Raw genomic sequence first — 115343 nt, forward strand, 5'->3', positions numbered from 1 at the left:
GGTGCCCGTGAGGATCACGTCGCCGGGGAGCAGCGTCATGGCCTCGGTGATGTTGACGATCAGATCCTCGATCGAGTGGATCATCTCGCTGGTGCGGCCCAGTTGCCGCTGCTGCCCGTTGACCGTCAGCTGGACGGTGAGGTCGCCGGGGTCGAGGTCGGTCTCCACCCAGGGGCCGAGCGGGCAGGCGGAGTCGAAGCCCTTGGCCCTGGCCCACTGCTTCTCGCGCTTCTGGACGTCCCGCGCGGTGATGTCGTTGGCGCAGGTGTAGCCGAAGATCACGTCCTTGACGCGCTCGCGCGGGACCTCACGGCACATCCGGCCGATGACGACGGCCAGTTCGGCCTCGTGGTGGAGGTCCTCGGAGAAGGGCGGGTACCGGATGTCGTCCCCGGGTCCGACCACGGAGGTGGACGGCTTGATGAAGGCGAACGGGGCGTCGGGCACCTCGTTGCCGAGTTCGCGTGCGTGCTCGGCGTAGTTGCGGCCGAAGGCCACGACCTTGCTGGGGAGCACGGGCGGCAGGAGCCGGACCTTGCTCAGCGGCACCTTGGTGCCGGAGAGCTGGTGTTCCGTGAACGGGATGCCCTTGATGATGTCGAGGACGAGTTCGTCCGGCTTGTCGCCCTCGACCGCGCCGAAGGCGACGTTCCCGTCGATGGAGAACCTGGCGATGCGCACGGGTTGGTTGGCCCCTTGACTGAGCTGGCTGGAGTCTGACGCTCCAGGCTAACGCGGAAGGGCGCCCCCGGCCGGGGACGCCCTTGACATCCGTGGCCCGCCACCCTGAGCATGCGGCGGCCGGCGCGCGTACCTACTCTGCGGAGGAGGTCACGGGGATCTCCATGAGGATGGTGCGCCTGGGGTTGGCGGTCTGGGCCGGGAGGTCGACGGAGTGCTCCTGCTGCTCCGGGAGCCGCAGTTCGTCGGCGTCCTTGAGGTGCGCCAGCGTCGTGCGCCGCGGGTTGGCGATCTTGTGGAACATCGTCGTCGTCTTCACTGTGGTGGTGAGCCCTGTCCTGTCCGGGCGCCGGGCGGGCCGAGGGGCCCCCGTAAGCGCGTCTTGTCGGATTTGCCATCTCTGTAAAGCGTCAGGCTAGACACGCCATTCCCGGAGTACGCGTGCGGGTCTCATGATCTACGTGTGAGTTTGCTCACGAATCAGCGCTCAAACCGGTCAATCCAGGCCCCCGAACGACCACTATGAAACGGACATTGCCCACCTGAAGCTCCCATTCCGCTCCTGATCATGGCGACTGGGACACCCCTTGCCACCTGACCATTCGCCCCCTTGCGCCCGCATTGTCACGGAACACTTTCTACGTCCGGTGATGCGCCACTCACCCGCTGTCACGGATGTCACAGCCCGGCCAACAAGCCTTGTTGGAGATCCGGCACTGTGCTGGAATTCCACGGACCGCCGCGGGATCGAGCCGGCGCGCAGGGCGCACAGCAGCGCCGAGCGCCGCTGGAAGGGGGAGCCAGCGCCGGTACTCACGACCAATCGGGGGGCGTAATTCAGGGCGCCCCTCAAGACGCCGACACCGTCCTTCCGTTCACGCGGAGGGACGCCTGGTCCAGAGGTTGCGACGCTAGTGCAGGGACGTTTCAAGAGGGATGGCAGTGCTTCGGCCGAGCCGGAGCCGCACGGCGGGACTGGCTCCACGGCCGGCAGCTCCTCGCCCCCGCACGCCCAGAACCCGGGCCCGGCCCCGTCCGGCGACGGCGGTGAGCGCTCCGGGCGCCCCGGCGCGTCCGCGTCGCCGAGCACCCCGACGGTCAAGCCGCCGGCCGGCACCCCAGGCCCCGGATCGCGTGTGGCGCTGCGCAACTGGCGCATCTCCACGCGTCTCGTCGCGCTGCTGACGCTGCCCGTGGTCGCGGCCACCACGCTGGGCACGATCCGCATCGACCAGTCCATGGACGACATCCAGCAGCTCGACAACATGAAGCTGCTGACGGACATGACCAAGCAGGCGACCGAGCTGGCCATCCGGCTCCAGGACGAGCGCGACAAGTCCGCCGGTCCGCTGGCCCACGGCAAGACCGCGGCCGACTTCACCGTCAAGGGCGCCCGCGAGAAGACCGACCTGAGCCTGGACTCGTTCAAGGACGCCTCCGAGGAGATCGACGCCTCCAGCACGGACGGCAACCTCCAGGGCGTCCGCGACAGCCTCGTGGGTCTCCTCAGCGACCTCGGCAACCTCGCGAAGGTCCGTAAGACGGCCTTCGCGGAGCAGAAGAACTCCACCCAGACGGTGGAGGCCTACCACCGCCTCATCACCCACCTGCTCGACCTGTCGCAGGACATGGCGCAGGCCACCAGCAATCCCGAGATGATCCAGCGCACCCGCGCGCTGGCCGCCTTCTCGGCCGCCAAGGAGTACGCCTCCGTCCAGCGCGCCGTCCTCGCGGCCGCGCTGCCGGTCAACGACGACGTCTACGGCACCATCTCCGAGAACGACCGGCAGTACGCCGAGGCCGCGCTGGAGAACCAGGACTCCGAACTCGCGAGCTTCCGCAGCATCTTCGGCGACGAGGGCGCCGAGGAGCTGCTCCAGCCCATCGAGCAGGGCAGCCCGACCATCGAGGACGCCGACACGTACGCCACGCGTGCGCTCAGCTCCCCGACCGGTCTGAGGTCGCTGGACAAGCGGTCGTACCAGGACTGGTTCGACGCCAGCACGACCAAGATCCGGCAGATGAACAACATCGAGACCACGCTGCTCGAGGACATGGAGCAGAAGGCCCGTGAGCTGCGCGCCGAGTCCGAGCGCGAGGCGATCATCTCCGGTGCGCTGATCCTGCTGGTGCTCGGTGTGTCGCTGGTCGGCGCGTTCGTCGTCGCCCGGTCCATGATCCGCTCGCTGCGCCGGCTCCAGGAGACGGCCACCAAGGTCGCCCAGGACCGGCTGCCCGAGCTGGTCAAGCAGCTGTCCGAGTCCGACCCGCAGGACGTCGACACGTCCGTGGAGTCGGTCGGTGTGCACTCCCGGGACGAGATCGGCCAGGTGGCCGCGGCCTTCGACGACGTGCACCGCGAGGCGGTCCGCCTCGCCGCCGAGCAGGCCCTGCTGCGGGGCAACGTCAACGCGATGTTCACCAACCTCTCGCGCCGCTCCCAGGGCCTCATCCAGCGTCAGCTCTCGCTCATCTCCGAACTGGAGTCCCGCGAGGCCGACCCGGACCAGCTGTCCTCGCTGTTCAAGCTCGACCACCTCGCGACCCGCATGCGCCGTAACGGCGAGAACCTCCTGGTCCTCGCCGGTGAGGAGCCCGGCCGCCGCTGGACCCGTCCGGTGCCGCTGGTCGACGTGCTCCGTGCCGCCGCCTCCGAGGTGGAGCAGTACGAGCGGATCGAGCTGTCCTCCGTGCCTACCACCGAAGTGGCCGGCCGGGTCGTCAACGACCTCGTGCACCTCCTCGCCGAGCTGCTCGAGAACGCGACCTCCTTCTCCTCCCCGCAGACCAAGGTCAAGGTCACCGGTCACGCGCTGCCCGACGGCCGCGTCCTGATCGAGATCCACGACACCGGCATCGGCCTCTCCCCCGAGGACCTGGCCGCGATCAACGAGCGGCTCGCGTCGCCGCCCACCGTGGACGTGTCGGTCTCCCGCCGCATGGGCCTCTTCGTGGTCGGCCGGCTGTCGCAACGGCACGGCATCCGCATCCAGCTCCGCCCCTCCGACTCCGGTGGTACGACCGCGCTGGTCATGCTGCCCGTCGACGTCGCCCAGGGCGGCAAGAAGCCGCAGCCCAAGCCCGGCCAGGGCAGCGTGTCCGGCGGTCCGGCCGCCGCGCAGGCCGCCGCCGGTGTCGCCGCGGCCCGCCGTCAGGGCGGCCAGGGCGGTCCGCTCGGCTCCGGTGCGCAGGGCGGCGGTGCTCTCGGCGCCGGCTCCGGCACGGGTGGCAGGCTCGCCGCCGGCCAGGGTCCCCGGGCCGCGCTGCCCGGCCGTGACGGCGGTGGCCGCCCCGGTGCGCCGCGCGGACCGCAGGGTCCGGCCTCGCCCCCGCAGGGCCGCCCGGCTCCGGCCGGCGCCGGCTTCGGCGGCCAGGCCCCGGGTGCGCCGCAGGGTCTCCAGTCGGCCGGTACCGGTACGCCGGGCCAGGGCCAGGGCCAGGACATGTTCGGCGCCGGGCGTCCGCCCGCGCCGCGCCAGAGCGACAACCGAGGCGACCAAGGTGGTCGCGGCCGTGGCCGTCAGCCGCAGCTGCCGCCGCGCGGCGGCCCGCGTGCCGAGCTGCCGGGCGGCGACCCGCAGCCCCGCGGCACCAGCTGGGGCGACGAGAACGCCCAGCCGCCGGTCGCGCGCACCCCGCTGGACGCCCCGCGCGGCCACGACGAGCCGGATGTCGCGCAGACCTCGCGGATGCCGCGCATCGACGACCGTCAGGGTCCCGGCGGCACCGCCGAGATACCGCGGATCGACGAGCGCCAGGGTCCGGCCGGCCCGGCGGACTTCGCGCGCCCCGGCTCGGGCGGCCCGCAGCACACCGGTCAGTACCAGGACATGAGCCAGTTCTCCGGCCTGAACGGCGCCCAGGACACGGGCCAGTTCCCGGCTCCGGGCGCGGGCGGACGGCAGGACGGCTTCGTCCGCAACGACGTCTTCGGCACCCCAGGCGGGCAGAACGCCCCGACGGGTCCGGGCCGGTACACCGCTCCGCAGGCCTACGACAACGGCTCCACCGGTCAGTTCCCGGCCCCCGGCCACGACGGTTCCGGCACCGGCCAGTACGCGCTGCCCGGCCGCCAGGACCCCTCGTCCACGGGCCAGTTCGACCGCCCCCAGAACACGGGCGGCGGCAACGGCTACGGCTCTCCGCAGCAGCCCGTCCCGCCGCGCCCCGCCGTCCGCTCCGAGCCGGAGGCGCTGCCGCCGGCCGGTCCGGGTGACGGCCGTACCCCGCTGTACGACACCCTGGAGACCAACTGGTTCCACGGACAGCAGGCCGACGGAAACGGCAACGGCTCGGCCCCCACGCCGCAGCCACAGCAGCCGCAGGCTCCGGCTGCCCCCCAACGTCCCGCGGCGACCGGGTCCTCCTGGCGCACCTCGCCCAACGACGAACTCGTCCGTCAGGCCGAGCGCGTCCGGCAGCCCGCCGCGGGCGGCGTCACCACTTCCGGCCTGCCGCGCCGGGTGCCCAGGGCGAACCTCGTCCCGGGCACGGCTCAGCAGCAACAGCACCAAACCGGTCCGCAGGTCTCGCGTGCGCCTGACGACGTACGCGGACGGCTGACCAATCTTCGTCGGGGTATCGCGCAAGGTCGTCAGGTCGGCAACGGCCAGACCGGCAGCTTCCCGAACCCCACTCACCAGCAGGAGCGTTAGTTGAGCCAGATGAGCCAGGCGGCACAGAATCTGAACTGGTTGATCACCAACTTCGTGGACAACACCCCCGGGGTGTCCCACACCGTTGTCGTGTCCGCCGACGGGCTCCTGCTCGCCATGTCCGAGGGCTTCCCCCGCGACCGTGCCGACCAGTTGGCGGCCGTCGCGTCGGGCCTCACCTCGCTGACGGCCGGGGCCTCCCGGATCTTCGAGGGCGGCAGCGTGGCACAGACGGTCGTCGAGATGGAGCGGGGTTTCCTCTTCCTCATGTCCGTCTCGGACGGCTCGTCCCTCGCCGTCCTCGCGCACCCCGAATGTGACATCGGCCTCGTCGGCTACGAGATGGCACTCCTGGTCGACCGCGCGGGCGCGGTACTCACGCCCGACCTGCGCGCCGAACTACAGGGCAGTCTGCTCCACTGACCCGCCCAGGTACCACCCGCCTCACGAAATCACCGTCCGGCCGACACAATCCCCCCACCGGCCTCGACGGACGGCACGACTGACCGAGACTTGCTGTCCCGCCCGGAGGATTCATGACCCCGCCCACCGCCTCTCATGATCCGTACGCGGAGCCGTACGGGGACGAGGGCGACCAGCCGCTGGTGCGTCCGTACGCGATGACCGGCGGCCGGACCCGGCCGCGCTACCAGCTCGCCATCGAGGCGCTGATCAGCACCACGGCCGACCCGGCAGCGCTCATGGGGCTGCTCCCCGAGCACCAGCGCATCTGCCACCTCTGCCGTGAGGTGAAGTCGGTCGCGGAGGTCTCGGCGCTCCTGGCCATGCCGCTGGGCGTGGCCAGGATCCTCGTGGCCGACCTCGCCGAGGCCGGACTGGTGGCCATTCACCAGCCGGGCGGCGACGAGAACAACGGTGGCGCACCTGACGTGACGCTGCTCGAAAGGGTGCTCAGTGGACTTCGCAAGCTCTGACGGGGGGCGGGCCACCACCTCCGCGAAGATCGTGGTGGCGGGCGGCTTCGGCGTGGGCAAGACCACGTTCGTGGGCGCCGTCTCCGAGATCAACCCGCTGCGCACGGAGGCCGTGATGACGTCCGCGAGCGCGGGCATCGACGACCTCACCCACACCGGGGACAAGACCACCACCACGGTGGCCATGGACTTCGGACGTATCACGCTCGACCAGGACCTGATCCTCTACCTGTTCGGTACGCCGGGTCAGGACCGCTTCTGGTTCATGTGGGACGACCTGGTGCGCGGTGCCATCGGCGCCGTGGTGCTGGTGGACACCCGCCGCCTGGCCGACTGCTTCCCGGCGGTGGACTACTTCGAGAACTCGGGTCTGCCGTTCGTCGTCGCCCTCAACGGCTTCGACGGTCAGCAGCCGTACCAGCCGGAGGAGGTCCGCGAGGCGCTCCAGATCGGGCCGGACACCCCGATCATCACGACGGACGCCCGGCATCGTTCGGACGCCAAGTCGGCGCTGATCACGCTGGTGGAGCACGCGCTCATGGCTCGTCTGCGGTGAGCGGGGAACAAATCCATCGTGCCGTACGTCAGTTGCCGTAGACGTACCGGAGCCGGCTGTGGCCTTTGACACGGCCGGCCCCGGTGTTCATAACGTTTCGGCAGAGGAATCGGGTGGTACGGCCACGCGTCGCGGTCGCTTGGTACCGCTGCGCGCATGAAGGCCCCGTCATTTGACGGGGCTCGTTCTTTTTGACCGTTTTATCTGGGGCTTACATCACTTCGAACCGGCACTTCTCCATGTTTGGAACTGCGCTGGTCGTCGTGCTGGAATGCCTGAACTGCCCAATGGTCAATGACGTACTCATGGTCGATGGCTGACCGGGCTCTGAGACACTGCGGCACGACGAAGGTGCCGACCGCCGAGAGGTTGTTGGTCGAGTGAGGCGAAGCAAGAAAAGTCCCGAGCCGGCGGCCCGGGGCAACTTCACCCCGCCGCCGCGCGGAGCGGCGCCCGCCCCTGTGCCCGGTGCGGAGCAGTCGGCCGCACCCGCGAAGAGCGGTGGCCGTCTCTCCCCTCGCAACTGGCGGGTGCCCACCAGGCTGAACGCGATCCTGCTCATACCCGTGCTGGTCGGTCTCGTCATGGGCGGCTTCCAGGTGAAGGGCTCGATCGACACCTGGCAGGAGGCCCGCGACGCCGAGAAGGTCGCGAAGATCGTGGCCGCCGCCGGCGAGTACGCCGAGGCGCTGCTGAACGAGCGCGACGTCTCCGCCGAACCCCTGCTGCAGAACAAGAAGGACAGCGAGGTCGTCAAGGACGCCCGCGCCGTGACCGACCAGAAGGCCGCCGCCTTCCACAGCGAGACGTCCGGCATGCCGGACAAGGAAGGCCTCAAGCGCCGCCTCGGCCTGGTGATCGAGAAGGAGCCGAGCATCACGAAGCTCCGCGCGGCCGCCTACACCAAGGCCCTGGACCCGGTGAAGACCGAAGAGGGCTACGTCGAGATCGAGCACCTGCTCATGGAGTTCTCCAACGAACTCGGCCTCGGCACCGGCAACATCACGGCGTACGGCCGTACCGTCTACGCGATCGCGCTCGCCAAGGGCGCCGAGTCCCTCCAGCGCTCGATCGGCATGCACCTGCTGGTCCGGCCGAGCCCCGACGAGACGGTCTTCCGCCAGCAGCTCACCGCCTTCACCTCGTACGCCTACCTGGAGCGGGTGGCCCTACAGGAGTACGTCTCCGGTGGCACCACGCAGGACGCGGCGCGCCTCACCGAGGTCATGACCCAGAAGACCGAGGAAGGCGCGAAGCAGGCCGCCGAGGCCCAGCAGAAGGCCGAGGCCGCGGACCAGGACTTCGTCGCTCCGCCCGCCATGGACAAGATGATCCAGGCGATCGCCAGCGGGCGGTCGCCCGCCCAGCTCGCCGAGCAGGGCGTCACCGCCCAGGCCTGGATGACGGCCGCGACCCTGAAGTTCCAGGGGTACAGCGAGGTCGAGAGCGAACTCATCGACAAGGCCGTGGGCGAGGCGGGGCAGATCGCCTCCGACGCCCAGCGGGACGCGATCATCAACGGCGCGATCGTCATCATCGCCCTGCTGACCGCGTTCATCATCGCCAGTCTCATGGCCCGCCAGATGAGCCAGTCCATGCGCCAGCTGCGCAACGCCGCCTTCGGCATCGCCGAGCAGCGGCTGCCGATGCTGGTCGACCAGCTCTCGCGGACCGATCCCGGCCGGGTCGACACCAGGGTCACGCCGATCCCCATCAACACCACGGACGAGATCGGCGAGGTCGCCCGCGCCTTCGACCAGGTCCACCGTGAGGCCGTCCGGCTCGCCGCCGAGCAGGCCCTGCTGCGGGGCAACATCAACGCGATCTTCACCAACCTGTCGCGCCGCAACCAGTCCCTGATCGAGGGCCAGCTGACCCTGATCACCGAGCTGGAGAACAACGAGGCCGATCCGGACCAGTTGGAGAACCTCTTCCGCCTGGACCACCTCGCGACCCGTATGCGCCGCAACGGCGAGAACCTCCTGGTCCTCGCCGGCGAGGAGCCGGGCCGCCGCTGGGACCAGCCGGTCCCGCTGGTCGACGTGCTGCGCGCCGCCTCCTCCGAGGTGGAGCAGTACGAGCGCGTCGAGCTGTCGGGCGTACCGGAGGCCGAGATCCACGGCCGTGCCGTGACCGACCTCGTGCACCTGCTGGCCGAGCTGCTGGAGAACGCCACCACGTTCTCCTCCCCGCAGACCAAGGTCCGGGTGACCGCGACCCGTCTCCCCGACGGCCGCGTGATGATCGAGATCCACGACAAGGGCATCGGCCTCACCGCCGAGGACTTCGCGGACATCAACCACAAGCTGGCCAACCCGCCGACCGTGGACGCGGCGATCTCCCAGCGCATGGGCCTGTTCGTGGTCGGGCGGCTGTCCGACCGGCACGGCATCCGGGTCCAGCTGCGCCCCTCGGGCGAGCAGGCCGGCACCACGTCGCTGGTCATGCTGCCCGACGCCATCACCCACGGTGGCGGTGGCGAGCACCAGCCCGAGCGCGACGACTTCACCGTCTCCCAGATCATCCCGGAGCAGCGGTTCCAGGGTGAGGACTTCAACCACCAGCCGTTGCGCACGGCGGCCGAGCTGGGCTTCGACGACAGCCAGTACACGGAGGTCCCCGACGACCTGCGTGACCTGGACCCGGTCGGCCGCTCCCTGATGCGGGACGAGCGCCGGGCGGCCCTGGAGTCCCCCGCGCCCGACCGGCCGGGTCGGCAGCAGTCCGCCGAGACGCCCGCGTACGGCGACGGCTTCGACCAGTCGCAGCAGCAGGCCGCGTTCGACGCCTCCCCCAACGGCTTCGCCTCGCCGCAGAACGGCTACGACGGCGGCGCGACCGGGTACGCCGAGCAGCCGAGGGCGTACGACCACCCGCAGACGTCGTACGAGGGACAGCAGCACACGGCGTACGAGGACCCGTACCGCGCCGCCAACGGCGGTGGGCCGCAGGGCGAGGCCTTCCCGGCGAACGGCACGGGGGCGCAGAACGGCGCCTTCGGGCAGCACGGCGGCTACCCCGACAACGCGTATGCGGAAGCTCCGCAGGAGGAGCGGGCGGCGGAACCGCAGGCCGCGCCGGAGGGCTTCCAGCCGTACGAGGAGCAGCCCTACCAGGACGACTGGCCGCAGCAGAACAGCTACCAGAACGGTTATCCGGACCAGTACGCTGCGCAAGCGGAATCCGCGCAGGCCACTGACACCGGTGAGCAGGACAGCGTAGGCTTCGACCGTCCGGGACCGGCCCCCTCCGCGGCCCACGCGTTGACCGACGCGGGACTGCCCCGTCGCGGATCCCACGCGGCGAGCGGTTCGAACGGATCCCGGCCCGCGCCCCAGGAAGCGCCGGCTCCCGCTTCGGACGGCCCCGCCGACTGGCGTTCGGCGAACGACGATCGCTGGCAGCAGGCCGCCCAGCTCAAGAAGCCGAAGGCGGGCGGGGTCACCTCCTCCGGTCTGCCGCGACGGGTGCCGAAGGCCAACCTGATCGAGGGCGCCGCCGAGAGCACCCCCCAGGGAGGCCCCCAGGTCTCCCGCGCCCCGGAGGACGTCCGAGGCAGGTTGAGCAACCTGCGTCGAGGCGTGCAGCGGGGACGCAACGCAGGAAGTGAACCGAACGGTCAGGCCAGGAATCAGCACAGTGGGCCTGACAGCACCTACGACCAGGAGCGTTAGTGTGAGCCCGATGAGCCAGGCGGCACAGAACCTGAACTGGTTGATCACCAACTTCGTGGACAACACCCCGGGGGTGTCCCACACGGTGGTGGTCTCCGCCGACGGACTCCTTCTGGCGATGTCCGAAGGCTTCCCCCGCGACCGTGCCGACCAGCTCGCGGCCGTCGCCTCCGGTCTGACGTCGCTGACGGCAGGCGCCTCCCGGATCTTCGAGGGCGGCAGCGTGAACCAGACGGTTGTGGAGATGGAGCGAGGATTCCTGTTCCTCATGTCCATCTCGGACGGTTCGTCGCTCGCGGTCCTCGCCCATCCCGAGGCGGACATCGGCCTTATCGGGTACGAGATGGCCCTCCTGGTGGACCGAGCAGGTACGGTCCTGACGCCCGATCTTCGCGCGGAGCTCCAAGGGAGCCTTCTCAACTAACAGATGGACGGTGCGTTTTGGCGTCCCGAGGCCGTAGGGTTTCGGGACGCGGCCTCCACGTGATGGATGCCAGGCACAGTCGGAGGAGGAGAGAGAGTGGCAACACCCCCAGCCGGTTCGCATTCGGGTAACTGGTCGTACGGCCCTGCCCAGGGCCAGGGCGACGGTTCTCAGAACCCGAACCGTTACGACTTCCCCTCCGCTCCGAGCCAGCGTCAGCCGTACGCACCCCAGGACCCGCAGGGCCCCGGGCAGTCGCCGTACGACCAGCCGCACCAGCCGCGCATCCAGCCCGTGCAGCCGCATCGCCGCACCCCCGAGCCGTCGCCCGCCGGGGCGTCGCACAACCCCTTGGTGCGTCCGTACGCCATGACCGGCGGCCGGACCCGCCCGCGGTACCAGCTCGCCATCGAGGCGCTGGTGCACACCACCGCGGCTCCGCACCAGATGCAGGGGCAACTGCCCGAGCATCAGCGGATCTGCAACCTCTGCCGGGAGATCAAGTCGGTGGCCGAGATCTCGGCCCTCCTGACGATCCCTCTCGGCGTGGCCAGGATCCTCGTCGCCGACTTGGCGGAGGCGGGACTGGTCGCCATCCATCAGCCCGGCGGCGACGAGAACGCCGGCGGCCAGCCAGACGTGACACTGCTCGAAAGGGTGCTCAGTGGACTTCGCAAGCTCTAGCGGCGGTCCTTCCCGCTCCACCACCTCAGCGAAGATCGTGGTGGCGGGTGGCTTCGGCGTGGGCAAGACCACGTTCGTCGGGGCCGTCTCGGAGATCAACCCGCTGCGTACCGAGGCCGTCATGACGTCTGCTTCGGCGGGCATCGACGACCTCACCCACACCGGAGACAAGACGACCACGACGGTCGCCATGGACTTCGGCCGTATCACGTTGGACCAGGACCTGATCCTGTACCTCTTCGGTACACCCGGCCAGGACCGCTTCTGGTTCATGTGGGACGACCTGGTGCGCGGCGCCATCGGCGCGATCGTCCTGGTGGACACCCGCCGACTCGCCGACTGCTTCCCCGCGGTCGACTACTTCGAGAACTCGGGTCTCCCCTTCGTGATCGCCCTCAACGGCTTCGACGGCAACCAGCCGTACCAGCCGGACGAGGTGCGCGAGGCCCTCCAGATCGGCCCCGACACCCCGATCATCACGACGGACGCCCGCCACCGCGCGGACGCCAAGTCGGCGCTGATCACGCTGGTGGAGCACGCGCTCATGGCGCGCCTGCGGTAGGACCTGACGTGAAACGGCCCCTGTGCCCCTCCTCGAGGGAGGCGCAGGGGCCTTTTCACGCCACCGGGGCGGCGCGGCCCGCGGGTCGGTCAGCTCCCCCTCGCCCCCCGGGGTCCGCGGGCGGTCCGTACGTGCGAAGGCCCCGGCCGCCCAGGGGGCGTCGGGGCCTTCTTCGTGCTCGTGGCGGCTCGGGCGGTCAGCGCCAGCTGTGCGGGGCGCGGAAGCCGCCCTCGCGCTCCAGCCGGCGCCAGCCGGCCTTGGGGCGGCCTCGGTGGACCGGGGCGGGCTCGGGGGAACGGGCGGCGCGGGCCAGCAGGATCGCCGTGAGGGCGGCGACTTCCTCGGGCTCGGCGTGGCCCTTCTCGACGCGGATGTCAGGCGTGGTCATGGGTGTCAGTCTCCGTGAGAGAGGTTTCCGCAAGGGTGGCGCGGAGGATCCGCCTGGTTACTGCGGGGGGTTGCCGTGCTTGCGGGAGGGCAGGTCGGCGTGCTTGGTGTGCAGCATCGCCAGGGACCTGACGAGGATTTCGCGGGTTTCGGCGGGGTCGATGACGTCGTCGACGAGGCCGCGCTCGGCCGCGTAGTAGGGGTGCATCAGCTCGGACTTGTACTCCTTGACCATGCGGGCCCGCATGGCCTCGGAGTCCTCGGCCTCGGCGATCTGGCGGCGGAAGATGACGTTGGCGGCACCTTCGGCGCCCATCACGGCGATCTCGTTGGTGGGCCAGGCGAACGTGAGGTCCGCACCGATGGACTGGCTGTCCATGACGATGTAGGCACCTCCGTACGCCTTGCGCAGGATGAGGGAGATCCGGGGCACGGTCGCGTTGCAGTAGGCGTAGAGGAGCTTGGCGCCGTGGCGGATGATCCCACCGTGCTCCTGATCGACGCCGGGCAGGAAGCCGGGTACGTCCAGAAGAGTGATGATCGGGATGTTGAAGGCGTCGCACATCTGCACGAAGCGGGCGGCCTTCTCGCTGGCCTCGATGTCGAGGACACCGGCGAGGGTCTGCGGCTGGTTGGCGACGATGCCGACGACCTGGCCGTCGAGCCGGGCCAGCGCGCAGATGATGTTGCGCGCCCAGCGCTCGTGGACCTCCAGGTACTCGCCGTCGTCGACGACCTCCTCGATGACCTTGGTCATGTCGTACGGCCGGTTGCCGTCCGCCGGGACGAGGTCGAGCAGGACGTCACCGCGGCGGTCGGCCGGGTCGGAGCACTCGGCGCGCGGCGGGTTCTCGCGGTTGTTCTGCGGGAGGAGGGAGAGGAGGTAGCGCACCTCCGCGATGCAGGTCTCCTCGTCGTCGTAGGCGAAGTGGCAGACGCCCGAGGTCTCGGCGTGCACGTCGGCGCCGCCGAGGCCGTTCTGGGTGATCTCCTCGCCGGTCACGGCCTTGACCACGTCGGGGCCGGTGATGAACATCTGCGAGGTCTCGCGGACCATGAAGACGAAGTCGGTGAGGGCGGGGCTGTAGGCCGCACCGCCCGCGCACGGGCCGAGCATGACGCTGATCTGCGGGATGACGCCCGAGGCCTTGGTGTTGCGCTGGAAGATGCCGCCGTAACCGGCGAGCGCGGAGACGCCCTCCTGGATACGGGCCCCGGCACCGTCGTTCAGCGACACCAGCGGGGCCCCGGCCGCGATGGCCATGTCCATGATCTTGTGGATCTTCGTGGCGTGCGCCTCGCCCAGCGCGCCGCCGAAGATGCGGAAGTCGTGGGCGTAGACGAAGACCGTACGGCCCTCCACCGTGCCCCAACCGGTGATGACACCGTCGCTGTACGGCCTCTTCGCCTCCAGGCCGAAGCCGGTCGCCCGGTGCCGGCGCAGCTGCTCGACCTCCTGGAAGGACCCCGGGTCCAGGAGCAGCTCGATCCGCTCACGGGCGGTCAGCTTGCCCTTGGCGTGCTGCGCCTGGGTCGCCTTCTCGCTCGGCCCGGCCAGCGCCTGCGCACGGATCACGTGCAGCTCGGCTACGCGCCCGCGCGCGTCCGTGGGCTCGGCGGTCGGCTCACCGGTCGTCTCTTCCAAAACGGTCATGTAGTGACCTTACGAAGCCCACCAAGGAAAGTGAGACGTCGACTCCGTACAGTCTCCGGCGTGTTTTCCTGGTAGCCCTGAACAGAACCATGCCGAAATGCAGGCATTCCGACTGCTCAGAGCCCGTTCCGCTTGTGGAGGTCGCACAAAGACGGGCGGTGAGACCAAGCCCACACCGTCGCCCGGTGGGGGCCGTCCAGTGGAGTGACGGACGGGGCGGACCGCCGGGAGGCGGGCTCACGCGATGACCGGGCAGCGTCCGAAACACATCCGTCCAGGAAGTTGAAAGTTGAACGGAATAGGACTACGGTCTGCCTTGTTGGAAACGTTGAACATTCAACATCAACGCTCGTCTCATCGATCCGTTCATCGATCCGTCCCCAAGGAGCACGTCATGGGCATCTTCGGCCGCAGGAACACCACCGAGACCACCGCGACCACCGCCACCACGGTCGGCGTCGTGAACCCGGACCTCGCCGCCCTGACCGGCGACTACACGATCGACCCGGCGCACTCGACCATCGGGTTCGTCGCCCGGCACGCGATGGTCACCAACGTCAAGGGCAAGTTCAACGAGTTCACCGGCTCGCTGCACCTGGACGGCGCCGACCCCGCCCGGTCCACCGCCACGCTCGACGTCACGATGACGAGCGTCGACACCGGGTCCGCCGACCGTGACAACCACCTCAGGACCTCGGACTTCTTCAAGGCCGACGAGTTCCCGACGATGACCTTCCGCTCGACCGGCGCGGAGGCCCTGGGCGGCGACGACTACCGCCTCACCGGCGACCTGACCATCCTCGGCGTCACCAGGCCGCTCACCATCGACCTCGAGTTCAACGGCGCCGCGAAGGACCCGTTCGGCAACGAGCGCGTCGGCTTCGAGGGCAAGGCGGAGATCCTGCGTTCCGACTGGGGCCTGACCTGGAACGCGGCGCTGGAGACCGGCGGCGTCCTCGTCTCCGACAAGATCAAGCTGAACTTCGACATCTCGGCCATCAAGAACGCGTGACGCGTCAGCGCCGCCACGCCCCCGAGCGCGCCCGCCCTCCACTCCCCCCGTAGGGAGGGCGGGCGCTCGGCGTGTCCGGAGCGCCCTGGAGGCGGGACACCGCACCGACGCCCGCGCCGGAGACGGGAGACCGCGACACCACGCGTCGCGTAGGGCCGTCCGCGACGCCGGCGCGCATCGCGCGGGCGGGACGCGACGCGGGCGGGACGCCACGCCGGTTCGGGCACCGCGCGGGCGCGACGCCGCCCGGAATCCCTGACGCCGGGCACGGCTGGACCCGGGTCCGGACACAGGTGCGGGGCCCGCCGGGTGCGCCACGGAGTGCGGAGGTCGGTCGTTCTTCAGGGCGCCCCGCCGACGCGGCCGGGGCTCCCGACCGAGGAGGCGCCATGACCAGGACCGGACCGCAGCACTATCCCGGCGCGCACCGCGACCACTGGTACCAGGACGACTTCGGCGGCGACCGGATGGAGGTCAACGTCGTCGTCCTGCACACCACCGAAGGCCGTTCGCTCCCCGGCTACCAGGGCGGCGCGTCCGCCCCCCACCTGACCGCGGTGCCGGATCTCGCGGCCAAGAGGCTGACGTGGTACCAGCACTTCGACATCGACGTCTCCTCCCGTGCCCTGCGCAACAGGCCCGGCGGCGTGGAGACCAACACGCTGAACGTCTGCCAGGTGGAGCTGGTCGGCACCTGCGACCCCGAGCTGCACACCAAGTGGCGGACGAGCGGCAAGGCCCACGTCCACTGGCCCAAGGCGCCGGAGTGGGCGCTCCTCGGCGTCGCCCGCTTCCTGGCGTGGGCGCACGAGCAGCACGACGTACCGCTGCGCGGCCCCGCGCTGTGGCCGGCGTACCCGAAGTCCTACGGGAACGGGGCCGGGCAGCGGATGAGCGCGGAGCGGTGGAACGCCTTCAAGGGCGTGTGCGGGCACATGCACGTGCCGGAGAACGATCACGGCGACCCGGGGGCCATCGACTTCGACGAACTGATCAGGCTGGCGAAGGCGGCCGTGCGGGGCTGACCGCCGCGCCGTCCGCCGCGGCCGGTGGGGCCGACGGCGTGTCACCCGGAGTCGGCCGACGCCTCCAGGCCGGCGACGACGGCCGCCGCCTGGGCCGTCCGCCGCTGCGGGGTGCGGGCGCGCAGGACGCCGAGCATGGCGAGGTACCGGTCGGTGCCGCCCAGCCGGTCGAAGGCCGCGAGGGCCCGTGGACTGCACTCCAGGGCGGCCGCCAGTTCCGCGGGGACGGTGGCGTCCTGCTGGGAGGCGTACGCCGCCGCCCACCGTCCGTCGGCCCGTGCGGCCGCCACCTCGGCGAGGCCGCCGGGCCGCATCCGGCCCGCCGCGGTCAGCTCCGCCACCCGGCGCACGTTGACCGCCGACCAGAGGCTGCCCGGCCTGCGCGGTGTGATCCGCTGGAGGAACGTCCTCGCGTCGACGCCCTTGCGCTGTCCGGTGATCCAGCCGTGGCACAGGGCCACGTCGTTGACCTCGGCGGCCGTGACGGAGTCGGCCCCGGACCCCTTCTTGGCGACCTCGACCCAGAGGCCGGGGTGGGGCGCCGGGTGGCGGGTGAGCCAGTCGTCCAGCGCGGAGGCGGTCGGGAAGGCGAGGGGGGTGGCGGGATCGGTCACAGAGGCAGCATAGGAGTCGCGCGGGCCGGTTCGGCCCTGGAACGGCACCGGTTCGCCGCCGCCGGGCGGGTGGCCGGGGGTGGCCGAATCACACCCCTTGTGCGAAGGCTTGCGGCGTTCTCATAATCCAGCAACAGATTTGACCTGCTCATGCCAGCACATGGGCACTTCTTTACTGCCCCTTGTCATGCGCGCGTCAACTCCGTGTTCCGGGCACCGCCAACCCTCCCGACTCCGGGTCGACCCCCCACGGAAGGCATCACCGTGCACAAGCTCCTCACCGCACTCAAGAGACTCGCGGCCGTCGGCGCCGCGGCCCTCGCGATCGCCAGCCTTCAGCCCGTCTCGTCCGCCCAGGCCGCTCCCTCGCCCGTCGTCGGCGGAACCCGCGCCGCGCAGAGCGAGTTCCCGTTCATGGTCCGGCTCTCCATGGGGTGCGGCGGCGCCCTGTACACCCAGCAGATCGTGCTGACCGCCGCGCACTGCGTGGGGTCGACCGGCGCCAACACCGGCATCACCGCGACCGCCGGCGTCGTGGACCTCCAGTCCACCACCGGCCGGGTCCAGGTCCGCTCCACGTACGTCTACCGGGCCCCCGGCTACAACGGCAACGGCAAGGACTGGGCGCTCATCAAGCTGGCGCAGCCCATCAACCTGCCGACGCTGAAGATCGCCACGACCACGCAGTACAACACCGGCACCTTCACCGTCGCCGGCTGGGGCTCGGCCACCGAGGGCGGTGCCCAGCAGCGGTACCTGCTCAAGGCCACCGTGCCCTTCGTCAGTGACGCCACCTGCCGCTCCTACAGCGGTTACAGCGGTCTGATCGCGAGCGACGAGATCTGCGCCGGATACGCGGCCGGCGGCGTCGACACCTGCCAGGGCGACTCGGGCGGCCCGATGTTCCGCCGGGACTCCGCCAACGCCTGGATCCAGGTCGGCATCGTCAGCTGGGGCATCGGCTGCGCCCGGCCCAACGCCCCCGGCGTCTACAGCGAGGTCTCCACGTTCGCCTCCGCCATCGCCTCGGCGGCGGCCTCCCTCTGACCCGCTCCCCCACCCGTCGTACGACGTCTCGGGCCCGGCGCGTGCAGCGCCGGGCCCGTGCGCGCGGCTGTCGTCAGAAGCCTCCGCCGAAGTCCCCGCCCCCTCCGCCGCCGCCGAAGTCCCCGCCGCCGCCGAAGTCGCCTCCGCCACCGCCGAAGTCTCCGAAACTGCCGGCGTCGAAGTCCGCTCCGGACACGTCACCGCCCTCGTAGCCGCCGCCGAAGTCGCCGTAGCCGCTGCCGTAGTCGGAGGCGTAGGCGGGCGTGGCCATCATGCCGCCGAGCATCGTGCCGACGAGCAGGCCGGGCAGCAGGCCGCCGCCGAAGTAACCGCCCGCCCAGGGGCCGTAGGCGGGGCCCGCCTCCCAGTAGGGGCGGCGGCCGTAGTCGGTGTCGACCTCGCGGACCATCGGGTCCCGGCCGTCCGCCAGGCGGGTGCGGTCCGCCGCGCAGACCGGGACCTCGCGGGCGGCTCCGCCGGGCGGGGTCCAAGCGGCGTCGGCGACGGAGGGGCCGTGGCGCGGATCGAAGAAGCACGGCGGGCGGCGCTCGGGCAGCGGCTCGCCGGCCCGGCGGGCCGCGAGCCGGGCCAGGGCGAAGCGGCCCTCCTCCACGACCTCGGTGACCGGGCGCACGTCCTCGGGCCTCGTCGCGTCCGCCATCAGCGACTTGGCCCTCTCGTAGGCGTCGAGGGCGTGCTCGTAGTCGCCGCGCATCGCGTCGTCGGCGCCGGGTTCGGACGGGTGGAAGTCGAGCCGGTCCAGTTCCTCGCCGAAGGCGGTGATGTCCTCGTCGACGACGACCCGGAGCCGTTCCAGGGCGGCCCGCTGTTCCTCCGCGTGCCGCCTGCGGTTGCGTCGTACGAGGGTGTACGCGCCGGCGCCGACGACCGCGACCACCGCTCCCGCGGTGATCAGTCCCGCGGTCGAGACCCCGCCACCGGCGTCCGGGGAGCCCCAGCCGCCGGGGGCGGAGCCGCCCATGTTGGCGACGGCCCGGTCGGTGAAGTCGGTCAGCTGGGCCGTGGCGTCGCCGCGGCCCTGGACGCTGGTGACGAGGTTGCGCACGGCGGCCGTCGGCAGGACCGAGGAGTCGGCGCGGGCGTCGAAGCGGTCGCCGAGGCGGATCGCGTAGAGGCCGGTCACGCCGGTGGCGGTGCGCAGGTCGGTGAAGAGGTTCTCCGTCGGGTAGCCGGCCGGGAGGACGGCGACGAAGACGGGTTTGTCGGCGTTCTCGATCTTCTCGCGGAGGGCCCGGGCGTCCGCCGGGGAGAGCTGGGCGGACGCCGCCGGGTCGACGTAGACGGGGCTCTCGCGCAGGGCCGCGGCGATCGTCGACACACTGGTCTCGGCAGCGGCGCGCGGGGCGCCCGCCGACACCAGGGTCAGGGCGGCGAGCGCCAGCGCGAGGAGCAGTCCGGCGAACCCTCGGGCCGTGAGTGCGACCTTCATACTTCGAAGCTACCCCTACACGGGCGAAGTAGGGCAGCGGCGGCTCAGGCCTTGCGGTACGCCTCGATCAGCGCTCGCACCGCCTCTCCGTAGCGTCCGGTCAGCAGCAGGTGGTCGGCGTCCGCGAAGGGGGCGGAGACGGCGGCCGTGACGGACTGGCCGATCCTCTGCTGGACGATCAGCCGGGCCCGGTTCACCAGCGTCCGGCCGGCCTGGTCGGCGCCCGCCCGCTCGGCCGCCGTGGCCGCCGTGGCGAGGGCACGCAGTGTGGCCGTACCGCCGGAGGGGATCTTCGTCAGGGTGGTCAGGCCCCAGCCGTAGGGGAACTGCGGGTCGTACGAGGCGTCGCCGACGTTGATCGGGAGCTGGGCCTCGGACTTCGGCCAGGTCACCGGCAACTGCCCGGTGAACGGGCGCCTGCCGTACAGCACGTCCGCCACCCCGGCGCCCTCCGTGCCCGGCAGCCAGGACGCCACCAGGGCGTCGACGGCGTCGAGCCGGTCGCCGATGATCTGGGGGCGCCCGGAGACGATCAGCACGGCGCACCTCATGGCCGCGCACACGGTGTCGACGGCGGCCTGGTCGGCGGTGGACAGCCGCAGGTCGTGGCCGTTGCCGACGTCGCCGGCGCCCTCCGCGTACGGGGTCTCGCCGACGACGACCACACCGACGTCGTAGCCGGTCGTCGGTGCCGAGGCGTCCTTGGAGTAGGTGAGGTCTCCGCCCGCCCGGCGCATCCCCTCCAGGATGGTGGTGCCGGGGGTGACGGCCCCCGACGCGCCCTGCCAGGTGATGGTCCAGCCTCCGGTCTGGTTGCCGATGTCGTCGGCGTTGGACCCGGCGACGTAGACCTTCTGGTCCTTCTTCAGCGGCAGCAGGCCGCCCGCGTTCTTCAGCAGCACCTGGGACTCGGCGGCGGCGCGCCGGGCGACGGTCCGGTGCGCGGCGGAGCCGATGGCGGCGGCGCCCGAGGTGTCGGCGTACGGCTTCTCGAAGAGGCCGAGGCGGAACTTCTGCGTGAGGATGCGGGAGACGGCGTCGTCGACGCGCCGCTCGCCGACGCGTCCGGCCCGGACCTCGTCGACGAGGGTCGCGCGGAAGTCCTTGTAGGCGTACGGGACCATGATCATGTCGAGGCCCGCGTTGACCGAGGTCCGCACGTCGCTCGCGTAGTCGCCCGGAAGCTGGTCGATCGCCGCCCAGTCGCTGACGACGAACCCCTCGAAGCCCATCCGGTCCTTCAGGACCCCGTCGATCATGTCGGCGCGGGCGTGCATCTTGACCGGGCCCCGTCCGTCGCCGGCGATGTCGAGCGAGGAGTACGAGGGCATCACGGAGCCGACCCCGCGGTCGACGGCGTCCTGGTACGGCGCGAGGTGGACGGCCTCCAACTGCTTGCGGGTGACCTCGGTGACGCCCTGGTCGATGGTGTAGCTCCCGGTGGTGGAGGAGCCGTAGGTGGTGCCGCCGTCGCCGACGAAGTGCTTGGCGGTGGCGAGGACCTTGTCGTCGTCCGCCAGATCGCTGCCGTCGCGGGCGCCCTGGAAGCCCTGGATCACGGTCTCCAGGGACTCTACGAGGGCCGGGTCCTCGCCGAAGGACTCGTAGGAGCGGCCCCAGCGTTCGTCGCGGGTGACGCAGAGGCAGGGCGCGAAGTCCCAGGGGACGCCGGTGGCGCGGACCTCGGCCGCGGTGACCGCGGCCGTCTGCTGGGCGAGCCGGGGGTCGCGGCCGGCGCCGATGCCGATGTTGTGCGGCATGACGGTGGCGCCGACCAGGTTGTTGTGTCCGTGCACCGCGTCGACCCCGTAGATCAGCGGAATCTGGAACCGGGTCGCCTGCGCGCGGAGCTGGAAGGCGTCGATCATCTTCGCCCAGGCGGCGGGGGTGTTGGGCGTGGGGGTCGAGCCGCCGCCGGACAGGAGCGAGCCGAGGTCCCAGGCGGCGATGTCGCCGGGCGCGGTGAGCGCGCCGCGCTCGGCCTGGGTCATCTGGCCGGCCTTCTCCTCCAGGGACATCCGGGAGAGCAGGTCGGCGACCCGCTTGCGCACCGGCAGCCTGGCGTCCAGGTAGGGCAGTCCGTGGGCGTCGATGACGACCTGCGGGGTCTCGGCCGGGGCCTTCGCGCCGGAGACGGTCAGCTTCACCGGGACGGTCTCGGCGTTCTCCGCGGACCGGTCCCTCGTGGTGGGTACGCGGATCGCGCGGCCGGTACCGGAGGGGGTGCCCGCGGGGAAGGTGAGGGTGCCGGTGGCCGGGGTGTAGTCCGCGGCGGAGGCGGTGCCGCCGGTCGTCTCGTACGCGACGGTCACCGGTTCTTCGAGGGGAACGGCGCCGGTGGTGGCGACGGTGAGACGGACGGTCGCGGTGTGTCCCTCGTCGACGGGGACCACGGCGGCGTCCGTGGTGACGGTCGCGGTGCGCGCCTGGTCGGCCCGGCCGTACAGCTCGACGCCGTCCATGGCGAACTCGCCCTTGACGCCCACCGGGAGGGTGAGTGCGTATCCCCAGGTCTCGGTGAGGCCCAGGATCTGGTCGATGCCGCCGACGGGCTGGTAGTCGGTCCGGTAGACGAAGTCGGTGAACGGCAGCTCGATCCGCCGCCAGCCGGTGAAGTCGTCGGTGAAGGACGTCGTCCACAGTTCGGAGGCCTCGCCGTCGGCGCCGCCGTCCTTGATCTCGAAGGCGATCTTCTTGCCGGTGCCGTGGCCCTCCCACCACAGACGCACGCCCTGGTGGGCCGACCAGTCGTGCGGTGGCCGGTCGAAGGCGAAGTCGTGGGTGAAGCCGCCCCAGCCGCTGATGTCGTAGCTGCCGCTGAGGACCTTCTCGCCCTCGGGGGCGTCGGGCCGGGCGGCGAGTCGCAGGGCGGGCGGGTCGTCGGTGTCGCTTCCCCAGGGGAACAGCCCCTCGGCGGGCGGGTTCGCGAAGGGGATCTCGCCCTCGAAGCGGTCGACGGCGACGACGGGCGGGGCCGGGTCGGCGGCGGCGCGGGCCGAGGACAGCGGCAGCAGGGTCGCGAGCAGTGCCGCGGAGGCGAACAGGGCGGTTCTGGGGGCTGAGACGAGCAGGGCGGTTCTTGGCATGGACCTTCCCTCGGCTCTCTGGTTCACTCTGGACGCGCGATTCACTCAGGACTTAGATCACGACGTGAGTTAACTAGCGGCCCGCACACCCGTCAAGACGCCCGTCAGGAAGGGCGAGGCGTCCGAGCGGAGCGCCCGGCACCGCGGCCGGCAGCTTTCGGCCGCGCCCTTGAGAACGGTCGGCGCCTGGGCCGGCGTGCCTCCCGCACAGGCGGCACCACGGTCGGCGTCGGGGCCGCCGGCCTGCCTCCCCGCAGGCGGTCGGCGAGCGCGGTGACCGCCCGGCTGGCCGGCGAACGCGGCCACCGCCCGGCTGGCCGGCGCGCGCGGTGACCGCCCGGCTGGCCGGCGAACGCGGTGACCGCCTGCCTGACCACCTGGACAAGTACCTCCACGCGGCGGACAACACCGCCGTCGACGGCGCCCGAGCCCGGACACGGAGCCGCTCGGGCACCGCCGGCCGGAGGGGGAGCCTGCGGGGCCACGGATGACGCGGCCTACTCGGCCGGGGTCACCCCCGCCCGCAGCAGCCCGTAGGTGTAGGCGTCCTCCAGTGCCTGCCAGGACGCGGCGATCACGTTCTCGGCGACGCCCACCGTGGACCACTCGCCGCCGCCGTCCGTGGTGGCGATGAGGACGCGGGTGGTGGACTGGGTGCCGTGGACCCCTTCGAGGATGCGGACCTTGTAGTCCACCAGCTCCAGCTTGGCCAGCTGCGGGTAGATCTTCTCCAGGGCCACGCGCAGGGCCCGGTCGAGGGCGTTGACCGGGCCGTTGCCCTCCGCGGTGGCCACGATGCGCTCGCCCTTGGCCCACAGTTTGACCGTGGCCTCGTTGGCGTGGGTGCCGTCGGGGCGGTCCTCGACGATGGCCCGCCAGGACTCGACGTCGAAGTACTTCAGCGGGCGGCCCTCGACCTCGGCGCGCAGCAGCAGCTCGAAGCTGGCGTCGGCCGCCTCGTAGGTGTAGCCCTTCAGCTCGCGTTCCTTGACCCGGTCGACGACCCGGCCGACCAGCTCGCGGTCGCCGCCGAGGTCGATGCCGAGTTCCTTGCCCTTCAGCTCGACCGAGGCGCGGCCCGCCATGTCGGAGACCAGCATCCGCATGGTGTTGCCGACCAGCTCGGGATCGATGTGCTGGTACAGGTCCGGGTCGACCTTGATCGCGGAGGCGTGCAGGCCGGCCTTGTGGGCGAAGGCGGAGACACCGACGTACGGCTGGTGCGTGGAGGGCGTGAGGTTGACGACCTCCGCGACGGCGTGCGAGATGCGGGTCATCTCGCGCAGCCGTCCGTCGGGCAGGACCTTCTTGCCGTACTTCAGCTCCAGGGCGGCGACCACCGGGAACAGGTTGGCGTTGCCGACGCGCTCGCCGTAGCCGTTGGCGGTGCACTGCACGTGGGTGGCGCCCGCGTCGACGGCGGCGAGGGTGTTGGCGACCGCGCAGCCGGTGTCGTCCTGGGCGTGGATGCCGAGGCGGGCGCCGGTGTCGGCGAGGACGGTGGAGACGACGGCCTGGATCTGCGCCGGCAGCATGCCGCCGTTGGTGTCGCACAGGACGACGACGTCCGCGCCGGCCTCCGCGGCGGTGCGGACGACGGCCTTGGCGTACTCGGGGTTCGCGCGGTAGCCGTCGAAGAAGTGCTCGCAGTCGACGAACACGCGGCGGCCCTGTCCCTTCAGGAAGGACACGGTGTCGCCGACCATCGCCAGGTTCTCGTCGAGCGTGGTGCGCAGGGCCAGTTCCACGTGCCGGTCGTGCGCCTTGGCCACCAGCGTGATCACGTCGGCTCCGGCGTCGAGGAGCGCCTTGACCTGCGGGTCCTCGGAGGCCTTGGCGCCGGCCCGGCGGGTGGCGCCGAACGCCACGAGCTGGGCGTGCTGGAAGTCGATCTCCTGCCGCGCGCGGGCGAAGAACTCGGTGTCCCGCGGGTTGGCGCCCGGCCAGCCGCCCTCGATGAAGCCGACGCCGAACTCGTCCAGGTGCCGTGCGATCGCGAGCTTGTCGGCGACCGTGAGGTTGATGCCCTCGCGCTGGGCGCCGTCGCGCAGGGTGGTGTCGAAGACGTGGAACGAGTCGTCGGGCTCGCTGGTTTCCGTCATGGTCTCAAGGCTCCTGTTTTGGATCTCGGTCTACCGGAATGACCGGCTCCACCGTCCCCCCATGGTCCCTCGCGCTTGCCTCCCGGCTGAAGGTGGGCCAGGAAAACGAAAAACCCCTCGCGGGTAGCGAGAGGTCTGCGCGCGGGTCGAGGACACGATGGCCGCCCGTACCTGGTCGTACGAGGCGGTCACTGCGGACCGGCGCGCCTGCTGCCAATAATCGTGGCGAACGAGAGCACGGAGGGAGTCTGGCACAGGGTGGCCCGGCGGTCACCGGCTGTCTCAGGATGCGAGCAGCGCGTCCGTCACGAACTCCGTCACATGCCCGATGACCTGCCCGCGGTCGGTGCCGCGCAGCCCGATCGCCACATGGATGGAGAAGCCGTCGAGCAGTGCCCGCAACCGGGCGGCGAACCGGTCGGGGTCGACGGGGCGGAACTCGCCGCGCGAGACGCCCTCCGCCAGCAGCGCCACCAGGTCGCGGTGCCAGGCGCCCTCGATGGCCGCCTGCCGGTCGCGGGCGGCCGCGTCCGCGGCGGCGCTCTGCGAGCGGTTCCAGACCTCCAGCCACAGGGTCCAGTGCGGGTCCCGGTGGCCGTCGGGGACGTACAGGTCGACGTAGGCGTCCAGCCGCTCGCGGACCGTGCCCGGACCGGTCAGCAGCCGGCCGCGCTCGGCGCCGAGGCGGCCCTCGCTCCACTCCAGGGCCTGCAGGAGCAGTTCGTCCTTGGAGCGGAAGTAGTAGAGGAGGTGCCCGCTGCTCATCCCGACCTCGCGCCCGAGCGCCGCCATGGTGAGCTTCTCCAGACCGCGCTCGGCGATCATCTCCATGGCGGCGGCGAGGACGTCCGCGCGGGGCGGGGCGGGTCTGCGCTCGCGTGCCGCACCGGCCATCGCGGCTCCTCCGTGTCCTCTAGATCCTCGGCTGCTGCTGGGTGACGCAGTGGATGCCACCGCCACCGGCAAAGATCGTACGGGCGTCGACCAGTGTCACCGTGCGGTCGGGGAACAGCCGGCGGAAGATGCCCGCGGCGATCTCGTCGCGCGGGTCGTCGAAGCCGCACAGGACGACGCCGCCGTTGCAGAGGTAGTGGTTGACGTAGGAGTAGTCGGCCCAGTGGCCGTCGGCCTCCAGGACGGTGGGCGCCGGGACCTCGACCACCTCCAGGCGGCGCCCGCGTGCGTCGGTCTGCGCCTTGAGCAGACCGACGACCTCCTTCGTCACCTCGTGGTCCGGGTGCGCGGGGTCCGGCTGCCGGTGGGCGACGACCACACCGGGACGGGCGAAGGCGGCGACGATGTCGACGTGGCCGAGGGTGCCGAAGCCGTACGGGGGATAGTCGCCGGTGAGGCCGCGCGGCAGCCAGATCGCCTTGCGGGTGCCGAGCTGGGCGTGGATCTCCGTCTCGACCTCCTCACGGGTCCAGTGCGGGTTGCGCTCCGGGCCGAGCTGCACGGTCTCCGTGAGCAGCACCGTCCCCTCGCCGTCGACATGGATCGCCCCGCCCTCGTTGACCAGCTTCGAGGCGTACGTCTTCGCCCCCGCGAGGTCCGCGACGTGGGCGGCGATCTTCGCGTCGTGCTCCCAGCGGGCCCAGTCCTGGGCGCCCCAGCCGTTGAACGTCCAGTCGACGGCGGCCAGTTCGCGCCCGTTCGTGAGGAAGGTGGGGCCGATGTCGCGCATCCAGGCGTCGTCGAGTTCGCGCTCGACGGTGTCGACGCCCGGTCCGAGGAGGGCTCGTGCGCGCGCCGACTCCCCCGGTCCGCACACCACCGTCACCGGCTCGAAGCGGCGGACCGCGCGGGCCACCGACGCCCAGGCGGCGCGGGAGGCGGCGAGGTCCCCGCCGGTGTCGAAGGTGGGGTTGGGGCCGGGCCACGCCATCCAGGTGCGCTCGTGCGGGGTCCATTCGGCGGGCATCCGGAACCCGTCGGCGGCAGCCTTGCTCATCGGGGAGGTCCTTAGAGGAAGTAGAGGCGGTTGAGGGAGACGGAGTCGGCCGGCTCCGAGCGGAGCGGTTCCCCGTCGAGGGTGACCAGACCGGTGCGCTGGTCGACGTCCACCGCCCCGGTACGGGAGTTGAGCCGCAGGTCGGCGGGGCCGATGCCGCGGGTGCCGCGCACGGCGACCCGGCGTCGGCGGGTCGGCATCCGGTCGTTGCCCTGGTCCAGCGCGGCCTGCGCGACGAAGGCCACCGAGAGGTCGGCGGGGGTGGCGCCGTACGCGCCGAACTGCGGTCCCAGGACGAGGGGTTCGCAGGTGTCGGTGGCCGCGTTGGGGTCGCCGACGACGCCGTACGCCGGGAAGCCGGCCTTGAGGACGAGTTGCGGCTTGGCCCCGAAGTACTCGGGGCGCCACAGCACGATGTCGGCGAGCTTGCCCGCTTCGAGGGAGCCGATCTCGTGCGAGAGCCCGTGCGCGACGGCCGGGTTGATCGTCAGCTTGGCGATGTAGCGCAGGACGCGTTCGTTGTCGTGCTCGTCCGGGGCGCCGAACTCGGCCTTCATCTTCCCGGCCATGGCGAACGTGCGGCGGACGGTCTCGCCGGCCCGGCCCATGCCCTGCGCGTCGGAGGAGGTGATGCCGATCGCGCCCAGGTCGTGCAGCACGTCCTCGGCGCCCATGGTTCCGGCGCGGATGCGGTCGCGGGCCATGGCGGCGTCGCCCGGCAGGTCGGTCTTCAGGTCGTGGACGGAGACGATCATGCCGTAGTGCTCGGCGACCGCGTCCCGGCCGAAGGGCAGGGTGGGGTTGGTGGAGGAACCGATGACGTTCGGCACACCCGCCATCTTCAGCACGTTCGGCACGTGTCCGCCGCCGCAGCCCTCGATGTGGAAGGCGTGGACGGTACGGCCCTCCAGGACGCGCAGGGTGTCCTCGACGGACAGGCACTCGTTCAGACCGTCGCTGTGCAGGGCGACCTGGACGTCGTGCTCCTCCGCCACCCGCAACGCCGTGTCCAGCGCCCGGGTGTGGGCGCCCATGTCCTCGTGGACCTTGAAACCGGACGCGCCGCCCTCGGCGAGCGCCTCGACGAGGGGCGCCGGGGAGGAGGACGAACCCCGGCCCAGGAAGCCGATGTTGACCGGCCACGCGTCGAACGCGTTGAACGCGTGCCGCAGCGCCCACGGCGAGTTGACGCCGACGCCCCACACCGGCCCGAACTCCTGCCCGATGACCGTGGTGACGCCGGAGGCCAGCGAGGCCTCCATGATCCGCGGCGACAGCAGATGGACATGCGTGTCGACGGCACCGGCGGTGGCGATCAGCCCTTCGCCGGACACGATCGAGGTCCCGGTGCCGACGACCACGTCGACCCCGTCGAGGGTGTCGGGGTTCCCGGCCCGCCCGACCGAGTGGATCCGGCCCTCGCGGATGCCGATGGAGACCTTGCGGATGCCCTGCGCGGCGTCGATCACGACGACGTTGCTGATCACGACGTCACAGGTCTCGCGCACGGCGGCGGCCTTCAGGTGCAGTCCGTCGCGGGCGGTCTTGCCGAACCCGGCGAGGAACTCGTCGCCGGGGCGCTGGGAGTCGGACTCGACACGGATCACCAGCCCGGAGTCGCCGAGCCGGAGGCGGTCGCCCGCGCGCGGGCCGTGCGTGGCGGCGTACTCGTAGGGGTTCACAGCCCGGCCCCCTCTGTCTCGCTCCCCGGCCCGGCTCCCTCTGTCTCGGCCCCCGGCCCCACCCCCGCCGTCGTGGCGTCGCCCGTCGCCGCGCCCAGGTATCCGCAGGCGGCGGCCCTGCGCAGGGCCTCCTCCCGGGCTCCCGGCGCGTCCAGCGGGCCGTCGACGAGCCCGGCGAAGCCGATCGCGATCCGGTCGCCGCCGATGGGGAGCAGCCCGACCTCGCCGCGCTCGCCGGGTCCGAAGCGCACGGAGGAGCCGGCGGGGACGGCGAGCCGCATGCCGTAGGCGGCCGAACGGTCGAAGTCGAGGCGGGGGTTGGCCTCGAAGAAGTGGAAGTGGGAGGTGACGGAGACGGGCACGCCCGCCGTGTTGGTGACCGTCAGCCGGACCGCCGCCGCCGGCTCGGTGTGCCGGGGCCCCGGCAGCAGCGCGCCGGGGGCCGCGGCGCCGAGACCGCCTCCGATCGGGTCGGAGACGACCGCGAGCCGGGAGCCGTCCTGGAAGACGGCCTCCACATGCACCTCGGTGACGATGTCGGCGACGCCCGGCAGTACGTCATCGGGGCCGAGGACGGCGCGGGCCCGCTCGATCGCCTCGGCGAGCCGGGCGCCGTCGCGGGCGGCCTCGCACACGGTGTCCGCGATCAGCGCGGTGGCCTCCGGCACGTTCAGCCCGAGGCCGCGGGCGCGGCGGGCACGGGCCAGCTCGGCGGCGCTGAACAGCAGCAGCCGGTCGCGTTCGGTCGGGGTCAGTCTCACGCCACGACACCTCCTCGCATCCTTGCGTTAGAACGTCATTCTAAGTCAGCGTAACCAGGAGAGCGGCGGAAGGATAGACAACGATGAAGAGGGATGCAGACCGCATGGAGTACTGCTCTAAGGCAAACCGACGTGCCCGGCGGTGGACATGCGAAAGGGCCGTCCCGGACACGTGGTCCGGGACGGCCCTGGCGGTGGAGCGGGCGGGTCAGCCGATCGTGTGCATCCAGCCGTGCCGGTCCTCGGCCTTTCCGCGCTGGATGTCGAGGAGTGCCTCGCGCAGCTTGAGGGTGACCGGGCCGGGCTCGCCGCCGGAGTGCCGCCACTCGCCGCCGGCGCGCTTGACGGTGCCGACGGGGGTGATCACCGCGGCCGTGCCGCAGGCGAAGACCTCCGTCAGCGTGCCGTCCGCGGCGTCGCTCTGCCACTGTTCGAGGGAGACGCGGCTCTCCTCGGACGCGAAGCCGAGGTCGCGGGCGACCTGAAGGAGGGAGTCACGGGTGACGCCCTCCAGGATGGAGCCGGTGAGGGTGGGCGTGACGATCTTGTCGCCGTACACGAAGTACAGGTTCATGCCGCCGAGTTCCTCGACCCACCGGTGCTCGACCGCGTCGAGGTAGCAGACCTGGTCGCAGCCCTTGGCGGCGGCCTCGGCCTGGGCGAGCAGGGAGGCCGCGTAGTTGCCGCCCGTCTTGGCGTCGCCCATGCCGCCGGGGACGGCGCGGACGCGGTCCTCGGAGACCCAGATGGAGACCGGCTTCACCCCGCCGGCGAAGTAGGCGCCGGCCGGGGAGGCGATGACGAGGAACAGGTACTCGTTGGCGGGCTTCACACCCAGGCCGACCTCGGTGGCGATCATGAACGGCCGCAGGTACAGGGACTCCTCGCCGCCGTGCGCGGGGACCCAGTCCTTGTCCTGGCGGACCAGCGCGTCGCAGGCCTCGACGAACGTCTCGACCGGCAGCTCGGGCATGGCGAGACGGCGGGCGGAGCGCTGGAAGCGCTTGGCGTTCTGGTCCGGACGGAAGGTGGCCACGGAACCGTCGGGACGGCGGTAGGCCTTGAGGCCCTCGAAGATCTCCTGGGCGTAGTGCAGGACGTTGGTCGCCGGGTCGAGCGGGATCGGCGCGTACGGAACGAGCTGGCCGTCGTGCCAGCCGCGGCCCTCGGTCCACTTGATCGTCACCATGTGGTCGGTGAAGTGGCGGCCGAACCCGGGGCTCGCCAGGATCGCCGAGCGCTCGGCGTCGGAGAGCGGGCTGGCGGAGGGCTTGAGCTCGATCGTGGGCGTCGTCATGAGTGGGTGTCCTTCACCGGTGTTGTAGTGACGGGCCGCTTCCGTTCCTGTACGCCCAGTGCTAGGACGTCCGAGCATTCCCTCATTCCGCGGCTCCGCGTTCGATTATCGCGCGGGTTCGGCGGTGGGAGAAACAGGGCGGAACGCGGCCCGGGGTCGATGGTGACACCCGGCGGGGGACATGCGAAAGCCGCCGGGTGCGGATGCGACCCGGCGGCTTCGAAAGGGTTCGAGGTGGCGCGGGGGTCAGCCGGCTACTCGTACGGCGAGCGCGTCGCCGATCTCGGCGGTCGACCGGGCCGGCTTGCCGGTGCGCTCCGCGAGGTCGGCGGAGACGGCGTCCTCGATGCGGGCGGCCTCGGATTCGTGGCCGAGGTGGCGCAGCAGGAGGGCGACGGACAGGACCGTGGCGGTGGGGTCGGCCTTGCCCTGGCCCGCGATGTCCGGGGCCGAGCCGTGCACCGGCTCGAACATGGACGGGAAGTCGCCGGCGGGGTTGATGTTGCCGCTGGCGGCGACGCCGATGCCGCCGGAGACGGCCGCGGCGAGGTCGGTGATGATGTCGCCGAAGAGGTTGTCGGTGACGATGACGTCGAAGCGCTCGGGCTGGGTGACCAGGTAGATGGTCGCCGCGTCGACGTGCATGTACTCGGTGGTGACCTCGGGGAACTCCTCGGCCACCTTGTTGAAGACATTGGTCCACAGGTGACCGGCGAAGGTCAGCACGTTGTTCTTGTGGATCAGCGCGAGCTTCTTGCGGGGGCGGGCCTGGGCACGGGCGAAGGCGTCCCGCACCACGCGCTCGACGCCGAAGGCCGTGTTCACGGAGACCTCCGTGGCGACCTCGTGCGCGGTGCCCTTGCGGATGGTGCCGCCGTTCCCGGTGTAGGGGCCCTCGGTGCCCTCGCGGACGACCACGAAGTCGATCTGCGGCTCGCCGGCCAGCGGGGTGGCGACACCCGGCAGCAGCTTCGAGGGACGCAGGTTGACATGGTGGTCGAAGGCGAACCGGAGCTTGAGCAGGAAGCCGCGCTCCAGGACGCCGGACGGCACCGACGGGTCGCCGATCGCGCCGAGCAGGATCGCGTCGTGCTTCCTCAGCGCGTCGAGGTCGGCGTCGGTGAGGGTCTCACCGGTGGCGTGGTAGCGCCGGGCGCCGAAGTCGAACTCCTTGGTCTCCAGCTTCACATCCTGCGGGAGGACGGCGGAGAGGACCTTGAGACCCTCGGCCACCACCTCCTGACCGATGCCGTCACCGGGGATCACTGCGAGATTGATGCTGCGAGACATGTGAGCACCCTACTCGCCGTCCCAGGGGATGACATGGACCGTCCGCGATGCGGACACGGACGGGTGGCCGGTCCGGGGTGCGGCGCGGGGTCCGAAGTCCCGTTCGGATCCCGCGCCGCACCCCGTGCGGGTGCGGCTCCCGGACGTGGGGTGTGGCCGACCGCGGGGGTGCGGCCCCCGATCTGTCGGCGTGTGCCCCCGGACTGCGCGGGTGGCCTGACCCGGCTCCCGGCCGACCGCCGGTCAGGGGGCGGCCTGCGGCCCGTCGGCGGGGCCTGGCGGGACCTCAGTGACCGGTCTCGCCGCCGTTGTCACGGCGGTCGAGGGCGCGCTGGAGGGCCGCGGCGGCGTTCTTGCGGTCGGACTCGCTCGTACGGGAGCTGTGGCGGACTCGGCGGCGGACGGTCGTCTCGGCCATGGGAAATCGACTCCATTCGCGGAACCAGGAAGTTCGGCGGGGGTTCGAGACTCCCCCACCGCCTCAAGGGCGTGGGAGGTCCCCCCGGAAGGGCCAAAGAGCGGTGCCGCAGGGGTTGCCTGCACGGGCCCGGCTCACGACCGCCATTCGCTGGGTCGAGCGAGACGTTCGGCTCCTACAAAAGTAAGGGAGGAGCCCGCGCCTGTCTCCACAATTACTCGGACTTCCTACTATCTGAGACGGCGTACCGGGTCACACCCTGCCCACCTGGGCTTTCCTGAGAGATCACAGCCCCGGGACGAGCACGGCCGACGCCCGTGTCGGCCGATCGCACCGACGGTGCGATCGCACTGGCGGCCGGTCGCACCGTCCGGCCGTGGCACCGCCGACCGGTCGCACTGGCGGCCGGTCGCACCGCCGGCCTATCCCGCACCGCCGGCCGATCTCACCGCCGGCCGAACGGGTCGGCGGATCAGTCGATCGCCGCGGCGACCGCCGCCCGGAAGCCGTCCGGGTCCTCCACCCACGGCAGGTGCCCGGCCGTCGGCAGCGTCACCCGGCGCACCCTCGGCAGGGCCCGCTCCAGGGAGTCGACCGCCGAGCGCGGGCGGATGTCCCGTGCCCCGTCCACGATCACCACGGGTACGTCGAGGGACTCGCAGGCGGTGTAGAGCGCGGGCGTGCCCCAGAGGCGCTTGCGCTCCTCGTTGAGGACCTTGCCGCACTCGGTGGCCACCCCGAACCAGGGGTCGGCCATCCGCCCCGCGTGCTCCATGGCCTGGTCGCGGTCCTCGAACTCGACCGACCACTGGAGCACGGCGCGCTCCCGCGCCTCCTGGTCGGTGAAGAGGCGTCGGCCGGTCAACTCCCGCCAGCGGGCGAGCCGTTCGGGATGATCACCGAGCCGGGCCAGGAAGTTCCGCCGGTAGTCGGGATGCCAGTCGGCGTCGGGCCCGATGCCCGTTCCGCTGACGTAGACCAGCGTGCTCACCCGCTCCGGGTGCGCGAGCGCGTACCCCAACGCCAGCTGGGCGCCCCAGGAATGGCCGAGCAGCGCCACGCCCGGCCGGCCGAAGCGGTCCCGTACGGCGTCCAGGTCGGCCACGAACCGCTCGGTCGTCCACGGGCCCTCGCCGCGCTGGGAGCGCCCGCAGCCGCGCTGGTCCCAGCGGATCACGGTGGCCCGGTCGGCGAGTTCGCCGCCGACGGCGTCGAACATGTCCCACAGGCCGGGCCCGCCGTGGCACAGCACCAGCGGCTCGCCCTCGCCCGCCCGCGCCGTCCAGAGCCGTACCCCGTCGTCGGCGGTCACCCTCTCCTCGGTCCACGTCATGGGGCCAGTCTGCCCGCCCGGACACGCCGACGGGCCAGGTCGGTGAGGCCTGGCCCGTCGGCGGTGCGCGGGGTGCGCGCGGGGTGTCAGCCCATGTGCGGGTACGTGTAGTCGGTCGGCGGGACCAGGGTCTCCTTGATGGCGCGGGTCAGGGTCCAGCGCATCAGGTTCTGCGGGGCGCCGGCCTTGTCGTCGGTGCCGGAGGCGCGGCCGCCGCCGAAGGGCTGCTGTCCGACGACGGCACCGGTCGACTTGTCGTTGATGTAGAAGTTGCCGGCCGCGTAGCGCAGCCTCTCCATCGTGTGGGCCGCCGCCGCGCGGTCGTTGGCGATGACCGAACCGGTGAGGGCGTAGTCGGACACCGACTCCATCTGGGTCAGCATCTCGTCGTAGCGGTCGTCCTCGTAGACGTGCACGGCGAGGAACGGGCCGAAGTACTCGGTCGTGAAGACCTCGTTCTCCGGGTCGGTGCACTCGACGACGGTCGGGCGCACGAAGTAGCCGACCGAGTCGTCGTAGCTGCCGCCCGCGACGATCGTGCAGGTCGGGTCCGCCTTCGCACGGTCGATCGCGGCCTTGTTCTTGGCGAAGGCCCGCTCGTCGATGACCGCGCCGAGGAAGTTCGACAGGTCGGTCACGTCACCCATGGTGAGGTAGTCGACCTCGGCGGCGAACTCCTCCTTGAAACCGGAGTTCCAGATCGACGCCGGGATGTACGCGCGCGACGTCGCCGAGCACTTCTGGCCCTGGTACTCGAAGGCGCCGCGGGTGAGGGCGGTCTTCAGCACGGCCGGGTCGGCGCTCGGGTGGGCGACGACGAAGTCCTTGCCGCCGGTCTCGCCGACCAGACGCGGGTAGGAGCGGTACTTCTCGATGTTGGCGCCCACCGTCTTCCACAGGTACTGGAAGGTCTTCGTGGAGCCGGTGAAGTGGATGCCGGCCAGGTCACGGTGGTCGAGGGCGACCTCGGAGACCGCGACGCCGTCGCCGGTGACGAGGTTGATGACGCCCTTGGGCAGTCCGGCCTCCTCCAGGAGCCGCATCAGCAGCACGGCCGCGTGGGTCTGCGTCGGGGACGGCTTCCAGACCACCACGTTGCCCATCAGCGCGGGCGCCGTGGGCAGGTTGCCCGCGATGGCCGTGAAGTTGAACGGCGTGATCGCGTAGACGAAGCCCTCCAGCGGACGGTGGTCCAGCCGGTTCCACACGCCCGGGGAGTTCGCCGGGGGCTGCTCGGCGAGGATCTGGCGGGCGTAGGCGACGTTGAAGCGCCAGAAGTCGACCAGTTCGCAGGGGGTGTCGATCTCGGCCTGCTGCGCGGTCTTCGACTGGCCGAGCATGGTGGAGGCCGCGAGGGTCTCGCGCCAGGGGCCGGCCAGCAGTTCGGCGGCGCGCAGGATGATCGCGGCGCGGTCGTCGAAGGCCATCGCACGCCACGCGGGCGCGGCGGCGAGGGCCGCGTCGATGGCGTCCCGCGCGTCCTGCTGGGTGGCGTTGGCGTAGGTGCCGAGGCGCGCCTTGTGGTTGTGCGGCTGCACGACGTCGAAGCGCTCGCCGCCGCCCATCCGCCGCTCACCGCCGATGGTCATCGGCAGGTCGATCGGGTTGTCGGCCAGCTCCTTGAGCCTGGCCTCCAGCCGGGCGCGCTCGGGCGAGCCGGGGGCGTAGCCGTGCACCGGCTCGTTCACGGGGGTGGGGACCTGGGTCACAGCGTCCATGTGTTCCGTACTCCTTGAGGTGAGCGGTGTGGTTCAGCCCTTGGTGATCATGCTGCGCAGGAAGAACCGCAGGTTCGCCGGCTTCTCCGCCAGGCGGCGCATGAAGTAGCCGTACCAGTCGGTGCCGTAGGCGGTGTAGACGCGCATGCGGTGCCCTTCGGCGGCGAGCCGCAGGTGCTCGTCGCCCCTGATGCCGTAGAGCATCTGGAACTCGTACTCGTCCGGCTTGCGGCCGGCCCTGCGGGCCAGTTCCTGGGCGATGGAGATCAGGCGCGGGTCGTGGGAGCCGATCATCGGGTACCCGTCGCCCTCCATCAGCGTGCGCAGGACGCGGACGTACGCCTTGTCGATCTCGTGCTTGAGCTGGTGGGCGACGGCGGCGGGCTCCTTGTAGGCGCCCTTCACGAGCCGGACGCGGCTGCCGCTCGCGGCGAGGCGGCGGGCGTCCGCCTCGGTGCGGAAGAGGTAGGCCTGGATGACGCAGCCGGTCTGCGGGAAGTCCTTCCGCAGCTCCTCGTGGATGGCGAACATCGAGTCCAGGGTGGTGTGGTCCTCGGCGTCCAGGGTGACCGTGGTGCCGATGGCGGCGGCGGCCTCGACGACGGGCCGGACGTTGGCGAGCGCCAGTTCGTGACCGTCGGCGAGAGCCTGGCCGAACATGGACAGCTTGACCGACATCTCGACCCGCGGGCCCCGCTCCAGTTCCCGGAGGCGGTCGACCAGTTCCAGGTAGGCGTCGCGGGCGGCGGCGGCCTGCTCCGGGGTCGTGATGTCCTCGCCGACGACGTCCATCGTCAGCTCCAGGCCCCTGGCGGTCAGCTCCTCGATGATCGGAACGATGTCGCCCACCGTCTCACCGGGGATGAAGCGGTCCACGACCTGCTTCGTCACCGGGGCCGCCGAGATCAGGCGTCGCATCCGGTCGCTGCGCGACGCGGCGAGAATCACGGGACCCAGCACGGGGCACCTCCACATACCAACCCATACGAGGCCGCTTCCCGACGTTTCGGGAACGGCACGGAGAACCACCGTGAAACCTAAGGATCCCTCCGATCCTCGGCCATCGACAGCTGTCACGCATCCGTGCCGCCGATCTCAGACAGATGTATGAAGCGGTCGGGTCGATGCGGGAGAATGACCGGGTGACGGCGGATTTCAAGGGCGAGTACCAGGAGCTGGTCGACGAGATCTCGGAGCTGCTCGGCGCCCCGGCGACCCTGGAGAACCGCGACTTCGAGCTGATCGCGTTCGGCGCCTACGACAGCGAGGACGAGCTGGACGCCGCGGCGCTGGACCCGGTGCGCACCCGGTCGATCCTCACCCGGCGTTCCACACCGGCGGTGCGGACCTGGTTCGAGGGCTTCGGCATCACGCGGGCCACGGGCCCGGTCCGCATCCCGCCGACCCCTGAGGCCGGCGTCCACCGGGGTCGCGTCTGCCTCCCGGTGCGCCACCGGGGGGTCGTCCTCGGCTACGTCTGGCTGCTGGACGGCGATCCGGGCCCCTCGGACGACCAGCTGGCGGCCGCGATGGAGGTGACGGGCCGGATCGGCGCACTGCTCGCCGACGAGGCCCAGCACGGCGCCGACCTCACCCGCGAGCTGCGCGCGGTCCTGGCCGCCGACCGGGGCTGGCAGCGGGACATGGCGGTGGCGGAGCTGCGCGCCGCGCTCGGCGCCCGCGCGGACGGCCCCCATACGGTGGTGTGTGTGGCGCCCTGGCCGTCGGCCGACCCGGACGACGCGCCGTCGCTGCGCACCCTGCCCGGCGCCGAGGCGCTGTGCACGGTGCCGTGGGGTGTCAGCGGCCAGTGCCTCGCGCTGCTGGTACGGCTGCGCTCGACGGACACCCTGACCCCGGCGGCCTCGGCGGCGGCGCGGCTGCTGGACCGGGCCGGCGGGGCGAGCGCCGCCGGGATCGCGGCCGGCCGGGCCGGCCTCGCGGAGCTGGGGACGGCCTGGCAGGAGGCCTCGGCGGCGGCCCGCGCGGCGCTCGCGGAGCCCCGCCTCGGCCCGACCGCCGAGTGGGCGTCGATCGGGCCCTACCGCCTGCTGGCGTCGCTGCCGCCCGACTCCGCCCACGACCCGGCCGTACGCGCCCTGTTGACCCCGGCCCACCACGAACTGGCCCGCACCGCCGAGGCGTACCTGGACTGCGCGGGCCAGGCCGGCCGCACGGCGGCGGAGCTGGGGATCCACCGGCAGACGCTGTACTACCGGCTGTCGCGGGTGGAGCAGCTGACGGGCCTGGACCTCGACGACGGTGAGGACCGGCTGCTGCTGCACATGACCCTCAAGGCACAGCGGCTCTGAGGCACGGGGGCGTCCGGGGGCGGTGGTTCGCAGGCCCAGCGGTCCCGAGCACAGCGGTCCCGAGCACAGCGGTCCCGAGCACAGCGGCTACGGGACCGCGGGCGTTCCTTCACCCTGGAGGCGGGTGCGAGACCCTCACGCTCGACGGCCCGTCCGGCTGCGGCAAGTCGACCACGGCCACGGCCCTGGCCGTTCTCCGGCCGCGTCGCCCGGACGTGGGTGAAGTGCGCTTTGGCGAAAGGGAGTTGACGAACCTGACGGAGCGTGAACTGCGCCCTCGCATGCAGCCCCGGTTGGTCGAGGGCCAGCAGGCGCGGCCGGCTCGGAGGCGAGTGCGCGGGCGATGCCGGCGCACTGACACTGCCCGCCGGAGAGTTCGTGAGGGGCGGCGCCCGCCGTACGACGGATCCAGGCCGACGCGGTCGAGGAGGGCGCGCACGCGGTCGAGGACAGGGCGCGCACGCGGTCGGGGCCGCGGCGTCGGACCAGCGGCCCTGGACCTTGCCGGCCCCGGACCCGCCGGTCCGCGCGGGGGTCCTGAAGCTGCCGGCCGACCTCCGGGACGACCTGGGCCTCGGCCACCTGTCCGTCCGCCGCGACCGGGCGGTCGTACGGCACTTCGCGGATCGGGTGGTGGAGATGCGCGACGGCCGGGTCAGTCCTTCGCCGCCGCCGCGATGACCTGGCGCAGCCCTTCGGCGAGCTGATCCGCCTCGGGTGCGCTCGTCGGATCGAAGGTCCACTGGGCGATGAGGCCGGTCATCAGGGTGACGTAGAACAGGCCGACGGTGTCCGCGCTCTCGTCGGAGACGTCCTCCTCGCGGCCGCCCATGAGCAGCGGGATCAGGCCGCGGCCGGCCTCCCGCTGGGCCCGCGACAGATGGTCGCGGACCTCGGGCAGCTTGTCGCCCATGACCAGGATCTCCATACTGAGCCGCCACAGCGAGCCGGGCTCCCGCATGGTGCCGATGATGTTCGCCCAGACCGAGCGGAAACGCTCGAGCGAGCCGGGCTCCCCGGCCGGCCCCGCGCCGTCGCCCCCCTCGAAGGCGTCGCCCATCCCCTCGACCAGCGACACATAGGCCTGCGCCAGCAGCGCGTCCTTCGAGCCGTAGTGGTAGCCGATGGAGGCCAGGTTGGTGCCCGACTCCTTGACGACGTCGCGTGCGGTCGTCGCCGCGAACCCCTTGGCCAGCAGGCAGCGCTTGGCGCCTTCGAGCAGATCCTCACGGTGTCCCATGCGGTCAGGGTACCCCTGGATCCATACAGGCGTCCTAGACGAGCGACTTATACGACCGTCCTAGACAAGCGTTTAACACGCCCGTACAGTCACCGGCATGACGAACTCGACGAGCACCTCCCCGGGCGCCGGCGCCGGGCGCCGCGAATGGACCGCCCTCGGCGTGCTGATGCTTCCGCTGCTCCTGGTCTCGATGGACGTCTCGGTCCTCTACTTCGCCATCCCGGCGATCAGCGCCGATCTGGAACCGACCGGCACCCAGCAACTGTGGATCTTCGACATCTACGGCTTCGTCCTGGCGGGCCTGCTCATGACCATGGGCTCGCTGGGCGACCGCATCGGCCACCGCCGACTGCTCCTGATCGGCGCCGCCGCGTTCGGCGCCGCCTCCCTCGCCGCGGCCTACGCCGACAGCGCCGGGACCCTGATCCTGGCCCGCGCCGTCCTCGGCATCGGCGGCGCGACCCTGATGCCGTCCACGATGGCGCTGATCCGCACGATGTTCACCGACGCCGGCCAGCGGGCCAGGGCGATCGCGCTGTGGTCCGGCGTGCTGACGGCGGGCGTCGCTCTCGGCTCGGTGCTGAGCGGCGTGCTGGTCGAGTACTTCTGGTGGGGGTCGGTCTTCCTGGTGAACCTGCCCGCGATGGCCCTGCTGCTGGTCCTCGGCCCGATCCTGCTCCCCGAGTCACGCGACCCGGACCCCGGCCGCTTCGACTGGCCGAGCGTCCCCCTCTCGATGGCCGCCGTCCTCCCCGTCGTCTACGGCCTCAAGGAGATCCCGTCCGAGGGCTGGCACGTGCGCTACGTCCTCTCGGTCACCGTCGGCCTGCTGTTCGCGGCGCTGTTCGTCCACCGCCAGCGCACCTCGGCCTCCCCGATGATCTCCCCGGCCCTGTTCCGCGCCCGTGGCTTCGGCCCCGCCGTGGCCCTGAACCTGGTCTCCGCGTTCGGGATGATGGGCTCGGCCTACTTCACCACCCAGTACATCCAGTCGGTGCTCGACAAGAGCGCGCTGGAGGCGGCCCTGTGGGCCCTGCTCCCGTCGGTGCCGATCGGCGCCGCGGCCCCGCTGGCCACCCTGCTCGTACAGAAGGGCGTGCACCGCGCCCACGTGGTCACGGCCGGCTTCGCGATCGCCGCGAGCGGCTACGGCATGCTGGCCCTGGCCGGCTCGGACGCGATGTGGCTGGTGCTGGCCGCGTGCGGGGTCCTCGCGTCCGGCATCGTGATGGTGATGTCCCAGATCATGGACCTCGCCCTGGGCGCCGCCCCCGTGGAACGGGCGGGCACCGCGTCCTCCCTGATGGAGACCGGCACGGAGTTCGGCGGCGCCCTCGGCATGGCCGTCCTCGGCTCCATCGGCACGGCGGTCTACCGCCACGAGATGCCGTCGTCGGCCCCGGATGCCGCAAGGGAGACGCTGGGCGGGGCGCTGGCGGTCGCCGATCGGGTGCCGGGGCTGGCGACGGTGGCCCGGGAGGCCTTCACGAGCGGGATGAACGGGGCGGCGATCGCCGGGGCGGTGCTGCTGTCGGGGGCGGCGGTCCTGGCGGCGATCAGCCTGCGGCGGTCGCCGGTGCCGGAGCACAGGAAAACCCCGGACGAGCATCTCAGCCCGTCCGGGGGTGCCCCCTCCAGGAGAGCTTGACGACGAGGCCCGTCCGGGGCCGGAGCGGGGTCCGGGGGCAGCAGCCCCCGGGAACCCCGCCCACGTCACACCAGGTTGACCGCGCGCGCGGACGTCGCGCCGATCTCCACGGCGACCTCCGCCAGGACACCGGCGGGGACGGAGTCGTCCACGGTGAGGACGGCCAGCGCCTCCCCACCGACCGCCGCGCGGGCGACCTGCATGCCGGCGATGTTGATCCCCGCCTCGCCGAAGATGCGCCCGACGGTGCCGACGACGCCCGGACGGTCCTCGTACCGCAGGACGACCATGTGGTCGGCGAGCGCGAGGTCCACGTCGTACTCACCGACGGCGACGATCTTCTGAAGGTGCTTGGGACCGGCCAGCGTGCCGGAGACCGACACCTCCTCGCCGCTGCTGAGCGTGCCGCGCACGGTGACCACGTTGCGGTGGTCGGCCGACTCCGAGCTGGTCGTCAGCCGCACCTCGACGCCGCGCTCCTGGGCGAACAGCGGGGCGTTGACGTACGACACCGTCTCGTCGACGACGTCCTCGAAGACACCCTTGAGGGCGGACAGCTCCAGCACCTTCACGTCGTGCTGGGTGATCTCGCCGTACACCTCGACGTCGAGGCGGACGGCCACCTCACCGGCCAGCGCGGTGAAGATGCGGCCGAGGCGCTCCGCGAGGGGCAGGCCCGGCTTGACGTCCTCGGCGATGACGCCGCCCTGCACGTTCACCGCGTCCGGGACCAGCTCACCGGCGAGGGCGAGGCGCACCGAGCGGGCGACGGCGATACCGGCCTTCTCCTGCGCCTCGTCGGTGGAGGCACCGAGGTGCGGGGTGGCGACGACCTGGTCGAACTCGAACAGCGGGGAGTCCGTGCAGGGCTCCTTCGCGTACACGTCGAGCCCGGCGCCGGCGACCCGGCCCTCCTTCAGCGCCGAGTACAGCGCCTCCTCGTCGACGATGCCGCCCCGCGCGGCGTTGACGATCCGCACGCTCGGCTTGACCTTGCGCAGCGCCTCGTCGCCGATCAGACCGACCGTCTCGGGGGTCTTGGGCAGGTGGACGGTGATGAAGTCGGAGACCTCGAGCAGTTCGTCCAGCGACAGCACCTTGACGCCCATCTGCGCGGCGCGCGCGGGCTGCACGTAGGGGTCGTAGGCGACGACCTTCATGCCGAAGCCCGACATGCGCTGCGCGACGAGCGCGCCGATGCGGCCGAGGCCGACGACACCGAGGGTCTTCTCCGCCAGCTCCACGCCGGTGTACTTGCTCCGCTTCCACTCGCCGTTCTTCAGCGCGGCGTTGGCCTGCGGGATGTGGCGGGCGGTGGCGAGGAGGAGACCGCAGGCCAGCTCGGCGGCGGTCACGATGTTGGAGGTGGGGGCGTTGACGACCATCACGCCGGCCTTGGTGGCGGCGGAGACGTCCACGTTGTCCAGGCCGACGCCGGCTCGCGCGACGACCTTCAGTTTGCGCGCGGCGGCGATCGCCTCGGCGTCCACCTTGGTGGCGGAGCGGATCAGGATCGCGTCGACATCGGCGATGGCCGGGAGCAGTTCGGCTCGGTCCGCTCCGTTGCAGTGCCGGATCTCGAAGTCCGGGCCAAGCGCGTCCACGGTCGCGGGCGACAGCTCTTCAGCGATGAGTACGACAGGTTTCGAGCTCACGTGAGTCCTCACAAGTCCAGAGCGTGCGGACGGCCGTCCCGACGGCCGCAGGCGGAGGAGGGGCTAGCCGCGTGGAAGACGCACGACGCTGTGGGCCTGACGCGTATTAGTGCAGCAGTGTAGTGGCGCGGCGAGGAGCGTCTTGCGCCTCTGCGGAAGGATCACCCGTCCGTGGCCGGACGGGTTGGACAACACCATGACACACGGCGTTACCGCGGGTTAACCCGAGAGGGCCGGAGCGGTTCGCTCCGGCCCCCCGGGTGTGAGGCTTACGCCTCTTCGTCGACCCAGCTCATCAGCTTGCGCAGCTGCTTGCCGGTGGTCTCCAGCAGGTGCTCGGAGTCGGCCGTCTTGTACTCGTTGTACTTCTTCAGACCGCCGTGGTACTCGTCCATCCAGTTCTGGGCGAAGGTGCCGTCCTGGATCTCGGCGAGGACCTGCTTCATCTCGGCCTTGGTGGCGTCCGTGATGATGCGCGGACCGGTGACGTAGTCGCCCCACTCGGCGGTCTCGGAGACCGACCAGCGCATCTTCTCCAGACCGCCCTCGTACATGAGGTCCACGATCAGCTTCAGCTCGTGCAGGCACTCGAAGTAGGCGATCTCCGGCTGGTAGCCGGCCTCGACCAGGGTCTCGAAGCCCGCCTTGACCAGCGCCGAGGTGCCGCCGCACAGCACGGCCTGCTCACCGAACAGGTCGGTCTCGGTCTCCTCGGTGAAGGTGGTCTTGATGACACCGGCGCGGGTGCCGCCGATGGCCTTGGCGTACGACAGGGCCAGCGCGAAGGCGTTGCCGGTGGCGTCCTGCTCGACGGCCGCGATCGCGGGGACGCCGCGGCCCTCCTCGTACTGGCGGCGCACCAGGTGGCCCGGGCCCTTCGGGGCGACCAGGGCGACGTCCACGCCGGCCGGGGCCTTGATGAAGCCGAAGCGGACGTTGAAGCCGTGCGCGAAGAACAGGGCGTCGCCGTCGTTCAGGTTCGGGGCGATCGACTCCTCGTAGACCTGGGCCTGGATCGGGTCCGGGATCAGGATCATGATGAGGTCGGCCTCGGCGGCGGCCTCCGCCGGGCTCACCACGCGCAGGCCCTGCTCCTCGGCCTTGGCCTTGGACTTGGAGCCCTCGTGCAGACCGACCCGCACGTCGACACCGGAGTCGCGCAGCGACAGCGCGTGGGCGTGGCCCTGGCTGCCGTAGCCGATGACCGCGACCTTGCGGCCCTGGATGATGGACAGGTCGGCGTCAGCGTCGTAGAACAGCTCGGCCACTTTGGGTTCTCTCCTTGGTGTGCAGGTGTTGCGTCCCACCGTATGACGGCGGGCGGAAGGGAAGTCTCGGGGTCTCGGCATACGGGCGGCCGGTGTCGGCGGCCGCCCGTCTCCGTCGTTACGCCGACCGGTCCAGTGCGCGCAGCGACCGGTCGGTGATCGAACGGGAGCCGCGGCCGATCGCGATCGTGCCGGACTGGACCAGCTCCTTGATGCCGTACGGTTCCAGCATCTTGAGCATGGCGGAGAGCTTGTCGCTGCCGCCGGTGGCCTCGATGGTCACGGCCTCCGGGGAGACGTCCACGGTCTTGGCCCGGAACAGCTGGACGATCTCGACGATCTGCGAGCGGGTCTCGTTGTCGGCGCGCACCTTCACCAGGACGAGTTCGCGCTGAACGGCCGATCCGGGTTCCAGCTCGACGATCTTGAGCACGTTGACGAGCTTGTTGAGCTGCTTGGTGACCTGCTCGAGCGGCAGCTCCTCGATCACGTTCACCACGATGGTGATGCGCGAGATCTCGGGGTGCTCGGTGACGCCGACCGCGAGCGAGTCGATGTTGAAGCCGCGGCGGGAGAACAGGGCGGCGATCCGGGCGAGGATGCCGGGCGTGTTCTCCACCAGGACGGAGAGCGTGTGCTTGGACATGTCTCTTGGGTCTTCCTCGCTCAGTCGTCTTCGTTGTCGCCGAAGTCGGGGCGGACGTCCCGTGCGGCCATGATCTCGTCGTTGGAGGTGCCGGCGGCCACCATCGGCCAGACCATCGCGTCCTCGTGGACGATGAAGTCCACGACGACGGGGCGGTCGTTGACGGAGTTCGCCTCTTCGATGACCTTGTCCAGGTCGGCCGGGTCCTCGCAGCGGATGGCGTAGCAGCCCATGGCCTCCGACAGCTTCACGAAGTCGGGGACGCGGGTGCCGGCGCTCGGCTGCTTGCCGTCCGCGTCCGGGCCGCTGTGCAGCACGGTGTTGGAGTAGCGCTGGTTGTAGAAGAGGGTCTGCCACTGGCGGACCATCCCGAGGGCACCGTTGTTGATGATGGCGACCTTGATCGGGATGTTGTTGAGGGCGCAGGTGGTCAGTTCCTGATTGGTCATCTGGAAGCAGCCGTCGCCGTCGATCGCCCAGACCGTCTTCGAGGGGACGCCGGCCTTGGCGCCCATCGCGGCCGGGACGGCGTAGCCCATCGTGCCGGCGCCGCCGGAGTTCAGCCAGGTGGCGGGCTTGTCGTACTGGATGAAGTGCGCGGCCCACATCTGGTGCTGGCCGACACCGGCCGCGAACACGGTGCCCTCGGGCGCGAGCTGGCCGATGCGCTCGATGACCTGCTGCGGGGAGAGCGAGCCGTCCGCGGGCTGGTCGTAGCCCAGCGGGTAGGTATCGCGCCAGCGGCTCAGGTCCTTCCACCAGGCGCTGTAGTCGCCCGGACCGCTCTCGGCGTGCTCCTTCTGCACGGCCTGCACCAGGTCGGCGAGGACCTCGCGGGCGTCGCCCACGATCGGCACGTCGGCGGCGCGGTTCTTGCCGATCTCCGCCGGGTCGATGTCCGCGTGGACGATCTTGGCGTACGGCGCGAAGCTGTCGAGCTTTCCGGTGACGCGGTCGTCGAAGCGGGCGCCGAGGGCGACGATCAGGTCGGCCTTCTGCAGTCCGGTGACGGCGGCCACCGAGCCGTGCATGCCGGGCATGCCCAGGTGGAGCGGGTGGGTGTCGGGGAACGCGCCCAGCCCCATCAGGGTGGTGGTGACGGGCGCGCCGGTCAGCTCGGCGAGCATCTTCAGCTCGGCGGTCGCCCGGGCCTTGAGGACGCCGCCGCCGACGTAGAGGATCGGCCGCTTGGCGGCGATGATCAGCTTGGCGGCCTCGCGGATCTGCTTGGCGTGCGGCTTGGTCACCGGTCGGTAGCCGGGCAGGTCCATGGTGGGCGGCCAGGAGAAGGTCGTCCGGGCCTGGAGGGCGTCCTTGGCGATGTCGACCAGGACCGGGCCGGGGCGGCCGGTGGAGGCGATGTGGAACGCCTGCGCGATGACCCGCGGGATGTCCTCGGCCTTGGTGACCAGGAAGTTGTGCTTGGTGATCGGCATGGTGATGCCGACGATGTCCGCCTCCTGGAAGGCGTCCGTGCCGATCGCCTTGGAGGCGACCTGGCCGGTGATCGCGACCAGCGGCACCGAGTCCATGTGGGCGTCGGCGATCGGCGTGACCAGGTTGGTGGCGCCGGGGCCGGAGGTGGCCATGCAGACGCCCACCTTGCCGGTGGCCTGCGCGTAGCCGGTGGCGGCGTGGCCCGCGCCCTGCTCGTGGCGGACCAGGACGTGACGGACCCTCGTCGAGTCCATCAGGGGGTCGTAGGCGGGAAGGATCGCACCGCCGGGAATGCCGAATACCGTGTCGGCGCCGACCTCCTCGAGAGAACGGATGAGGGACTGCGCACCCGTCACGTGCTCGACGGACGCGGAGTGTCCTCCGGATCGGGGCCGCGGCTGCGGGTGATGGGCCCCGGTGGCCTGCTCGGTCATCGTCATTCTCTTCTCGATGCTGAGGGTTTTTGCGAGGTTCGTGCGGTGTTCGACTGCTGGTCGGCAGGTGCTGGTGCAACAAAAAACCCCTCGTGCCAGAAGGCAAGCGAGGGGAGCGCGCCGGTGTGGTCGCTGGGATTTCCGGATCGTCCTCCGGTGGTTCCCAGCTCAGCCGACGCGCTGTCCAAGTACGAGAATTCGGGTGCGCATGGCATTGACCCTCCCCCCGGCACGCATCGACTGTCAAGTGGGTGGGACGGGGGTCTCATCATGTGAACGGAGGGCCGTGCCGCCACCAAGGTTCCCGCGCCCCAGAACCGCCGGCACGCCACCGCCGCACACCCCCGCGCCGCCACCGGCGAACGCGGGCTCGACGGGGCCGTGCGGCACCGGACAGCTGCCCCGGCCGAGCGCCCGGCGCAGCCGGTACTCGTCGAGCGGTCCGGCGAACGCCATGCCCTGCCCGTGGGTGCAGCCCATCGCGCGCAGGGCGACGACCTGCTCGGGCAGGTCCACGCCCTCGGCCAGGGACTGGAGCCCGAGATCGCCGGCGATCCGCAGCAGCCCGCTGGTGATCTTGTGCAGTCGCGCGGACTCCACGACCCCTTCGACCAGCCCGCGGTCGAGTTTCAGGATGTCCACGGGCAGCCGGCGCAGTGCCGTTATGGCCATGCCGCCGCCGAAGCCGTCCAGCGCGATGCGGACACCGAGGCGCCTCAGCGCGGCGAGCCGGCGCTCCAGGTCGTCCAGCGACACTCCGGCATCGATGTCGGACAGCTCTATCACCAGCGACCCGGACGGCAGCCCGTGCCGGGTCAGCAGCGCCTCGACGGAGCCCGGCGGCAGCGAACGGTCCAGCAGGCGCCTGGCGCCCACCTGGACCATCACGGGTACGTCCAGTCCGCTCGCGGACCGGTCGGCGGCCTGCTGGACGGCCTGCTCCAGCACCCAGCGGCCCAGCTCGGCGGTCCGGTCGCCCTCGTCCGCCACCCGCAGGAACTCGGCGGGGGTGAACAGCACGCCCTGGGAGGACCGCCACCGGGGCTGGGCCGCGACCGACGACATCCGGCCGTCCTCCAGCCGCACCACGGGCTGGTGCAGCAGCGCGAACTCGCCGTCGTGCAGAGCGGCCCGCAGCCGCGTGGCCAGCTCCGCCTTCCGTACGACGTCCTGCTGCATGTGCGGCTTGTACAGCTCGACCCGGCCCTTGCCGCCCGCCTTGGCCCGGTACATCGCGAGGTCGGCGTTGCGCAGCAGCTCTCCGGCGCCGAACCCGGCCTCGGCGAAGGCGACACCGATGGAGGCGGCCACCCGCACCTCGTTGCCGCCGATCAGATAGGGCTGGGAGAGCGTGATCCGCAGCCGGTCGGCGAGTTCCAGTATGTGACCCTCGCGGGCACCGCGGTCACGCGTGCCGTCGCCGACGATCAGGGCGGCGAACTCGTCGCCGCCGAGCCGGGAGGCGGTGTCCCCCTGCCGGACGGCGTCCTGGAGCCTGCGCGCGGCCTGGACGAGGAGTTCGTCGCCCGCCTGGTGGCCGATGGTGTCGTTGACGGCCTTGAAGCCGTCGAGGTCGATGAAGAGGACCGCGGTGTTGCGCAGGGCGGCGCCCCGGTCGGAGCTGCGGCGGCCGGAGAGCGCCTGCTGCACGCGCCGGGTGAACAGGGCGCGGTTGGGCAGGTCGGTGAGCGGATCGTGCTCGGCGTTGTGCTGGAGCTGCGCCTGGAGGCGCACCCGCTCGGTCACGTCCCGGCTGTTGAAGATCAGGCCGCCGTGGTGCCGGTTCACGGTGGACTCGACATTGAGCCAGCCGCCGTCGCCGGAGCGGAAGCGGCATTCGATCCTGGTGGTGGGCTCCTCCTGGGGGCTGGCGGCGAGGAAACGGCGCACCTCGTGCACCACGCACCCCAGGTCGTCCGGGTGGATGAGATCGGCCAGCTCGGTGCCCACCAGGTCCTCGGCGGAGCGTCCGTAGACACCGGCGGCGGCCGGGGAGACGTAGCGCAGGACGCCGCTGGGGGCCGCGATCATGATGACGTCGCTGGAACCCTGCACCAGGGAGCGGAAGTGGTTCTCCTTCTGGGCCAGTTCCTGGGTGAGGGTGATGTTGTCGAGCAGCATGATGCCCTGGCGCACCACGAGGGCCAGCACGACGGCGCCGCCGGTGAGGAGGACGACACGGTCGACACTGCGGCCGTTGAGGACGTTGTAGAGGATCCCCAGCGTGCAGACGGCGGCGGCGAGATACGGCGTCAGGGCGGCGAGGGAGCCGGTGATGGGGCGGGTGCCCGGATAGCGGCTCGGGTCGGCTCCCGGCGCGGGCGTCCGCAGGGGCGGCTGGGGCGGCCGGACGCCGGCGCGCTGGCGGGGCAGATGCTCGTGCACCACGCGCGTGTGCCCCCCGGCGCCGGCCCGGCGGTGCCGGCCGGCGGCCCAGGGGGCGTAGGCCAGGAGCAGCGAGCCGGCGAACCAGCCGGCGTCGAGGAGCTGGCCGGAACGGTAGTTGTTGTGCAGCAGCGGTGACGTGAACAGGGCGTCGCACATCACGGTCAGCGCGAGGGCGCTGACGGCGGTGTTGACCGCCGTGCGGTTGACCGGCGAGCGCCGGAAGTGCAGCACCAGCACCATGCTGACCAGGGCGATGTCGAGCAGCGGATACGCCAGGGTGAGCGCCGCGTGCGCGACGCCCGGTCCGTCGAGGTCCGCGGTCTGGGCGAGCGCCAGGCTCCAGGAGAGGGTGAGCAGGGAGCCGGCGATGAGCCAGGCGTCGAGCGCGAGGCAGACCCAGCCGGCCCTGGTCACGGGTCGGGCGGCGAGCACCAGCAGTCCCACGATCGCGGGCGGCGCGAAGCAGAGGAAGAACACGTCGGCGTAGCTGGGGCTGGGCACGGGCCGCTGAAGGACGACCTCGTACCACCCCCAGACCAGGTTGCCGAGGGCGGCCATCGCCGACGAGAACGAGAACAGCAGCCAGGCCGGGCGCAGGCTGACGCGGCGGGTGCGCGCGTAGTGGAAGCAGGACACGGAGGCGGCGCCCGCGGCCGCGGAGAGCCCGAAGTCGCCCATGATCAGGGCGACCGTCTCGGAGCCCCAGCCGAGCGCGGAACCGACGGCGTAGGCCGCGCACACCACGGCCAGCAGGAGTTGGTGGACCGTGTTCGATCCCGGGCCGCCCGGCGACGGCGGCTTGGTCGGCGGCGTGCCGGTGCGGGCCTGCGCCCGCGGTGCTCCGTCGAGGAGGGTCGTGGAGGTCGGCGGCGAACTCACCGGGGCCTCCCGGTCCGTGCCGCTCCCGCGTCCCGCCCGCGCCGGTGCGCCGGGTGCGTGCGACCGCGGCGGCCGCCGTGCCCGCGGCGGTGGCGGCCGCCGTGCCGACTTCCGTGACCGGTGGGGCCATCGCTCGCGCGCGTGGCCGTGCAGCAGGGCCGTCCGCGGCGGCTCCGCCGCGTCGGGTCCTTCGTCCATAGGCCGTGCATCGCCCGTCGCCCCCCTCACAGTCTGAAATGTCCAACCCCGGCGCCGAACGGTGCACGGCGCAGCCCCTGTCGGGACGATACACCAGTCTCGTCACTCAGGGACATAGCTTCTCTACGCTCAGTGACGACCAGCGACTATGCCCGTACGGCCCGCGTCCGCGGGACTGCGGAGGGTGCCCGAACCGGGTCGCAAGCGGGCCGCGGCCGTCACGCCTCGTCGGCGGCGCCCGTCGTGAGGATCACGTTGCGCAGGGGTTCCCGGTTCACGAATCGCCCCAACTGGTCGGCCAGCAGACGCTTGGCGCGCGGCAGGAAGGCGGACGTGGGCCCGCCGACGTGCGGACTGATCAGCACGCCCGGCGCCTGCCACAACGGGTGGTCACCCGGCAGCGGTTCGGGGTCGGTGACGTCCAGGGCGGCGGTGAGGCGGCCGCTCTCCACCTCGGTGAGCAGGGCCTTGGTGTCGACGACCGCGCCGCGGCCGACGTTGACCAGCAGCGCCCCGTCCTTCATCCGGGCGAGGAAGGCGCCGTCCACCAACCCGCGACTGGTCTCGGTCAGGGGGGTGGAGAGGATGACGACGTCCGCCTCCGGCAGCAGTGCGGGCAGTTCGGTGAGGGGGTGCACGGGACCGCGCTCCGTGGTGCGCGCGGAGCGTGCGACGCGCACCACCCGCGCGACCTCGAACGGCACGAGCCGGTCCTCGATCGCCGAGCCGATCTCGCCGTAACCGACGATGAGGACGCTCTTGTCGGCGAGCGCCGGGTGGAACTCGCTCTGCCAGTGCCCCTGTTGCTGGGCGCGCACGAACTTCGGGATGCCGCGCAGGGAGGCCAGCGTGAGGGTGAGCGCGAGTTCGGCGGTGCTCGCCTCGTGCACCCCGCGCGCATTGCACAGCCGCACGCCCGGCGGGAGGTCGGCCAGCCGCGCGGTGACGTCGTCGACGCCGGCGGTGAGCGTCTGGACGACGCGGACGTTGCGCATCCGCGCCAGCGGACGCACCTTCACCGGCTGCCGCTTCATGTACGGCACCACGTAGAAGACGCAGTCGGCGGGGTCGCCGGGGAACTCCTGTTCTCCGGTGGTGCCTCCGTCCCAGAAGAGGGGGTTGAGGCCCTCGGGGAGCCCTTCGATCTCGTCCGGCGGGATGGGAAGCCACACGTCAGCAGTCATGGTCAGGAGGCTATGTCAGGCACGCGCGCGTGCAGAGGTTAGGTTGGTGGGCCGGGCGAGGGAGGGTCACGAGCAGGTGGAGCGCAGGACGATCGGCGCGGCGGCGCTCGCGGTGGGGGCCGTCGGACTCGGATGCATGCCGATGAGCTGGGGCTACAGCGGGTCGCGGCAGCGGGGTGACGAGTCGCTGCGGGCGTTGCACCGGGCGCTGGATCTGGGTGTCTCCCTGCTGGACACCGCCGACATGTACGGCCCGTTCACCAACGAGCTTCTGCTGGGGCGGGTGTTGAAGGAGCGGCGCGGGGACGCGTTCGTGTCGACGAAGGTCGGACTGCTGGTCGGTGAGCAGCACGTCGTGGCCAACGGCCGCCCGGGATACGTGAGACGGGCCTGCGACGCCTCTCTTCGGCGGCTCCAGACGGACGTCATCGACCTCTACCAGTTGCACCGCGCGGACCCCGAGGTCCCGGTCGAGGAGACCTGGGGCGCGATGGCCGAGCTGGTGCGGGCGGGCAAGGTGCGGGCCCTGGGCCTGTGCGCGGTGGGCGCGCGGGGCGGGCGCCGTGCGGGCGGACGGCTGTACGACGCGACGATCCGGCAGCTGCGGCGGGTCCAGCAGGTCTTCCCGGTGAGCGCGGTGGAGGCGGAGTTGTCGCTGTGGTCGCCGGAGGCCCTGGACGCGCTGCTGCCGTGGTGCGAGGCCCGCGGTATCGGCCTCCTCGCGGCCATGCCGTTGGGGAATGGTTTCCTCACCGGCACGCTGACGCCGGGCGAGGGCTTCGAACCCGATGACATGCGGGCCCGGCACCCCCGTTTCACCGCCGAGATGATGGCCGCGAACCAGCCGATCGTCGCCGGTCTGCGCCGGGTTGCCGCCCGGCACGGCGAGACGGTGACGGCCGCGCAGGTGGCGTTGGCCTGGGTACTGGCGCAGGGGCGGCACGTGGTGCCGGTGCCGGGGGCCAAGCAGGAGCGGTGGGTCGCGCAGAACGCGGGGGCGGCCGGCCTGCGGCTGACCGGGCCGGACCTGGCCGAGCTGGCGAAGCTGCCGGCGGCCCGCGGCTCCTGGGACTGAGGGCCGCCACGAGACCTGGCCGAGCTGCCGGCGGCCCGCGGCTCCTGGGGCCCGGCAGCCCGCGGCTCCTGGGGCTGAGGGCGTCACGTCGACCGCGGGGCGGCGGGGCCCAGACCTGCGGGAAACCGGAAGCACCGGATCAGCCGGACCCGAACCTGCGGGAAACCGGAAGGACCGGATCAGCCGGACCGGGGTGGAACGGCGCGCGCCGGGGAAGCCGGGAACTTCGGGACAGCCGGGGTCACAGGCGCGCCATGACCTGTCGGCAGCGGGGCCGCGGCGGACGACCGGGTGTCGTGGGAGGCCGCAAGCGCCTCGATCGCCGTAGGAACCAAGAGAAACCGGGGTTACGGGGAAACCGGAAGGCGCGGATGTCAGGGCCACCGGGAAGCCGGACCGCCCGAGAAGTCGGCGCTGTCGTCGGGTCGGGTTCCGGAGATCGGGAACTCCTGGGGCGCGAGCGGTGTATGACAAGGAGAACCTGCCCAGGACCGCCGCGTCGAAGGGACCAAGATCGTGCAACGTCGCGCAGTGACGGCCGTACTGGCCGCGAGTGTGCTCCTGCTGACGGCAGGCTGTTCCTCGGACGACGAGGCGCCCCCGGGGGCCGCCCCGAGCCCGTCCGCCAGCCCCACCGCCGCCGGCTCCTCGCCGGCGGCCGGAAAGACCCCGCCCGCGAAGGGCATCGTCAAGGTGGTGCGCACCGTCGCCGAGGGCCTGAACACCCCCTGGGGCCTCGCACCGCTCCCCGAGGGCGGCCTCCTCGTGGCCTCCCGCGACGAGGGGACGATCACCCTGGTCGACGCGGACAGCGGCAAGAAGACGGAGCTGGGCGAGGTGCCGGGCGTATCGGCGGCCGGCGAGGGCGGCCTGCTCGGCATCGCCCTCTCCCCGGACTACGCCTCGGACCACATGGTCTACGCCTACTTCACCTCCGCGTCCGACAACCGCGTCGTCCGCATGCTGTACGACGCCGAGCGGCCGGCCGGTGAGCAGCTCGGCGCGCCGGACACGGTGTTCCGGGGCATCCCCAAGGGGGTGATCCACAACGGCGGGCGGATCGCCTTCGGCCCGGACCGGATGCTGTACGTGGGCACCGGCGAGAGCGGACAGCAGGGGCTGTCGCAGGACAAGAAGTCCCTGGGCGGCAAGATCCTGCGGCTGACCCCCGAGGGTGAGCCGGCCGCGGGCAACCCGTTCCCCGACTCCCCGGTGTACTCGTACGGCCACCGCAATGTGCAGGGGCTCGCCTGGGACGCCGAGCAGCGTCTGTTCGCCGCCGAGTTCGGCCAGGACACCTGGGACGAGCTGAACGCGATCGTGCCGGGCGGCAATTACGGGTGGCCGCAGGCCGAGGGCGAGTCCGACGACGAGAGGTACCGGGACCCGGTGGCGCAGTGGGGCACCGACGACGCCTCCCCCAGCGGGGTCGCCTACGCCGAGGGATCGATGTGGATGGCCGGGCTGAAGGGGCAGCGTTTGTGGCGCGTCCCGCTGAAGGGCACGGTGGCGTCGGCGGACCCGCAGTCGTTCCTCGAGGGTGAGTACGGCCGGCTGCGGACCGTGGTGGCGGCGGGCGGCGACAGGCTGTGGGTGACGACCAGCAACACGGACGGGCGGAGCACGCCGAAGAAGGGCGACGACCGGATCCTGGAGCTGCAGGTGAGCTGAGGGCTCAGCCGCCAGGGGGCGTGAGCCCCCGGTCGCGGGGCGCCGGGGCCGCGTCGGCCTCCTCGTCCACGGGGTCGGGCGCACGCACGACGACCTTCCCGGAGGCGAGGTCTATCGGCCCGCGTCCGGGGTCGGCGTCGCCGACGTCGTGCCGGGTCAGCTCCAGGCGGTTCTGCTCGTCGCGGGTGTGCTTGCGGCCGGGTGCGAACAGGTCGTCGAACATGCTGAACACGGCGCCTCCCCTGCCGGTTCCCGCCAGCGTACGCCTCACCCCACGGAGGGCGCCCGGAGAGCGTCGGCCGGGAAGAGTCCCAGCCGGTGGGCCACCGCCGCCGCCTCGCCCCGTCCGGAGACGCCGAGCTTGGCCAGGATGTTGGAGACGTGGACGCTCGCCGTCTTCGGGGAGATGAAGAGTGTCTCGGCTATCTGGCGGTTGGTGCGGCCGGCCGAGACCAGGCGCAGCACGTCGCGCTCCCGGCTGGTGAGACCGAGCGCCTCGACGGGGTCGGTGGCGGCCGGGACCGGGCGGGGACCGGGCGTGAGGGCCAGCCGGGCGCGCTGGGCGAGCCGGCCGACGGCGTCGCCGAGCGGGCGGGCGCCCAGGTGGGCGGCGACGGCGTGGGCGAGGCGGAGCAGCTCGGCGGCGCGGTCGCGTTCGTCCTCGCCGCCCTCGGTCAGCAGCGCCTCGGCCAGGCGGTACCGGACGCGGGCGAGGTCGTAGGGGCGCTCCATGCTCTCGAAGGCGGTGACCGCCTCGACCCAGTCCTCGGGGCCGTCGCGGCCCTCGGCGTGCAGCAGTTCGGCACGCAGCCAGCGTTCGTGGGCCTGCCAGACGGGCACCACGGCGACGATCTTCTTCGCGGTCTCCCGGATGCGTTCGAGGAGTTCGGCGCGGCCCGGTTCGGTGGCGGGCAGGGCGCGGGCGTCCCCCTCGGCGGCGGCCCCGGTGAGGAGCAGCGGCCAGGCGTACCGCTGGGCGCCGGGCGGGAACCCCTGGTCGAGGGCGCGGGCGAGGTGGGCGCGGGCCTCCGGGAGTCGGCCGTCGGCCGCGGCGAGGGCGACGGCGAGGCGGACGAGGGGCAGGTCGTGCTGGGGCGCGCGGTCGTGCGAGCTGAAGTAGCCGCGCGCCTCGGTCAGTCGGCGGCCCGCTTCGGCGAGGTCGCCGCGGTGCAGGGCGAGTTCGGCGCGGAGGGTGGCATGACCGCCCCGGATGCCCACGCCCTGGCCGATGCGTCCGACGGCGGCGCAGGCCCGGTCCACCTCCTCCCAGCTGCCCAGCGGCAGAAGGGACTCCGCCAGATTGCCCCAGATCCAGGCCTCCGTCTCGGACAGTCCGTGCCGTCGCGCGTAGTCGATGCCCTCCTCCAGGATCGGCAGGGCCTCGCGGGAGCGGCCGACCGCTTCGAGTTCCGAGGGGAGGTTGACGTAGGCGTTCAGCGCGACGGACGGGATGTCCTCCGCGAGGGCCTGGTCCTTGACGTCGTACAGCTCCGTGAGGCCGGGCTCGACATGGCCGGCGTCGACCATGAGGACGCCGAGGATCTGGCGGGCGTCGAGTTCGATCTCGCGGACGCCGACCATGCGGGCGTACTCCACGGCGTGCTCGGCTGCGGCGTACGCGTCGGGTCCGGGGGCGTGCAGCATGGACCAGTTGGCGACGTGGGTGAGCACCTCGGCGTGCACCTCGCTGGGCGGCAGGCCGCGCACCAGGTCCTGTGCGGTGGTCAGCTCCTCGCGGCCGCTGCCCCGGCCGAGCGCGCGCACCAGCCGGGAGCGCTGCACCCAGAACCAGGCCGTGCGCAGCGGGTCGTCCTCGTCCGCCAGAAGGCGCAGCGCCCGCTTGGTGATCTTCAGGGCGCGTTCGCGCTCCCCGCACAGGCGGCCGGCGACGGCGGCCTCGGCCATGAGGTCGAGGTAGCGCAGTGGCGTGGTGACGGGGTCGCAGCCGCAGGCGGGATAGGCCTCGGCGTAGTCGAGGGGGCGCAGCCGGTTCCGTACGTCCTCCGGGGCGGCGTCCCAGAGTTCCATCGCGCGTTCCAGGAGCCTCAGTTGCTCGCTGTAGGCGTGGCGTGAGCGGGCGGTCACGGAGGCGTCCAGGACGGCGGGGAGGGCCTTGGCCGGGTCGTGCGCGTGGTACCAGTAGCTGGCCAGGCGGGTGACGCGCTCGTCGGCGGGGACCAGCGTCGGGTCGGCCTCCAGGGCTTCGGCGTAGCGGCGGTTCAGGCGGGAGCGTTCGCCGGGCAGCAGATCGTCGCCGACGGCCTCCCGTACCAGGGAGTGGCGGAAGCGGTAGCCGTCGCCGCCGGGGGCGGCGAGCAGGATGTTGGCGCCGACGGCGGCGCGCAGGGCCTCGATGAGGTCGTCCTCGGTGAGCCGGGCGACGGCGGCGAGCAGCCGGTACTCGACGGTGGAGCCGCCCTCGGCGACGATCCGGGCGACCTTCTGGGCGCTCTCCGGCAGCGCCTCGACGCGGACGAGCAGCAGGTCGCGCAGGGTGTCGGTGAGGCCGGTGCAGCAGCCCTCGTGGGCGGCGACGGCGAGTTCCTCGACGAAGAAGGCGTTGCCGTCGGAGCGTTCGAAGATGTCGTCGACCTGGGCGGGGTCGGGTTCGGCGGCGAGGATGCCGGCGATCTGGCGGCCGACCTCGTCGCGGGTGAGCCGGGCGAGTTCGAGGCGGTGGACGGTGCGCAGCCGGTCGAGTTCGGCGAGCAGGGGGCGCAGCGGGTGGCGGCGGTGGATGTCGTCGGAGCGGTAGGTGGCGAGGACGACGAGGCGGCCGGTGCGCAGGGTGCGCAGCAGGTAGGAGAGGAGGTGGCGGGTGGAGGCGTCGGCCCAGTGCAGGTCCTCCAGGGCCACCACGACGGTGCGGTCGGCGGCGACGCGCTCCAGGAGGCGGGCGGTGAGTTCGAAGAGGCGGGCCATGCTCTCCTCGTCGTGCCTGCCTCCGCTCGTCTCCCCCAACTCGGGCAGCAGTCGGGCGAGTTCCTCCTCCTGGCCGGCCGCGGCGGCGGCCAGTTCGTCCGGCAGTGCCCGTCGCAGGGCGCGCAGCGCGGTGGAGAATGGGGCGAACGGCAGTCCGTCGGCACCGATCTCGACACAGCCGCCGAGCGCGACGACGGCTCCCCGGCGGTCGGCGGCGGTGGCGAACTCCTCGACGAGCCGGGTTTTGCCGACGCCGGCCTCACCGCCGATCAGCAACGCCTGCGGCTCGCCCGCGGCGGCACGGGCGAGCGCGTCGTTCAGGGTGTCCAACTCGTCGGCGCGGCCGACGAAGACGGGGCTGACGGACCTGTTCTCCACGGGGGCGAGCATCGCACGGCGGTACGAGGCGGGCCCAGTCGATATCGGCGGCCCGGCCGGGACCGGCCGCCCGGTGGCCGTTGCCGACGGGGTGGAAACCACCGCCCCGGCGGACGCCACCGGCACGACAACCACCGCCCGGCTGACCGCTGTCGGCACGGACATCCTTGCCGACGCGGGCATCCCCGCCGGCACGGGCATCCCCGCCGGCACGGGCATCCCTGCCGGCACGGGCATCCCCGCCGGCACGGCGGACGCCGTCGGCACGACACCTGCCGCCCGACTGACCGCAACCGCCGCCCGGCTCACCGCAGCCGGCCCAGGCATCCCTGCCGACCCAGGCATCCCTGCCGACCCAGGCATCCCTGCCGGCACGGGCATCCCCGCCGGCACGGCCGCCGCCGTCGGCACGACACCTGCCGCCCGACTGACCGCAACCGCCGCCCGGCTCACCGCAGCCGGCCCAGGCATCGCCGCCGGCCCAGGCATCGCCGCCGGCGCAACGGACGTCACCGGCGTGACGCGTGCCCTCGGTACCGCGGCTGTCGTCGGCATCATGCGTGCCGTCGGTGCTTCGGACGCCTCCGGCATCGTGCGTGCCGTCGGTACCGCGGCTGTCGGCGCGATCGCGGGCGTGGGAGGGCGGCCGACCCCCGTGCGGCCGCCCTTCCGTGCCCCGGTGTTCACGCGGTCCGGGCGGACCGCAGCCGGCGGGGGCGGTGGATATGGGGTTCGCTCTCGGGGGCCGCGCCGCGGGCGGTCTGCTCGGCGGCCTCCCGACGGGCGGCGCGGCGGCCGCGGACGGCTTCGCGGGCCAGGCGCTCGGCCGCGGCGCGGCGGAGCAGTTCGGCGGAACGGGCCTGCTGGACCTCGTACTCGTACATGGTGACGTCCCCTGAAGGTCGGTGGATCCGGCGTCGCTCTCCGCGACGCTCTCGATGCCTCAACCTTCGTCTCCCAGGGGGGCCCGTCACATCGGGAGAGTTCCGCATCTTGGGGGCCGGCCGGGGCCTTAGACGCGTGTGAGGGGCCTTAGGGCGGCCGTAAGGTGCCTACGGCCGCTCCAGGACCCCTCGTGCGTCGCGCCCCCGGCTCAGCCGGCGGAGGGCAGTCCGAGCAGGGCGTCGGTGTACTTGAGGACCGCCAGGAGCAGGCCGATCACGCCGAGCGCGACCCCCGCCCAGGCGACGGACTTGATCCAGGGGGCCTGCACCCTGCCGGGAGCGCCGAAGGCGGGCCGGGCCAGCACCACGACGCCGGTGACGAGCGCGGCCAGCGCGAACAGGCCCGCCCACAGCGCGGTGGCCTGCCAGGCGTCGCCGTAGACCGCCTGGACCTGATGGGCGACGCTGGCGCTCGACGACGTCTCCAACTGGCCGATCAGGGTCTGGCGCGCGGAGGCGACGGTCCCGATCCAGCCGCCGCTGAGCGACACCAGGCCGAGCGCCGCGGAGACGACGGCCCCGGCGCCCAGGCCGATGCCGGAGGGACGGCTCTCCTCGACGGCGTCGACGACATCGGCGTCCTCGGCGTCCTCGGCGAGGCGGCCGTCGTCCACGCCGCCGGTGTCCTCGGAGGCCGGCGTGGCCCGGTCCTTCGCGTCCTTCTCGGTGGCGCCCACCGTCTCCCCGTCGCGCTTCGCCTCGGCGGCCTCGGTGCCCGTCTCGGCGCCGGCCTGGTCAACTGTCTCGGTTCCCATGTCTCGCACCGTACGGAGGCTCTCTGAGAGGTTTCTTAATGATCGCTGTGAGCGGCACGCGCGCGGGCGGCTCGCCACTCGTGGGCGAGCACGGACCACACCTGGAGGTCGTGCCGCACCCCACGATAGGGGTAGGCCTCGCGGCGTACGCCGTCCTGGGTGAAGCCGAGCCGCCGGGCGACGTTGAGGCTGGGCACGTTGCCCGCGGCGGCGACCCACTCGACGCGGTGGATCCCGCGCTGCTCGACGGCGTGGTCGATGAGCACCCGCATCGCGCGGGTGACGAGCCCGCGCCCGGTTCCGGCGGGCTCCAGCCAGCAGCCGACCTCGCAGTTCGCCTGCTCCGCGTCGAAGTTCAGGAAGAGCACGCCGCCGACCAGTCCACCCTCCAGCCAGATGCCGTGCAGCGAGCCGGTGTCGGCGGCACGCAGGTCGGCGTACCGCTGGAGCACTTCGCGCGCGCCCGGCACGTCGGTGGCCTTGGCGGCGAACGGGATGTACTGGTTGATGAACTCCCGCCCGCGCTCCAGGTGGGTCAGGAACTCCTCGGCGTGCCAGGTCTCCAGGGGCCGCAGTTCCGCTCCGTCACCCAGCGTTGTCGCGTACATCCGGTTGCCGCTCCTTCTCCAGTTCCGCCACGACCTCGGTGAGCCTCTCATGGGCGGCCCGGCACTCGGGAGGTTCGATGCTGATCCGCGGCAGGCGCCGGTCGAGCCAGCCGGGCAGCCACCAGTTGGCGCGGCCGAGCAGGTGCATCAGGGCGGGCACGAGGAGGGTGCGCAGGACGAAGGCGTCGAGGGCCACGGCGGCGGCCAGCGCGATCCCGAACATGGCGATCACGCGGTCGCCGCTGAGGACGAAGGCGAGGAAGACGGAGATCATGATGACCGCGGCGGAGTTGATCACCCGGCTGGTCTCGGCGAGGCCGACGCGCACGGCCCGCCGGTTGTCGCCGGTCTCCAGCCACTCCTCGTACATCCGGCTGACGAGGAAGACCTGGTAGTCCATGGAGAGCCCGAAGAGGACCGAGACCATGATCACCGGGAGGAAGGGTTCGATCGGCCCGGCCCGGCCCAGGCCCAGCGGTTCGCTCCCCCAGCCCCACTGGAAGACCACGACGACGACGCCGAAGGCGGCGGCGACGGCGGCCACGTTCATCACGGCGGCCTTGAGCGGTATGCCGACGGACCGGAAGGCCAGCAGGAGCAGCAGGGAGCCGAGACCGACGACGACACCGACGAACAGCGGCAGCTTGCCGACGATGACCTCGGCGAAGTCGTCGTAGCCGGCCGTGACGCCGCCCACCTGTACGTCGAGGGAGGTGCCGGCCTCGGCCCGCGGCAGCACCTCGCCGCGCAGCAGGTCGACGAGGTCGCTGGTCCGCCGTGACTGGGGCGCGGACCGCGGTACGACGGTGAGGTGCGCGGTGTCTCCGCCGGCGCCGTAGGTCACCGGGGTCACGGCGGCCACGCCCTCGGTGCCGCGCAGGGTGGCGTCGAGGTTGTCCAGGGCGAGCCGGTCGTCGGCGCCGGCGACGCGGGAGACCAGAGTCAGCGGGCCGTTGACGCCGGGGCCGAAGCCTTCGGCGAGGAGGTCGTAGGCCTGGCGGGTGGTGGTGGTCTCGGGGCGGTTGCCCTGGTCGGAGGTGCCGAGGCGGAGGGAGAGCGTGGGCAGGGCGAGCCCGGCGATGACGGTGAGGGCGAGCGCGCCGAGCAGCCTGGGGTGGCGCTCCACGAAGGCCGACCAGCGGGCGGCGAGACCGGTCGGCAGCTCCGGTTCGGGCCCGTGCTCGGCGAGGCGGCGCCGTTCGCGGCGGCCGAGGGCGCGGGGACCGATGAAGGACAGCAGGGCGGGCAGCAGGGTGACGGAGGCGGCGACCGTCAGCACGACGGTCAGGGAGGCGGCGATCGCCACGCCGTTGAGGAAGCCCAGTCGCAGGATCAGCATGCCGAGCAGCGCGATGCACACGGTGGCGCCCGCGAAGACCACGGCCCGTCCGGTGGTGGCGACGGCGTGTGCGGCGGCCTCGGCGACCGGCAGTCCGCGTTTGAGGCCGCGCCGGTGCCGGGTGACGATGAACAGCGCGTAGTCGATGCCGACGCCGAGCCCGACGAGCACGCCCAGCATGGGTGCGAAGTCGGCGACGGTCATGGCGTGCCCGAGCAGCACGATCCCCGCGTAGGCGGTGCCGACGCCGACCAGGGCGGTGGCGATGGGCAGCAGCGAGGCGGCGAGCGAGCCGAAGGCCAGGAACAGCACGACGGCGGCGACGGCCACGCCGACGACCTCGGCGAGGTGCCCGCCGGAGGACTCGGTGAGCGCGATCGCGCCGCCGCCCAGCTCCACGCGGAGCCCGTCGGTCCGTGCCGACCGGGCGGTGTCGACGACGGCCCGCGCCTCGCGCCGGTCGATGTCCTCGGCACTGTCCTCGAAGGTGACGGTGGCGTACGCGGTGTGTCCGTCGGCGCTGATCCGCGCGGCGCCCTGGTCGTCGTAGGGGCCGGCCACGGCGGCGACGCCCGGCAGGTCCGCGATCCTCGACAGGGTCCGGGTCATGGTCTGTTCGACGGCGGCGGCACGGACGGTGCCCGGGTCGGTGTGCCAGACGACGGTGTCGCTGTCACCGCCGAGACCGGGGAAGCCCTCCGCGAGCAGCCCGGCGGCCCGGCCGGACTCGGTGCCGGGGACGTCGTAGTCGTTGGCGTACGAGGAGCCCGTGACCACGGCGGCGGCGGCCGTCCCACCGAGGGCGAGGAGCCACAGCAGGACCGCGACGAGGCGATGGCGGACGCACCACTGCGCGAGGGCTGCCACGAGACGTGCTCCCGGAGACTCTGAAGACCGTGTGGGGATCTTTGACCGGGAACAGTCGTACATGAACTGAACAGCCCGCAAAGAACGCATGAGGAATGCTAGGAGCACTCTTGCAGGCGTAAGTGATCGTTCGTCCGGTTCATGGGCCTGTTCACCGGAGTGGGAGACAGATCACAGGGCCGTGCGGCGACTCCGCCGGCCGGGCCGGTCAGTCCGACTGGTCGCCGACCGCCATCACCATCACGCCGGCGATCAGCAGCCACAGCGCGCGCCGGGTGCGGCCGCGGGAACCCAGCAGCGCGGCGAGTCCGCACACCGCGGCGCCCAGGGCGTAGGCCGCGGGCACCAGGGCCGGGGCGGAGCCGGCGAGGCGCAGAAGGGCCGCGGCGAGCCCGGCGAGGGTGAGCAGGGCGCCCGTGCCGGCCGCGGTCCAGCGGGCCCGCCGGGCGTCCCCACCGGCGTACTCGTCGTCCTCGGGGTCGTCCCCGTGAGGGTCCTCGGCGCCGGGGTCATCGGCGTCGGGGCGGGGCATGTCGTCCGTGTCGTGCGCCTCGGTCGCGTCGGTCCGTATGCCGTCCTGGGTGTCGGAGTCGGTACGTCCACTCATGGCGGGCGAGCGTAGCGCCTCGGGCCGGGAGACGGAGAAGGGGGATGCGCCGGAACCGGCGCATCCCCCCAGGGGCCAGGGCTCGGGATCAGCCCTCGCCGACGCCCAGCTTCTCCAGGATCAGCTCCTTGACGCGGGCCGCGTCGGCCTGACCGCGGGTGGCCTTCATGACCGCGCCGACCAGGGCACCGGCCGCGGCCACCTTGCCGCCGCGGATCTTGTCGGCGATGCCCGGGTTGCCCGCGATGGCGTCGTCGACCGCCGTGCCGAGCGCCGAGTCGTCGGAGACGACCTTCAGCCCGCGCTTGTCGACGACCTCGTCCGGGGTTCCCTCGCCCGCGAGGACGCCCTCGATGACCTGACGGGCCAGCTTGTCGTTCAGGTCCCCCTTGCTCACCAGCTCGGCGACGCGGGCGACCTGCTCGGGCGTGATGGCCAGCTCGTCCAGCGTCCTGCCGGACTCGTTGGCGCTGCGCGCCAGTTCGCCCATCCACCACTTGCGGGCGGAGGCGGCGTCGGCGCCGGCGTCGATCGTGGCGACGATCAGCTCCAGGGCGCCGGCGTTGAGGATCGCCTGCATGTCGGTGGCCGAGATGCCCCACTCCGCCACCAGGCGGTTGCGGCGGGCCAGCGGCAGTTCGGGCAGCGAGGCGCGGATCTCCTCGACCCACTCGCGCGTCGGGGCCACCGGCACCAGGTCCGGCTCCGGGAAGTACCGGTAGTCCTCGGCCTCCTCCTTCACGCGGCCCGAGGTCGTCGACCCGGTGTCCTCGTGGAAGTGCCGGGTCTCCTGGATGATCGTCCCGCCGCCGTCCAGTACGGCGGCGTGCCGCTGGATCTCGAAGCGGGCCGCGCGCTCCACGGACCGCAGGGAGTTGACGTTCTTCGTCTCCGAGCGGGTACCGAACTTCTCGCGGCCGTGCGGGCGCAGCGACAGGTTCACGTCGCAGCGCATCTGGCCCATCTCCATGCGGGCCTCCGAGACGCCGAGCGCCTTGATGACCTCGCGCAGCTCACGGACGTACGCCTTCGCCACCTCGGGGGCGCGCTCCCCGGCGCCCTCGATCGGCTTGGTGACGATCTCGATGAGCGGGATGCCGGCGCGGTTGTAGTCCAGCAGGGAGTGGGACGCGCCGTGGATCCGGCCGGTCGCGCCGCCCACGTGGGTCGACTTGCCGGTGTCCTCCTCCATGTGGGCGCGCTCGATCTCCACCCGGAAGGTCTCGCCGTCCTCCAGCTGGACGTCGAGGTAGCCGTTGAAGGCGATCGGCTCGTCGTACTGGGAGGTCTGGAAGTTCTTCGGCATGTCCGGATAGAAGTAGTTCTTCCGGGCGAACCGGCACCACTCGGCGATCTCGCAGTTCAGCGCGAGCCCGATCTTGATGGCGGACTCGACGCCGATCGCGTTGACGACCGGGAGCGCGCCGGGCAGGCCGAGGCAGACCGGGCAGGTCTGCGAGTTGGGCTCGGCACCCAGCTCGGTCGAACAGCCGCAGAACATCTTCGTCTTGGTGCCGAGTTCGACATGGACCTCGAGGCCCATGACGGGGTCGTACGACGCCAGCGCGTCCTCGTACGACACCAGGTCGGTCGTGGTGGTCACGGTGAAACTTCCCTCTCAGCCCAGCAGGACGTCGTCGTCGCCCAGCCGCTTCAGCTCGCGGTAGAGGATGGCGAGGCCGGTGGCGATGGCGGCGGCGGACACGGCGGCGTCGATCAGGCGGAGCGTGTCGCTCTCGGTGCGGGCCATTTTGGCCTGCTTGGCGACACTCACCGCGCCGAACGCGGTGGTGGCCATGGACAGGTACAGGCCGGACTTGGACTTCTTGAAGCCCTTGGCCTTGGACAGTGCCTTACTCACAGCGACGGAGCCTCCTCGAGCAGCGGATGCCCCCACCTTTCCACGAAGGCGGCCTCGACGGCGGCGCCGACCCTGTACAGCCTGTCGTCCTTCAGCGCCGGGGCGATGATCTGGAGGCCCACCGGGAGGTTGTCCTCCGGGGCGAGCCCGCACGGCAGCGACATGGCCGCGTTGCCCGCCAGGTTGGTCGGGATGGTGCACAGGTCGGCCAGGTACATCGCCATCGGGTCGTCGGCGCGCTCGCCGATCGGGAAGGCGGTGGTGGGCGTGGTCGGCGACACGATCACGTCGACCTGCTCGAAGGCCTTCTCGAAGTCGCGCGTGATGAGCGTGCGGACCTTCTGCGCGGAGCCGTAGTAGGCGTCGTAGTAGCCGCTCGACAGGGCGTAGGTGCCGAGCATGATGCGCCGCTTGACCTCGGGGCCGAAGCCCGCCTCACGGGTGAGGGAGGTCACCTCCTCGGCGGAGTGCGTGCCGTCGTCACCGGTCCGGACGCCGTAGCGCAGACCGTCGAAGCGGGCGAGGTTGGAGGAGCACTCGGAGGGCGCGATCAGGTAGTACGCCGACAGGGCGAGGTCGAAGGACGGGCAGTCCAGCTCGACGATCTCGGCGCCCAGCTCCTTCAGCAGCGCGACGGACTCGTCGAACCGCTGGATGACGCCGGCCTGGTAGCCCTCGCCGCGGAACTGCTTGACGACGCCGACGCGCATTCCGGCGACCGTGCCGTTGCGGGCGGCCTCGACGACCGGCGGGACGGGCGCGTCGATCGACGTCGAGTCCAGCGGGTCGTGCCCGGCGATCACCTCGTGCAGCAGGGCCGCGTCCAGGACCGTACGGGCGCAGGGCCCGCCCTGGTCCAGGGAGGAGGAGAAGGCGACCATGCCGAACCGGGACACCGCGCCGTACGTCGGCTTCACGCCGACCGTGCCGGTGACGGCGGCCGGCTGGCGGATGGAGCCGCCGGTGTCGGTGCCGATGGCGAGGGGGGCCTCGTAGGAGGCGAGGGCGGCGGAGGAACCGCCGCCGGAGCCGCCGGGGATGCGCGTGAGGTCCCAGGGGTTCCCGGTGGGGCCGTAGGCGCTGTTCTCCGTAGAGGACCCCATGGCGAACTCGTCCATGTTGGTCTTGCCGAGGATCACCACGTCGGCGGCCTTGAGCCGCTTGGTCAGCGTCGCGTCGTAGGGCGGGATCCAGCCCTCGAGGATCTTCGATCCGACGGTCGTCGGGATGCCCTCGGTGGTGAAGATGTCCTTCAGCGCCAGGGGGACACCGGCGAGCGGGCCGAGCTTCTCGCCGCGGGCCCGCTTCTCGTCGACGGCGCGGGCCTGGGCCAGCGCGCCCTCGCGGTCGACGTGCAGGAAGGCGTGCACCTTCTCGTCGACGGCCTCGATACGGGCCAGGTGCGCCTCGGTGACCTCGACGGCCGTGAGGTCACCGGAGGCGATCCGCGCGGCGATCTCGGCCGCGGTGAGCTTGATGATGTCCGTCATTGCGGTTAGTCCTCCCCCAGGATCTGCGGCACCTTGAAACGCTGCTGCTCCTGGGCCGGGGCGCCGGAGAGCGCCTGCTCGGGGGTGAGCGACGGACGGACCTCGTCCGCGCGCATGACGTTCGTCAGCGGGAGCGGGTGCGAGGTCGGCGGTACGTCTTGGTCGGCGACCTCACTGACGCGGGCGACCGCGCCGATGATGTCGTCCAGCTGTCCCGCGAAGTGGTCGAGCTCTTCGGGCTTCAGCTCCAGACGCGCCAGCCGGGCGAGGTGGGCGACCTCCTCGCGCGTGATGCCAGGCATGCGGCGTTCCTCTGGGGTGAGTGTGTGTGGTTCGGGAGCCAATCCTATGGGGCCGCGGCGCCTACCGGTTAAACGGTGCACCGTGGGGCCCCGTCGGCGGACGGCTGGACGGCTGGCGGCGGGAGGGCTGCCGGCACCGCCCATCGCCGCCGACCACCCTCCGGTCCCCGCCACCCGCCGCCCGCCGACCACCCTCCGGTCCCCGCCGCCCGCCGCCACCACGCGTCGGCGTCGCGGGCGATCAGGTCCGGGCCGCCTCACCGTCCCGCGTCAGACGGCGAACAGCAGTCCGGCGCTGATGAGCACGACCACCGCCGTGGCGAAGTGGACTCCGAAGGCGACGGCCCTGGTTCCGCCGTGCCGCAGGACTATCGCGGTGTCCATGAACGGGATGATCGCCGCGCACAGCATGAACCAGGCCTCGGCACGGGCGCCGACGAAGACCAGGAGCGCGAGACCGAGGATCCCGAGCGTGCCGTCCCTGACCCCCTTGATCGTCAGGTAGGCGCCGGCGTCGCCGCCGGGGTCGGCCGGGGCGCCGTAGCCGGCGGCGGCGGGGCGTGCCTGGAACAGGAAGCGGGCCCCGATGAACACGATGAACAGGTCGAGTACGACGGCCAGGGTGTAGGCGGCGACGGTCATGCGGATTCCTCCTGTGGGTTGCTAGCAACGCTAGCTTCTCTTTCGAAGATAGCGGAGCATCGAAAGATTGGCTAGCGCTGCTAGAATCAGGGCATGTCGATCCAGACGCGCCGGGAGCGCGAAAGAGCGGAGCGCGAGCGGCTGATCGTCACGGCCGCGCGGGAACTGGCGGAGGCGGAAGGCTGGGACGCGGTCACCACGCGTCGGCTGGCGGCCGAGATCGAGTACAGCCAGCCGGTTCTCTACAGCCACTTCAAGGGCAAGGAAGCGATCATGGCGGCGGTCGCGGTGGAGGGCTGCGCCGAACTGGCCCGGGAACTGCGGGCGGCGCGAGCCGGGGTGAGCGGCGCCCGGGAGTCCCTCACGGCGATCGGCACGGCCTACACCGCCTTCGCCCGCCGCCGCCCGGCCCTGTACGACGCCATGTTCACGCTCGCGGTCGGACTCCCCTTCGCCACCCCCGAGGCCCCGGCGGCCCTGCACGAGGCCTTCGGGGAACTGCTGTCGGCCGTCCGACCGGTGACGTCCCCCGGTGAGGACCCCGGCCTCCTGACGGAGACGTACTGGGCCGGCCTCCACGGCCTCATCACCCTGATGCGCAGCGGCCGCCTCCCGGAGCCCGCCCACGAACAGAGACTCCAGCTGCTGATCGACCACTTCGCGGCGGGGACGGACTAGACCCGGCCTCACGGCGACCGGCGAGCGGGGACGCGGTGGCGCGAGGACGGGGACGGTGGGGTTCCGCGTGGGAGAGGCCCACTCCTCGGCCGGTCCGACCGTGGCCGGGTGGGATCACTCCTCGGACGCCACCGGCAACACCGCGGGCAACGCCGCCGCAGGCCGCTGCCAGCCGCGCGACCCACGGGCCCGCAGCCACGCCGTGGTCTCCCCCGGGGGCATCGCCGCGGCGACCAGCCACCCCTGCACGGCATCGCAGCCGAGGTCCCTCAACCGCTCCCACGTCTCGTCGTCCTCGACGCCCTCCGCGACCACGAGCAGCCCGAGGGAGTGCGCGAGGTCGACCGTGCAGCGCACGATCTCCGCGTCCTCCGTGTCCACCGCCAGCCGGGCCACGAACGACCGGTCGATCTTCAGCTCGCTCACGGGCAGGCGCCGCAGATGGACCAGCGAGGAGTAGCCGGTGCCGAAGTCGTCGAGGGACATCTTCACCCCGTGCCCGGTCAGCGCGTTGAGGGTGTCGGCGGCGCGCTGCGGGTCCTCCAGGAGGACGTGTTCCGTGATCTCGAGCTGGAGCGCCGCCGCGGGCACCCCGTGCCGTGCCAGCCGGGCCGCGACGGAGCCGGCGAAACCGGGGGTGTGCACGTCGCGTGGGGAGACGTTGACGGCCACCGGCACGTGCAGGCCCTGGGCGCGCCACCGGGCGACCTGGGCGAGGGCGGTGTCCAGCACGTACTCGGTGAGGTGGGGCATCAGCCCGGAGGACTCGGCTATGGCGATGAACTCGTCCGGCGGCACCTTCCCGCGCTCGGGATGCACCCACCGCACCAGCGCCTCCAGCCCGGCGACCTGTCCGTCGAAGCGGACCTTCGGCTGGTAGTGCAACTGGACCTCGTGCGCGTCGAGCGCGCGGCGCAGGTCGCCCAGCAGGCCGAGCCGGTCGGGTGTGTTGGAGTCGCGCTTGGACTCGTAGACCTCGACGCCCGTACGGTCCCGTTTGGCCTGGTACATGGCCACGTCCGCCCGCCGCAGCAGCCCCTCCGCGTCGAGCGCGTGGTCGGGGAAGACGGCCACCCCGGCGCTCGCCTCCAGGACGAGGGTGAGCCCGTCGAGGTCGAGCGGCGAGCCGAGGGCGGCGACGAGGCCGCGGGCGACGCGGGTCGCGGAGGTCGTGGAGTCCGCGACGGGCAGTAAGACGGCGAACTCGTCGCCGCCGAGCCGCGCGACCTCGGCCCCGCGCGGAAGGGCCAGCCGCAGCCGGTCGGCGATCTGGAGCAGCAGCCGGTCCCCGGCGAGATGACCGAGCGTGTCGTTGACCGACCGGAACCGGTCGAGGTCGATCAGCATCAGCGCGGCGCGGGCGCCGATCCGTTCGGCGTCGTCGAGGGCCGTCCAGATCCGTTCGCCGAGCCACTGGCGGTTGGGCAGCCCGGTGAGCGGGTCGCGCAACTGCTCCTCGGCGCGGGCGCGGGCCATCCACAGCGTGGAGTCGAGGGCGATGAGCGGGATGGCGAACAGCGGCAGCAGGATCGGCTCGGCCACGGCGACGACGCAGACCAGCGGGGCTATCCCCAGCAGGGCGACGGCGACCAGGCCCTGTCTGAGGAGGGCGGTACGGGCGACGGTGGGCAGACTGCCGGCGCGGGGGGTGTGCAGGTACCAGAGCAGGACGCGGGTGACGGCGAGGTAGGCGACGGCGACCAGCACCACCTGGGGAGCGGTGTAGACCGTCCAGGTGTCGGGGGTCCACGGCCGTTCGACGGACGGCACCCGCCCGCACGCGGCCAGCAGCAGCGCGCCCGTGCCGATGCCGAGGATGTCCACCGCGCCGTGCAGGACGCCCTGCCGCCAGCGGTGGCGGCGGGCCACCCCGACCAGGACGACGACGGTGAGGCTGACCAGGCCCGCGGACAGCCAGCCGTACAGCAGCAGGACGGCGAGGGTGAGGGCGGCTCCCGAGCCGGTACCGCCCCACCAGCGGGCCCGGCCGAGCATCACGAGGTGGCCGACGATGACGCCGGTCAGGACGGCGAGGGACCAGCCGACGGTGCCGGACGGGAAGAGGGCGTGGCTGGTGGTGAAGGCCCGGTAGAAGGCGGCGCCGAGGGCGAAGCCGGCGGCCGCGACGACGGCGGCCGGGAGCGCGGGCCAGGTCAGATGCCGTTCCGCGTCGACGTCGTACGGTCCGCGGGTGCCGGAGCCGGGCGGGAACGGGATGGCGGGGCGCGCGTCCGTCCGGGTGAGCGGGTCGCCGGCGCGGTCGGGTCGGTCCGGGGGCCGCTCCGACCACGCCACCCACCGGCTGCCCCACCAGGCGTCGGTGACCCGGCGCCGGGGCAGCCCGGTGTCCGGGGCGGCGCTCTCGGTCGGTTCCATTCCCGTCCCTCTCACAACCGGCGGTGCCCACGCCACGCGGTCCGCTGCCCGACTGCCTTTCGCCGGCGCCGCGTTGGAAGACCCTTCCCCCGGCTCCTCGGAAGCGCGGGGATGCCCCGGCCGCAGCGGGGCACGGCGGGCGCACCTCTCAACAGTAGGCCGCGGAAGGCTTCCACGGCAGCGCTCGTCGGCGGTTGCCCGAATGCGCCCCTGGCACCCGTAAGCATCTGGTATGCGCCGATCGGGTGGCCTTCAACCGCCGGTCCTCACGACTCGGGGACCGGCAGGGCGACTTCGGCGGCCGCCTCCGGTCCCTGTTCGAGCAGGACGGTGAAGCCGTCCTCGTCCAGCACCGGAACCTTGAGCTGCATCGCCTTGTCGTACTTCGATCCGGGGCTTTCACCCACTACGACGAACGACGTCTTCTTCGACACCGATCCGGTCACCTTCGCCCCACGGCTCTGGAGCGCGTCCTTGGCGCCGTCCCGCGTGAAGCGCTCCAGGGTGCCGGTGACCACGACGGTGAGGCCCTCCAGCGGCCGCGGACCCTCGTCTCCTGCCGAGCCCTCCTCCTCCATGCGGACGCCGGCGGCCTTCCACTTGCGCAGGATCTCGCGGTGCCAGTCCTCGGCGAACCATTCCTTGAGGGAGGCCGCGATGATCGGTCCGACGCCGTCGGTGCCGGCCAGCTCCTCCTCGCTCGCCTGCTCGATGCGGTCGATGGAGCGGAACTCGCGGGCCAGCGCCTCGGCCGCGACCGGCCCCACGTGCCGGATGGACAGGCCGGTGAGGACGCGGGCCAGCGGGCGCTCCTTGGCGGCCGCGATGGTGTCCAGCATGGCGAGCGCGTTCTTCTTCGGCTCGCCCTGCTGGTTGGCGAAGACGGTGGCGATCTTCTCCTCACCCGTCTTGGGGTCCCGCTTGGGCAGACCGCTGTCCTGGTCGAGGACGTACGCCTTGATGGGCAGCAGCCGCTCGATGGTGAGGTCGAACAGATCGCCCTCGTCGGCCAGCGGCGGTTCCCCGGGCTCCAGCGGCTTGGTGAGGGCGGCGGCGGCGACGTACCCGAAGTGGTCGATGTCCAGCGCCTTGCGGCCGGCGAGGTAGAAGAGGCGTTCGCGCAACTGGGCGGGACACGCTCGGGCGTTGGGGCAGCGCAGGTCGACGTCGCCCTCCTTCATCGGCCGCAGCGGGGTGCCGCACTCGGGGCACTCGGACGGCATCACGAACGCGCGCTCGCTGCCGTCCCGCAGGTCGGCGACCGGCCCGAGGATCTCCGGGATGACGTCACCCGCCTTGCGCAGCACCACGGTGTCGCCGATGAGGACGCCCTTGGCCTTGACGACGTCCTGGTTGTGCAGGGTCGCGAACTCGACCTCGGAACCGGCCACGGTCACCGGCTCGACCTGGGCGTACGGCGTGACGCGGCCGGTGCGGCCGACGCCCACGCGAATGTTGAGGAGCTTGGTGTTGACCTCCTCGGGCGCGTACTTGTACGCGATCGCCCAGCGTGGCGCGCGGGCCGTGGAGCCGAGCCGCCCCTGGAGCCGGATCTCGTCGAGCTTGACGACGACTCCGTCGATCTCGTGCTCCACGGAGTGCCGGTTCTCGCCGTAGTACGCGATGAACTCCCGTACGCCGTCGAGGCCGTCGACCACCTTGTTGTGCCGGGAGGTGGGCAGGCCCCAGGACTTGAGGAGGTCGTACGCCTCGGAGAGGCGGGTGAGGCCCTCGTAGCCCTCCAGGGCGCCGATGCCGTGGACGACCATGTGCAGGGGGCGGGTGGCGGTGACGCGCGGGTCCTTCTGGCGCAGTGAACCGGCCGCCGCGTTGCGCGGGTTGGCGAAGGGCTTGTCACCGGCCTCGACCAGACGGGCGTTCAGCTCCTCGAACTTCTCCATCGGGAAGTAGACCTCGCCGCGGATCTCGACGAGGGTGGGCACTCCGTCGCCGGTCAGCCGGTCGGGGATCTCCGCGATGGTGCGCACGTTGGGCGTGATGTCCTCGCCGGTACGGCCGTCGCCCCGGGTGGCCGCGCGGGTGAGCCTGCCGTGCTCGTACGTCAGGTTGACGGCGAGGCCGTCGACCTTCAGCTCGCACAGGAAGTGGTAGGCGGAGGCGCCGACGTCCTTGTGGACCCGCTCGGCCCAGGCGGCCAGCTCCAGATCGTCGAAGGCGTTGTCCAGCGAGAGCATGCGCTCGCGGTGCTGGACTGCGGTGAACTCCGTCTCGTACGCGCCCGCGACCTTCTGGGTGGGCGAGTCGGGGGTGCGCAGTCCGGGGTACCGCTCCTCCAGCGCCTCCAGGGAGCGCAGCAGGCGGTCGAACTCCGCGTCGCTGATGACGGGGGCGTCCTTCACGTAGTACCGGAAGCGGTGCTCCTCGATCTGCTCAGCGAGCTGCGCGTGCTTCTCCCGTGCCTCCGTGGGCACCGTCGTCTCCGCTTGCCTGTCGCCGGCCACCGTGTTGTCCTCCCGTCACTCTGGGTTGTCCGCGAGGGATCTCGCCGCCCGGACGCAGTGGGCGAGGGCCTGCCGCGCGTACGCGGGGGAAGCCCCCGCGAGGCCGCACGCCGGGGTGAGCGTCACCGCCTCCGCGAGGAGGTCCGGTCGCAGCCCCAGCCTGCGCCACAGCGTCCTGACACCCATGACGCTACCGGCAGGGTCCGACAATGCCGCGTCCGTGCCCGGCACGACACCGGCGAACAGTCGGGTACCCGCTTCCACGGCCTCTCCGATCGCGTCCTCGTCACGGTCGGTGAGGAGCGAGAAGTCGAACGACACGGCCGTCGCGCCGGCCCGGCGCAGGAGGTCGAACGGGACGTCCGGCGCGCACGAGTGCACCACGACGGGGCCGCCGTCGTGCACCCCGGCGACCTCGCGGAGCGTGGCCTCGACGACCTGGCGGTCCACGGCGCGGTAGGTGCGGTAGCCGCTGGCGGACCTGACCCGGCCGAGCAGTACGGCGGTGAGGGAGGGCTCGTCGAGCTGGAGGACGACCTGGGCGCCGGGGACACGGCGCCGTACCTCGGCGAGATGCAGACGCAGGCCCTCGGTGAGGGAGGCGGCGAGGTCGCGGCAGGCGCCGGGGTCGGAGAGGGCGGCCTCGCCGTTGCGCAGCTCAAGGGCGGCGGCGAGGCTCCACGGGCCGACGGCCTGCACCTTCACCTGTCCCTCGTACCCCTGGGTGGCCTCCTCCAGGGCGTCGAGGTCCTCCCGGAGCCAGGACCGGGCCCGCCGGGTGTCCCTGCCGGGGCGGTCGCCGAGGCGCCAGCCGCTGGGCTCCACGCGCGCGTACAGCTCGACGAGCATGCCGGCCGTGCGGCCGATCATGTCGGCGCCGGGCCCTCTGCCGGGCAGCTCGGCGAGAAAGGGGAAGTCCTCGAAGGACCCGGCGACCGTCCTGGCGGCCTCCCTGGCGTCACCGCCGGGCATGGAACCGATCCCCGTGGCGGGCCCGAACCTGAAGTGTGCGTTCACGGGCGGAAGCCTACGTACTGCGGGGGCTCCCCCACGCACCGCCGTGGCGGTCGGGCTCCGCTACCGGCCCGGCCGCACCGTCAGGTCGTTGACCTCCGCGTCCCGCGGCAGGTCGACGGCCATGAGGATGGTCGTCGCGACCGACTCGGGATCGATCCACTCGGCGGGGTCGTAGGCCCTCCCCTCCTGCTGGTGGACCTTGGCCTGCATGGGGCTGGCCGTACGGCCCGGGTACACGGAGGTCACCCGCACCCCGTGCCCGTGCTCCTCCGCGCGCAGGGAGTCCGCCAGCGCCTTCAGTCCGTGCTTGGAGGCGGCGTAGGCCGACCAGTCGGCGCCGGCCCGCAGCCCCGCCCCGGAGTTGACGAACACCACGTGCCCACGGGACGCCCGCAGCTGGGGCAGGAAGTGCCGGGTCAGTTCGGCGGGGGCGACGAGGTTGACGTTGAGCTGGTGACGCCACGACTTCGGGGTCAGCTCACCGACCGGCCCGAGGTCGACCACGCCGGCGACGTGCAGCAGCGAGTCCACCCGCTCCGGCAACGACTGGTGGGAGAAGGCCCAGCTGAGCCTGTCGGGATCCGCCAGGTCTCCGACGAGCGTGCGGGCCCCCGGGAACTCCGCCGCCAGTTCCTTCGCCCGGCCCGCGTCCCGCGCGTGCAGCACGAGTTCGTCCCCGCGCGCGTGGAGCCGGCGGGCGACGGCCGCACCGATGCCGGAGCCCGCTCCGGTGATCACATGAGTAGCCATGGTCGCCATGCTCGCATCAGCGCCCGGTCCACCGGTTCAGGAGATGCCCCGGCTCTCCTCCAGGTAGGCGAGGGCCCCGACCGGCTCCTCCGCGAAGAACACCAGGTCCGTGAGGGGCCGGGGCAGGAATCCCTCGGCCTCCATGCGCCGGAACTGCTCCTTGAGGCCGTCGTAGAAACCGGCGGTGTTCAGCAGGACGACGGGCATGTCGGTGTGGCCGTGCTTCTTCAGTTCCAGGATCTCGGTGGCCTCGTCCAGGGTTCCGGTTCCACCGACCATGACGACCACCGCGTCGGCCTTCTCCAGAAGCAGCCGTTTTCTTTCGGCGAGGTCGCGGGCGACGATCATCTCGTCGGCGCCGGGCCGGGCCTTGGCCGCGAGGAAGCCCACGGAGACGCCGCAGAGCCGGCCGCCGGCCTCCTGCACCCCGTCGGCGACCACCTTCATCAGCCCCACGTCGGAGCCGCCCCACACGAGGGTGTGGCCGCCCTTGCCGAGCAGTTCGGCGAAGTCGCGGGCGGGCCCGGTGTAGCGGTCGTCCAGGTCGGCGGCGGAGAGGAAGACACAGATGTGCATGCCGCCACGGTACGCGGGAACAACCGGCGGCCCGCGAGCGCTGTCCCGGCATGGCTGACGGACACACGATCACGATCGAGCAGGGCACCCGGCACGTGCGGGTCGTCCACGGGGACCAGGTGCTGGCCGAGACGGACCGGCCCCTGATCCTGCGGGAGACCGGTTGCCCGGCGCGGTACTACCTCCCTCCCGAGGACGTACGCCTGGACCTCCTCACCCCTTCCGACACCCACACGTACTGCCCGTTCAAGGGCACGGCGTCCTACTGGTCGCTGCCGGACGCGCCCGACCTCGTGTGGGCGTACTCCGACCCGAAACCGGACGTCGAACGGATCAAGGACCACCTGTGCTTCTACGAACCGGAAGTGTCGTAGGCCGATAACTTCCGTGTCCTGGGGCAGTCTGCACAGGCATGGACAAGAAGACCCTTTCCCGCGACGGCACCTCCCTCGCGTACGCCCGTGCCGGGCAGGGCCCCGCGGTCATCCTGGTGAGCGGGGCGATGTCGACGGGCGGCACGGTGGCGCCCCTGGCCGGGCTCCTCGCCCAGCACCACACCACCCTCTGGTACGACCGCCGGGGCCGCGGCGAGAGCGGCGACACGGCGCCGTACGCGGTGGAGCGCGAGGTCGAGGACCTGGCGGCGCTGATCGAGGCGGCGGGCGGCGAGGCGGCCCTGTACGGCGTCTCCTCGGGCGGTGCGCTGGCCCTGGAGGCGGCGGCCGCCGGCCTGCCGGTGAGCCGGGTGGCGGTGTACGAGGTGCCGTTCGCGGACTTCTCGGAGGGCGGCGCCGAGGAGCGCGCCGCCTACACCGAACACCTGACGCGGGCCCTGGCCCAGGACCACCGCGGTGACGCCGTGGAACTGTTCCTCCGCCTGACGGGCCTCGCGGAGGAGATGATCCACGGCGCCCGCCAGTCCCCGATGTGGCCCGCCATGGAGCAGATCGCCCCCAGCCTGGCCTACGACGACGCCGTCATGGGCGACGGCCTGGTCCCCCGGGAGCGGCTGGCCTCGATCGGCGTGCCGGTGCTGTCCCTGTCCGGCTCGGCCAGCCCGGAATGGATGCTCCGGGCCGCCCGAGCTGTCGCGGAGGCCGTCCCCGAGGGCACCCACCGTTCCCTGGAGGACCAGACCCACATGGTGGACCCGAACGTGCTGGCACCGGTACTCGCCGAGTTCCTCGCGCCGTAGGGCCAGCGGTCACACGGCGGCGGTCCGCGCGCGCGTGGTGGAGGCGATCGTCGCCGAGCCCACCACGCGCGTGCCGTCGTAGAGGACGACGGCCTGGCCGGGCGCGACGCCGCGGACCGGCTCGGTGAAGGTGACCTCGAGGGCGCCGTCGACGAGTTCGGCGGTGACCTCGGTCTCGCCGCCGTGCGCGCGGAGCTGGGCCGTGTACGTGCCGGGGCCGGTGGGGGCGGTGCCGCACCAGCGGGGCTTGATCGCGGTGAGGGCGGTGACGTCCAGGGCGGTCGCGGGTCCGACCGTCACCGTGTTGTCCACCGGTGAGATGTCGAGGACGTAGCGCGGCTTGCCGTCGGCGGCCGGGGTGCCGATGCGCAGGCCCTTGCGCTGGCCGATGGTGAAGCCGTACGCACCCTCGTGGGTGCCGATCCTGGCGCCGCTCTCGTCGACGATGTCGCCCTCCGCCTTGCCCAGCCGCTTGGCGAGGAAGCCCTGGGTGTCGCCGTCGGCGATGAAGCAGATGTCGTGCGAGTCGGGCTTCTTGGCGACCGCGAGACCGCGCCGCTCGGCCTCCGCGCGGATCTCGTCCTTGGTGGTGACGGTGTCGCCGAGGGGGAACAGGGCGTGGGCGAGCTGCCTGTCGTCCAGCACGCCGAGGACGTACGACTGGTCCTTGGCCATGTCGGAGGCGCGGTGCAGCTCGCGGCCGCCGTCCTCGCGGACGATCACCTTCGCGTAGTGGCCGGTGCAGACGGCGTCGAAGCCGAGCGCCAGGGCCTTGTCCAGGAGCGCCGCGAACTTGATCTTCTCGTTGCAGCGCAGGCAGGGGTTCGGCGTGCGGCCGGCCTCGTACTCGGCGACGAAGTCCTCGACGACGTCCTCGCGGAAGCGGTCGGCGAGGTCCCAGACGTAGAACGGGATGCCGATGACGTCGGCGGCGCGGCGGGCGTCGCGGGAGTCCTCGATCGTGCAACAGCCCCGCGCGCCCGTGCGGAAGGATTGGGGGTTCGCGGAGAGCGCGAGGTGGACACCGGTGACGTCATGGCCGGCTTCCGTGGCACGGGCGGCGGCGACGGCGGAGTCCACCCCGCCGGACATGGCGGCGAGGACGCGGAGGGGGCGCTGCGAGGTCTCAGTCATAACCCTTCCAGGGTACGGGGCGCCGGGAACCGGGGCCCGCGAGTATCCGTTGTGGATCTCGAGGGGCGAGGAAGGGCGGGGCGGAGATGGGTGCGGAGACGGGTGTCGGGGTGGGGTCCGGGGCGTCGGGGAAGGACGCGGACCGGCGGATCGGGCGGCGTGCGCTGCTGGTGGGCGGCCTGGCCGCCGCCGTCGGGACGGGCGTGCTGGCGCGGGACGAGCTGGCCAGGCTGTGGTGGCGCATGCCGGGGGTGGAGAAGGCGCGGGTGGAGGGTGCGGTCGATTTCCGCGGCGCGCGGTGGCTGGCCGCCTCGACCGGCAACTTCCGGTGGGCGGACCGCCCTGACGACTACGGGGTGGACATGGTGGTCATCCATGTCACCCAGGGCAGTCTGGCGAGCGCCGTGAAGGTCTTCCAGGACCCGGCCCACCGGGCGGCGGCCCACTACATCGTCGGCAAGGACGGCCGGATCACGCAGATGATCCGCGAGCTGGACGTGGCGTACCACGCGGGCAACCGCGCGTACAACGAGCGCAGTGTCGGCATAGAGCACGAGGGCTTCGTGGACCGCCCGAAGGACTTCACCGACGCGATGTACACCGCCTCCGCGCGGCTGACGGCCGGGATCTGCCGGCGGTACGGCATACCCATGGACCGCGAGCACGTCATCGGCCATGTGGAGGTGCCGGGGACGGATCACACCGACCCCGGTGAGCACTGGGACTGGGACCGGTACATGCGGCTGGTGCGGGAGGCGCACGCGGCCGTCCGACTCCCCGCTCGGCTCAGGTGAGTCCGGCCGCGCGGGCCCGTTCCACCGCCGGCCCTATGGCCTTGGCGACCGCCTCCACGTCGGCCTCGGTGGAGGTGTGGCCGAGGGAGAAGCGGAGGGTGCCGCGGGCCAGGTCGGGGTCGGTGCCGGTGGCCAGCAGGACGTGGCTCGGCTGGGCGACGCCCGCGGTGCACGCGGAGCCGGTGGAGCACTCGATGCCCTGGGCGTCCAGCAGGAGGAGCAGGGAGTCGCCCTCGCAGCCGGGGAAGGTGAAGTGGGCGTTGGCGGGAAGGCGGCCCTCCGGTGCCGGGTCGCCGCCGAGGATCGCGTCCGGGACGGCGGTACGGACCGCGGCGGCCAGGGCGTCGCGCAGGGCGCCGATCTCCCGGGCGAACCGTTCGCGCCGTTCGGCCGCGAGGCGTCCGGCGACCGCGAAGGAGGCGATCGCGGGGACGTCGAGGGTGCCGGAGCGGACGTGCCGTTCCTGACCGCCGCCGTGCAGCACGGGTACGGGGGTGTGCTCGCGGCCCAGGAGGAGGGCGCCGATGCCGTAGGGGCCGCCGATCTTGTGGCCGGAGACCGTCATCGCGGCGAGGCCGGAGGCGGCGAAGTCGACGGGGATCTGGCCGAAGGCCTGGACGGCGTCCGCGTGCAGGGGGACGCCGAACTCGGCGGCGGCCTCGGCCAGTTCGCGGACCGGCATGACCGTGCCGATCTCGTTGTTCGCCCACATGACCGTGGCGAGGGCCACGTCGTCGGGGTCGCGGGCGACGGCCTCGCGCAGTGCGTCGGGGTGGACCCTTCCGTGGGCGTCCACCGGGAGGTACTCGACCGTCGCGCCCTCGTGCTCGCCGAGCCAGTGCACGGCGTCCAGGACGGCGTGGTGCTCGACGGGGCTGGCGAGGACGCGCGTCCGGGCGGGGTCGGCGGCGCGGCGGGACCAGTACAGGCCCTTCACCGCGAGGTTGTCGGCCTCGGTGCCGCCGGAGGTGAAGACCACCTCGCTGGGGCGGGCGCCGAGTGCCTCCGCGAGGGCCTCGCGGGCTTCCTCGACCGTACGGCGGGCCCGGCGGCCGGCCGCGTGGAGGGAGGAGGCGTTGCCGGTGACGCCCAGGTGGGCGGTGAGTGCCTCTGCCGCCTCCGGGAGCATGGGCGTGGTCGCGGCGTGGTCGAGGTATGCCATGGTGAGCCGATTCTACGGCGCGGCGTCCTCGGACCCGGGATCAGGTGACCCCGGGCCGCGGCCGGGCGGCGCGCCTTGCCCCTGCCGGGCGCGGGCCGGGCGGCGAGGAGCCGACTGAGGGGCTGCCCCGGACCGGCGAGCCCCGGCCACCATCAGGCCTACCGCGCGCGGGCCGGGCGGCGGACCTCAGAAGCTCCAGGACACCGTCGAGTCCGCCTGCATGAAGGCTGCCAGGACGACCAGGTCGGCCATGCCGAGGGTGAGGCCCAGGGCGGCTCGGCCGCGGCGCTTCGTGCCTCGCCACAGGGCCACCGAGGCCAGGATGATGGCTATCGGGCCGAGGAAGACGTTGAGGACCAGAAGGCCGACGAGACCCAGGATGAAGGACGCGACGGCCATGCCGTCGGTGTCGCGGATGCCCGTGCGGCGCGTGGCCGGTGCGGTGAGCTGCATGTCGATCGTTCCTTCCGTCAGTGGGTCGAGGTGTGGCGGCGGTGGCCGTGGCGCTCGCGCAGCGCGAAGATGCCGAGCCACGCGGCGATCACGGCGGCGGCGGCGAGGCTGAAGCCGAGCGGCGCGTGGGCCACGGTGCCCATGACGACGCCGAGCAGCAGAAGTGCGGCGACGAGGAACAGCATGGGATCGATCCCCTCCGGGACGGTTGGCGTGTCCGTCTCTCGTGACGTTTGGGTGAACAGTTGTGGTTACAGTTGTTCACTGACTCTGGAGTCTAGCGTGTCTCACGGCTTTGCAATTACAGAGAACAGTTGTTAACTGGATGACATGAGTCACACCCTTGGCATCCGGCAGGCCCAGAAGCAGAAGACCCGGCAGGCGCTCCTGGAGGCCGCACTGGGGCTACTGGAGGACCAGAGCCTGAGCAGCCTCGGCCTGCGCGAGGTCACCCGCGCCGTCGGCGTCGCCCCGACCGCCTTCTACCGGCACTTCCGCTCCATCGCGGACCTGGGCGTGGCCCTGGTCGAGGAGGCGCTGGGCAGCCTGCACGCCATGATCCGGACCACGGTGACCACGGCCGACACCAGCGACGAACGCATCGCGCGGGCCGTCGACCTGATCGCCCGTCACGTCCACGCGTACCCCGCACACGTCCGTTTTATCGCCCGCGAGCGACATGGCGGGGTTCAGCCGGTCCGGGAGGCGATCCGGGACCAACTCGGACGGTTCGCCGAGGAGGTGAAGACCGAGCTGGCCAAGGACCCCGCGGCCGAGGGATGGAGCGAGGACGACCTGCTGATGCTGTCGCACCTCTACGTCGACCAGATGCTCATCACGGGCTCACTCTTCCTGGAGGCGCGAGAGGCCCAGGAGTCCGGCAAGGCCTCGGCGGAGGACCTGGACCGCGTCGTCCGGCTCGCGACCCGTCAGATGCGGCTCATCAGCATCGGCCGCCAACACTGGCTCGACTCCTGAGCCGGCGGAATCCCGGCACAGGCGGTACGCGCGGACACACCGCACCTCCGTTTCCACGCGATAGATCCGGTGCTCCCGGTACGCCTCATACGCTCGGCCTGGCTCGCCCTGGCCGATACAGGCGGCACACGCGGCATCCCGGAGAAGGGCGCGAACGCGAAGGGCGGCCACTCGGCTCCGAGTGACCGCCCTTGGCCCACGAACACGTCGGCGGTGCAGCCCTGTTGCCGCCCTGCCGAATCGACTACCCCTGGCCACCGCCGGTCCGGCCGCCGCCCGGCCCGCCACCGCAGCCGCCGCCCTGTCCCCCACCGGGACCACCCTGCCCGCCCCCGCCGGGCCCGCCGCTCGGCATGCCCGACGGGGCACCGGTCGGCACGCCCGTCGGAGTCCCGGTCGGAGTGCCGCTCGGGGCAGCACCCGTCGGGGCCCCGGAGGCAGCGACCCCCGAGGCAGCGCCGGACGGCGCCCCCGACGGCGCTCCGCCGGGCAGCCCACTGGGTCCCCCACTGGGCCGTCCGCACGTCTCCTGCCCTGACGTGCCGCCGTTCGACGACGCCGAGTCGTCCGATCCGCAGGCCACCAGGGCGAGCGGCATGAGCGCCAGCAGGGCGGTCGCGGGGAGGAGACGTACCGGCACGATCGGCGCACGCTTCATGAGAGACAGCTCCAGATGGGATGAGGAAGGTCTGAGACCGTCACTCAACCAACGCCGCTTGGGCCTTCCTTGGGCTGCCTCTGTCCGTCGCCTGTCAATCGGGCAAAGCGCGGGCCAAGACGCCCCGCCGGCCCGGTGGCCGGCCGGAAGCGCCGTCACCCGGGGCCGGAGGGAGCGCCGTCACCCAGGGCCGGAGGGAGCGCCGTCACCCGAGGCGCACGCGCGCCAGTTGCCGCGACTGGGCCACCAGCCGGTCCTCGCTGTCCCACACCTCGCCGTCCTCCTCCAGGAAGCCGCCCGCGAGGTTGCGGGTGGTGAGGGAGACGCGCACGGGGCCGGGGGCCGGGCGGCGGCGGACGTGGACGGTCAGCTCGATCGTCGGGACCCAGCCGGCGATGCCGAGGTCGAAGGCGGTGGGCGGCAGGGCGTCCACCGCGAGCAGCAGGGAGAGCGGATCGGCGTCCCGGCCGTCGGCGAGCCCGAACCAGGCCCGCATCTCACCCTTGCCGGAGGGCTGTCCGAGCGCCCAGCCGACGGTCGAGGGGTCGAGTTTGAGCATCAGCCGCTCGGCGATGGGCTGCTGGTCGGCGTCGGGGGCCGGGGCGGGCCCGTCCTCGGGCCCGAAGCACTGGCCGATCGGCGGGAGGGCGGGCGGCTTCGCGGAGGTGCGGACGTCGTCGGGGAGGGTGTCGAGGTCGCCGTAGGAGGCGAGGACGCGGATCCGTTCGACCTCGCGGCCCTCCTCGTCGCGCTGGAAAAGGGAGGCCTGGCCGGTGGAGAGGGTGCGGCCGGCGCGGACGGTCTCGGTGCGGACGACCGCCGGGCCGGGGCGCGAGGCGCTCAGGTAGTGCGCGGTGACGGTGAAGGGGTCGCCGTGCGGCAGGGCGTCGGCGAGCGCGCGGCCCAGCACGGCGAGCAGGTAACCGCCGTTGACGGCACCGAAGACGGTCCAGCCGGCCGAGAGGTCGGTGTCGTACACGCCGGGCTCGCGGAGGGTGACGGCGGTGTCCCGGTCGAACTCGCTGTCGCCGAGGGCGGCGGGGGCGATGGCTGCTTCAGGCATGCGTGAACGGTACAACAGCCAATTACTAAGCGGTAGCTTTCCTCCTCGGCACCCTCACCGCTCCCAGGTGAACGGCGGGCAATTTCCCGGTAAGTGTCCGCACTCGTCCGTAAACCTCGGGCCCACGTTTTCCCTCTGCACAGACATGAGCCTGACCGGGACCCCGTTCCTCTACACGCTGATCGCGCTGTCCGTCGTCGCCGTCGCCGTGCCGCTGCTGTGGTGGTCACGGCTGCGCGGACCCCGGATCCTGCGCGCCGCCGCCCGGATGCTGATGCTGATGTTCGCCCAGGGCACGGCCGTCGCGCTGGTCTTCGTGCTGGTCAACAACGCCAACAACCTCTACGACGACTGGGCCGACCTGCTCGGCACCGGCACCCATGTGCGGCAGGCCGCCGATCTGGGCGTCGACGGCACCGGCGGCATCGCCCTGGAGCGGCTGCCCCGGGTCCGGCAGACGTTCACCGGCGCCGACGGGCCCGGTATGCACGCGGCCGGCGGGGTGCGCGTCACCGAACTGCGGGGCCGCGTCTCCGGCGTGACCGCCGAGGTCTACGTGTGGCTGCCCCCGCAGTACGACGACCCCGCCTACCGGCACCGCGAGTTCCCCGTCGTGGAACTGCTGCCGGGCTACCCCGGATCGCCGAAGTCGTGGTTCGGGGCACTGGGCGTGCACGAGCAGCTGCTGCCGCTGATGCGCCAGGGCACGGTGGCACCGTTCATCCTGGTCGCGCCGCGCACCACGCTCCTGCCCGGCGTGGACACCGGCTGCGCCAACGTGCCCGGCACGGTCAACGCCGATTCCTGGCTGAGCCTCGACGTGCCGAAGATGGTGAGGGACAACTTCCGTGCCCAGCCGGCCCCGCGGGGCTGGGCGGTCGCCGGGTACTCGGCGGGGGCCCACTGCGCGGCCAAACTGGCCGTCTCCCATCCGGACCGCTTCCGGGCGGCGGTCAGCATGTCCGGCTACAACGACCCGATCGGCGAACGCGACTCGCTCACCGCGCAGAACCCGACCCTGCGCCGGGCGAACAACCCCTGTCTGGTGCTGCGCGCGGCGCCCGCGGCGCCCGCCGTCGCGCTCTACGTCTCCGGCCAGCCGCACGACGGCTACGAGGCGGGCCTCGCCCTCCAGCGGGCGGCGAAGGCCCCGACGGCCGTGCACGTCGTCTACATCCCGAAAAGCGCCGGCGGTCACAACATGGCGCTGTGGCGACCGCAGGTGGTGCCCGCCTTCCGCTGGCTGACCACCCAGCTGGGCCGGCGTGGCCCTGCCGGTGGCGCTACTCCTCCCGCACCGTCGAGCGACGGTTCCACGCACGCGGCGCTCGCCAGTGGAACCGCATCGCGAGCAGCCGCAGGACGAAGGCCGTGAGGGCGGCCACTCCACTGGCCAGCGGGGTGAGGACGTCGTAACGGAGGCAGACCGCCACCATCGTGGCGCCGACGATCGCCGGGACCGCGTAGAGGTCACGGTCCCAGCGCAGCAGTGAGGGCACCTCGTTGGCGAGGACGTCGCGCAGCACACCGCCGCCGACGGCGGTGGCCAGTCCCAGGGCCGCGGAGGCGGTGAGGCCCAGGCCGTGGTCGTACGCCTTCACGGTGCCCGAGACGCAGAACAGGCCGAGGCCCGCAGCGTCGAAGACGTTGACGCCGGACTGGATGCGTTCCACGTGCGGGTGCAGGAAGAAGACGAGGAGGGCGGCGAGCAGCGGGGTGAGGAAGTAGCCCAGGTCCGTGAAGGCGGCGGGCGGCACGGCCCCGATGATCACGTCCCGGAAGATGCCGCCGCCCAGCGCGGTCACCTCGGCGAGGACGCCGATACCGAAGACGTCGAAGTTCTTCCGCACGGCCAGCAGTGCGCCCGAGATCGCGAAGACGAAGATGCCGATCAGGTCGAGCGTGTGCTGGACGGATGGGCTGAAGAGTTGGTGGAGCACCCCACCATTCTCACCCAGCACAGAGCCCCTGCCTTACATTGCAAGGCAGGGGCTCGTTCGCTTCTTACTTCGCTTACTTCTCCTTGGCGGGAGGCTCCTCCGCGGAGGCGGCGGCTTCGAGGGTCTCCGCCTCGGCGATGTCCACCTTGGCGATGTCCCCGTTGGGGGTCTCCGCCTCGGGGATGTCCACCTTGGCGATGTCCCCGTTGGGGGTCTCCGCCTTGACGACGTCCGCCTTCGGAGTCTCCGCCTCGGGAGCGTCCGAGTCGGCCTCGCCCTCGACGACCTGCGCCTCAGCTTCAGCCGACTCCGCCGCAGGCGACGCGACCTCGGGGGACGCGACCTTGGGCGACGCGACCTCGGGGGACGCGACCTCGGGGGACGCGACCTCGGCCGACTCGGAGGCCCCGGCCCCCGAAGCCGCGGCTTCCGCCTCGGCCTCCGACGCGCTCTTGGCCACAGCCGTCGAACCGGCCTCCGAACCGACCTTCGCACCGGCCTCCGAGCCGATCTCCGCCGCCACCGCCGCCGACGTCTGCGCCGACTCGGCGAGCACCTCGTCGGCCACCAGCTCGGCCGCTTCCTTCGCGGCCGTCAGCAGGACGGTGTCCTGCGGAGCCTGGTCCGCGAAGTTCTCCGGGTGGTGGCAGGCGACCTGCTGGCCCGGCCGCAGCTCGACGAGCGCGGGCTCGGTCGTCCTGCAGATCTCCGTCGCCTTCCAGCACCGGGTGTGGAACCGGCAGCCGCTGGGCGGGGAGATCGGCGAGGGCACGTCGCCCTTGAGGAGGATGCGCTCGCTCTTGGCGCCCCGCCGCTTGGGGTCCGGCACCGGCACGGCCGACATCAGGGCCTTGGTGTACGGGTGCATCGGCGCCTTGTACAGCGAGTTGCGGTCGGCGAGTTCGACGATCTTGCCGAGGTACATCACCGCGATTCGGTCCGAGACGTGCCGGACGACCGAGAGGTCGTGCGCGATGATCACGTACGTCAGGCCCAGCTCGGACTGGAGGTCGTCCATGAGGTTCACGACCTGCGCCTGGATGGACACGTCGAGCGCGGAGACCGGCTCGTCGGCCACGACCAGCTTCGGCTTGAGGGCCAGGGCGCGGGCGATGCCGATGCGCTGGCGCTGGCCGCCGGAGAACTCGTGCGGGTAGCGGTTGTAGTGCTCGGGGCTCAGGCCCACCAGCTCCAGGAGCCGCTGGACCTCCCTCTTCACCCCGCCCTCGGGCTCGACGCCCTGGAGGCGGAACGGCGCCGAGACGATGGAGCCGATGGTGTGCCGCGGGTTCAGCGAGCCGTACGGATCCTGGAAGATCATCTGGATGTCCCGCCGCAGCGGACGCATCCCGGCCGCGTTCAGCCGCGTGATGTCCTGGCCCTCGAAGTGGATCGAGCCGCCGGTCGGGTCCTGGAGCCGGGTGATGACCCGGCCCATGGTCGACTTGCCGCAGCCCGACTCGCCCACCACGCCGAGGGTCTCGCCCTTGCGCACCTCGAAGTCGATGCCGTCGACCGCCTTGACCGCACCGACCTGGCGCTGGAGGACGCCCTTGCGGATCGGGAAGTGCTTCTGCAGGCCCTCGACCTTGAGGAGCACCTCGCGCTCGTCGGGGGCGGAGGCCTGGGCCGGGACCGCGGTCGCGCCCGTCTTCTTCGTCTCACTCACAGCTTCGGCGCAATCTCTTCGGTCCAGATCCGCGTACGGTCCTCCGGCGAGAGGTGGCAGGCGGAGAAGTGTCCGCTGCCGACCGGCTGCAGCTCCGGGCGCACGGTACGGGTGACATCGCCCTTGGGGATGTCCGCGTACGGGCAGCGGGGGTGGAAGGCGCAGCCCGAGGGGACGTTGATGAGGCTCGGCGGCTGGCCCTTGACGGGGATGAGCCGGTCCGAGGTCTCGCGGTCGATGCGCGGCATCGAGCCGAGCAGTCCCCAGGTGTACGGGTGCTGCGGCCGTTCGAAGACGGAGTCGACCGAACCGCGCTCCACACACCGGCCGCCGTACATCACCAGGACGTCGTCGGCGATCTCGGCGACCACTCCCAGGTCGTGCGTGATGAGGACGACCGCGGAGCCGAACTCCTTCTGCAGGTCCCGGATGAGGTCGAGGATCTGCGCCTGGACGGTCACGTCGAGGGCGGTCGTCGGCTCGTCCGCGATGAGCAGTTCGGGGTTGTTGACGAGCGCCATGGCGATCATCGCGCGCTGGCGCATACCGCCGGAGAACTCGTGCGGGTAGTTGTCGACCCGCTTGTCCGGCTCCGGGATACCGACCCGGTCGAGCATCTCGACGGCCCGCTTGCGCGCGGTCTTCTTGTTGACGTCGTGGTGGACCCGGTACGCCTCCACGATCTGGTTGCCGATCGTGTAGTACGGGTGCATCGCGGACAGCGGGTCCTGGAAGATCATCGCCATCTCGCGGCCGCGCAGCCGGCGCACCTCGTCCGGGTCGGCGGAGACCAGCTCCTTGCCGTCGAGCCAGATCTCACCGGACATCCGGACGTGCTTGCCGCCGGCACCGAGCCGGTGCAGGCCCATGATCGCCAGCGAGGTCACGGATTTGCCGGAGCCCGACTCGCCCACGATGCAGAGGGTCTTGCCCTTCTCCACCTGGAAGCTGAGCCCGTCCACCGACTTGACCAGGCCGTCGTCGGTCGGGAAGTGCACCTTGAGATCACGGACCGCGAGAAAGGCGTCCGGGACGTTCGCGGGCGATGCCTCGCCCAGGGCGGCGCCGGTCTTGGACAGTTGGGTCACGAGAGCCTCACCCGCGGGTCGGCGGCGGCGTACAACAGGTCCACCAGGAGATTTGCGATCACGACGAAGAGTGCGGCGAGCATGGTGACGCCGAGGATCGGGGGCAGGTCGTTGTCGGTGATGCCCTGTACCGCGTACTGGCCGATGCCGGGCAGCGAGAAGACGCTCTCGGTGATCACGGCGCCGCCGAGCAGCAGACCCAGGTCCATGCCGAAGACGGTGATGATCGGGGTCAGCGCGGCCCGCAGCCCGTGCCGGGCGACGACCTTGCGCTCGCGCAGACCCTTGGCGCGGGCCGTGCGGATGAAGTCCTCGTTCATCGTCTCCAGCATGCCGGAGCGGGTGAGCCGCGCGTAGATGGCGGAGTACAGCAGGGCGAGCGAGCACCAGGCCGGGAAGAGCGTGTTGGCCCACTCGGCCGGATTCTCGGTGAACGGTACGTAGGTGCGGCCGAAGATCGGCCACTGGTAGGTGAAGAGGAGCAGCGCCAGGTTGCCCGTGAAGAACATGGGCAGCGAGACACCGGCGAGCGCGACGCCCATGAAGGCGCGGTCGAAGAAGCTGCGGGGCTTGAGCGCGGAGACCACACCGATCAGCACGCCGGACACCAGCCACAGCACGGCGGCACCGGCGGCGAGCGAGAGGGTCACCGGGAGGCGCGAGGTGAGCTGCGGCCACACCGCGACGTGGTTCTTGAAGGAGTAGCCGAAGCACGGCGCGTCGCAGTGCGCCGTCGTGGGACCCAGGTTGTAGGTGGCGCCGGCCACGATCCCCTTGATGAAGTGCCAGTACTGGACGTACAGGGGTTCGTCCAGACCGAGGTTCTGCTTGACCGCGGCGATGTCCGCCTTCGTCGGGCTCTTCCCGATGTATTGCTGCGCGAGCTGGTCGGCGCTCTGGCCGGCGAGCCGTGGCAGCAGGAAGAAAATCGCGAAGGTGACCGCGGTGACGACCAGCAGCAGGAGCACTGCCGCGAGCGTCCGACGGAGGATGTACGAGATCACGGGGACCGGCGCTGGTGCCCGCGGGCCGCTAAGCCCGCGGGCACCAATGCCTTCACCTGCCTTCCGGGGCTACTTCTTGGTCGTGCCGATGTTGAGGTAGTCGTACTGACCGCTGAAGGCCGCGGTGGACACCAGGTTGGTGAACGCGGCGGGGCGGTACAGCAGGACCTTGAAGTAGGTCAGCGGGACGAGCGCCGCCAGATCCATCGCTCGCTTGTCGATCTCGGCGTACATGGCGTTGCGCTGAGTCTCGTCCTGCGTGGCGATGGCCTTCTCGAGCGCCTCGTTGATCTGCTTGTCGTTGAGGTACGAGAGGTTGGTGTTGCCGGAGGCGCCGATCGCGTCACCGTGCAGGATCTGCTGCAGGAAGCCGTAGCCGCCCGGCCAGTCGGCACCCCACTGCATCATGTGCAGGCCGATGTTCTGCTTCTTGTCGAAGGTCGGCACACCCGCGTAGTCGGTGAAGTACTTGCCCGACGGGTACTGCTTCAGGCTGGCGTTGATGCCGGCCTTCTTCAGCGAGGCGATGATCGCGGTGGCCGCGTCGATCTCCTGCGGGCGGTCGCTGCGCGCCGAGATGTTGGTGGTGATGTTCGACTTGCCGCAGGCCTTCAGCTGCTCCTTGGCCTTGGTCACGTCGCCCTTGTTGCCGGCGGTGGGGTAGGCGTCGGCCTTCTGGTAGCCCGGGATGTCCGGCGGGAGGACGGTGGTGGCGATGTCACCACGGATCGGGCCGCCCTCGGCGGTCTGCACGGAGACCTTGTCGATGGCGTACTCGACGGCCTTGCGGCACTCGACCTTGTCGAACGGCGCGACCTGGGTGTTGATCGCCAGGTAGACCAGACGGCCACCGTAGGTGTTGTCCGTGTTGGACTTCATCGAGGCGTCGTTGACGACCTTGGCCTGCGTCGCGGCCTGGACACCCGTACCGCCGAGGTCGATCGCGTCACCGGCCTGGACGTCCTGGTCGATGGTCTCGGAGTTGACCTTGAGCTTGACCACGATCTTGTCCGGGTACTGCTTGCGCAGCGGGTCCGTCTTCGCGTCCCAGTTCTTGTTGCGGACGAGGACGACCTGCTTGCCCTCCTCGTAGCTCTCGAACTGGTACGAGCCCGAGGACACGATGTTCTTGACGTAGTCGATGCCGGTGTCCTTGGCCTGCGGCACCGGAGCCGTCTGCGGCGTGGCGACCAGGTAGTCGAACTCCTGGAAGGCGCGGTTGAGATGGAAGACGACCGTGGTGGCGTCCGGCGTCTCGATGGACTTCAGGCCCTCGGCGCTCTTGTCCTTGTACGGACCCTTGTACTTGTCGCCGCCCTCGAGGAACTGCTGGAAGTAGTTCGGGCCGAGGGAGAGGACGTCACGCGCGAAGTTCGAGCGCTCGACGGCGTACTTGACGTCCTTCGCGGTGATCGCGGTGCCGTCCTGGTACTTCAGGCCCGCACGCAGCTTGTACGTCCAGGTCTTGCCGCCGTCGCTCGGCACGCCCTTGCCCGACGCGAGGTCCGGGACCAGCTCGTTGCCCTCCTCGCCCGGACCGGGCTTGAAGGTCATCAGCGGGCGGGCGTACAGCCGGCTGAGGTTGTACATGTACGCGTAGTACGTGTTGCCGGGGTCGAAGGAGTCCGGGACGTCCGAGTACTCGTACGTGACCGTCCCACCCTTCTGGGTGGAGGCGTTGACGACACCCTTGGTCGCTGCGTTGGCCCCAGCCGACTTGTTTCCGTTGTTGTCCGAGTTGTCATCGGCCTTGCTGCAAGCCGAAAGCAGCAAACTCGCACTGCCGATGGCCGCCACCGCGGCCAACGCTGACCTTCGCATGATGGTCTGCTTCCCCTTTGTTGTCGGAAATCTGATGGACTCTCACCACGGCCGCGGGTCAGCGGCTGCGCGGGTCGAGAGCGTCGCGGAGACCGTCACCGAGCAGGTTGAACGCCAGGACGGTCACGAAGATGGCGAGACCAGGCACGATCATGTACTGCGGGTCGACCTGGTAGTAGTCGACCGCCTGGTTGAGCATGCCGCCCCAGGACGCCTGCGGGGGCTGGATGCCTACGCCGAGGAAGCTCAGCGACGCCTCGAAGAGAATGTTGGTCGGGATGAGCAGCGTCGAGTAGACGATGATCGGGCCCACGAGGTTCGGCAGCAGCTCCCGGAAGAGGATGTAGGGCCCCTTGGCGCCCATCCCCCGGGATGCGTCGACGAACTCCCGCTCGCGCAGGGCCAGGGTCTGGCCCCGGACGATACGGCCCAGATACGGCCAGTTGAAGAAGCCGATGACGAAGATCAGCACGCTGATGTGCAGGGGCAGGCCTTCGAGGCCGAAGGCGCCGCCCTGGAGGGTGGCGGAGATGGCGATCGCGAACAGCAGGAGCGGGAACGCCAGGAAGGTGTCCATCAGCCGGCTGATGACGGCGTCCACCCGTCCGCCGTAGTAGCCGGCCACCACGCCGAGGACCGCGCCGATGGTGTTGGAGAGGATCGTGGCGCCGAAGGCGACGACCAGCGAGACCCAGGAGCCTTCCAGGATGCGGGTGGCGATGTCCCGGCCGAACTTCGGCTCCACACCGAGCGGGTGGTCCCAGCTCATGCCGCCGAAGTCGCCCGTCGGCAGCGAGGTGTTGGGGTCGATCAGGTCCTGGTGGAGGTCGTTGGGGTCCAGGCCGAGGAGCGCCTGGAGGGGGCGCGAGAGGACCGCGAGCAGGATCAGCAGGATCACGACGACCCCGCCGGCCACGGCCACCTTGTCCTTCTTGAACCGGGACCAGGCGATCTGCCCCAGCGAACGACCCTCGATCTGCTTGGACTCGACGCCCTTCAGCACAGCCTCGGGCTGCGCCTCGGCCTGCGATCCGGTGGTCTCGATCGGTGCCGTCACAAGCGCCCTGCCCCTTCTCGCCGGTGGTGACCGGCTCTTTGTTCCGCCGCTGTGGGCGCAATGATCCACTTGCCTGCTTCGCGGCGGCCGCAGATGGTACGGCCAAACTGTCCAGCCGATCCCCGGATGGGTAGTCGCTCACAGGATCGACACGACCTCGCGTCTGAGAGGCGAGTCTTCAACGCGTTCGTGATCACGCGCCAGGTCTACCCCCGAAAGTATGCATAACCGTGATGCCACGTAGGGGAATCCGTTATGCGAACGCGACTTGCCGCCCTGCGGTGATCCACTTCGACCCTCGGGAGGCTCGGCACGCAGGCCGGCGCGACACGGCCGCGGTCGGGGAGGACGAGCCGGGCGGCGGCCCGGTCCGGAGGCCGGGCAGGTCAGCGCCCCAGTGGGCCGCGAAGGGGCGGTGTGCGCCTCGCGCGCGGTCGGGTCCCACGGGCGCCCGGCGGCGACGGTGGGGGCGGGCGGGAACCGGCGGTCAGTAGCGGCCGGCCGGCGGGAAGCCGTAGCCGCCCGCGGGGGACTGCGCGGCCGGGGCGTGCGCCTCACGGTCGTAGAAGGGGCGGGCGTGGGCGCGCATCCACAGCACCACCGGGTCGTGGTCGTCACTCATGGCGACCGTGGACACCGGCAGTCCGTCCGGCACCGCGCCGACGGACTGCCGCATCATCGCCCGCACCGCGTCCACGGCCTGCGGAGAGGTGTCGTACACGTCGAGCCCGAGCGCGAGGTAGGGCGCGCCGAGGGCCGGCTGGACCCAGGCGCGGCGCAGGGAGCGCACGGCGGGGGCGCGGTGCGCGTTCTGCGTGAGCAGGGCGTAGAACTGCGGGATCTCGATGGCCGGTTCGGACAGCCGCAGCGGGCCGGCCGGCTGGCGGTCCAGGCCGGTGGCGATCCGGCGCAGGTCGAGCCAGGGGATGCCGACGCCACCGCCGGGGGCGTGCGGGTTCAGCCAGAGGCCGTAGTGGTCGGGGTAGAGGGTGCGGGCCACGTCCAGCCCGTCGACCACCTCGTACGACCGGTTCCAGCCGCTCGCGGACAGCTCCTGGGCGGAGGTGACACAGGGGGCGTAGCCGTGTCCCTCGACGTCCATCGTGCCGTACTGGGCGTCGGGGGAGCCGGCCTGACCCTGCCACAGCAGCATCCACACCTGGCCGGTGCCCGGGGTGGCGAGGGCGCGCAGGAGTGCCTCGTAGGCGTCGTAGCGCCCGGGGGTCACCTGGCGCAGCATGTGCTCGACCTGCCCGGCCGCGATGCCGCTGGCGCTCACCTGTACCGCCCCTTCGATAAGTTGCCCCGCTTCCGGGAGACCAGCTTAGGTGTCTTCGCCGACAACGGGTGCCCCCGAGGGACCGGGTTGTCCGTCCTCGGCGGGACCGGATCGGGGCGGTCCGCCGTGCCCGCGCGCCGGCGGCGGGACCGGGTCGGGGACTCACCCGCCGGGGCCTCGCGCAGCGGCCGGACCGAGCCCGCGGCGGGCGCGTTCAGTGGATCCTGGAGTAGAAGGGCCGGACGTGTTCCTTCAGCCATCGGGCCACCGGGTCCTCCGTCATGTCGAGGAGGACGAGGTTGACCGGCCAGGGCGCCTGGACCCGGCCGAGCGCCCTGCCGAGGGCCTCCAGGGGAAGCGCCCGCAGATCGCCCTCCACCTGGGAGAGTTCGACGCCGACGAACATCACGGGGTCGGCCGTCTCGATCACGGCGAGGCAGCGGCGGGCGGTGAGGACGACGCCGATCGCCTCGAACTCGGCGGAGGCGGCGGCCAGGAAGTCCACCGGGTCGTCCTGCCAGTCGGGCTCGTGGAGACGGACGCGGCCTCCGCTCGCGGGGCCGTCCAGCGGGGTGCGGCCGGTCCGGCACAGCTCGGCCACGGCCATCGGGGGCAGCGGGATGCCGACCGTGCCGTCCGGGTTCACGAGGATGCCCACCTGCGGGGGCAGGCCGCGGGCGAACTCGACGGCCGGGGCGACGGTGTACGACATGTGCGCGCCGACGACCTGCCGGAACTGTTCCTCGGAGCTGAAGACCGGCACGTACGCCTGACCCTCCAGCTCCAGGGTGGGCAGGTCGAGGGGCCCGCTGTGCGGGCCGCCCCCGCCGGGCAGCGGCACCCAGACGAAGCTGCGGCCGAGCACCTCCACCACGCGTCCGCCGGCCCCTGGAACGCCGAGGGCGGCGGAGAGCACCTCCTCCAGCTCGTTGCCGGGCCATCCGCCGTGCGAATGGGGGTGCGCCTGTGCCGGGAAGTCCGCGGGGAAGTCCGCCGGGGGGAAGTCCATCTGCCTACCGCCTGCTGGGAACCACTGGGTGTGTCGCAAAAGGCTATCGGGTACGCCGACGGGCCCCGGGCCGTCCGCCGAAGGGAAGACGGGCGGTCGGGCGGTCAGCCGGTGAAGGCGATGCGGCGCAGGGTGTCGGCGGCGGCGCGGTCCAGGAGGACCGTCGAGCCGCAGCCCTCGGGCAGACGGCCCTCGTACGCCGCGCGCAGCAGGCGGGAGGCGGCCCGGCGGTGGCGCCGGAACGCGTACCGGGAGACGCCCCGGCCGCGCTCGCGCTGGCCCTCCAGGGCGGTGTCCACCGTGACGTCGAGCAGCACCAGGTGCAGGGTGCCGTCGCGGCGGCGGGCCTCACGGGCCAGCCACGCGCGCACCCAGGCCTGCGTTCCGCAGTCGTGCACCACGACGCCCTCACCGGTGCGCAGCGCGCGGCGCAGACCGGCGTAGTGCGAGAGGCGGACCAACGGGCGGTACAGGGCGTACGGCAGGGCGCGCGGCATGCGGGCGTCCCAGCAGTCGCGGGTGTCCTGGGAGTCGACGCGGACGCCCGTGACCGTGCGCTTCATCAGCGTCGACTTGCCGCTGCCGGGCAGTCCCGTGACGACGACCAGGTCGCGGGGCCCGAACAGCAGGCCGTGCGGGCTGTGGCCGGCGCGGTCGCGCAGGTCGCGGACGACCGGGGCGGGCGGTGCGTCGCACGCCTCCCGGGCCGTGGCCTGCGGCTGGGCGGGCAGTGCGAGTGCCGAGCCGGCGGCGAGTGCCGTGGTCCTGTTCACCGTGTTCGTCCTCCCCTGGGGTGAGACAAGTCTTCTCCCCGTCGAGCGTAAAGAGAAGGTAATGCGCGCTGTCCGGCGTTTTCGTGCGCTTACCGCCACAGGCCGGTTACAGATCCGGTATGCCGTGATCGGGCGGGGCGTGCGATGATGGCCGCCCAACTGCATACCGGCCGTTTGAATCCGCGCGGGAGAGTCCCCACCGACAGCATCGCTGGGGCGCCGAAGGAGCAAGTCCCTCCCTTGAATCTCTCAGGCCCCGTTACCGCGCGGGCGAGGCACATCTGAAAAGCGGGTCACCGTGTGGTGGCTCCACCCAAGGTGCAACCCATGACCGGAGCCGTTCGCGGCGGTCATGGCGAACCTCTCAGGTTCCGATGACAGATGGGGAGGAACGACCTCGCCGTCATGCCCTGGGAGACGAACGCCCGATGAGCAGTACCCCGCTCCGCCACACCGCCCTCGATGCCCTGCATCGCTCGCTCGGTGCCACCATGACCGACTTCGCCGGCTGGGACATGCCCCTGCGCTACGGCTCCGAGCGCGACGAGCACCACGCCGTACGCACCCGGGCCGGCCTCTTCGACCTGTCCCACATGGGCGAGATCACCGTCACCGGCCCGCAGGCGGGCGCTCTGCTGAACTTCGCCCTGGTCGGCAACATCGCGGCCGTGGGCGTGGGCCGGGCCCGCTACACCATGATCTGCGACGCCGACGGCGGCATCCTCGACGACCTCATCGTCTACCGGCTCGCCGACACCGAGTTCATGGTCGTCGCCAACGCCTCCAACGCCCAGGTCGTCCTGGACGCGCTGACCGCGCGCGCCGGGGGCTTCGACGCGCGGGTGCGCGACGACCGCGACGCCTACGCGCTCCTCGCCGTCCAGGGCCCCGAGGCCGCCGGCGTCCTGAAGTCCCTCACCGACGCCGACCTCGACGGCCTCAGGTACTACGCCGGCCTGCCCGGTACCGTCGCCGGTGTCCCCGCGCTCGTCGCGCGCACCGGCTACACCGGCGAGGACGGCTTCGAGCTGTTCGTGAAGCCGGAGCACGCCGTCGAGCTGTGGCAGGCCCTGACGAAGGCCGGCGAGGGCGTCGGGCTGATCCCCTGCGGCCTGTCCTGCCGGGACACGCTCCGCCTGGAGGCGGGCATGCCGCTGTACGGGCATGAGCTGTCGACCGCGCTGACCCCCTTCGACGCCGGCCTCGGCCGGGTCGTGAAGTTCGACAAGGACGGCGACTTCGTGGGCCGCGAGGCGCTCGCCGCGGCCGCCGAGCGCGCCGCGACGAACCCGCCGCGCGTCCTCGTCGGCCTGGTCGCCGAGGGCCGCCGTGTCCCGCGCGCCGGGTACGCCGTGGTCGCGGGCGGCGAGGTGATCGGCGAGGTCACCTCCGGCGCCCCCTCCCCCACGCTGGGCAAGCCGATCGCGATGGCGTACGTCGACGCCGCCCACGCGGCGCCGGGCACGGCGGGTGTCGGCGTGGACATCCGGGGCAGCCACGAGGCGTACGAGGTCGTGGCGCTGCCGTTCTACAAGCGCGAGAAGTAGAGACTGACGCACGGCCCGAAAGCCGGGCCCAGACCCCCTCACGCGTGACCCTGCGCACATTTTCGCTGTTCACGCGTGTTTCCAGCTGTCCCCCATCCATCAGCACTCCCCGGCGTACAGGAGAATTCAGGCCATGAGCAACCCCCAGCAGCTGCGCTACAGCAAGGAGCACGAGTGGCTGTCGGGCGCCGAGGACGGCGTCTCGACGGTCGGCATCACCGAGCACGCGGCCAACGCGCTCGGCGACGTGGTCTTCGTCCAGCTCCCCGAGGTCGGTGCCACGGTGACCGCGGGCGAGACCTGCGGCGAGCTGGAGTCGACCAAGTCGGTCAGCGAGCTGTACGCGCCGGTCACCGGAGAGATCGTCGAGGTCAACCAGGACGTCGTGGACGACCCGGCGCTGGTGAACTCCGCCCCCTTCGAGGGCGGCTGGCTGTTCAAGGTACGCGTCACGGACGAGCCCGCCGAGCTGCTCTCCGCCGACGAGTACACCGCCTTCATCGCCGGCTGAGAGGTCGAAAAGACGCATGTCTGTCCTGAACACGCCCCTGCACCAGCTCGACCCGGAGATCGCCGCGGCGGTCGACGGCGAGCTGCGCCGCCAGCAGTCCACGCTCGAGATGATCGCCTCGGAGAACTTCGCTCCGCTCGCCGTCATGGAGGCGCAGGGCTCGGTCCTGACGAACAAGTACGCCGAGGGCTATCCCGGCCGCCGGTACTACGGCGGCTGTGAGCACGTCGACGTCGCCGAGCAGATCGCGATCGACCGGGTGAAGGAGCTGTTCGGCGCCGAGTACGCCAACGTCCAGCCGCACTCGGGCGCCTCCGCCAACCAGGCCGCCCTGTTCGCGCTGGCCCAGCCCGGCGACACCATCCTGGGCCTGGACCTGGCGCACGGCGGTCACCTGACCCACGGGATGCGGCTGAACTTCTCCGGCAAGCAGTTCGACGTGGTCGCCTACCACGTGGACGAGGCCGGCCTGGTCGACATGGCCGAGGTCGAACGGCTCGCCAAGGAGCACCGCCCGAAGGTGATCATCGCGGGCTGGTCGGCGTACCCGCGGCAGCTGGACTTCGCCGAGTTCCGCCGGATCGCCGACGAGGTCGAGGCCTACCTGTGGGTGGACATGGCGCACTTCGCCGGTCTGGTCGCGGCGGGTCTGCACCCGAACCCGGTCGAGCACGCGGACGTGGTGACCTCCACGACCCACAAGACGCTGGGCGGCCCGCGCGGCGGCATCATCCTGGCGAAGAAGGCCTTCGCGAAGAAGCTGAACTCGTCCGTGTTCCCGGGCTTCCAGGGCGGTCCCCTGGAGCACGTGATCGCGGCGAAGGCGGTGTCCTTCAAGATCGCGGCCTCCGACGACTTCAAGGAGCGCCAGCGCCGTACGGTCGACGGGGCGCGGATCCTCGCCGAGCGGCTGACCGCGCCGGACGCCCGCGAGGCCGGGATCAACGTCCTGTCCGGCGGCACCGACGTGCACCTGATCCTGGTCGACCTGCGCGAGTCCGCCCTGGACGGTCAGCAGGCCGAGGACCGTCTCCACGAGGTCGGCATCACGGTCAACCGCAACGCGGTCCCGAACGACCCGCGGCCCCCCATGGTCACCTCGGGCCTGCGGATCGGCACGCCCGCCCTCGCCACCCGCGGCTTCACGGCCGAGGACTTCGCCGAGGTCGCCGACGTGATCGCGGAGGCGCTGAAGCCGTCCTCCGACGTGGAGGCCCTCAAGGCCCGGGTCGTCGCCCTGGCCGAGAAGCACCCGTTGTACCCCGGTCTGAACAAGTAGTTCCCGCTCTCCGAAAAGTTTCCGGGGGGTGTCCCGCACACTGGTCTGTGGGCGGGACACCCCACCGGAAGCCTTCTGCACCACCCCGTATCGAGGAGTTCCCGTGGCCATCTCCGTCTTCGACCTGTTCTCGATAGGCATCGGCCCGTCCAGCTCCCACACGGTCGGCCCGATGCGGGCGGCCCGCATCTTCGCGCGGCGGCTGCGCAACGAGGACCTGCTGGACTCCGTCGCGTCGGTGCGCGCGGAGCTGTACGGCTCCCTCGGCGCGACCGGCCACGGCCACGGCACGCCGAAGGCCGTCCTGCTCGGCCTCCAAGGCGACTCGCCGCGCACGGTGGACGTGGAGGCGGCGGACGCGGAGGTGGAGCGGATCAAGGACTCCGGCCGCATCCGGCTGCTCGGCGAGCACGAGATCGCGTTCTCCTTCGACGACGACCTCGTCCTGCACCGCCGCAGGACCCTCGACTACCACGCGAACGGCATGACGCTCTGGGCGTACGACGCCGACGGCGCGGAGCTGCTGTCGAAGACGTACTACTCGGTGGGCGGCGGGTTCGTCGTCGACGAGGACGCCGTCGGCGCGGACCGGATCAAGCTGGACGACACCGTCCTGAAGTATCCCTTCCGCACGGGCGACGAGCTGCTGCGCCTGACGCGGGAGACGGGCCTGTCGATCTCCTCGCTGATGCTGGAGAACGAGCGGGCCTGGCGCACCGAGGAGGAGATCCACGAGGGGCTGCTGGAGATCTGGCGGGTGATGCAGGCCTGTGTGGCCCGCGGCATGTCCCGGGAGGGCATCCTGCCGGGCGGCCTGCGGGTCCGCCGGCGCGCCGCCATGACGGCTCGTCAGCTTCGGGCGGAGGGCGACCCGTTGGCCCACTCCATGGAGTGGATCACCCTCTACGCGATGGCGGTGAACGAGGAGAACGCGGCCGGCGGCCGGGTGGTCACCGCCCCCACCAACGGCGCGGCCGGCATCATCCCCGCCGTCCTGCACTACTACGTCAACTTCGTCCCCGGCGCCGACGAGGAGGGCGTCGTCCGCTTCCTCCTCGCCGCCGGCGCGATCGGCATGCTCTTCAAGGAGAACGCCTCCATCTCCGGCGCCGAGGTCGGCTGCCAGGGCGAGGTCGGCTCCGCCTGCTCGATGGCGGCGGGCGCGCTCGCGGAGGTCCTCGGCGGCTCTCCCGAACAGGTGGAGAACGCCGCGGAGATCGGCATGGAACACAACCTCGGCCTCACCTGCGACCCCGTCGGCGGCCTGGTCCAGATCCCCTGCATCGAACGCAACGGCATGGCCGCGGTGAAGGCGGTCACGGCGGCCCGGATGGCGATGCGCGGCGACGGCACCCACAAGGTGTCGCTGGACAAGGTCATCAAGACCATGAAGGAGACCGGCGCCGACATGTCGGTCAAGTACAAGGAGACGGCGCGGGGCGGGCTCGCGGTGAACATCATCGAGTGCTAGGCGGATGGGCCCTGACCAGCGCGTTCGCATCTTTCAGCGCTGTCAGGGCCTTCCCTGCTTACGCGGCGGAAGGTCCCTGGAACCCCCCCGGGACAGACGTGAAAGTCCCTGAAAAGTCCCTGGGATATCCCCCTGGAAGGGGCTTTTGACCTGCAGGTTCGCGGCACGTGATCAACGCCGAATGCGCCGCTCACCCACCAGCTGATGTATCAAATCGATCCCCCACCCCCGCTCAAGGGGTATCATTCGATACATGAACGCTGCGGAAAACCCGCGCTTGGAGCAGCGGCTGGCCGGCCTCTCCCCCACATTTACGACGGCGCAGGCGCGACAGGCCCTGCTCTCCCCTCGCGATCTGACGCACTTGGTCACGGAGGGGGAGATAGACGAACTGTCCCGTGGGGTGTACCGGCGGGCAGACGCCCCGGAAACGGCGCACGCGGATTTGCTGGCCGTGTGCGCACGGGCCCCTCGCGCCGTCGTGTGCGGTGAATCCGCCCTGGCCCTGCATGAACTGATCGACGACATCCCCGCAGCAGTACACATCGCCGTGCCGCGCGGTTCACGCCGCCCGACGATTTCCTACCCGCCGACCGTGGTGGCGCAGTACGCCGCTAGGACCTTCGACCTCGGTATCGAACGGTTCGAAGCAGCTCCGGGAGAGACCGTCCCCATGTACAACGCGGCCCGCAGCGTCGTCGACGCGATGCGCCACCGCAGCCGCCTCGGCGAGACCCTCGCCCTGTCCGCGCTCGGCCGCTACCTGCGCCGGAGCGGACGCGGCGGGGTTGGCGAACTCCAGTACATCGCACGCGAGTTGGACGCCCTCTCTGTCGTCCGCCCCGCCGTAGAGGCGGTGCTCGCCTGATGGCCAACCCTACCCGCGACACCACCGCCGGCCGCGTCTACAACGACCTGCGCAACCTGGCGCGCCGCAACAGCCGGTCCACGGACGAGGTCATGGTCGAGTACGTCCTCGAACGGTTCCTCTACCGCCTGGCCTCATCGCCCCTGGGCCGGGAGCACTTCGTCCTCAAAGGTGGCCTGCTGCTCGCCCAGTTCGGCGCACGTCGAATGACCCGGGACATCGACATCCTCGGTCGATCTTTCCCAGGCACAGAAACAGAGATCATCCACAGAATCGCGGCCATCGCCGCCACCGAGAGCGACGACGGCGTCGTATTCGATCCCACGACACTCAAGACCGTCCCCATTCGTGAGGAGGACGAGTACCACGGTCTACGCCTGTCGATGGCCGCCTCCATCGCCCGAGCACGACTCAAGCTCCAACTGGATATCAGCTTCGGCGACCCCGTCACCCCCGGCCCCCGGATCATCGACTATCCGCAGCAACTCACGCCGGACAGCTTCCAGATCTTTGGCTACCCACTCGCCACCGTCATCGCCGAAAAACTCTCCACCGCCATCTCACTCGGCGACCTCAACACCCGCGACCGCGACTACGGAGACCTCTACCGCCTGCTCACCCTCAACGACCTGGACGGCCAAGAACTCACCACAGCGCTGACCGCCACCGCCACACACCGCGGCATCACTCTGAAACCCCTCAGCACCACCATCACCGATCTCGGCGAGCGCCGCCAGACCTCCTACACCGCCTGGCGCCGCCGGCAAGGCACCGCCGCAACGAGCTACCCCGGACGCTTCACGGACGTCGTCCGGCAGGTCACCGCCTTCGCAGACACCCTCCTCAACGGCGAGGCTGTCAACCTCACTTGGAGTGCTGCGACCCTCACGTGGTCATGAACCAGGCCTGGCCTGCCGACCAGGCCTTCGGGGCAGCCCCGGAACCTACGCATGACGACCGGAACCTACGCATGACGAATTGTCCGACCTTGATCTACCGACTTCCATAGGCATCCACCACAAGAACGAAACACCTGGTCAGTGCTGGTGCCGAACGACCATGGACCAAGTTGGACCATCCCAGATTTCCCACCACCTGAGACCACAACTGAGACTGAGGAGTCTCAAGACCACCGGCTCCTGGGGGGCGCGTGTCCGACCTCAACATCAACGATCGTGTCAGCAACGAAGCCCCGATTCCATGCAACTCTCGGCGCCTCAGCCGATACTGACCCAACGTGGGAAACACGTGCGCGCCGTGCTGGGGAGCGAGACACCCAGTCGGCCTGCAGAGGGGACTGAGATAAGGGCACGCAGTAGGCCGTCGGGGAAAGAAAGGTCGACGGTCACCGTTCGCCACGGGATTCGGCGGGTCCAGCGGTGACGGAATCCACTTTCCAGGCAATAGGGGCCGGATCCGTCGCCGCCCATCACATCGGGACAGCGGTCACCGGCCCGGTCAACGTTTGAACGCCGGGCGCCGCGCCGCGGGACGGAAGCGGAGGTTCCGCCCTCGGCGTGTCGGGGCATAACACAACTCCCGTCCACCCTCCTGCACTTCCGGGAGTCGCCCCATGCTCCGCGGTGTCGACGTCAGCGCCTACCAGTCCTCCAGCTACTCCACGGAAGGCCTCTCCTTCGTCTTCGTCAAGGCGACGGAGGGGCGCACCTACGTCAATCCCCGACTCGCCGCCCAGACCGAGCGGGCGCGCGACGCCGGTCTGGTCGTCGGCTTCTACCACTTCCTGTGGCCCGGCAACCTGACCGCCCAGGCGGAGCACTTCCTCGCCACGGCCCCGGACCGCCCCGGGGACATCCTCGCCGTCGACTGGGAGACGACGGGCGAGGGCACCCACGCGAGCAACGCGGAGAAGGACCGCTTCATCCGCAGGCTGAAGGAGCTGCGGCCGCGCAACCGGGTCGTCCTGTACTGCAACAGGACGTACTGGCTGAACATCGACGACACCTCGTACGCCGGCGACGGGCTCTGGATCGCCGACTACGTCACCGCCGGCAAGCCGCGCGTCAAGGCGAAGTGGCGCTTCCACCAGTACACGGACGAGCCCCTCGACAAGAACGTGGCGAGGTTCGCGAGCCGGGCGGCGCTGCGGGCGTGGGCGACGGTGGACTGAGCGCCTCAGCCCCGAAAGCCCTCCGGGCGCTCCGGTGACGCCTGGGCCAGGGCCTTGGTGACCTCGTCGACCCCGCCGCGCAGGCCGTACACCGGGGTGTCGGGCTGCTGGCGCCAGGAGTCGTCGATGCCGCCCGCGTCGACGGTGTCGAAGCCCAGCTCGTCGATCAGGGCCCGGACCTTCGCCTTGGCGGCCCCGTCGTCGCCCGCGACGGGCAGGGCCACGCGGTCGGGGTCGCCGGCGGGCAGCGGGCGGTCCAGGATGTCCTGGGCGTAGGTGCCGTTGAACGCCTTGATCACCGGGTGGCCGATGTGGCGCTCCGTCCAGCGGCTCTCCGTGACACCCTCGTCCTCGATGGCGTCGATCCGGCCGTCGCGCTGCTGCGGGTAGTAGTTGCCCGTGTCGATCACGGCGACGCCCTCGGCGGCCTCGTCGAACAGGCCCTCGGGAAGGTCCGGGACCGCCTTCAGCGGGACGGTGACCACCACGATCTCGGCCCCGCGGGCCGCCTCCTCCACCCGTACGGGCGTCGCGCCGGTCTCCTCGGCCAGTTCCGTGAGCGTCTGCGGGCCGCGGGAGTTGGCCACGGAGACCTCGTGGCCGAGGGCGGTGAGCCGGCGGGTGAGGTTGCCGCCGATGTTGCCCGCTCCGATGATGCCGATCTTCATGACGCACCCTTCCAGGTGAGTATATGCACGCGCATGTTCCTGTCGATCGGCTCAACCGCGCCGGTGGGCGGGCTATTCCCCGGCGGCCGGAGGAAAGTGCGGGAACGAGGCAGGGGCGCCCCGGAGTCGGGGCGCCCCTGCGGCCTCACGCGCGAGACCGGTCCGCGTCACTTGTTCAGGTAGACCCAGAACTCGTCGAACGACAGGACCTTGTCACCGTCCAGGTCGCGGGTCCTGATGACGGCCTCGGCGACCGTCTCGGTGACGTTCCAGTCGCCGCCCTGGGCGAGAGCGGTCTTGAACTCGGCCGCGGTGATGAAACCGTCACCGTCCGTGTCGATCCGCTGGAACTGCTTGCGTGCTTCTTCGATGTCCGCCACCGATCCGCCCCTCTTCGTCATACCTTGCGGTGCTGCGTTGCCGTCGTGCTGACGCAGGTCAGGTTAACGGTCCGGGTGAGCACGGAGTGCGGCCACCACCCAGGCGAACTCTCGCTCGTACCCCGGGACGGGTCCCAGACCGTTCAGGACGGCCGACAACTCCCGGTAGCGGGCGACCCGGACGTCGGCGGCCGCGGTGAGCCGGTCCAGGACGGCGGCCCGGTCGGCGTCGCCGAGAAGGCCGACGATCGTCTCGCCCGCCAGTACCCGGCGCACGGCGTCCAGGCCGAGGCCCAGCTCGCGCAGGGTGCGGATCAGCTCCAGGCGGGCGGCTGACTCGGCGTCGTAGAGCCGGTAGCCGCCCGCGCTGCGGGCGACCGGGGCCAGGACGCCTTCGTCGGACCAGTAACGGATGGTGCGCACGGACAGGCCGGTGGCCCGGGCCAGCTCTCCGATGGTGAAAAGCCCGGTGCCGTCGTCGTTCATGTGTGTGATTCTGGGCCCTCCAGCGGGTGGAGACTCAAGGAGCCACCCGAGCCACCGGAGCGACCGGCGCGACGGAAGCGACGGGAGCGGCAAGGAGCGCTGTGCGGACGTTGCGGGACATTCTCGACGCGGCGGCGCGGGGCGTGTTCCCGCCCGCCGACGGCCGTACGACGGTCGTGCCCCAGGCCTGCCGACGGGACGCGGGTGTGCTGTCCTTCACCGCGCACTCGGTCGTGTTCACCGACGAGGACCCGGAGTGGGTGCGCGCGACCTTGCGCGCGACGGACTGCGACGCGCTGGCCGCGACGATGAACGCCCGCTTCCTGACGGCGTTCATGGACCGCACGGGTCGCCGGACGGACACGGTCGACGCGATGGTGGTGGGGTCCCCGCTCACGGGCCGGCCGGCCGTGGAGCTGACGGAGATCGACGACCCGGACCATCCGCGGGTGGTCAGCTCGCGCAGGCGGCGCGACGACGTGCGGGTGTGGGCGGCGGACGGCGGGGTGCTGGTCCTGGGGCGCGGGATCGGCGGCCGGCTGGAGGTCGCCGTCGAGGTCGAGGAGGACGTACGGCACCGGGGGCTGGGGCGGGCGCTGGTGACGGCGGCCCGCCGGCTCGCCGGGGGTGAGCCGGTGTGGGCGCAGATCTCGCCGGGGAACGCCCGCAGCATGCGGGCGTTCCAGGCGGCCGGATACGTGCCGGTGGGGGCGGAGGCGCTGCTCACCGCCCGCTAGGGGACGGGTGGGTGCCGGGCCCGACGTGTACGGGAGAGCGGTCAGGACGCGACCCGGAGCAGGAGCACCGACCGGGCGGGGACCGTCACCCCCGTGCCCGCCCGGTGCGTGACCGCCGGAGCGGTCCCCTGGTCCTCGCGGGAGGTGTCCACGACCACCTCGTAGCGGTCGGCCCACGGCGGGCCCGGCAGGAGGAAGTCGGCCGGGCGGTCCCCCGCGTGCAGGAGGGCGAGGAAGCTGTCGTCCGTGATGGGGGCGCCCCGCTCGTCCCGGCCGGGGATGTCCCGTCCGGAGAGATACATGCCGAGCGTGGCCGCGGGCGCGTACCAGTCCCGTTCCGTCATCTCGGTGCCGCGCGACGTGAACCAGGCCAGGTCCCGCAGGCCGTCCACGGAGTGGGCCCGCCCGGAGAAGAACGCCCGGCGGCGCAGCACGGGGTGGCGGTGGCGCAGGGCGATCAGGCGGGCGGTCAGGTCGTACAGGGCCTTCCAGCCGGGGTCCTCCAGCAGGGTCCAGTCCAGCCAGCTGATCTCGTTGTCCTGGCAGTACGCGTTGTTGCTGCCGCGCTGGGTGCGGCCCAGTTCGTCGCCCGCGACCAGCATCGGCACGCCCGTCGACAGCAGCAGCGTGGTCATCAGGTTGCGCAGTTGCCGCCGCCGCAGCGCCCTGACCCGCTCGTCGTCCGTCTCGCCCTCGACCCCGCAGTTCCAGGACCGGTTGTCGTCCGTGCCGTCCCGGTTGCCCTCGCCGTTGGCCTCGTTGTGCTTGCGTTCGTAGGAGACGAGGTCGCGGAGGGTGAATCCGTCGTGGGCCGTGACGAAGTTGACGGAGGCGTAGGGGCGTCGGCCGCCCCAGGCGTACAGGTCGCTGGAGCCCGACAGGCGGTAGCCCATCTCGCGGACGTCCGGCAGGGCGTGCCGCCAGAAGTCGCGTACGGCGTTGCGGTAGCGGTCGTTCCACTCGGTCCACAGCGGGGGGAAGGCGCCCACCTGGTAGCCGCCCGAGCCCACGTCCCAGGGTTCCGCGATCAGCTTGACCCTCCGCAGCACCGGGTCCTGGGCGATCACCGCGAGGAACGGCGACAGCATGTCCACGTCGTGCATGGACCGGGCCAGGGCGGCGGCCAGGTCGAAGCGGAATCCGTCGACGCCCATCTCCGTCACCCAGTAGCGCAGCGAGTCCGTGATCAGGCGCAGTACGTGCGGCTGGACCACGTGCAGGGTGTTGCCGCAGCCGGTGTAGTCGGCGTACCGGCGGGCGTCCGACTGCAACCGGTAGTAGCCGCGGTTGTCGATGCCCTTCAGGGAGAGCGTCGGGCCCAGCTCGCCCGCCTCCGCGGTGTGGTTGTAGACGACGTCGAGGATGACCTCGATGCCGGCCGCGTGCAGCGCGCGCACCATCCGTTTGAACTCGCCGACCTGCCCGCCGGTCGTCCCGGCGGAGGCGTATCCGGCGTGCGGGGCGAAGTAGCCGACGGAGTTGTAGCCCCAGTAGTTGCGCAGGCCCCTGCGCAGCAGGTGGTCCTCGTGGGCGAACTGGTGGACCGGGAGCAGCTCGACGGCGGTCACGCCCAGGTTCACCAGGTGTTCGATCGCCGCCGGGTGCGCCAGGCCGGCGTAGGTGCCGCGCAGCTCCTCGGGGATGCCGGGGTGGCGCATGGTGAAGCCGCGCACGTGCAGTTCGTAGATGACCGAGTCGGCCCAGGGCGTCTTGGGGCGGCGGTCGTCGGCCCAGTCGTCGTCGTCGTGGACGACGACGCCCTTGGGGACGTGCGGCGCGGAGTCCCGCTCGTCGCGGACGGTGTCGGCGACCTGCTGCTGCGGCCAGTCACGGACGTGCCCGTACACCTCGGGCGGCAGGCCGAACTCTCCGTCCACGGCGCGGGCGTACGGGTCGAGGAGCAGCTTCGCCGGGTTCCAGCGGGCGCCGGTCCACGGGTCCCAGCGGCCGTGCACCCGGTAGCCGTAGCGCTGGCCGGGCATCACGCCGGGCACGAAGCCGTGCCAGATCTCGTGCGTGAGTTCGGTCAGCCGGGCTCGGGTCTCGCGGCCCTGTTCGTCGAAGAGGCACAGCTCGACGGCCTCCGCGCCGCCCGCCCACAGGGCGAAGTTGGTGCCGGCCACGCCGTCGGGCCCGACCCGGAAGCGGGCACCGAGCGGCGTGGACGCGCCCGGCCACACGGGCACGCCGGGCGTCCTGCGCGGTGCCCCGTTCACGACGGCGGACACGGCGGGGCGCGCCTCCGCCACCGCCTCCTGCTCGGCTGCGCTGGACACCGTTCAGCCTCCCGCGGCTCATGGCACGACGCGGGCCCGGGGCGTGCGGCGTCCCGACCGCCGCTCCCCTTGGCGTCGTCCTCCCCCCTGTTCTGCCCAGCGTGTGCCTCGCACTCACGTTTCCCGGAAGCGGGCCACGTCGTTGGGTACCGCGTGAGGCACGTAACTGGGCGCGCACGGCGCGCGGGGGTCGCACTGGCCGCCGTACTGACATGGGCAGGACTGCTGGCGGGAGCCGCCGGATGCAGCGGGGACGGCAGGAGCGGCCTCGACCGCGTGCTGGGCAAACCCCCGGCCCCCGAGGACGCCATCCGGGTCACCCCGCAGGACGGCGCCAGGGAGGTGCGCCCCGGCCAGGCACTGCGGGTCCGGGTGCCGGACGGGCGGCTGGAGTCGGTGAAGGTCCGCAAGGAGCAGGACGCGCAGGAGGCCGAGGTGGCGGGCCGGATCTCCGCGGACGGCCGCGGCTGGAGTCCCGAGGACGACCGGCTCGCGCTCGCCGCCCGCTACACCGTCGACGCGGTGGCGGTGGACGGCGACGGGCACCGCTCGGCCCGGCACACCACGTTCACGACGTACGTCCCCGAGGAGCGGTTCATCGGGTACGTGACGCCGGAGAACCGGGCCACGGTCGGCACCGGGATGATCGTGTCCCTGGAGTTCAACCGGGAGATCGACAACCGTGCCGCCGTCGAGCGCGCCGTGCACGTGACCGCGGAGCCGGCCGTCGAGGTCCGCCCGCACTGGTTCGGCACGTCCCGGCTCGACTTCCGCCCCGAGCACTACTGGAAACCCGGCACCCGCGTCACCGTCTCCCTGCGCCTGCGCGACGTCGAGGGCGCGCCCGGCGTCTACGGACTCCAGTACCGGACGTTCTCCTTCAGCGTCGGCCGCCACCAGGTCTCCCTCGTCGACGCCGCCGAGCACACCATGCGGGTGCGGCGCGAGGGCCGGCTGCTCGCCACCGTGCCGATCACCGCCGGGGCCCCGAGGACGACGACGTACAACGGCAAGATGGTCGTCACGGAGATGCTCGAACTGACCCGGATGAACGGCGCCACGGTCGGCTTCAGGAAGAAGAACGGCAAGAGCGAGTACGACATCCCGGACGTGCCGCACGCCATGCGGCTCACCGAGTCCGGCACCTTCCTGCACGGCAACTACTGGGCGTCGCCGCGGGACTTCGGGCGGGTCAACCTCAGCCACGGCTGCGTGGGCCTGCGGGACGTGAAGGGTGGTGGCGCGGACACGCCCGCGGGCTGGTTCTTCGACCGCAGCCTCGTCGGGGACGTCGTCGAGGTGGTCCGCAGCGAGGACAGGACGGTCGCCCCCGACAACGGGCTCGGCGGCTGGAACATGAACTGGGGGGAATGGAGCGCCGGCAGCGCGGTGAACTGACCTCCGTGCGTCTCTTCCCTCCCCCTTCTCTCCCATGGTCCATGTTGGGACTGAACGGTGACACTTCGGGGTCACCAGGGCCGCTGACCATGTGGTTAATATGCGCGCAGCGCAGGGGACGTGCCTGCGTGCGGGCCTGAACGGCCCGGGGGAGGGGAGAACGAACGTGAACGTGCGACCGATATCGGGGGCATCGGTTGGCGGGCGCCCACACGGCCGCGACAAGCGGTTGGCGCTGATCGCCGGAGGACTGCTGCTGGCCCTCACGGCCTGCGGCGGTGGGGGTTCCGGCTCGGAGCAGACCAAGGACGACAAGGGGGCGGGCGCCGCGACCGCGGCGAGCGGGCAGTCGGAGGCGGTCGTCTCGATCGCCCCGAAGGACGGCGCGAAGTCCGTCGACACCAGCGGCGCCCTGAAGGTGACGGCCGCCAAGGGCAAGCTGACCGAGGTCGTCGTCAAGGACGCCGACGGCGCCCGGGTCGACGGCGCGATCTCCGCGGACGGCGCCGGCTGGACGCCCAGCACGCATCTTTCCGCCGCCACCAAGTACCAGGTGCACGCGGTCGCGAAGGACTCCGAGGGCCGTACGGCCGCCGAGGACGCGTCCTTCACCACGCTGACGCCGGAGAACACCTTCGTCGGGACCTTCACGCCGGAGGACGGTTCCACCGTCGGTGTCGGCATGCCGTTCTCGGTCCGCTTCACGCGCGGCATCACCGCGCCGGACGACGTCGAGAAGGCCATCAGGATCAAGACGGTTCCGGCCGTCGACGTGCGGGGCCACTGGTTCGGCAACGACCGTCTCGACTTCCGGCCCGAGAAGTACTGGAAGGCCGGCACCAAGGTGACGGTCGAGCTGAACCTCGACGGCGTCGAGGGCCGCAAGGGCGTCTACGGCAAGCAGTCCAAGACGGTGTCCTTCACCGTCGGGCGCGACCAGGTGACCATCGTGGACGCCAAGAAGCACACCATGCAGGTCACGCAGGAGGGGAAGGTCGTCAAGACCATCCCGGTCACGACCGGCAAGCCCGGCTACGCCACCTGGAACGGCCAGATGGTCATCAGTGAGAAGTTCACGGTGACCCGCATGAACGGCGACACGGTCGGCTACGACGGCGAGTACGACATCAAGGACGTCCCGCACGCCATGCGGCTCACCGACTCCGGCACCTTCGTGCACGGCAACTACTGGGGCGGCGACGCCTTCGGCAACTACAACGCCAGCCACGGCTGCATCGGCCTGCGGGACGTGCGCGGCGGCTACGACAGCGGCGTGCCGGCCGCCTGGTTCTTCAACCACTCGATGACCGGTGACGTGGTGGTCGTGAAGAACTCCACCGACCCGACGGTCAGCCCGTCCAACGGCCTCAACGGCTGGAACATCCCGTGGGCGGAGTGGACGAAGTAGGTCTTGGGTGCGACATCGGCCGGGGGCCTGGGGGAAGCAACCCCCAGGCCCCCGGCCGCACGTGACCGACCACACCCGCACCACCCGCGTTAGTCCCCGTTAACCTGCTGGCATGACCGTGAATCTCGAAGTCGCCGAGGGCGTCGGCACGCTGCGCCTGGACCGCCCGCCCATGAACGCGCTGAACGTCGCCACGCAGGACCGGCTCAAGGAACTCGCCGAGGAGGCGGGCCGTCGTGACGACGTACGGGCCGTCGTCGTGTACGGCGGCGAGAAGGTGTTCGCGGCGGGCGCGGACATCAAGGAGATGCGGCCCATGGACCACACGGCGATGGTCCTGCGCGCCCGGGACCTGCAGGACGCCTTCACGGCGGTGGCCCGCATCCCCAAGCCGGTGGTGGCCGCCGTGACCGGATACGCGCTGGGCGGCGGCTGCGAGCTGGCGCTCTGCGCGGACTTCCGGATCGCCGCGGACAACGCGAAACTGGGCCAGCCGGAGATCCTGCTCGGTCTGATCCCGGGCGCGGGCGGCACCCAGCGGCTGTCCCGGCTGATCGGCCCGTCGAAGGCGAAGGACCTGATCTTCACCGGCCGGACGGTGAGGGCGGACGAGGCGCTGACGCTGGGCCTGGTGGACCGGGTGGTCCCGGCCGGCGAGGTGTACGCCGAGGCGCACGCGTGGGCGGCGAAGCTGGCGCAGGGTCCGGCGATCGCGCTGCGGGCGGCCAAGGAGTCGATCGACACGGGGCTGGAGACGGACCTGGAGACCGGCCTGGCGGTGGAGCGGAACTGGTTCGCGGGCCTGTTCGCGACCCCCGACCGGGAGATCGGCATGCGCAGCTTCGTCGAGGAGGGGCCGGGCAAGGCGAAGTTCCGGTGAGGCCGTATGCCCCGGCCCTTCCGGGCGGGGCCGGTGTGAGACTCGTCTCGTGCAGTTCCCGCCGGAGACCTTGCCCTTGACGGGACGTCTCATCGCGGCCCGGGTCCGTGGCTCGTCCCGGTCGCGTCCGGGTCCCTCGATGGGGCGGTTCCCGCAGGCCACGAGGCGGCCTCGGGACCGCCGCGTCGAGGGAACCCGCCCCTTGTCTCCGGGCCGGCGTCAGCGCAGGTCAGCTGGGGTGCACCAGGTCCCTGGCCGTCTCCGGCGCACACCGGTCGACCGGGGTGGAATGAGAGCTTCCGGGGGGCGCATTCCCCCGGAACGGCCCCGAGGGAGGCCCCGGGCCGCCATGATGGGGGCATGGCGGGGCTGGAGGGTATCGAACAGCCGCGGGGGCACGGGCGCGTGGCCGCGGCACGCTGGTCGCCTGCGGTCGAGGACGAACAGGCGCTCAAGGCACTGGAGTTGTTCGGCGATCCCACGGACGCGGAGGTCCAGCTGCCGTCCCTCCCCGAATCCGCCGCCACGGCCCGGCGCCTCACCCAGGTCATCGTCCTCCGCCGCTGGCAGCTCACCCCCAAGATGACCGAGGACGCCGTCCTGCTCGTCTCGGAACTCGTCGGCAACGCCGTACGCCACACCGGTGCCCGCGTCTTCGGACTGCGCATGCGCAGGCGCCGCGGCTGGATCCGCGTCGAGGTCCGGGACCCCTCACGCGGGCTGCCCTGCCTGATGCCGGTCCAGGAGATGGATGTCAGCGGCCGGGGGCTGTTCCTCGTCGACAAGCTCTCCGACCGCTGGGGCGTCGACCTGCTGCCCCGCGGCAAGACGACCTGGTTCGAGATGCGGGTGGCCGACCGCTGAACGGCGCCGGTCCCCCGGCCGGCCCCGGGTCCCCGGCTCGCACGTCGGTGTCCGCGGCACCCCCGGGTCGTCGGCCTCGACGACGGGCGGGCGTGCCACGCCCCGCGCGTCCGGGCGGCGCGGCGCCCGGCGCATCGGCCGTGACGCGTGAGGAGGCGTCGGCCGATCGGATGACGGCGGCCCACGACCGGGCCCCGGCCCGACCGGTTCGGGGATCCGAACGCGCAGGTCGTAGGTCCGAGGACCGAGCCCGGTCGGGCCGAAACTCGGTGGGCGTCGTCGGTGCCGATCCGTAGGCTCGCCCTGATGCCCACGACACACGCACCCACCGAGGACCGTTCCGCCGTACGCACGCTGCTGCGCCTGTGGCCGTATGTGCGTCCCGTCCGGGTGCGGTTGTTCACCGCCGCGGCCATCGCGGTCGTCGCCTCCTGCACGGGGCTGGTCATCCCGCTCGTACTGAAGTGGATGGTGGACGGTCCGGTCGCGGACCGGGACTCGGCGGGTGTCTGGCTGGGCGCGCTGTGCCTGCTGCTGCTCGGGGCCGCGGAGGCGGTCCTGTTCGGGCTGCGGCGCTGGCTGGTGGCGCGCCCGCTGTCCCATGTCGAGGCGGAGATGCGCGCCGACCTGTACCGGCATCTGCAACGGCTGCCGGTGGCCTTCCACGACCGGTGGGCGTCGGGGCAGCTGCTGTCCCGGGGCACCACGGACCTGATGCTGGTGCGCATGTTCCTCGCCTTCCCGCTGACGTTCCTGCTGGTCAACGGGGTGACGATCCTCGTCGGTGTGACCATCATGCTGCTACAGGACGGGATCCTCGGGCTGGTCATCCTCGGGCCCGCGATCCCCGTGGTCGTCATGTGCGTGATCTTCGAGAACCGTTACGCGCGCGTGGCGCGAAGCGCCCAGGACCAGGTCGGCGACCTGACGACGGTCGTGGAGGAGAGCGTCCTCGGCGTCCGGATCATCAAGGGCTTCGGCCGGCACCGCAGCCAGGCGCGGGCGTTCCGCGAGCTGTCCTCGACGCTGCGCGGGACGGAACTGCACAAGGCGCGGCTGCTCGCGACGATCTGGGCCGTCATCGTGACGCTGCCCGAACTGGCCATCGGCGCCGCGCTGGTGCTGGGGACGGTGCGGGTGGCGGACGGCGAGCTGTCCGCGGGCACCCTGGTCGCCTTCCTCTCCACGGCACTCGCCCTGCGCTGGCCGGTGGACTCCATCGGCTTCCTGCTGGCGATGAGCCAGGAGGCGGCGACGGCGACGGAGCGGTACTTCGAGGTGATGGACGCGGAGCCGGAATCGTCCACCGACACCGAGGAGCGTGCGGCCGCGCCGGGCGGCGACGGCCTGCGCTTCCACGGTGTCACCTTCCGTTATCCCGACGCCGAGCCCGGCTCCCCTCCCGTGCTGGACCGGGTCGACCTGCACATCCGGCCCGGGGAGTCCATGGCGCTCGTCGGCGCGACCGGGAGCGGGAAGACGACGCTCACCGCGCTCGTGCCCCGGCTGCACGAGGTGACCTCCGGCCGGATCACGCTCGACGGCGAGGACATCACCGCGATGCCCCGCGAGGAGCTGCGGGCGAGGGTCGCCGTCGCGTTCGAGGAGCCGACGCTGTTCTCCGCGAGCGTCGGGGAGAACGTGCTGATGGGCGCCGGCGGCCACGCGGACGACGGCGATCTGGAGCGGGCGCTGGCCGTCGCGCAGGCCGAGTTCGTGCACGCGCTGCCGCAGGGCACCCGTACCCAGGTCGGAGAGCAGGGGCTGAGCCTGTCCGGTGGGCAGCGCCAGCGCCTCGCGCTGGCACGGGCGGTCGTGGGCCGGCCCCGGTTCCTCGTGCTCGACGACCCGCTGTCCGCGCTGGACGTCCACACGGAGGCCGCCGTGGAAGCCGCGCTGCGCCGCGTCCTCGCCGACACGACCGCGCTGATCGTCGCCCACCGGCCGTCCACCGTGCTGCTCGCCGACCGGGTCGCCCTGCTGTCCGGCGGCCGCGTCACCGCCGTGGGCACCCACCACGAACTGCTCCGCACCAACGCCGAGTACGCCCATCTCATGTCCGGGGACCAGGAGGCCGACCGCCGATGACCGCGCCCACGACCGCCTCCCCCACCGCCGACGACGACCAGGACGCGACGGCCGCGCGGGAGCAGGCCGACGCCTTCGACCGGGACGTCCTGCCCACCGCGCCGGGCGCCACCGGCACGCTGCTGCGCTCGCTGCTCGCGCCGATGAAGGCGCGCGTGGCCCTCACCACGTTCCTGCTGCTGCTCCAGCAGGCGGCCGTGCAGGCGGGCCCGCTGCTGGTGGCGTACGCCATCGACCGTGGCGTACCGGCGTTCCGGAACGACGACCTGGGGCCGCTGGTCGCGGTGGGCGTCGGCTACCTGGGGTGCGCGCTGGTCGGCGGCGGGCTCCAGTACGCGTTCCTGATCGCCTCCGCCCGCGTCAACCAGGACGTGCTGCTGGACCTGCGCGGGCGGATCTTCCGGCACGCGCAGGCGCTGAGCATCGACTTCCACGAGCGCTACACCTCGGGCCGGCTCATCTCCCGCTCCACCACCGATGTGGAGTCGCTGCGCGAACTGCTCAGCGAGGGCCTCCAGGAGCTGGTGACGGTCGTCCTGTCCTTCCTGTACATCTCGGCGACGCTGCTCTGGCTGGACCTGGGTCTCGGCGCGGTGGCGGTGGCGTCGTTCGGGCCGCTGTACCTCCTCGTCCGGGTCTACCAGCGGCGTGCGGGCCGGGTGTTCCGGGCGCGGTCCACCGCCATCGCGGCCGTGATCGTGAAGTTCGTGGAGACGGTGAACGGCATCCGGCCGGTGCGCGCGTTCCGCCGCGAGGCCGTCAACGAGGCCGACTTCCGGGTCCTCAACGAGCGGCACGAGCGGACCAACGGCGACGCGCTCCTGGAGATGGCCCGGTACGTCGTCGGTTCCCGGCTGGTCGCCAACACCGCCGTCGCGCTGATCGTGCTGTGGGGCGCCCAGCGGGTGGCGGACGGTTCGCTGGCGCTGGGTGTGCTGGCCGCGGCGGTGCTGTACCTGCGGCGGCTGTACGACCCGATCGACCGGCTGGGCATGTTCCTCAACTCCTACCAGTCGGCGGCGGCCTCCCTGGAGAAGATCGCGGGGCTGCTGGCCCAGGAGCCGTCCGTGCCCGAGCCGACCGCGCCCCGGGAGCTTCCGGCCCGCCGGTCGGACATGCCGGGCCGCGAGGTCGTCTTCGACGGCGTCGGCTTCGGCTACCGCACCGGCGGCGAGGTGCTGCCCCGCTTCGACCTCACCCTGCCCGCCGGACAGACCGTCGCCGTGGTCGGCTCGACCGGCGCCGGGAAGTCCACCCTGGCCAAGCTCCTCGCCCGCTTCTACGACCCGACGGCGGGCCGGGTCCTCCTCGACGGCGTCGACCTGCGCGACCTGACGACGGCCGAACTGCGGCGCGGGGTGGTCATGGTGACGCAGGAGGCGTTCCTGTTCTCGGGGACGGTCGCGGAGAACATCGCGATCGGGCGGCCGGACGCGAGCCGGGAGGACATCGAGCGGGCGGCGAAGGCCATCGGCGCGCACGAGTTCGTCAGCGCGCTGCCCGACGGCTACGACACGGACGTCCGCAGGCGCGGCGGCCGGATCTCCGCCGGACAGCGCCAGCTCGTGGCGTTCGCCCGGGCGTTGCTCGCGGATCCGGCGGTGCTGATCCTCGACGAGGCCACCAGTTCGCTCGACGTACCCGGCGAACGGGCCGTGCAGGCGGCGATGACGACGGTGCTGCGGGGCCGTACGGCGGTGGTGATCGCGCACCGGCTGTCGACCGTGGAGATCGCCGACCGGGTCCTCGTCATGGAGCACGGAAGGATCGTCGAGGACGGCACCCCGGCCGAACTCGTCGCGGGCACGGGCCGGTTCGCGGACCTGCACCGCGCCTGGCGGGACAGTCTCGCGTGAGGGTCCGGTGGACGCGGCGGCAGCCGGTCGACGTCCACGCCGACCCCGGCACGCGGACCGCCGGGGCGGAGCGACCGGGCCCCAAAAGCCACCTTCAGTGATCAGATCCGTATATCGAACATGAACTCCCGGACAACGAACCGTTTTTGGCCAACTTCCTGACGCGCTCCTGACAGATAGCGCTGTCGGCTGCCACTCTTCCCACTGCTACTGCACAGCAACCCCACAGCGTCACCCGTTCTGCGTACGGCCCTAGTTGTGCCCGCGCGGCCCACCCGCCGTGCGGTCTCCCCCGGCCGCGTGACCCGCGGCCGCGCAGAAGGAGTCAGTGTTGAGCAGCAGTCCCTCTCGCAGACGCACCTCCCACACCCCCTCCCGCAGGGCCGCGGCCTTCGCCCTCGTCGGCGTCTCCGCGCTCATCGCCGCCGCCGTGCAGTCCGGCGCCGCGACGGCCGCCCCCCAGCAGTCACCGCGCGCGGCCGGCCAGGCGATACCGGGCTCCGAGTCCGTCCGCCTCACCCCCGCCCAGCGCGCCGAGCTGATCCGCGACGCGAACGCCGGCAAGGCGCAGCAGGCCAGGGAACTGGGCCTCGGCGCCAAGGAGGCACTCGTCGTCCGGGACGTCGTCAAGGACGCCGACGGCACGGTCCACACCCGCTACGAGCGCACCTACGCGGGCCTGCCGGTCCTCGGCGGCGACCTGGTCGTCGAGTCCACCCCGGCCGGCGCGACGGAGTCCGTCGTCAAGGCCACCCGCGCCGCCATCCAGCCGGCCACCACCACGGCCAAGGTGCCCGCGGCCAAGGCCGAGGCGCAGGCCCTGTCGGCGGCGAAGGCGGAGGAGGCCAAGAGCCCCGACGTCAACCGCGCGCCGCGCAAGGTGATCTGGGCCGCGAACGGCACGCCGACGGTGGCCTACGAGACGGTCGTCGGCGGGTTCCAGCACGACGGCACCCCGCAGGAGCTGCACGTCGTCACGGACGCCACGACGGGCGCGAAACTGTACGAGTGGGAGGCCGTCGAGACCGGCACCGGCAACACGGTGTACAGCGGTCAGGTCACCATCGGCAGCACGCAGTCCGGGTCGACGTACAACCTCACCGACGGCGCCCGCGGCGGCCACAAGACGTACAACCTCAACCGCGGCACCTCCGGCACCGGCACGCTGTTCTCGGGCCCCGACGACGTCTGGGGCAACGGCAGCGCGTCGAACCTGGAGTCGGCCGGCGCCGACGCCGCCTACGGCGCCCAGCTGACCTGGGACTACTACAAGAACGTGCACGGGCGTTCCGGCATCCGCGGCGACGGGGTCGGCGCGTACTCCCGCGTCCACTACGGCAACAACTACGTGAACGCGTTCTGGTCGGACAGCTGCTTCTGCATGACGTACGGCGACGGCTCCGGCAACGCCAACCCGCTGACGTCGATCGACGTGGCCGCCCACGAGATGACCCACGGGCTCACCTCCAACACGGCCGGTCTCAACTACAGCGGCGAGTCGGGCGGGCTGAACGAGGCGACGTCGGACATCTTCGGCTCGACCGTCGAGTTCTACGCCAACAACTCCTCCGACGTCGGTGACTACCTCATCGGCGAGGAGATCAACATCAACGGCGACGGCACGCCGCTGCGCTACATGGACAAGCCGAGCAAGGACGGCTCGTCCAAGGACAGCTGGTACTCCGGCATCGGCTCGGTCGACGTGCACTACTCCTCGGGCCCGGCGAACCACTTCTTCTACCTGCTGAGCGAGGGCAGCGGCACCAAGACCATCAACGGTGTCACGTACAACTCGCCCACCTCGGACG

At 71.7% G+C, this 115343-nt stretch carries 95 protein-coding genes, 1 pseudogene and 1 riboswitch (2 of these 97 cut by a window edge); of the genes and pseudogenes, 36 read left to right on the forward strand and 60 right to left on the reverse strand.

Going from position 1 to position 115343, the window contains the following annotated elements; all coding sequences use genetic code 11:
- Together ACFYO5_RS32605 and ACFYO5_RS32610 are read right to left on the reverse strand one after the other, a co-directional pair.
- A protein-coding gene (locus tag ACFYO5_RS32605) for a fumarylacetoacetate hydrolase family protein (protein ID WP_356562052.1) crosses the window boundary here: on the reverse strand, window positions 1-681 show its 5' portion. 96 nt of this gene lie to the left of the window's left edge; 681 of the gene's 777 nt are visible here — the first part of the coding sequence; it begins with the start codon at window positions 679-681; the stop codon falls past the left edge of the window.
- A 133-nt stretch (window positions 682-814) separates the two neighbouring features.
- Window positions 815-1000 (reverse strand): hypothetical protein, encoded by a 186-nt coding sequence (locus ACFYO5_RS32610; protein WP_356562054.1) that lies wholly within the window; start codon window positions 998-1000, stop codon window positions 815-817.
- A 595-nt stretch (window positions 1001-1595) separates the two neighbouring features.
- Between ACFYO5_RS32610 and ACFYO5_RS32615 the strand changes: the two genes are divergently transcribed.
- The 8 genes from ACFYO5_RS32615 (at window position 1596) to ACFYO5_RS32650 (ending at window position 12171) form a co-directional block, all read left to right on the forward strand.
- A complete protein-coding gene (locus ACFYO5_RS32615; protein ID WP_388715763.1) occupies window positions 1596-5336 on the forward strand; it encodes a nitrate- and nitrite sensing domain-containing protein in 3741 nt (1246 codons plus the stop codon).
- 9 nt (window positions 5337-5345) lie between these two features.
- Entirely contained in the window at window positions 5346-5759 is a 414-nt protein-coding gene (locus ACFYO5_RS32620; RefSeq protein ID WP_003993189.1) for a roadblock/LC7 domain-containing protein, read from the forward strand.
- A 113-nt stretch (window positions 5760-5872) separates the two neighbouring features.
- Complete coding sequence (locus ACFYO5_RS32625; RefSeq protein ID WP_019058642.1) at window positions 5873-6271, forward strand: DUF742 domain-containing protein; 399 nt, start codon at window positions 5873-5875, stop codon at window positions 6269-6271.
- Window positions 6252-6827 carry an ATP/GTP-binding protein gene (locus tag ACFYO5_RS32630; RefSeq protein WP_030793795.1) on the forward strand — a complete coding sequence of 192 codons (576 nt, stop codon included), beginning with the start codon at window positions 6252-6254 and terminating at the stop codon, window positions 6825-6827. The genes ACFYO5_RS32625 and ACFYO5_RS32630 overlap by 20 nt, the downstream gene beginning before the upstream one ends.
- A 380-nt stretch (window positions 6828-7207) precedes the next feature.
- The gene (locus ACFYO5_RS32635) at window positions 7208-10501 is read left to right on the forward strand and encodes a nitrate- and nitrite sensing domain-containing protein (RefSeq protein ID WP_388715765.1); all 3294 of its coding nucleotides are present in this window, start codon (window positions 7208-7210) and stop codon (window positions 10499-10501) included.
- A 10-nt stretch (window positions 10502-10511) separates the two neighbouring features.
- Window positions 10512-10925: a roadblock/LC7 domain-containing protein gene (locus ACFYO5_RS32640; RefSeq protein WP_030948713.1), complete on the forward strand. Its 414-nt coding sequence runs from the start codon at window positions 10512-10514 to the stop codon at window positions 10923-10925.
- Between the two features lie 96 nt (window positions 10926-11021).
- Window positions 11022-11609 carry a DUF742 domain-containing protein gene (locus ACFYO5_RS32645; protein ID WP_356562060.1) on the forward strand — a complete coding sequence of 196 codons (588 nt, stop codon included), beginning with the start codon at window positions 11022-11024 and terminating at the stop codon, window positions 11607-11609.
- Window positions 11590-12171 carry an ATP/GTP-binding protein gene (locus tag ACFYO5_RS32650; RefSeq protein WP_071369867.1) on the forward strand — a complete coding sequence of 194 codons (582 nt, stop codon included), beginning with the start codon at window positions 11590-11592 and terminating at the stop codon, window positions 12169-12171. The genes ACFYO5_RS32645 and ACFYO5_RS32650 overlap by 20 nt, the downstream gene beginning before the upstream one ends.
- A 196-nt stretch (window positions 12172-12367) precedes the next feature.
- On the opposite strand, the gene ACFYO5_RS32655 is transcribed toward ACFYO5_RS32650, so the two are convergent.
- Window positions 12368-12559: an acyl-CoA carboxylase subunit epsilon gene (locus ACFYO5_RS32655; protein WP_356562062.1), complete on the reverse strand. Its 192-nt coding sequence runs from the start codon at window positions 12557-12559 to the stop codon at window positions 12368-12370.
- Between the two features lie 57 nt (window positions 12560-12616).
- Complete coding sequence (locus tag ACFYO5_RS32660) at window positions 12617-14212, reverse strand: acyl-CoA carboxylase subunit beta (protein WP_388715768.1); 1596 nt, start codon at window positions 14210-14212, stop codon at window positions 12617-12619.
- A gap of 394 nt (window positions 14213-14606) precedes the next feature.
- Between ACFYO5_RS32660 and ACFYO5_RS32665 the strand changes: the two genes are divergently transcribed.
- Together ACFYO5_RS32665 and ACFYO5_RS32670 are read left to right on the forward strand one after the other, a co-directional pair.
- Entirely contained in the window at window positions 14607-15224 is a 618-nt protein-coding gene (locus tag ACFYO5_RS32665; RefSeq protein WP_388715771.1) for a YceI family protein, read from the forward strand.
- Window positions 15225-15613: 389 nt separating this feature from the next.
- Complete coding sequence (locus ACFYO5_RS32670; RefSeq protein WP_388715773.1) at window positions 15614-16249, forward strand: hypothetical protein; 636 nt, start codon at window positions 15614-15616, stop codon at window positions 16247-16249.
- Between the two features lie 41 nt (window positions 16250-16290).
- On the opposite strand, the gene ACFYO5_RS32675 is transcribed toward ACFYO5_RS32670, so the two are convergent.
- Window positions 16291-16863: a YdeI family protein gene (locus tag ACFYO5_RS32675; protein ID WP_388715776.1), complete on the reverse strand. Its 573-nt coding sequence runs from the start codon at window positions 16861-16863 to the stop codon at window positions 16291-16293.
- Window positions 16864-17127: 264 nt separating this feature from the next.
- Between ACFYO5_RS32675 and ACFYO5_RS32680 the strand changes: the two genes are divergently transcribed.
- Window positions 17128-17910 carry a serine protease gene (locus ACFYO5_RS32680; RefSeq protein ID WP_356562071.1) on the forward strand — a complete coding sequence of 261 codons (783 nt, stop codon included), beginning with the start codon at window positions 17128-17130 and terminating at the stop codon, window positions 17908-17910.
- A 73-nt stretch (window positions 17911-17983) separates the two neighbouring features.
- On the opposite strand, the gene ACFYO5_RS32685 is transcribed toward ACFYO5_RS32680, so the two are convergent.
- The 13 genes from ACFYO5_RS32685 to ACFYO5_RS32745 form a co-directional block, all read right to left on the reverse strand.
- The gene (locus ACFYO5_RS32685) at window positions 17984-19360 is read right to left on the reverse strand and encodes a hypothetical protein (protein ID WP_388715779.1); all 1377 of its coding nucleotides are present in this window, start codon (window positions 19358-19360) and stop codon (window positions 17984-17986) included.
- A 44-nt stretch (window positions 19361-19404) separates the two neighbouring features.
- On the reverse strand, window positions 19405-22446 hold the full coding sequence (locus tag ACFYO5_RS32690) for a glycoside hydrolase family 3 N-terminal domain-containing protein (RefSeq protein ID WP_388715782.1): 3042 nt from the start codon (window positions 22444-22446) through the stop codon (window positions 19405-19407).
- 497 nt (window positions 22447-22943) lie between these two features.
- Window positions 22944-24548, reverse strand: coding sequence for a citramalate synthase (gene cimA, locus ACFYO5_RS32695; protein ID WP_356562077.1), 1605 nt, complete (start codon window positions 24546-24548; stop codon window positions 22944-22946).
- A gap of 282 nt (window positions 24549-24830) precedes the next feature.
- Complete coding sequence (locus ACFYO5_RS32700; protein WP_388715785.1) at window positions 24831-25442, reverse strand: TetR/AcrR family transcriptional regulator; 612 nt, start codon at window positions 25440-25442, stop codon at window positions 24831-24833.
- Window positions 25443-25461: 19 nt separating this feature from the next.
- Window positions 25462-26499: an agmatine/peptidylarginine deiminase gene (locus tag ACFYO5_RS32705; protein ID WP_388715788.1), complete on the reverse strand. Its 1038-nt coding sequence runs from the start codon at window positions 26497-26499 to the stop codon at window positions 25462-25464.
- 11 nt (window positions 26500-26510) lie between these two features.
- On the reverse strand, window positions 26511-28181 hold the full coding sequence (locus tag ACFYO5_RS32710; RefSeq protein WP_356562082.1) for an urease subunit alpha: 1671 nt from the start codon (window positions 28179-28181) through the stop codon (window positions 26511-26513).
- A complete protein-coding gene (gene ureA, locus ACFYO5_RS32715; RefSeq protein WP_388715791.1) occupies window positions 28178-28942 on the reverse strand; it encodes an urease subunit gamma in 765 nt (254 codons plus the stop codon). The genes ACFYO5_RS32710 and ureA overlap by 4 nt, the downstream gene beginning before the upstream one ends.
- A gap of 208 nt (window positions 28943-29150) precedes the next feature.
- Window positions 29151-30239, reverse strand: a complete 1089-nt coding sequence (locus ACFYO5_RS32720) for a branched-chain amino acid aminotransferase (RefSeq protein ID WP_388715794.1) — start codon at window positions 30237-30239, stop codon at window positions 29151-29153.
- Between the two features lie 246 nt (window positions 30240-30485).
- The gene (locus tag ACFYO5_RS32725) at window positions 30486-31529 is read right to left on the reverse strand and encodes a 3-isopropylmalate dehydrogenase (protein ID WP_356562087.1); all 1044 of its coding nucleotides are present in this window, start codon (window positions 31527-31529) and stop codon (window positions 30486-30488) included.
- 286 nt (window positions 31530-31815) lie between these two features.
- Window positions 31816-31947, reverse strand: coding sequence for a hypothetical protein (locus tag ACFYO5_RS32730; RefSeq protein WP_356562089.1), 132 nt, complete (start codon window positions 31945-31947; stop codon window positions 31816-31818).
- Between the two features lie 472 nt (window positions 31948-32419).
- A complete protein-coding gene (locus ACFYO5_RS32735) occupies window positions 32420-33280 on the reverse strand; it encodes an alpha/beta fold hydrolase (protein ID WP_388715798.1) in 861 nt (286 codons plus the stop codon).
- Between the two features lie 86 nt (window positions 33281-33366).
- Window positions 33367-34998, reverse strand: a complete 1632-nt coding sequence (gene pruA, locus ACFYO5_RS32740; protein WP_388715801.1) for an L-glutamate gamma-semialdehyde dehydrogenase — start codon at window positions 34996-34998, stop codon at window positions 33367-33369.
- Window positions 34999-35031: 33 nt separating this feature from the next.
- On the reverse strand, window positions 35032-35958 hold the full coding sequence (locus ACFYO5_RS32745) for a proline dehydrogenase family protein (RefSeq protein ID WP_356562094.1): 927 nt from the start codon (window positions 35956-35958) through the stop codon (window positions 35032-35034).
- A 164-nt stretch (window positions 35959-36122) separates the two neighbouring features.
- On the opposite strand from ACFYO5_RS32745, the gene ACFYO5_RS32750 reads away from it, so the two are divergent.
- Complete coding sequence (locus ACFYO5_RS32750; protein WP_388715804.1) at window positions 36123-37310, forward strand: PucR family transcriptional regulator; 1188 nt, start codon at window positions 36123-36125, stop codon at window positions 37308-37310.
- Window positions 37311-37965: 655 nt separating this feature from the next.
- Here the strand turns inward: ACFYO5_RS32750 and ACFYO5_RS32755 are convergent.
- Window positions 37966-38550, reverse strand: coding sequence for a TetR/AcrR family transcriptional regulator (locus ACFYO5_RS32755; protein ID WP_356562096.1), 585 nt, complete (start codon window positions 38548-38550; stop codon window positions 37966-37968).
- A gap of 97 nt (window positions 38551-38647) precedes the next feature.
- On the opposite strand from ACFYO5_RS32755, the gene ACFYO5_RS32760 reads away from it, so the two are divergent.
- The gene (locus ACFYO5_RS32760; protein WP_388715807.1) at window positions 38648-40201 is read left to right on the forward strand and encodes an MFS transporter; all 1554 of its coding nucleotides are present in this window, start codon (window positions 38648-38650) and stop codon (window positions 40199-40201) included.
- Window positions 40202-40266: 65 nt separating this feature from the next.
- Here ACFYO5_RS32760 and serA read toward each other — a convergent pair whose 3' ends face one another.
- The 6 genes from serA to ACFYO5_RS32790 form a co-directional block, all read right to left on the reverse strand.
- Complete coding sequence (serA, locus tag ACFYO5_RS32765) at window positions 40267-41856, reverse strand: phosphoglycerate dehydrogenase (RefSeq protein ID WP_356562099.1); 1590 nt, start codon at window positions 41854-41856, stop codon at window positions 40267-40269.
- Between the two features lie 269 nt (window positions 41857-42125).
- Window positions 42126-43124 carry a ketol-acid reductoisomerase gene (ilvC, locus tag ACFYO5_RS32770; protein WP_356562101.1) on the reverse strand — a complete coding sequence of 333 codons (999 nt, stop codon included), beginning with the start codon at window positions 43122-43124 and terminating at the stop codon, window positions 42126-42128.
- 118 nt (window positions 43125-43242) lie between these two features.
- The gene (gene ilvN, locus ACFYO5_RS32775) at window positions 43243-43770 is read right to left on the reverse strand and encodes an acetolactate synthase small subunit (RefSeq protein ID WP_356562102.1); all 528 of its coding nucleotides are present in this window, start codon (window positions 43768-43770) and stop codon (window positions 43243-43245) included.
- Between the two features lie 20 nt (window positions 43771-43790).
- Window positions 43791-45647: an acetolactate synthase large subunit gene (locus ACFYO5_RS32780; protein WP_388715812.1), complete on the reverse strand. Its 1857-nt coding sequence runs from the start codon at window positions 45645-45647 to the stop codon at window positions 43791-43793.
- A gap of 237 nt (window positions 45648-45884) precedes the next feature.
- Window positions 45885-48908 carry a putative bifunctional diguanylate cyclase/phosphodiesterase gene (locus ACFYO5_RS32785; RefSeq protein ID WP_388715814.1) on the reverse strand — a complete coding sequence of 1008 codons (3024 nt, stop codon included), beginning with the start codon at window positions 48906-48908 and terminating at the stop codon, window positions 45885-45887.
- Window positions 48909-49324: 416 nt separating this feature from the next.
- The gene (locus ACFYO5_RS32790; protein WP_388715816.1) at window positions 49325-50290 is read right to left on the reverse strand and encodes a 2-hydroxyacid dehydrogenase; all 966 of its coding nucleotides are present in this window, start codon (window positions 50288-50290) and stop codon (window positions 49325-49327) included.
- A gap of 76 nt (window positions 50291-50366) precedes the next feature.
- On the opposite strand from ACFYO5_RS32790, the gene ACFYO5_RS32795 reads away from it, so the two are divergent.
- Window positions 50367-51365: an aldo/keto reductase gene (locus ACFYO5_RS32795; RefSeq protein ID WP_388715819.1), complete on the forward strand. Its 999-nt coding sequence runs from the start codon at window positions 50367-50369 to the stop codon at window positions 51363-51365.
- Between the two features lie 531 nt (window positions 51366-51896).
- The gene (locus ACFYO5_RS32800; RefSeq protein WP_388715962.1) at window positions 51897-53036 is read left to right on the forward strand and encodes a PQQ-dependent sugar dehydrogenase; all 1140 of its coding nucleotides are present in this window, start codon (window positions 51897-51899) and stop codon (window positions 53034-53036) included.
- Window positions 53037-53040: 4 nt separating this feature from the next.
- Here the strand turns inward: ACFYO5_RS32800 and ACFYO5_RS32805 are convergent, their stop codons facing one another.
- The 12 genes from ACFYO5_RS32805 to ACFYO5_RS32860 all read right to left on the reverse strand — a co-directional run bounded on the left by ACFYO5_RS32805 (window position 53041) and on the right by ACFYO5_RS32860 (window position 65751).
- On the reverse strand, window positions 53041-53259 hold the full coding sequence (locus ACFYO5_RS32805) for a DUF6191 domain-containing protein (protein ID WP_388715965.1): 219 nt from the start codon (window positions 53257-53259) through the stop codon (window positions 53041-53043).
- 44 nt (window positions 53260-53303) lie between these two features.
- Window positions 53304-56348, reverse strand: a complete 3045-nt coding sequence (locus tag ACFYO5_RS32810) for an AAA family ATPase (protein ID WP_388715822.1) — start codon at window positions 56346-56348, stop codon at window positions 53304-53306.
- 671 nt (window positions 56349-57019) lie between these two features.
- Window positions 57020-57220, reverse strand: a complete 201-nt coding sequence (locus ACFYO5_RS32815; RefSeq protein ID WP_388715825.1) for a hypothetical protein — start codon at window positions 57218-57220, stop codon at window positions 57020-57022.
- Between the two features lie 209 nt (window positions 57221-57429).
- On the reverse strand, window positions 57430-58035 hold the full coding sequence (locus ACFYO5_RS32820) for a hypothetical protein (protein WP_388715827.1): 606 nt from the start codon (window positions 58033-58035) through the stop codon (window positions 57430-57432).
- A 35-nt stretch (window positions 58036-58070) separates the two neighbouring features.
- Entirely contained in the window at window positions 58071-58643 is a 573-nt protein-coding gene (locus tag ACFYO5_RS32825) for a GNAT family N-acetyltransferase (protein WP_388715830.1), read from the reverse strand.
- On the reverse strand, window positions 58621-60849 hold the full coding sequence (locus ACFYO5_RS32830; protein ID WP_388715832.1) for an MMPL family transporter: 2229 nt from the start codon (window positions 60847-60849) through the stop codon (window positions 58621-58623). Before ACFYO5_RS32830 ends, ACFYO5_RS32825 begins: the two co-directional genes overlap by 23 nt.
- Window positions 60850-61057: 208 nt before the next feature.
- Window positions 61058-61456 (reverse strand): hypothetical protein, encoded by a 399-nt coding sequence (locus ACFYO5_RS32835; protein ID WP_388715835.1) that lies wholly within the window; start codon window positions 61454-61456, stop codon window positions 61058-61060.
- A gap of 88 nt (window positions 61457-61544) precedes the next feature.
- Complete coding sequence (gene gatB / locus ACFYO5_RS32840; protein ID WP_356562119.1) at window positions 61545-63059, reverse strand: Asp-tRNA(Asn)/Glu-tRNA(Gln) amidotransferase subunit GatB; 1515 nt, start codon at window positions 63057-63059, stop codon at window positions 61545-61547.
- A 15-nt stretch (window positions 63060-63074) separates the two neighbouring features.
- Window positions 63075-63317: a hypothetical protein gene (locus ACFYO5_RS32845; RefSeq protein ID WP_356562121.1), complete on the reverse strand. Its 243-nt coding sequence runs from the start codon at window positions 63315-63317 to the stop codon at window positions 63075-63077.
- A complete protein-coding gene (gene gatA, locus ACFYO5_RS32850; protein ID WP_388715838.1) occupies window positions 63314-64807 on the reverse strand; it encodes an Asp-tRNA(Asn)/Glu-tRNA(Gln) amidotransferase subunit GatA in 1494 nt (497 codons plus the stop codon). Before gatA ends, ACFYO5_RS32845 begins: the two co-directional genes overlap by 4 nt.
- Window positions 64808-64812: 5 nt before the next feature.
- Complete coding sequence (gene gatC / locus ACFYO5_RS32855) at window positions 64813-65109, reverse strand: Asp-tRNA(Asn)/Glu-tRNA(Gln) amidotransferase subunit GatC (protein ID WP_018531282.1); 297 nt, start codon at window positions 65107-65109, stop codon at window positions 64813-64815.
- 270 nt (window positions 65110-65379) lie between these two features.
- A complete protein-coding gene (locus tag ACFYO5_RS32860; protein WP_388715840.1) occupies window positions 65380-65751 on the reverse strand; it encodes a DUF4267 domain-containing protein in 372 nt (123 codons plus the stop codon).
- A gap of 93 nt (window positions 65752-65844) precedes the next feature.
- Between ACFYO5_RS32860 and ACFYO5_RS32865 the strand changes: the two genes are divergently transcribed.
- Window positions 65845-66429 (forward strand): TetR/AcrR family transcriptional regulator, encoded by a 585-nt coding sequence (locus tag ACFYO5_RS32865; RefSeq protein WP_388715843.1) that lies wholly within the window; start codon window positions 65845-65847, stop codon window positions 66427-66429.
- 114 nt (window positions 66430-66543) lie between these two features.
- Here ACFYO5_RS32865 and ACFYO5_RS32870 read toward each other — a convergent pair whose 3' ends face one another.
- The 5 genes from ACFYO5_RS32870 to ACFYO5_RS32890 form a co-directional block, all read right to left on the reverse strand.
- Window positions 66544-68805: a putative bifunctional diguanylate cyclase/phosphodiesterase gene (locus ACFYO5_RS32870; protein WP_388715846.1), complete on the reverse strand. Its 2262-nt coding sequence runs from the start codon at window positions 68803-68805 to the stop codon at window positions 66544-66546.
- A gap of 266 nt (window positions 68806-69071) precedes the next feature.
- Window positions 69072-71267: an NAD-dependent DNA ligase LigA gene (gene ligA, locus ACFYO5_RS32875; protein ID WP_356562130.1), complete on the reverse strand. Its 2196-nt coding sequence runs from the start codon at window positions 71265-71267 to the stop codon at window positions 69072-69074.
- 15 nt (window positions 71268-71282) lie between these two features.
- Window positions 71283-72284: a methionine synthase gene (locus ACFYO5_RS32880; RefSeq protein ID WP_388715849.1), complete on the reverse strand. Its 1002-nt coding sequence runs from the start codon at window positions 72282-72284 to the stop codon at window positions 71283-71285.
- Between the two features lie 60 nt (window positions 72285-72344).
- Window positions 72345-73043: an SDR family oxidoreductase gene (locus tag ACFYO5_RS32885; protein WP_356562133.1), complete on the reverse strand. Its 699-nt coding sequence runs from the start codon at window positions 73041-73043 to the stop codon at window positions 72345-72347.
- 27 nt (window positions 73044-73070) lie between these two features.
- A complete protein-coding gene (locus ACFYO5_RS32890; protein ID WP_388715852.1) occupies window positions 73071-73610 on the reverse strand; it encodes a TIGR00730 family Rossman fold protein in 540 nt (179 codons plus the stop codon).
- Window positions 73611-73660: 50 nt separating this feature from the next.
- Between ACFYO5_RS32890 and ACFYO5_RS32895 the strand changes: the two genes are divergently transcribed.
- Window positions 73661-73984 carry a DUF427 domain-containing protein gene (locus tag ACFYO5_RS32895; protein ID WP_388715855.1) on the forward strand — a complete coding sequence of 108 codons (324 nt, stop codon included), beginning with the start codon at window positions 73661-73663 and terminating at the stop codon, window positions 73982-73984.
- Between the two features lie 38 nt (window positions 73985-74022).
- On the forward strand, window positions 74023-74805 hold the full coding sequence (locus ACFYO5_RS32900; RefSeq protein ID WP_388715858.1) for an alpha/beta fold hydrolase: 783 nt from the start codon (window positions 74023-74025) through the stop codon (window positions 74803-74805).
- A gap of 9 nt (window positions 74806-74814) precedes the next feature.
- Here ACFYO5_RS32900 and mnmA read toward each other — a convergent pair whose 3' ends face one another.
- The gene (mnmA, locus tag ACFYO5_RS32905) at window positions 74815-75939 is read right to left on the reverse strand and encodes a tRNA 2-thiouridine(34) synthase MnmA (RefSeq protein ID WP_388715861.1); all 1125 of its coding nucleotides are present in this window, start codon (window positions 75937-75939) and stop codon (window positions 74815-74817) included.
- A gap of 86 nt (window positions 75940-76025) precedes the next feature.
- On the opposite strand from mnmA, the gene ACFYO5_RS32910 reads away from it, so the two are divergent.
- Window positions 76026-76733, forward strand: coding sequence for an N-acetylmuramoyl-L-alanine amidase (locus ACFYO5_RS32910; RefSeq protein ID WP_388715864.1), 708 nt, complete (start codon window positions 76026-76028; stop codon window positions 76731-76733).
- On the opposite strand, the gene ACFYO5_RS32915 is transcribed toward ACFYO5_RS32910, so the two are convergent.
- From ACFYO5_RS32915 to ACFYO5_RS32925, 3 genes are all read right to left on the reverse strand, one after another.
- Window positions 76726-77895, reverse strand: coding sequence for a cysteine desulfurase family protein (locus tag ACFYO5_RS32915; protein WP_388715867.1), 1170 nt, complete (start codon window positions 77893-77895; stop codon window positions 76726-76728). The genes ACFYO5_RS32910 and ACFYO5_RS32915 overlap by 8 nt on opposite strands.
- 186 nt (window positions 77896-78081) lie before the next feature.
- Window positions 78082-78348: a DUF4190 domain-containing protein gene (locus tag ACFYO5_RS32920; RefSeq protein WP_356562143.1), complete on the reverse strand. Its 267-nt coding sequence runs from the start codon at window positions 78346-78348 to the stop codon at window positions 78082-78084.
- Window positions 78349-78365: 17 nt separating this feature from the next.
- On the reverse strand, window positions 78366-78533 hold the full coding sequence (locus ACFYO5_RS32925) for a hypothetical protein (RefSeq protein WP_388715870.1): 168 nt from the start codon (window positions 78531-78533) through the stop codon (window positions 78366-78368).
- A 145-nt stretch (window positions 78534-78678) separates the two neighbouring features.
- On the opposite strand from ACFYO5_RS32925, the gene ACFYO5_RS32930 reads away from it, so the two are divergent.
- The gene (locus ACFYO5_RS32930; protein ID WP_356562145.1) at window positions 78679-79326 is read left to right on the forward strand and encodes a TetR family transcriptional regulator; all 648 of its coding nucleotides are present in this window, start codon (window positions 78679-78681) and stop codon (window positions 79324-79326) included.
- Window positions 79327-80189: 863 nt separating this feature from the next.
- On the opposite strand, the gene ACFYO5_RS32935 is transcribed toward ACFYO5_RS32930, so the two are convergent.
- Window positions 80190-81047 carry a thioesterase family protein gene (locus ACFYO5_RS32935; protein WP_388715873.1) on the reverse strand — a complete coding sequence of 286 codons (858 nt, stop codon included), beginning with the start codon at window positions 81045-81047 and terminating at the stop codon, window positions 80190-80192.
- A 145-nt stretch (window positions 81048-81192) separates the two neighbouring features.
- Between ACFYO5_RS32935 and ACFYO5_RS32940 the strand changes: the two genes are divergently transcribed.
- Window positions 81193-82422 carry an alpha/beta hydrolase gene (locus ACFYO5_RS32940; protein WP_388715876.1) on the forward strand — a complete coding sequence of 410 codons (1230 nt, stop codon included), beginning with the start codon at window positions 81193-81195 and terminating at the stop codon, window positions 82420-82422.
- Here the strand turns inward: ACFYO5_RS32940 and ACFYO5_RS32945 are convergent.
- The 9 genes from ACFYO5_RS32945 to ACFYO5_RS32985 form a co-directional block, all read right to left on the reverse strand.
- On the reverse strand, window positions 82331-82987 hold the full coding sequence (locus ACFYO5_RS32945) for a trimeric intracellular cation channel family protein (RefSeq protein WP_388715879.1): 657 nt from the start codon (window positions 82985-82987) through the stop codon (window positions 82331-82333). The genes ACFYO5_RS32940 and ACFYO5_RS32945 overlap by 92 nt on opposite strands.
- Before the next feature lie 73 nt (window positions 82988-83060).
- Window positions 83061-84656: an ABC transporter ATP-binding protein gene (locus ACFYO5_RS32950; RefSeq protein WP_388715882.1), complete on the reverse strand. Its 1596-nt coding sequence runs from the start codon at window positions 84654-84656 to the stop codon at window positions 83061-83063.
- Window positions 84653-85744, reverse strand: coding sequence for an ABC transporter ATP-binding protein (locus ACFYO5_RS32955; RefSeq protein ID WP_388715885.1), 1092 nt, complete (start codon window positions 85742-85744; stop codon window positions 84653-84655). Before ACFYO5_RS32955 ends, ACFYO5_RS32950 begins: the two co-directional genes overlap by 4 nt.
- Window positions 85741-86748 carry an ABC transporter permease gene (locus tag ACFYO5_RS32960; RefSeq protein ID WP_356562155.1) on the reverse strand — a complete coding sequence of 336 codons (1008 nt, stop codon included), beginning with the start codon at window positions 86746-86748 and terminating at the stop codon, window positions 85741-85743. The genes ACFYO5_RS32955 and ACFYO5_RS32960 overlap by 4 nt, the downstream gene beginning before the upstream one ends.
- Window positions 86749-86817: 69 nt before the next feature.
- Window positions 86818-88569, reverse strand: a complete 1752-nt coding sequence (locus ACFYO5_RS32965) for an ABC transporter substrate-binding protein (RefSeq protein ID WP_388715888.1) — start codon at window positions 88567-88569, stop codon at window positions 86818-86820.
- A gap of 58 nt (window positions 88570-88627) precedes the next feature.
- Window positions 88628-89626: an ABC transporter permease gene (locus ACFYO5_RS32970; RefSeq protein ID WP_356562158.1), complete on the reverse strand. Its 999-nt coding sequence runs from the start codon at window positions 89624-89626 to the stop codon at window positions 88628-88630.
- Between the two features lie 487 nt (window positions 89627-90113).
- On the reverse strand, window positions 90114-90905 hold the full coding sequence (locus ACFYO5_RS32975) for an enhanced serine sensitivity protein SseB C-terminal domain-containing protein (RefSeq protein ID WP_356562159.1): 792 nt from the start codon (window positions 90903-90905) through the stop codon (window positions 90114-90116).
- 214 nt (window positions 90906-91119) lie between these two features.
- Window positions 91120-91914 (reverse strand): enhanced serine sensitivity protein SseB, encoded by a 795-nt coding sequence (locus tag ACFYO5_RS32980; RefSeq protein WP_388715892.1) that lies wholly within the window; start codon window positions 91912-91914, stop codon window positions 91120-91122.
- A gap of 104 nt (window positions 91915-92018) precedes the next feature.
- Window positions 92019-92687: an AAA family ATPase gene (locus ACFYO5_RS32985; protein ID WP_388715895.1), complete on the reverse strand. Its 669-nt coding sequence runs from the start codon at window positions 92685-92687 to the stop codon at window positions 92019-92021.
- A gap of 175 nt (window positions 92688-92862) precedes the next feature.
- A riboswitch (glycine riboswitch) is annotated at window positions 92863-92962 on the forward strand.
- 153 nt (window positions 92963-93115) lie between these two features.
- Here ACFYO5_RS32985 and gcvT point away from each other — a divergent pair.
- The 7 genes from gcvT (at window position 93116) to ACFYO5_RS33020 (ending at window position 100494) form a co-directional block, all read left to right on the forward strand.
- Complete coding sequence (gene gcvT, locus ACFYO5_RS32990) at window positions 93116-94234, forward strand: glycine cleavage system aminomethyltransferase GcvT (RefSeq protein WP_388715898.1); 1119 nt, start codon at window positions 93116-93118, stop codon at window positions 94232-94234.
- A 133-nt stretch (window positions 94235-94367) separates the two neighbouring features.
- The gene (gene gcvH, locus ACFYO5_RS32995) at window positions 94368-94745 is read left to right on the forward strand and encodes a glycine cleavage system protein GcvH (RefSeq protein ID WP_356562167.1); all 378 of its coding nucleotides are present in this window, start codon (window positions 94368-94370) and stop codon (window positions 94743-94745) included.
- A 16-nt stretch (window positions 94746-94761) separates the two neighbouring features.
- Entirely contained in the window at window positions 94762-96024 is a 1263-nt protein-coding gene (gene glyA, locus ACFYO5_RS33000; RefSeq protein ID WP_356562168.1) for a serine hydroxymethyltransferase, read from the forward strand.
- Window positions 96025-96127: 103 nt separating this feature from the next.
- Window positions 96128-97495: an L-serine ammonia-lyase gene (locus ACFYO5_RS33005; RefSeq protein WP_388715901.1), complete on the forward strand. Its 1368-nt coding sequence runs from the start codon at window positions 96128-96130 to the stop codon at window positions 97493-97495.
- A gap of 253 nt (window positions 97496-97748) precedes the next feature.
- The gene (locus tag ACFYO5_RS33010) at window positions 97749-98363 is read left to right on the forward strand and encodes a type IV toxin-antitoxin system AbiEi family antitoxin domain-containing protein (RefSeq protein WP_388715904.1); all 615 of its coding nucleotides are present in this window, start codon (window positions 97749-97751) and stop codon (window positions 98361-98363) included.
- Window positions 98363-99262 (forward strand): nucleotidyl transferase AbiEii/AbiGii toxin family protein, encoded by a 900-nt coding sequence (locus ACFYO5_RS33015; protein WP_388715907.1) that lies wholly within the window; start codon window positions 98363-98365, stop codon window positions 99260-99262. Before ACFYO5_RS33010 ends, ACFYO5_RS33015 begins: the two co-directional genes overlap by 1 nt.
- 674 nt (window positions 99263-99936) lie before the next feature.
- Window positions 99937-100494, forward strand: coding sequence for a glycoside hydrolase family 25 protein (locus tag ACFYO5_RS33020; RefSeq protein ID WP_388715910.1), 558 nt, complete (start codon window positions 99937-99939; stop codon window positions 100492-100494).
- Window positions 100495-100499: 5 nt separating this feature from the next.
- Here ACFYO5_RS33020 and ACFYO5_RS33025 read toward each other — a convergent pair whose 3' ends face one another.
- From ACFYO5_RS33025 to ACFYO5_RS33035, 3 genes and pseudogenes are all read right to left on the reverse strand, one after another.
- Window positions 100500-101177, reverse strand: a complete 678-nt coding sequence (locus tag ACFYO5_RS33025; RefSeq protein WP_388715968.1) for an NADPH-dependent F420 reductase — start codon at window positions 101175-101177, stop codon at window positions 100500-100502.
- Between the two features lie 152 nt (window positions 101178-101329).
- On the reverse strand, window positions 101330-101542 hold the full coding sequence (locus ACFYO5_RS33030; protein ID WP_356562175.1) for an EF-hand domain-containing protein: 213 nt from the start codon (window positions 101540-101542) through the stop codon (window positions 101330-101332).
- A gap of 248 nt (window positions 101543-101790) precedes the next feature.
- Window positions 101791-102028, reverse strand: a pseudogene (locus ACFYO5_RS33035) (MerR family transcriptional regulator); the annotation flags it as partial.
- A 101-nt stretch (window positions 102029-102129) separates the two neighbouring features.
- Here ACFYO5_RS33035 and ACFYO5_RS33040 point away from each other — a divergent pair.
- The gene (locus ACFYO5_RS33040; protein ID WP_388715913.1) at window positions 102130-102765 is read left to right on the forward strand and encodes a GNAT family N-acetyltransferase; all 636 of its coding nucleotides are present in this window, start codon (window positions 102130-102132) and stop codon (window positions 102763-102765) included.
- A 41-nt stretch (window positions 102766-102806) separates the two neighbouring features.
- Here ACFYO5_RS33040 and glgX read toward each other — a convergent pair whose 3' ends face one another.
- Entirely contained in the window at window positions 102807-105041 is a 2235-nt protein-coding gene (gene glgX, locus ACFYO5_RS33045) for a glycogen debranching protein GlgX (RefSeq protein ID WP_388715916.1), read from the reverse strand.
- A gap of 153 nt (window positions 105042-105194) precedes the next feature.
- On the opposite strand from glgX, the gene ACFYO5_RS33050 reads away from it, so the two are divergent.
- The 7 genes from ACFYO5_RS33050 to ACFYO5_RS33080 form a co-directional block, all read left to right on the forward strand.
- Window positions 105195-106439: an Ig-like domain-containing protein gene (locus ACFYO5_RS33050; protein ID WP_356562183.1), complete on the forward strand. Its 1245-nt coding sequence runs from the start codon at window positions 105195-105197 to the stop codon at window positions 106437-106439.
- A 166-nt stretch (window positions 106440-106605) separates the two neighbouring features.
- The gene (locus ACFYO5_RS33055; protein WP_388715919.1) at window positions 106606-107847 is read left to right on the forward strand and encodes an Ig-like domain-containing protein; all 1242 of its coding nucleotides are present in this window, start codon (window positions 106606-106608) and stop codon (window positions 107845-107847) included.
- A 112-nt stretch (window positions 107848-107959) separates the two neighbouring features.
- Window positions 107960-108727, forward strand: a complete 768-nt coding sequence (locus ACFYO5_RS33060; protein WP_356570093.1) for an enoyl-CoA hydratase-related protein — start codon at window positions 107960-107962, stop codon at window positions 108725-108727.
- Window positions 108728-109087: 360 nt separating this feature from the next.
- A complete protein-coding gene (locus ACFYO5_RS33065) occupies window positions 109088-109591 on the forward strand; it encodes an ATP-binding protein (protein WP_356570092.1) in 504 nt (167 codons plus the stop codon).
- A 306-nt stretch (window positions 109592-109897) separates the two neighbouring features.
- Complete coding sequence (locus tag ACFYO5_RS33070) at window positions 109898-111679, forward strand: ABC transporter ATP-binding protein (protein WP_388715924.1); 1782 nt, start codon at window positions 109898-109900, stop codon at window positions 111677-111679.
- Complete coding sequence (locus tag ACFYO5_RS33075) at window positions 111676-113535, forward strand: ABC transporter ATP-binding protein (protein WP_388715927.1); 1860 nt, start codon at window positions 111676-111678, stop codon at window positions 113533-113535. The genes ACFYO5_RS33070 and ACFYO5_RS33075 overlap by 4 nt, the downstream gene beginning before the upstream one ends.
- A 331-nt stretch (window positions 113536-113866) precedes the next feature.
- Window positions 113867-115343, forward strand: partial view of a M4 family metallopeptidase gene (locus ACFYO5_RS33080; protein ID WP_388715930.1) — the 5' portion only. The gene runs 572 nt beyond the window's last position; only the first 1477 of its 2049 coding nucleotides appear in the window; it begins with the start codon at window positions 113867-113869; its stop codon lies beyond the right edge, outside the window.

Origin of the sequence: Streptomyces sp. NPDC006259, from assembly GCF_042870975.1 — a bacterium.
Taxonomy (GTDB): domain Bacteria; phylum Actinomycetota; class Actinomycetes; order Streptomycetales; family Streptomycetaceae; genus Streptomyces.

Excerpts from the sequence above, each read along its gene's own strand:
- ACFYO5_RS32685 (WP_388715779.1), bottom strand. The coding sequence starts at position 19,360 with ATGAAGGTCGCACTCACGGCCCGAGGGTTCGCCGGACTGCTCCTCGCG.
- ACFYO5_RS32920 (WP_356562143.1), bottom strand. The coding sequence starts at position 78,348 with ATGCAGCTCACCGCACCGGCCACGCGCCGCACGGGCATCCGCGACACC.
- ACFYO5_RS32735 (WP_388715798.1), bottom strand. The coding sequence starts at position 33,280 with ATGACGTGGACCGAGGAGAGGGTGACCGCCGACGACGGGGTACGGCTC.
- ACFYO5_RS32660 (WP_388715768.1), bottom strand. The coding sequence starts at position 14,212 with ATGACCGTTTTGGAAGAGACGACCGGTGAGCCGACCGCCGAGCCCACG.
- ACFYO5_RS33010 (WP_388715904.1), top strand. The coding sequence starts at position 97,749 with ATGAACGCTGCGGAAAACCCGCGCTTGGAGCAGCGGCTGGCCGGCCTC.
- glyA (WP_356562168.1), top strand. The coding sequence starts at position 94,762 with ATGTCTGTCCTGAACACGCCCCTGCACCAGCTCGACCCGGAGATCGCC.
- ACFYO5_RS33015 (WP_388715907.1), top strand. The coding sequence starts at position 98,363 with ATGGCCAACCCTACCCGCGACACCACCGCCGGCCGCGTCTACAACGAC.
- ACFYO5_RS32730 (WP_356562089.1), bottom strand. The coding sequence starts at position 31,947 with ATGGCCGAGACGACCGTCCGCCGCCGAGTCCGCCACAGCTCCCGTACG.
- ACFYO5_RS32760 (WP_388715807.1), top strand. The coding sequence starts at position 38,648 with ATGACGAACTCGACGAGCACCTCCCCGGGCGCCGGCGCCGGGCGCCGC.
- ACFYO5_RS32720 (WP_388715794.1), bottom strand. The coding sequence starts at position 30,239 with ATGACGACGCCCACGATCGAGCTCAAGCCCTCCGCCAGCCCGCTCTCC.
- ACFYO5_RS32625 (WP_019058642.1), top strand. The coding sequence starts at position 5,873 with ATGACCCCGCCCACCGCCTCTCATGATCCGTACGCGGAGCCGTACGGG.
- ACFYO5_RS32815 (WP_388715825.1), bottom strand. The coding sequence starts at position 57,220 with ATGTACGAGTACGAGGTCCAGCAGGCCCGTTCCGCCGAACTGCTCCGC.
- ACFYO5_RS32965 (WP_388715888.1), bottom strand. The coding sequence starts at position 88,569 with ATGCGAAGGTCAGCGTTGGCCGCGGTGGCGGCCATCGGCAGTGCGAGT.
- gcvH (WP_356562167.1), top strand. The coding sequence starts at position 94,368 with ATGAGCAACCCCCAGCAGCTGCGCTACAGCAAGGAGCACGAGTGGCTG.
- pruA (WP_388715801.1), bottom strand. The coding sequence starts at position 34,998 with ATGGACGCTGTGACCCAGGTCCCCACCCCCGTGAACGAGCCGGTGCAC.
- ACFYO5_RS32930 (WP_356562145.1), top strand. The coding sequence starts at position 78,679 with ATGAGTCACACCCTTGGCATCCGGCAGGCCCAGAAGCAGAAGACCCGG.
- ACFYO5_RS33075 (WP_388715927.1), top strand. The coding sequence starts at position 111,676 with ATGACCGCGCCCACGACCGCCTCCCCCACCGCCGACGACGACCAGGAC.
- ACFYO5_RS32910 (WP_388715864.1), top strand. The coding sequence starts at position 76,026 with ATGGGTGCGGAGACGGGTGTCGGGGTGGGGTCCGGGGCGTCGGGGAAG.
- ACFYO5_RS32825 (WP_388715830.1), bottom strand. The coding sequence starts at position 58,643 with ATGTACGCGACAACGCTGGGTGACGGAGCGGAACTGCGGCCCCTGGAG.
- ACFYO5_RS32620 (WP_003993189.1), top strand. The coding sequence starts at position 5,346 with ATGAGCCAGGCGGCACAGAATCTGAACTGGTTGATCACCAACTTCGTG.
- ACFYO5_RS32885 (WP_356562133.1), bottom strand. The coding sequence starts at position 73,043 with ATGGCGACCATGGCTACTCATGTGATCACCGGAGCGGGCTCCGGCATC.
- ACFYO5_RS32865 (WP_388715843.1), top strand. The coding sequence starts at position 65,845 with ATGTCGATCCAGACGCGCCGGGAGCGCGAAAGAGCGGAGCGCGAGCGG.
- ACFYO5_RS32725 (WP_356562087.1), bottom strand. The coding sequence starts at position 31,529 with ATGTCTCGCAGCATCAATCTCGCAGTGATCCCCGGTGACGGCATCGGT.
- ACFYO5_RS32655 (WP_356562062.1), bottom strand. The coding sequence starts at position 12,559 with ATGACCACGCCTGACATCCGCGTCGAGAAGGGCCACGCCGAGCCCGAG.
- ACFYO5_RS32640 (WP_030948713.1), top strand. The coding sequence starts at position 10,512 with ATGAGCCAGGCGGCACAGAACCTGAACTGGTTGATCACCAACTTCGTG.
- ACFYO5_RS32935 (WP_388715873.1), bottom strand. The coding sequence starts at position 81,047 with ATGCCTGAAGCAGCCATCGCCCCCGCCGCCCTCGGCGACAGCGAGTTC.
- ACFYO5_RS32705 (WP_388715788.1), bottom strand. The coding sequence starts at position 26,499 with ATGAGCAAGGCTGCCGCCGACGGGTTCCGGATGCCCGCCGAATGGACC.
- mnmA (WP_388715861.1), bottom strand. The coding sequence starts at position 75,939 with ATGACTGAGACCTCGCAGCGCCCCCTCCGCGTCCTCGCCGCCATGTCC.
- ACFYO5_RS32755 (WP_356562096.1), bottom strand. The coding sequence starts at position 38,550 with ATGGGACACCGTGAGGATCTGCTCGAAGGCGCCAAGCGCTGCCTGCTG.
- ACFYO5_RS33060 (WP_356570093.1), top strand. The coding sequence starts at position 107,960 with ATGACCGTGAATCTCGAAGTCGCCGAGGGCGTCGGCACGCTGCGCCTG.
- ACFYO5_RS32860 (WP_388715840.1), bottom strand. The coding sequence starts at position 65,751 with ATGACCGTCGCCGCCTACACCCTGGCCGTCGTACTCGACCTGTTCATC.
- ACFYO5_RS32870 (WP_388715846.1), bottom strand. The coding sequence starts at position 68,805 with ATGGAACCGACCGAGAGCGCCGCCCCGGACACCGGGCTGCCCCGGCGC.
- ACFYO5_RS32670 (WP_388715773.1), top strand. The coding sequence starts at position 15,614 with ATGACCAGGACCGGACCGCAGCACTATCCCGGCGCGCACCGCGACCAC.
- ACFYO5_RS32805 (WP_388715965.1), bottom strand. The coding sequence starts at position 53,259 with ATGTTCGACGACCTGTTCGCACCCGGCCGCAAGCACACCCGCGACGAG.
- gcvT (WP_388715898.1), top strand. The coding sequence starts at position 93,116 with ATGAGCAGTACCCCGCTCCGCCACACCGCCCTCGATGCCCTGCATCGC.
- ACFYO5_RS32700 (WP_388715785.1), bottom strand. The coding sequence starts at position 25,442 with ATGGCCGGTGCGGCACGCGAGCGCAGACCCGCCCCGCCCCGCGCGGAC.
- ACFYO5_RS33065 (WP_356570092.1), top strand. The coding sequence starts at position 109,088 with ATGGCGGGGCTGGAGGGTATCGAACAGCCGCGGGGGCACGGGCGCGTG.
- ACFYO5_RS32750 (WP_388715804.1), top strand. The coding sequence starts at position 36,123 with ATGCGGGAGAATGACCGGGTGACGGCGGATTTCAAGGGCGAGTACCAG.
- gatC (WP_018531282.1), bottom strand. The coding sequence starts at position 65,109 with ATGCCTGGCATCACGCGCGAGGAGGTCGCCCACCTCGCCCGGCTGGCG.
- cimA (WP_356562077.1), bottom strand. The coding sequence starts at position 24,548 with ATGACGGAAACCAGCGAGCCCGACGACTCGTTCCACGTCTTCGACACC.
- ACFYO5_RS32780 (WP_388715812.1), bottom strand. The coding sequence starts at position 45,647 with ATGACGATGACCGAGCAGGCCACCGGGGCCCATCACCCGCAGCCGCGG.
- ACFYO5_RS32915 (WP_388715867.1), bottom strand. The coding sequence starts at position 77,895 with ATGGCATACCTCGACCACGCCGCGACCACGCCCATGCTCCCGGAGGCG.
- ACFYO5_RS32925 (WP_388715870.1), bottom strand. The coding sequence starts at position 78,533 with ATGCTGTTCCTCGTCGCCGCACTTCTGCTGCTCGGCGTCGTCATGGGC.
- ACFYO5_RS32835 (WP_388715835.1), bottom strand. The coding sequence starts at position 61,456 with ATGAGTGGACGTACCGACTCCGACACCCAGGACGGCATACGGACCGAC.
- ACFYO5_RS32940 (WP_388715876.1), top strand. The coding sequence starts at position 81,193 with ATGAGCCTGACCGGGACCCCGTTCCTCTACACGCTGATCGCGCTGTCC.
- ACFYO5_RS32895 (WP_388715855.1), top strand. The coding sequence starts at position 73,661 with ATGGCTGACGGACACACGATCACGATCGAGCAGGGCACCCGGCACGTG.
- ACFYO5_RS32890 (WP_388715852.1), bottom strand. The coding sequence starts at position 73,610 with ATGCACATCTGTGTCTTCCTCTCCGCCGCCGACCTGGACGACCGCTAC.
- ilvN (WP_356562102.1), bottom strand. The coding sequence starts at position 43,770 with ATGTCCAAGCACACGCTCTCCGTCCTGGTGGAGAACACGCCCGGCATC.
- ACFYO5_RS32665 (WP_388715771.1), top strand. The coding sequence starts at position 14,607 with ATGGGCATCTTCGGCCGCAGGAACACCACCGAGACCACCGCGACCACC.
- ACFYO5_RS33070 (WP_388715924.1), top strand. The coding sequence starts at position 109,898 with ATGCCCACGACACACGCACCCACCGAGGACCGTTCCGCCGTACGCACG.
- ACFYO5_RS32820 (WP_388715827.1), bottom strand. The coding sequence starts at position 58,035 with ATGGGAACCGAGACAGTTGACCAGGCCGGCGCCGAGACGGGCACCGAG.
- ACFYO5_RS32690 (WP_388715782.1), bottom strand. The coding sequence starts at position 22,446 with ATGCCAAGAACCGCCCTGCTCGTCTCAGCCCCCAGAACCGCCCTGTTC.
- ACFYO5_RS32790 (WP_388715816.1), bottom strand. The coding sequence starts at position 50,290 with ATGACTGCTGACGTGTGGCTTCCCATCCCGCCGGACGAGATCGAAGGG.
- gatA (WP_388715838.1), bottom strand. The coding sequence starts at position 64,807 with ATGACGGACATCATCAAGCTCACCGCGGCCGAGATCGCCGCGCGGATC.
- ACFYO5_RS32810 (WP_388715822.1), bottom strand. The coding sequence starts at position 56,348 with ATGCTCGCCCCCGTGGAGAACAGGTCCGTCAGCCCCGTCTTCGTCGGC.
- ACFYO5_RS32900 (WP_388715858.1), top strand. The coding sequence starts at position 74,023 with ATGGACAAGAAGACCCTTTCCCGCGACGGCACCTCCCTCGCGTACGCC.
- ACFYO5_RS33020 (WP_388715910.1), top strand. The coding sequence starts at position 99,937 with ATGCTCCGCGGTGTCGACGTCAGCGCCTACCAGTCCTCCAGCTACTCC.
- ACFYO5_RS32980 (WP_388715892.1), bottom strand. The coding sequence starts at position 91,914 with ATGGACTTCCCCCCGGCGGACTTCCCCGCGGACTTCCCGGCACAGGCG.